This is a genomic window from Terracoccus sp. 273MFTsu3.1, from assembly GCF_000383675.1.
Lineage (GTDB): Bacteria > Actinomycetota > Actinomycetes > Actinomycetales > Dermatophilaceae > Terrabacter.
Genome location: NZ_KB911823.1, coordinates 173,089 through 286,872, shown reverse-complemented (window position 1 = coordinate 286,872; position 113,784 = coordinate 173,089). Strand labels below are relative to the sequence as shown.

Annotated in this window: 110 protein-coding genes and 1 tRNA gene (2 of these 111 cut by a window edge); 52 read left to right on the top strand and 59 right to left on the bottom strand. The window is 71.7% G+C overall.

The window, feature by feature from the left end; all coding sequences use genetic code 11:
• Nucleotides 1–2,439 carry the 5' portion of a methionine synthase gene (gene metH, locus H283_RS0114245; protein ID WP_304412605.1) on the bottom strand. The gene continues 1,278 nt to the left of window position 1, outside the view, so 2,439 of the gene's 3,717 nt are visible here — the first part of the coding sequence; the start codon lies at nt 2,437–2,439; its stop codon lies beyond the left edge, outside the window.
• Nucleotides 2,440–2,745: 306 nt separating this feature from the next.
• Between metH and H283_RS0114240 the strand changes: the two genes are divergently transcribed.
• Nucleotides 2,746–3,600: a PAC2 family protein gene (locus H283_RS0114240; protein WP_043649619.1), complete on the top strand. Its 855-nt coding sequence runs from the start codon at nt 2,746–2,748 to the stop codon at nt 3,598–3,600.
• Between the two features lie 155 nt (nt 3,601–3,755).
• Here the strand turns inward: H283_RS0114240 and mshC are convergent, their stop codons facing one another.
• The 4 genes from mshC to H283_RS0114220 all read right to left on the bottom strand — a co-directional run bounded on the left by mshC (nt 3,756) and on the right by H283_RS0114220 (nt 7,178).
• Nucleotides 3,756–5,012, bottom strand: coding sequence for a cysteine--1-D-myo-inosityl 2-amino-2-deoxy-alpha-D-glucopyranoside ligase (gene mshC, locus H283_RS0114235; protein ID WP_028785596.1), 1,257 nt, complete (start codon nt 5,010–5,012; stop codon nt 3,756–3,758).
• 85 nt (nt 5,013–5,097) lie between these two features.
• Nucleotides 5,098–5,907 carry an SCO1664 family protein gene (locus H283_RS0114230; protein ID WP_020144195.1) on the bottom strand — a complete coding sequence of 270 codons (810 nt, stop codon included), beginning with the start codon at nt 5,905–5,907 and terminating at the stop codon, nt 5,098–5,100.
• Nucleotides 5,891–6,436 carry a DUF3090 domain-containing protein gene (locus H283_RS0114225; RefSeq protein WP_020144194.1) on the bottom strand — a complete coding sequence of 182 codons (546 nt, stop codon included), beginning with the start codon at nt 6,434–6,436 and terminating at the stop codon, nt 5,891–5,893. The genes H283_RS0114230 and H283_RS0114225 overlap by 17 nt, the downstream gene beginning before the upstream one ends.
• A 10-nt stretch (nt 6,437–6,446) precedes the next feature.
• Nucleotides 6,447–7,178 (bottom strand): MSMEG_4193 family putative phosphomutase, encoded by a 732-nt coding sequence (locus H283_RS0114220; RefSeq protein WP_043649616.1) that lies wholly within the window; start codon nt 7,176–7,178, stop codon nt 6,447–6,449.
• A gap of 91 nt (nt 7,179–7,269) precedes the next feature.
• Here H283_RS0114220 and corA point away from each other — a divergent pair, with 91 nt between their 5' ends.
• Complete coding sequence (gene corA, locus H283_RS0114215; RefSeq protein WP_020144192.1) at nt 7,270–8,271, top strand: magnesium/cobalt transporter CorA; 1,002 nt, start codon at nt 7,270–7,272, stop codon at nt 8,269–8,271.
• Nucleotides 8,272–8,332: 61 nt separating this feature from the next.
• On the opposite strand, the gene H283_RS0114210 is transcribed toward corA, so the two are convergent.
• Nucleotides 8,333–9,193, bottom strand: a complete 861-nt coding sequence (locus H283_RS0114210; RefSeq protein WP_020144191.1) for an undecaprenyl-diphosphate phosphatase — start codon at nt 9,191–9,193, stop codon at nt 8,333–8,335.
• 143 nt (nt 9,194–9,336) lie between these two features.
• Nucleotides 9,337–10,452, bottom strand: coding sequence for an LLM class F420-dependent oxidoreductase (locus H283_RS25220; RefSeq protein WP_043649463.1), 1,116 nt, complete (start codon nt 10,450–10,452; stop codon nt 9,337–9,339).
• Nucleotides 10,453–10,527: 75 nt separating this feature from the next.
• On the opposite strand from H283_RS25220, the gene H283_RS0114200 reads away from it, so the two are divergent.
• Complete coding sequence (locus H283_RS0114200) at nt 10,528–11,463, top strand: aldo/keto reductase (protein WP_020144189.1); 936 nt, start codon at nt 10,528–10,530, stop codon at nt 11,461–11,463.
• A 58-nt stretch (nt 11,464–11,521) separates the two neighbouring features.
• Here H283_RS0114200 and H283_RS28225 read toward each other — a convergent pair whose 3' ends face one another.
• Both H283_RS28225 and H283_RS0114190 read right to left on the bottom strand, forming a co-directional pair.
• Nucleotides 11,522–11,944 (bottom strand): hypothetical protein, encoded by a 423-nt coding sequence (locus H283_RS28225; protein WP_043649613.1) that lies wholly within the window; start codon nt 11,942–11,944, stop codon nt 11,522–11,524.
• Nucleotides 11,945–12,105: 161 nt separating this feature from the next.
• The gene (locus H283_RS0114190; RefSeq protein WP_020144187.1) at nt 12,106–12,900 is read right to left on the bottom strand and encodes an LppX_LprAFG lipoprotein; all 795 of its coding nucleotides are present in this window, start codon (nt 12,898–12,900) and stop codon (nt 12,106–12,108) included.
• A gap of 180 nt (nt 12,901–13,080) precedes the next feature.
• Between H283_RS0114190 and H283_RS0114185 the strand changes: the two genes are divergently transcribed.
• On the top strand, nt 13,081–13,266 hold the full coding sequence (locus H283_RS0114185; protein ID WP_020144186.1) for a DUF5703 family protein: 186 nt from the start codon (nt 13,081–13,083) through the stop codon (nt 13,264–13,266).
• A gap of 22 nt (nt 13,267–13,288) precedes the next feature.
• On the opposite strand, the gene H283_RS0114180 is transcribed toward H283_RS0114185, so the two are convergent.
• Nucleotides 13,289–14,647, bottom strand: coding sequence for a M20/M25/M40 family metallo-hydrolase (locus tag H283_RS0114180; protein ID WP_020144185.1), 1,359 nt, complete (start codon nt 14,645–14,647; stop codon nt 13,289–13,291).
• Nucleotides 14,648–14,768: 121 nt separating this feature from the next.
• Between H283_RS0114180 and H283_RS0114175 the strand changes: the two genes are divergently transcribed.
• The 7 genes from H283_RS0114175 (at nt 14,769) to H283_RS0114145 (ending at nt 19,581) form a co-directional block, all read left to right on the top strand.
• Nucleotides 14,769–14,855: transfer RNA gene (locus H283_RS0114175), tRNA-Leu, on the top strand.
• Nucleotides 14,856–14,976: 121 nt separating this feature from the next.
• Nucleotides 14,977–15,522 carry a MarR family winged helix-turn-helix transcriptional regulator gene (locus H283_RS0114170; protein WP_020144184.1) on the top strand — a complete coding sequence of 182 codons (546 nt, stop codon included), beginning with the start codon at nt 14,977–14,979 and terminating at the stop codon, nt 15,520–15,522.
• Nucleotides 15,519–16,334 (top strand): ABC transporter ATP-binding protein, encoded by an 816-nt coding sequence (locus H283_RS0114165; protein ID WP_020144183.1) that lies wholly within the window; start codon nt 15,519–15,521, stop codon nt 16,332–16,334. The genes H283_RS0114170 and H283_RS0114165 overlap by 4 nt, the downstream gene beginning before the upstream one ends.
• A complete protein-coding gene (locus tag H283_RS0114160) occupies nt 16,294–17,115 on the top strand; it encodes an ABC transporter permease (protein ID WP_020144182.1) in 822 nt (273 codons plus the stop codon). Before H283_RS0114165 ends, H283_RS0114160 begins: the two co-directional genes overlap by 41 nt.
• A gap of 48 nt (nt 17,116–17,163) precedes the next feature.
• Nucleotides 17,164–18,432 (top strand): MFS transporter, encoded by a 1,269-nt coding sequence (locus tag H283_RS0114155; protein ID WP_020144181.1) that lies wholly within the window; start codon nt 17,164–17,166, stop codon nt 18,430–18,432.
• A 4-nt stretch (nt 18,433–18,436) separates the two neighbouring features.
• Complete coding sequence (locus H283_RS0114150) at nt 18,437–19,207, top strand: HipA family kinase (RefSeq protein ID WP_020144180.1); 771 nt, start codon at nt 18,437–18,439, stop codon at nt 19,205–19,207.
• Nucleotides 19,204–19,581 carry a DUF3037 domain-containing protein gene (locus H283_RS0114145; RefSeq protein WP_020144179.1) on the top strand — a complete coding sequence of 126 codons (378 nt, stop codon included), beginning with the start codon at nt 19,204–19,206 and terminating at the stop codon, nt 19,579–19,581. The genes H283_RS0114150 and H283_RS0114145 overlap by 4 nt, the downstream gene beginning before the upstream one ends.
• A 31-nt stretch (nt 19,582–19,612) precedes the next feature.
• Here the strand turns inward: H283_RS0114145 and H283_RS0114140 are convergent, their stop codons facing one another.
• The 5 genes from H283_RS0114140 to H283_RS0114120 all read right to left on the bottom strand — a co-directional run bounded on the left by H283_RS0114140 (nt 19,613) and on the right by H283_RS0114120 (nt 24,002).
• A complete protein-coding gene (locus tag H283_RS0114140; protein ID WP_043649611.1) occupies nt 19,613–20,431 on the bottom strand; it encodes an RNA methyltransferase in 819 nt (272 codons plus the stop codon).
• A 72-nt stretch (nt 20,432–20,503) separates the two neighbouring features.
• A complete protein-coding gene (locus H283_RS0114135) occupies nt 20,504–21,274 on the bottom strand; it encodes a sulfite exporter TauE/SafE family protein (RefSeq protein WP_020144177.1) in 771 nt (256 codons plus the stop codon).
• A gap of 70 nt (nt 21,275–21,344) precedes the next feature.
• Nucleotides 21,345–22,511 (bottom strand): SPFH domain-containing protein, encoded by a 1,167-nt coding sequence (locus H283_RS25215; protein WP_020144176.1) that lies wholly within the window; start codon nt 22,509–22,511, stop codon nt 21,345–21,347.
• 124 nt (nt 22,512–22,635) lie between these two features.
• Nucleotides 22,636–23,085, bottom strand: coding sequence for an NfeD family protein (locus H283_RS0114125; protein ID WP_028785594.1), 450 nt, complete (start codon nt 23,083–23,085; stop codon nt 22,636–22,638).
• Between the two features lie 131 nt (nt 23,086–23,216).
• On the bottom strand, nt 23,217–24,002 hold the full coding sequence (locus H283_RS0114120; protein ID WP_020144174.1) for an ABC transporter ATP-binding protein: 786 nt from the start codon (nt 24,000–24,002) through the stop codon (nt 23,217–23,219).
• Between the two features lie 60 nt (nt 24,003–24,062).
• Here H283_RS0114120 and H283_RS0114115 point away from each other — a divergent pair, with 60 nt between their 5' ends.
• On the top strand, nt 24,063–24,827 hold the full coding sequence (locus tag H283_RS0114115; RefSeq protein WP_020144173.1) for a hypothetical protein: 765 nt from the start codon (nt 24,063–24,065) through the stop codon (nt 24,825–24,827).
• A gap of 25 nt (nt 24,828–24,852) precedes the next feature.
• Here H283_RS0114115 and H283_RS0114110 read toward each other — a convergent pair whose 3' ends face one another.
• On the bottom strand, nt 24,853–25,269 hold the full coding sequence (locus H283_RS0114110) for a hypothetical protein (RefSeq protein WP_020144172.1): 417 nt from the start codon (nt 25,267–25,269) through the stop codon (nt 24,853–24,855).
• 55 nt (nt 25,270–25,324) lie between these two features.
• Between H283_RS0114110 and H283_RS0114105 the strand changes: the two genes are divergently transcribed.
• Nucleotides 25,325–26,059, top strand: coding sequence for a PIG-L deacetylase family protein (locus H283_RS0114105; protein WP_020144171.1), 735 nt, complete (start codon nt 25,325–25,327; stop codon nt 26,057–26,059).
• 22 nt (nt 26,060–26,081) lie between these two features.
• Here the strand turns inward: H283_RS0114105 and H283_RS0114100 are convergent, their stop codons facing one another.
• From H283_RS0114100 to glgA, 3 genes are all read right to left on the bottom strand, one after another.
• The gene (locus tag H283_RS0114100; RefSeq protein WP_020144170.1) at nt 26,082–27,803 is read right to left on the bottom strand and encodes an alpha/beta-hydrolase family protein; all 1,722 of its coding nucleotides are present in this window, start codon (nt 27,801–27,803) and stop codon (nt 26,082–26,084) included.
• Between the two features lie 110 nt (nt 27,804–27,913).
• Entirely contained in the window at nt 27,914–28,489 is a 576-nt protein-coding gene (locus tag H283_RS0114095) for a 1-acyl-sn-glycerol-3-phosphate acyltransferase (protein WP_028785592.1), read from the bottom strand.
• A 62-nt stretch (nt 28,490–28,551) separates the two neighbouring features.
• Nucleotides 28,552–29,754 carry a glycogen synthase gene (gene glgA, locus H283_RS0114090; RefSeq protein WP_020144168.1) on the bottom strand — a complete coding sequence of 401 codons (1,203 nt, stop codon included), beginning with the start codon at nt 29,752–29,754 and terminating at the stop codon, nt 28,552–28,554.
• A gap of 102 nt (nt 29,755–29,856) precedes the next feature.
• Between glgA and glgC the strand changes: the two genes are divergently transcribed.
• From glgC to cphA, 6 genes are all read left to right on the top strand, one after another.
• Nucleotides 29,857–31,116 (top strand): glucose-1-phosphate adenylyltransferase, encoded by a 1,260-nt coding sequence (gene glgC / locus H283_RS0114085; RefSeq protein ID WP_028785591.1) that lies wholly within the window; start codon nt 29,857–29,859, stop codon nt 31,114–31,116.
• Between the two features lie 46 nt (nt 31,117–31,162).
• On the top strand, nt 31,163–32,020 hold the full coding sequence (locus H283_RS0114080) for an LLM class F420-dependent oxidoreductase (RefSeq protein ID WP_020144166.1): 858 nt from the start codon (nt 31,163–31,165) through the stop codon (nt 32,018–32,020).
• Nucleotide 32,021: 1 nt separating this feature from the next.
• On the top strand, nt 32,022–32,753 hold the full coding sequence (locus H283_RS0114075; RefSeq protein WP_020144165.1) for a ZIP family metal transporter: 732 nt from the start codon (nt 32,022–32,024) through the stop codon (nt 32,751–32,753).
• A gap of 110 nt (nt 32,754–32,863) precedes the next feature.
• Nucleotides 32,864–34,111 carry a phosphoserine phosphatase SerB gene (gene serB / locus H283_RS0114070; protein ID WP_231372286.1) on the top strand — a complete coding sequence of 416 codons (1,248 nt, stop codon included), beginning with the start codon at nt 32,864–32,866 and terminating at the stop codon, nt 34,109–34,111.
• A 9-nt stretch (nt 34,112–34,120) separates the two neighbouring features.
• On the top strand, nt 34,121–35,041 hold the full coding sequence (locus H283_RS0114065; RefSeq protein WP_020144163.1) for a cyanophycinase: 921 nt from the start codon (nt 34,121–34,123) through the stop codon (nt 35,039–35,041).
• Between the two features lie 88 nt (nt 35,042–35,129).
• Complete coding sequence (gene cphA / locus H283_RS0114060) at nt 35,130–38,021, top strand: cyanophycin synthetase (RefSeq protein WP_020144162.1); 2,892 nt, start codon at nt 35,130–35,132, stop codon at nt 38,019–38,021.
• Between the two features lie 112 nt (nt 38,022–38,133).
• Here the strand turns inward: cphA and H283_RS0114055 are convergent, their stop codons facing one another.
• From H283_RS0114055 to H283_RS0114045, 3 genes are all read right to left on the bottom strand, one after another.
• Nucleotides 38,134–40,395: a tetratricopeptide repeat protein gene (locus H283_RS0114055; RefSeq protein WP_020144161.1), complete on the bottom strand. Its 2,262-nt coding sequence runs from the start codon at nt 40,393–40,395 to the stop codon at nt 38,134–38,136.
• A 39-nt stretch (nt 40,396–40,434) separates the two neighbouring features.
• Complete coding sequence (fabI, locus tag H283_RS0114050) at nt 40,435–41,196, bottom strand: enoyl-ACP reductase FabI (RefSeq protein WP_020144160.1); 762 nt, start codon at nt 41,194–41,196, stop codon at nt 40,435–40,437.
• Nucleotides 41,197–41,277: 81 nt separating this feature from the next.
• Complete coding sequence (locus H283_RS0114045) at nt 41,278–41,997, bottom strand: beta-ketoacyl-ACP reductase (protein WP_020144159.1); 720 nt, start codon at nt 41,995–41,997, stop codon at nt 41,278–41,280.
• Between the two features lie 119 nt (nt 41,998–42,116).
• Between H283_RS0114045 and H283_RS0114040 the strand changes: the two genes are divergently transcribed.
• Entirely contained in the window at nt 42,117–42,407 is a 291-nt protein-coding gene (locus tag H283_RS0114040; protein ID WP_020144158.1) for a DUF3099 domain-containing protein, read from the top strand.
• A complete protein-coding gene (locus H283_RS0114035; RefSeq protein WP_020144157.1) occupies nt 42,404–42,652 on the top strand; it encodes a hypothetical protein in 249 nt (82 codons plus the stop codon). The genes H283_RS0114040 and H283_RS0114035 overlap by 4 nt, the downstream gene beginning before the upstream one ends.
• A gap of 18 nt (nt 42,653–42,670) precedes the next feature.
• On the opposite strand, the gene H283_RS0114030 is transcribed toward H283_RS0114035, so the two are convergent.
• Nucleotides 42,671–43,015 carry a DUF1272 domain-containing protein gene (locus H283_RS0114030; RefSeq protein ID WP_231372285.1) on the bottom strand — a complete coding sequence of 115 codons (345 nt, stop codon included), beginning with the start codon at nt 43,013–43,015 and terminating at the stop codon, nt 42,671–42,673.
• Here H283_RS0114030 and H283_RS0114025 point away from each other — a divergent pair.
• Nucleotides 43,014–43,577, top strand: a complete 564-nt coding sequence (locus H283_RS0114025; protein WP_020144155.1) for a cysteine hydrolase family protein — start codon at nt 43,014–43,016, stop codon at nt 43,575–43,577. The two genes, H283_RS0114030 and H283_RS0114025, sit on opposite strands and share 2 nt — an antisense overlap.
• A 132-nt stretch (nt 43,578–43,709) precedes the next feature.
• On the opposite strand, the gene moaA is transcribed toward H283_RS0114025, so the two are convergent.
• A complete protein-coding gene (moaA, locus tag H283_RS0114020; RefSeq protein ID WP_028785588.1) occupies nt 43,710–44,732 on the bottom strand; it encodes a GTP 3',8-cyclase MoaA in 1,023 nt (340 codons plus the stop codon).
• Nucleotides 44,733–45,151: 419 nt separating this feature from the next.
• Between moaA and H283_RS0114015 the strand changes: the two genes are divergently transcribed.
• The 5 genes from H283_RS0114015 to H283_RS27790 all read left to right on the top strand — a co-directional run bounded on the left by H283_RS0114015 (nt 45,152) and on the right by H283_RS27790 (nt 49,456).
• Nucleotides 45,152–46,657 (top strand): hypothetical protein, encoded by a 1,506-nt coding sequence (locus H283_RS0114015; protein ID WP_020144153.1) that lies wholly within the window; start codon nt 45,152–45,154, stop codon nt 46,655–46,657.
• A 124-nt stretch (nt 46,658–46,781) separates the two neighbouring features.
• Nucleotides 46,782–47,195, top strand: a complete 414-nt coding sequence (locus H283_RS0114010) for a PPOX class F420-dependent oxidoreductase (protein WP_020144152.1) — start codon at nt 46,782–46,784, stop codon at nt 47,193–47,195.
• Nucleotides 47,196–47,618: 423 nt separating this feature from the next.
• Nucleotides 47,619–48,419 (top strand): SURF1 family protein, encoded by an 801-nt coding sequence (locus H283_RS0114005; protein ID WP_020144151.1) that lies wholly within the window; start codon nt 47,619–47,621, stop codon nt 48,417–48,419.
• Nucleotides 48,420–48,501: 82 nt separating this feature from the next.
• Nucleotides 48,502–48,867 (top strand): VOC family protein, encoded by a 366-nt coding sequence (locus H283_RS0114000; protein ID WP_020144150.1) that lies wholly within the window; start codon nt 48,502–48,504, stop codon nt 48,865–48,867.
• Nucleotides 48,868–48,979: 112 nt separating this feature from the next.
• Complete coding sequence (locus tag H283_RS27790) at nt 48,980–49,456, top strand: hypothetical protein (protein ID WP_196805991.1); 477 nt, start codon at nt 48,980–48,982, stop codon at nt 49,454–49,456.
• 14 nt (nt 49,457–49,470) lie between these two features.
• Here the strand turns inward: H283_RS27790 and H283_RS0113990 are convergent, their stop codons facing one another.
• The 8 genes from H283_RS0113990 to H283_RS0113955 all read right to left on the bottom strand — a co-directional run bounded on the left by H283_RS0113990 (nt 49,471) and on the right by H283_RS0113955 (nt 58,036).
• Nucleotides 49,471–51,393, bottom strand: a complete 1,923-nt coding sequence (locus H283_RS0113990) for an ABC transporter ATP-binding protein (protein ID WP_051103658.1) — start codon at nt 51,391–51,393, stop codon at nt 49,471–49,473.
• Nucleotides 51,394–51,489: 96 nt separating this feature from the next.
• Nucleotides 51,490–52,263, bottom strand: a complete 774-nt coding sequence (locus tag H283_RS0113985; RefSeq protein WP_020144147.1) for an enoyl-CoA hydratase/isomerase family protein — start codon at nt 52,261–52,263, stop codon at nt 51,490–51,492.
• 40 nt (nt 52,264–52,303) lie between these two features.
• Nucleotides 52,304–52,519: a hypothetical protein gene (locus H283_RS25210; protein WP_020144146.1), complete on the bottom strand. Its 216-nt coding sequence runs from the start codon at nt 52,517–52,519 to the stop codon at nt 52,304–52,306.
• A gap of 90 nt (nt 52,520–52,609) precedes the next feature.
• Nucleotides 52,610–53,323, bottom strand: coding sequence for a hypothetical protein (locus tag H283_RS0113975; RefSeq protein WP_020144145.1), 714 nt, complete (start codon nt 53,321–53,323; stop codon nt 52,610–52,612).
• Nucleotides 53,324–53,368: 45 nt separating this feature from the next.
• Nucleotides 53,369–54,967 (bottom strand): ABC-F family ATP-binding cassette domain-containing protein, encoded by a 1,599-nt coding sequence (locus H283_RS0113970; RefSeq protein ID WP_020144144.1) that lies wholly within the window; start codon nt 54,965–54,967, stop codon nt 53,369–53,371.
• A gap of 85 nt (nt 54,968–55,052) precedes the next feature.
• Nucleotides 55,053–55,391 (bottom strand): hypothetical protein, encoded by a 339-nt coding sequence (locus H283_RS0113965; RefSeq protein ID WP_020144143.1) that lies wholly within the window; start codon nt 55,389–55,391, stop codon nt 55,053–55,055.
• Nucleotides 55,388–56,503 (bottom strand): MerR family transcriptional regulator, encoded by a 1,116-nt coding sequence (locus H283_RS0113960; RefSeq protein ID WP_020144142.1) that lies wholly within the window; start codon nt 56,501–56,503, stop codon nt 55,388–55,390. The genes H283_RS0113965 and H283_RS0113960 overlap by 4 nt, the downstream gene beginning before the upstream one ends.
• A gap of 42 nt (nt 56,504–56,545) precedes the next feature.
• The gene (locus H283_RS0113955; RefSeq protein ID WP_020144141.1) at nt 56,546–58,036 is read right to left on the bottom strand and encodes an MFS transporter; all 1,491 of its coding nucleotides are present in this window, start codon (nt 58,034–58,036) and stop codon (nt 56,546–56,548) included.
• A 57-nt stretch (nt 58,037–58,093) separates the two neighbouring features.
• On the opposite strand from H283_RS0113955, the gene H283_RS0113950 reads away from it, so the two are divergent.
• From H283_RS0113950 to H283_RS0113935, 4 genes are all read left to right on the top strand, one after another.
• Entirely contained in the window at nt 58,094–58,609 is a 516-nt protein-coding gene (locus H283_RS0113950; RefSeq protein WP_020144140.1) for a helix-turn-helix domain-containing protein, read from the top strand.
• A gap of 45 nt (nt 58,610–58,654) precedes the next feature.
• Nucleotides 58,655–61,348: a hypothetical protein gene (locus H283_RS0113945; RefSeq protein WP_020144139.1), complete on the top strand. Its 2,694-nt coding sequence runs from the start codon at nt 58,655–58,657 to the stop codon at nt 61,346–61,348.
• Between the two features lie 119 nt (nt 61,349–61,467).
• Nucleotides 61,468–62,586: a peptidoglycan bridge formation glycyltransferase FemA/FemB family protein gene (locus H283_RS0113940; RefSeq protein WP_020144138.1), complete on the top strand. Its 1,119-nt coding sequence runs from the start codon at nt 61,468–61,470 to the stop codon at nt 62,584–62,586.
• A gap of 6 nt (nt 62,587–62,592) precedes the next feature.
• A complete protein-coding gene (locus H283_RS0113935) occupies nt 62,593–63,609 on the top strand; it encodes an alanine racemase (protein ID WP_020144137.1) in 1,017 nt (338 codons plus the stop codon).
• Between the two features lie 102 nt (nt 63,610–63,711).
• Here H283_RS0113935 and map read toward each other — a convergent pair whose 3' ends face one another.
• On the bottom strand, nt 63,712–64,494 hold the full coding sequence (gene map / locus H283_RS0113930; RefSeq protein ID WP_020144136.1) for a type I methionyl aminopeptidase: 783 nt from the start codon (nt 64,492–64,494) through the stop codon (nt 63,712–63,714).
• A gap of 74 nt (nt 64,495–64,568) precedes the next feature.
• Between map and H283_RS0113925 the strand changes: the two genes are divergently transcribed.
• Nucleotides 64,569–64,871, top strand: a complete 303-nt coding sequence (locus tag H283_RS0113925) for a helix-turn-helix domain-containing protein (protein ID WP_020144135.1) — start codon at nt 64,569–64,571, stop codon at nt 64,869–64,871.
• Between the two features lie 41 nt (nt 64,872–64,912).
• Nucleotides 64,913–65,266 carry a VOC family protein gene (locus H283_RS0113920; RefSeq protein WP_020144134.1) on the top strand — a complete coding sequence of 118 codons (354 nt, stop codon included), beginning with the start codon at nt 64,913–64,915 and terminating at the stop codon, nt 65,264–65,266.
• A 19-nt stretch (nt 65,267–65,285) separates the two neighbouring features.
• On the opposite strand, the gene H283_RS0113915 is transcribed toward H283_RS0113920, so the two are convergent.
• The gene (locus tag H283_RS0113915; protein WP_020144133.1) at nt 65,286–66,044 is read right to left on the bottom strand and encodes a DinB family protein; all 759 of its coding nucleotides are present in this window, start codon (nt 66,042–66,044) and stop codon (nt 65,286–65,288) included.
• 152 nt (nt 66,045–66,196) lie between these two features.
• Here H283_RS0113915 and H283_RS0113910 point away from each other — a divergent pair, with 152 nt between their 5' ends.
• Nucleotides 66,197–67,180, top strand: a complete 984-nt coding sequence (locus tag H283_RS0113910) for a YafY family protein (RefSeq protein WP_020144132.1) — start codon at nt 66,197–66,199, stop codon at nt 67,178–67,180.
• Nucleotides 67,181–67,307: 127 nt separating this feature from the next.
• Nucleotides 67,308–68,261 carry a neutral zinc metallopeptidase gene (locus H283_RS0113905; RefSeq protein WP_020144131.1) on the top strand — a complete coding sequence of 318 codons (954 nt, stop codon included), beginning with the start codon at nt 67,308–67,310 and terminating at the stop codon, nt 68,259–68,261.
• Here H283_RS0113905 and H283_RS0113900 read toward each other — a convergent pair.
• The 10 genes from H283_RS0113900 to H283_RS0113855 are packed head-to-tail and all read right to left on the bottom strand — an operon-like array spanning nt 68,254 to nt 76,980.
• On the bottom strand, nt 68,254–68,880 hold the full coding sequence (locus H283_RS0113900) for an acVLRF1 family peptidyl-tRNA hydrolase (protein WP_020144130.1): 627 nt from the start codon (nt 68,878–68,880) through the stop codon (nt 68,254–68,256). The genes H283_RS0113905 and H283_RS0113900 overlap by 8 nt on opposite strands.
• A 19-nt stretch (nt 68,881–68,899) precedes the next feature.
• Nucleotides 68,900–69,226 carry a metal-sulfur cluster assembly factor gene (locus tag H283_RS0113895; protein WP_020144129.1) on the bottom strand — a complete coding sequence of 109 codons (327 nt, stop codon included), beginning with the start codon at nt 69,224–69,226 and terminating at the stop codon, nt 68,900–68,902.
• Nucleotides 69,223–69,705, bottom strand: coding sequence for a Fe-S cluster assembly sulfur transfer protein SufU (gene sufU, locus H283_RS0113890; RefSeq protein WP_020144128.1), 483 nt, complete (start codon nt 69,703–69,705; stop codon nt 69,223–69,225). The genes H283_RS0113895 and sufU overlap by 4 nt, the downstream gene beginning before the upstream one ends.
• On the bottom strand, nt 69,705–71,009 hold the full coding sequence (locus H283_RS0113885; RefSeq protein WP_020144127.1) for a SufS family cysteine desulfurase: 1,305 nt from the start codon (nt 71,007–71,009) through the stop codon (nt 69,705–69,707). Before H283_RS0113885 ends, sufU begins: the two co-directional genes overlap by 1 nt.
• A gap of 5 nt (nt 71,010–71,014) precedes the next feature.
• Nucleotides 71,015–71,791, bottom strand: coding sequence for a Fe-S cluster assembly ATPase SufC (gene sufC / locus H283_RS0113880; protein WP_020144126.1), 777 nt, complete (start codon nt 71,789–71,791; stop codon nt 71,015–71,017).
• 3 nt (nt 71,792–71,794) lie between these two features.
• A complete protein-coding gene (sufD, locus tag H283_RS0113875) occupies nt 71,795–73,087 on the bottom strand; it encodes a Fe-S cluster assembly protein SufD (RefSeq protein WP_081633873.1) in 1,293 nt (430 codons plus the stop codon).
• On the bottom strand, nt 73,087–74,508 hold the full coding sequence (sufB, locus tag H283_RS0113870) for a Fe-S cluster assembly protein SufB (RefSeq protein ID WP_020144124.1): 1,422 nt from the start codon (nt 74,506–74,508) through the stop codon (nt 73,087–73,089). The genes sufD and sufB overlap by 1 nt, the downstream gene beginning before the upstream one ends.
• Nucleotides 74,505–75,329, bottom strand: coding sequence for a helix-turn-helix domain-containing protein (locus H283_RS0113865; RefSeq protein WP_020144123.1), 825 nt, complete (start codon nt 75,327–75,329; stop codon nt 74,505–74,507). The genes sufB and H283_RS0113865 overlap by 4 nt, the downstream gene beginning before the upstream one ends.
• 44 nt (nt 75,330–75,373) lie before the next feature.
• Nucleotides 75,374–76,318 (bottom strand): phosphatidylcholine/phosphatidylserine synthase, encoded by a 945-nt coding sequence (locus tag H283_RS0113860; protein ID WP_020144122.1) that lies wholly within the window; start codon nt 76,316–76,318, stop codon nt 75,374–75,376.
• Complete coding sequence (locus tag H283_RS0113855) at nt 76,315–76,980, bottom strand: phosphatidylserine decarboxylase (RefSeq protein WP_020144121.1); 666 nt, start codon at nt 76,978–76,980, stop codon at nt 76,315–76,317. The genes H283_RS0113860 and H283_RS0113855 overlap by 4 nt, the downstream gene beginning before the upstream one ends.
• A 139-nt stretch (nt 76,981–77,119) precedes the next feature.
• On the opposite strand from H283_RS0113855, the gene H283_RS0113850 reads away from it, so the two are divergent.
• From H283_RS0113850 to H283_RS0113820, 7 genes are all read left to right on the top strand, one after another.
• On the top strand, nt 77,120–77,830 hold the full coding sequence (locus H283_RS0113850) for an ABC transporter ATP-binding protein (RefSeq protein ID WP_020144120.1): 711 nt from the start codon (nt 77,120–77,122) through the stop codon (nt 77,828–77,830).
• A complete protein-coding gene (locus H283_RS0113845; protein WP_020144119.1) occupies nt 77,827–78,606 on the top strand; it encodes an ABC transporter permease in 780 nt (259 codons plus the stop codon). Before H283_RS0113850 ends, H283_RS0113845 begins: the two co-directional genes overlap by 4 nt.
• Before the next feature lie 100 nt (nt 78,607–78,706).
• Nucleotides 78,707–79,189 (top strand): DUF2231 domain-containing protein, encoded by a 483-nt coding sequence (locus H283_RS0113840; RefSeq protein WP_020144118.1) that lies wholly within the window; start codon nt 78,707–78,709, stop codon nt 79,187–79,189.
• A gap of 144 nt (nt 79,190–79,333) precedes the next feature.
• A complete protein-coding gene (locus H283_RS0113835; RefSeq protein WP_020144117.1) occupies nt 79,334–80,263 on the top strand; it encodes a heme A synthase in 930 nt (309 codons plus the stop codon).
• A 77-nt stretch (nt 80,264–80,340) separates the two neighbouring features.
• Entirely contained in the window at nt 80,341–81,051 is a 711-nt protein-coding gene (locus H283_RS0113830; RefSeq protein ID WP_020144116.1) for a response regulator transcription factor, read from the top strand.
• Nucleotides 81,048–82,100 (top strand): cell wall metabolism sensor histidine kinase WalK, encoded by a 1,053-nt coding sequence (locus H283_RS25205; protein ID WP_196805990.1) that lies wholly within the window; start codon nt 81,048–81,050, stop codon nt 82,098–82,100. Before H283_RS0113830 ends, H283_RS25205 begins: the two co-directional genes overlap by 4 nt.
• Nucleotides 82,101–82,109: 9 nt before the next feature.
• Entirely contained in the window at nt 82,110–83,123 is a 1,014-nt protein-coding gene (locus H283_RS0113820; protein ID WP_020144114.1) for an NUDIX hydrolase, read from the top strand.
• A gap of 40 nt (nt 83,124–83,163) precedes the next feature.
• Here H283_RS0113820 and H283_RS0113815 read toward each other — a convergent pair whose 3' ends face one another.
• Nucleotides 83,164–84,138 (bottom strand): heme o synthase, encoded by a 975-nt coding sequence (locus H283_RS0113815; RefSeq protein ID WP_369791900.1) that lies wholly within the window; start codon nt 84,136–84,138, stop codon nt 83,164–83,166.
• A 189-nt stretch (nt 84,139–84,327) separates the two neighbouring features.
• On the opposite strand from H283_RS0113815, the gene tkt reads away from it, so the two are divergent.
• From tkt to pgl, 6 genes are read left to right on the top strand one after another with little or no spacing between them, the layout of a single operon-like run.
• Complete coding sequence (gene tkt / locus H283_RS0113810; RefSeq protein WP_020144112.1) at nt 84,328–86,691, top strand: transketolase; 2,364 nt, start codon at nt 84,328–84,330, stop codon at nt 86,689–86,691.
• Between the two features lie 5 nt (nt 86,692–86,696).
• The gene (tal, locus tag H283_RS0113805; RefSeq protein WP_028785585.1) at nt 86,697–87,809 is read left to right on the top strand and encodes a transaldolase; all 1,113 of its coding nucleotides are present in this window, start codon (nt 86,697–86,699) and stop codon (nt 87,807–87,809) included.
• Entirely contained in the window at nt 87,806–89,446 is a 1,641-nt protein-coding gene (locus tag H283_RS0113800) for a glucose-6-phosphate isomerase (RefSeq protein WP_020144110.1), read from the top strand. The genes tal and H283_RS0113800 overlap by 4 nt, the downstream gene beginning before the upstream one ends.
• Nucleotides 89,443–90,984, top strand: a complete 1,542-nt coding sequence (gene zwf / locus H283_RS0113795) for a glucose-6-phosphate dehydrogenase (protein ID WP_020144109.1) — start codon at nt 89,443–89,445, stop codon at nt 90,982–90,984. The genes H283_RS0113800 and zwf overlap by 4 nt, the downstream gene beginning before the upstream one ends.
• Complete coding sequence (gene opcA / locus H283_RS0113790) at nt 90,981–92,447, top strand: glucose-6-phosphate dehydrogenase assembly protein OpcA (protein ID WP_156023195.1); 1,467 nt, start codon at nt 90,981–90,983, stop codon at nt 92,445–92,447. The genes zwf and opcA overlap by 4 nt, the downstream gene beginning before the upstream one ends.
• Nucleotides 92,444–93,178, top strand: coding sequence for a 6-phosphogluconolactonase (gene pgl / locus H283_RS0113785; protein ID WP_020144107.1), 735 nt, complete (start codon nt 92,444–92,446; stop codon nt 93,176–93,178). Before opcA ends, pgl begins: the two co-directional genes overlap by 4 nt.
• 109 nt (nt 93,179–93,287) lie before the next feature.
• On the opposite strand, the gene H283_RS0113780 is transcribed toward pgl, so the two are convergent.
• From H283_RS0113780 to uvrA, 11 genes are all read right to left on the bottom strand, one after another.
• Nucleotides 93,288–93,638: an RNA polymerase-binding protein RbpA gene (locus tag H283_RS0113780; RefSeq protein WP_081633871.1), complete on the bottom strand. Its 351-nt coding sequence runs from the start codon at nt 93,636–93,638 to the stop codon at nt 93,288–93,290.
• A gap of 12 nt (nt 93,639–93,650) precedes the next feature.
• A complete protein-coding gene (secG, locus tag H283_RS0113775) occupies nt 93,651–93,896 on the bottom strand; it encodes a preprotein translocase subunit SecG (RefSeq protein WP_020144105.1) in 246 nt (81 codons plus the stop codon).
• 148 nt (nt 93,897–94,044) lie between these two features.
• Nucleotides 94,045–94,857 (bottom strand): triose-phosphate isomerase, encoded by an 813-nt coding sequence (gene tpiA / locus H283_RS0113770; protein ID WP_020144104.1) that lies wholly within the window; start codon nt 94,855–94,857, stop codon nt 94,045–94,047.
• A complete protein-coding gene (gene pgk / locus H283_RS0113765; protein WP_020144103.1) occupies nt 94,857–96,065 on the bottom strand; it encodes a phosphoglycerate kinase in 1,209 nt (402 codons plus the stop codon). Before pgk ends, tpiA begins: the two co-directional genes overlap by 1 nt.
• 106 nt (nt 96,066–96,171) lie before the next feature.
• On the bottom strand, nt 96,172–97,176 hold the full coding sequence (gene gap / locus H283_RS0113760; protein ID WP_020144102.1) for a type I glyceraldehyde-3-phosphate dehydrogenase: 1,005 nt from the start codon (nt 97,174–97,176) through the stop codon (nt 96,172–96,174).
• 200 nt (nt 97,177–97,376) lie between these two features.
• The gene (gene whiA, locus H283_RS0113755) at nt 97,377–98,357 is read right to left on the bottom strand and encodes a DNA-binding protein WhiA (protein WP_028785583.1); all 981 of its coding nucleotides are present in this window, start codon (nt 98,355–98,357) and stop codon (nt 97,377–97,379) included.
• A 78-nt stretch (nt 98,358–98,435) separates the two neighbouring features.
• Nucleotides 98,436–99,422, bottom strand: a complete 987-nt coding sequence (yvcK, locus tag H283_RS0113750) for a uridine diphosphate-N-acetylglucosamine-binding protein YvcK (protein ID WP_020144100.1) — start codon at nt 99,420–99,422, stop codon at nt 98,436–98,438.
• Nucleotides 99,419–100,336, bottom strand: a complete 918-nt coding sequence (gene rapZ / locus H283_RS0113745) for an RNase adapter RapZ (protein ID WP_020144099.1) — start codon at nt 100,334–100,336, stop codon at nt 99,419–99,421. Before rapZ ends, yvcK begins: the two co-directional genes overlap by 4 nt.
• Nucleotides 100,333–102,408 carry an excinuclease ABC subunit UvrC gene (uvrC, locus tag H283_RS0113740; protein WP_020144098.1) on the bottom strand — a complete coding sequence of 692 codons (2,076 nt, stop codon included), beginning with the start codon at nt 102,406–102,408 and terminating at the stop codon, nt 100,333–100,335. Before uvrC ends, rapZ begins: the two co-directional genes overlap by 4 nt.
• Before the next feature lie 165 nt (nt 102,409–102,573).
• Nucleotides 102,574–103,143 (bottom strand): Rieske (2Fe-2S) protein, encoded by a 570-nt coding sequence (locus tag H283_RS25200; RefSeq protein ID WP_020144097.1) that lies wholly within the window; start codon nt 103,141–103,143, stop codon nt 102,574–102,576.
• A complete protein-coding gene (uvrA, locus tag H283_RS25195) occupies nt 103,140–106,307 on the bottom strand; it encodes an excinuclease ABC subunit UvrA (protein WP_043649461.1) in 3,168 nt (1,055 codons plus the stop codon). Before uvrA ends, H283_RS25200 begins: the two co-directional genes overlap by 4 nt.
• Before the next feature lie 128 nt (nt 106,308–106,435).
• Here uvrA and H283_RS0113725 point away from each other — a divergent pair, with 128 nt between their 5' ends.
• From H283_RS0113725 to H283_RS0113715, 3 genes are read left to right on the top strand one after another with little or no spacing between them, the layout of a single operon-like run.
• Nucleotides 106,436–108,286: a glycoside hydrolase family 15 protein gene (locus H283_RS0113725; RefSeq protein WP_020144095.1), complete on the top strand. Its 1,851-nt coding sequence runs from the start codon at nt 106,436–106,438 to the stop codon at nt 108,284–108,286.
• Nucleotides 108,283–108,984 carry a maleylpyruvate isomerase family mycothiol-dependent enzyme gene (locus tag H283_RS0113720; RefSeq protein WP_020144094.1) on the top strand — a complete coding sequence of 234 codons (702 nt, stop codon included), beginning with the start codon at nt 108,283–108,285 and terminating at the stop codon, nt 108,982–108,984. Before H283_RS0113725 ends, H283_RS0113720 begins: the two co-directional genes overlap by 4 nt.
• 2 nt (nt 108,985–108,986) lie before the next feature.
• Nucleotides 108,987–109,673, top strand: a complete 687-nt coding sequence (locus tag H283_RS0113715) for an MBL fold metallo-hydrolase (RefSeq protein ID WP_020144093.1) — start codon at nt 108,987–108,989, stop codon at nt 109,671–109,673.
• Between the two features lie 74 nt (nt 109,674–109,747).
• Here the strand turns inward: H283_RS0113715 and H283_RS0113710 are convergent, their stop codons facing one another.
• From H283_RS0113710 to H283_RS0113695, 3 genes are all read right to left on the bottom strand, one after another.
• A complete protein-coding gene (locus H283_RS0113710) occupies nt 109,748–111,151 on the bottom strand; it encodes an ATP-binding protein (protein ID WP_020144092.1) in 1,404 nt (467 codons plus the stop codon).
• Nucleotides 111,152–111,170: 19 nt separating this feature from the next.
• Nucleotides 111,171–112,829, bottom strand: coding sequence for an FAD-dependent oxidoreductase (locus H283_RS0113705; protein WP_028785580.1), 1,659 nt, complete (start codon nt 112,827–112,829; stop codon nt 111,171–111,173).
• A gap of 185 nt (nt 112,830–113,014) precedes the next feature.
• Nucleotides 113,015–113,332: a hypothetical protein gene (locus H283_RS0113695; RefSeq protein ID WP_020144090.1), complete on the bottom strand. Its 318-nt coding sequence runs from the start codon at nt 113,330–113,332 to the stop codon at nt 113,015–113,017.
• Between the two features lie 137 nt (nt 113,333–113,469).
• On the opposite strand from H283_RS0113695, the gene H283_RS0113690 reads away from it, so the two are divergent.
• A protein-coding gene (locus H283_RS0113690) for a C39 family peptidase (RefSeq protein ID WP_020144089.1) crosses the window boundary here: on the top strand, nt 113,470–113,784 show its 5' portion. The gene runs 864 nt beyond the window's last position; only the first 315 of its 1,179 coding nucleotides appear in the window; it begins with the start codon at nt 113,470–113,472; its stop codon lies beyond the right edge, outside the window.

Sequence of the window (113,784 nt, the reverse complement as noted above, 5' to 3'; positions counted from 1 at the left end):
CTCGGCGGCGAAGCCGACCATCTCGTCGAGCGAGGGCGTGATGAGTCCCGAGAGCCCGATGATGTCGGCGTCGTGCTCGCGGGCCGCGTCGAGGATCTTCTGCGCCGGGACCATGACACCGAGGTCGATGACCTCGTAGTTGTTGCACTGGAGCACGACGCCGACGATGTTCTTGCCGATGTCGTGGACGTCCCCCTTGACCGTGGCCATGACGATCGTGCCGTTGGTGTCCTTCTGCGTCGCCAGCGAGGGGTCGTCGATCTTCTCCTGCTCGATGAACGGGATGAGGTAGGCCACGGCCTTCTTCATGACGCGTGCGCTCTTGACGACCTGCGGGAGGAACATCTTGCCCGCCCCGAAGAGGTCTCCGACGACGTTCATGCCGTCCATGAGGGGACCCTCGATGACCTCGATGGGTCGGCCGCCGCGCTCGGCGATCTCGGCGCGGAGCAGCTCGGTGTCGGCCTCGACGTGCGCGTCGATGCCCTTGACGAGCGCGTGCGTGATGCGCTCGCCCAGCGGCAGGGCGCGCCACTCCTCCTCGCTGACCTCCGCCGCCTGACCGACCTTGTTGTACTCCTCGGCGATCTCGAGCAACCGCTCCGCGGCGTCGGGGCGTCGGTTGAGCACGACGTCCTCGATGCGGTCACGCAGCTCGGCGTCGACCTCGTCGTAGACCGCCAGGGCGCCGGCGTTGACGATACCCATGTCGAGGCCCGCGGCGATCGCGTGGTAGAGGAAGACGGCGTGGATGGCCTCGCGCACGGGGTTGTTGCCGCGGAAGCTGAACGACACGTTGGAGATGCCGCCGGACACCTTGGCCCCGGGGAGGTTCTCCTTGATCCAGCGCGTCGCCTCGATGAAGTCGAGACCGTAGGAGGCGTGCTCCTCGATGCCGGTCGCGACGGCGAAGACGTTGGGGTCGAAGATGATGTCCTCGGCCGGGAAGCCGACCTCCTCGGTGAGCAGGCGGTAGGCGCGCGAGCAGATCTGCTTGCGGCGCTCGAGCGAGTCGGCCTGGCCGTCCTCGTCGAAGGCCATGACGACCGCGGCGGCACCGTACTTGCGCACGAGCCGGGCCTGCCGGAGGAAGGGCTCCTCGCCCTCCTTGAGGGAGATCGAGTTGACGATCGCCTTGCCCTGCACGCACTTGAGCCCGGCCTCGATGACCTCCCACTTCGAGGAGTCGACCATGACGGGCACGCGGCTGATGTCGGGCTCGCTCGCGACGAGCTTGAGGAAGCGGTCCATCGCCGCGACCCCGTCGATCATCCCCTCGTCCATGTTGACGTCGATGACCTGGGCGCCGTTCTCGACCTGCTGCGCGGCCACCGACAGGGCGGTGTCGTAGTCGCCGTCCTTGATGAGCGTGCGGAAGCGGGCCGAGCCGGTGATGTTGGTGCGCTCGCCGACGTTGACGAAGAGGCTGTCATCGGTGATGGTGAACGGCTCGAGCCCCGACAGCCGCATCGCGGGAGCGATCGTCGCCAGCTCGCGGACGGGCTTGCCGTCGACGGCTCGCGCGATGGCCGCGATGTGGTCGGGGGTCGTCCCGCAGCAGCCGCCGACGAGGTTGACGAGACCCGCCTCGGCGAACTCGCCGACGATGCCGGCGGTCTCGTCGGGCGCCTCGTCGTACTCGCCGAAGGCGTTGGGCAGACCGGCGTTCGGGTAGCAGGAGACGAACGAGTCGGCCAGACGGGCCATCTCGGCGATGTAGGGGCGCATCTCCTTGGCACCGAGGGCGCAGTTGAGCCCGACGGCGAGCGGTGACACGTGCCGGATCGAGTCCCAGAACGCTTCGGTCACCTGACCGGACAGGGTGCGCCCGGACGCATCGGTGATGGTGCCGGAGACGACGACCGGCCACCGGCGGCCCTGCTCCTCGAAGAGCGTCTCGACGGCGAAGATCGCGGCCTTGGCGTTGAGGGTGTCGAAGATCGTCTCGATGAAGATGAGGTCGCTACCACCGTCGACGAGCCCGCGGGCCGCCTCGAGGTAGGCAGCGACGAGCTGGTCGTAGGAGACGTTGCGCGCGCCGGGGTCGTTGACGTCCGGTGAGATCGAGGCCGTACGCGTCGTCGGCCCGAGCGCCCCCGCGACGTAGCGCGGCCGGTCGGGCTCGCGTTCCGTCATCGCGTCGGCCTCGCGGCGGGCCAGGGCGGCGGCCTCGAAGTTCAGCTCGTACGCGAGCTCCTCCATGCCGTAGTCGGACAGCGAGATCGCGTTGGCGTTGAAGGTGTTCGTCTCGATGATGTCGGCGCCGGCCTCGAGGTACTCGCGGTGGATGCCGGCGATGATCTCGGGCGCCGTGAGCGTCAGGAGGTCGTTGTTGCCCTGGACGTCGCTCGGCCAGTCGGCGAAACGCTCCCCGCGGTAGCCGGCCTCGTCGGGCCGGTCGCGCTGGATGGCCGTGCCCATGGCGCCGTCGAGGATCATGATGCGCTGACCGAGGGTGGCGGTCAGGCTCTCGGTGGCGTCGGGTCGCTGCTGCGACTGGGACAACGTGGCTCCTCTCGGCGGCACGGGTTTCGTGCCGAGTGACGGGACCGGCCCGATTCTACGGACCTGCTGTGTTCGGCGCGTCGGCGCCCGCACTGCGGTCACCGATCGGCCCCACACGGCATACCCCCGTCCAGCCGCACCCGTGGGGGCGCGCCCGCCGATGGGACTCCGGCGCATCGGCGGCGGCAGGTCCTAGGCTGGAGGTGTGGACGCGAGCGCGCCCACGGTGAAGGAGACATGGTGCTGGAGTTCGAGGACGTGCCGGAGCTGACCGATCCGGTGCTCATCGCGGCCTTCGAGGGCTGGAACGACGCCGGCGAGGCCGCCACGAGCGCGGTCCGCCACCTCGCGGAGGTCTGGGACGCGGAGGTCGTCGCGGCCTTCGACCCCGAGGACTACTACGACTTCCAGGTCAACCGCCCCCGCGTGTCGCTCGAGGAGGGTCGGCGCATGCTGGCCTGGCCCACGACGCGGATCCTCGTCGCGACCGAGACCGGCTTCGACCGCGATGTCGTGCTCGTGCAGGGCATCGAGCCGTCGATGCGGTGGCGCGCGTTCTCGATCGAGCTGCTCGAGCTCGCCGACCAGCTCGGCGTCACGACGATCGTCACGGTCGGCGCGCTGCTCGCCGACGTGCCGCACACCCGCCCGATCCCGGTCACGGCCACGGCCGAGGACGAGGCGGCGATCCACCGCTTCGACGTCGAGGCCTCACGCTACGAGGGCCCCACCGGCATCGTCGGCGTGCTGACCCACGCTGCCTCCGACGCCGGGATCCCCACGGTCTCCGCGTGGGCCGCGGTGCCGCACTACGCCGGTGGCGCCCCGTCGCCCAAGGCGTGCCTCAGCCTCCTGCGTCGCATCGAGTCGCTCCTCGGCATCACCGTGCCGCACGGCGAGCTCGAGGAGAACGCCCGGGCGTGGGAGCGCGGTGTCGACGAGCTCGCGCAGTCCGACGAGGAGGTCGCCGAGTACGTCCAGTCCCTCGAGGAGGCGCAGGACACCGCCGAGCTGCCCGAGGCGAGCGGTGACGCGATCGCGCGCGAGTTCGAGCGCTACCTCCGCGGGCGCGACGACGACCAGACGGGCCGCTGACCGGCCACTGACCGACGTTGGTTGCCCCTCTCCACCGGACGCGGCGTTCGGTCTCGAAAGCGCTGGCAGGACAGCGAGTTCGCGGCCGAACGCTGCGTTTCGTCAGGAGTACGCCGCGCCCCACTCCGGCCCCGGGCTGGCCCGGGCTGGCCCGGCTAGATCCGGATGCCGAGGAGGGAGTCGAGCGCGCGGCCGAGCACACCGGGGGCACCCGGGTCGTCGCCACCGCGGGTCAGCGACTGGCTGGCCCAGCGGTCGACGGCCTCGAGGGCGCGCGGGCTGTCGAGGTCGTCGGCGAGGGCCGCCCGGATGTCGTCGACCGTCTGGTCGGCGACGGGTCCGCCGTTGCCGGAGAGCGCCGCTCGCCACGTGGCGAGCCGTTGCTGGGCCTCGGCGAGCTGGTCGTCGGTCCACATCCAGTCGTGCGCGTGGTGGCGGGCGAGCAGGGCCAGGCGGATCGCCATCGGGTCGACCCCGTCGCGGCGCAGCTGTGAGACGAGGACGAGGTTGCCCTTGCTCTTGCTCATCTTCTCGCCGTCGAGGCCGACCATCCCCTGGTGCACGAAGGCCCCGGCGAACGACTCCGAACCGCTGAGGGCACGACCATGAGCCGAGCTCATCTCGTGGTGCGGGAAGACGAGGTCGGTGCCCCCGCCCTGGACGTCGACGGGGATGCCGAGGTGGTCGAGGGCGATGCAGGCACACTCGATGTGCCATCCGGGACGACCGGAGCCGAGGCTGCCGCCGTCCCACTCGGGCTCGCCCTGGCGGTGCGCGCGCCACAGCAGGGCGTCGAGACGGTTGCGCTTGCCCTCGCGGTCCGGGTCTCCCCCGCGCTCGGCGAAGACCTCCATCATGCCGGCCTCGTCGAGATGGCTGACCGAGCCGAAGCGCGGGTCCCGGGCGACGTCGAAGTAGTGGTCCTGCGCACCGTCGCGTGACGCGTCCGGCGCCGGCACGGCATACGCCCAGCCGTCGGCGACGAGCTTCTCGATGGGGCCGACGAAGGTGGGGATGCTCTCGACCGCGCCGAGATACTCGTCGGGCGGGATGACGGCCAGGGCGGTCATGTCCTCGCGGAAGAGCGCGATCTCCCGGGTCGCGAGGTCTCGCCAGTCGACGCCGTCGCGCTCGGCCCGCTCGAGCAGCGGGTCGTCGATGTCGGTGATGTTCTGGACGTAGCGCACCGCGTGCCCGCTGTCGCGCAGGGCGCGGCCGAGAAGGTCGAAGGTGACGTACGTCGCCGCGTGGCCCATGTGCGTGGCGTCGTAGGGCGTGATGCCGCAGACGTAGAGGGTGACGAGGTCACCGCGGGCCGCGGGCACGAGCTCTCCGGATGCCGTGTCGCGGACTCGCACCTCGGGTGCACTGCCGGGAACCTTGGGGATGAACGGCATCGGCCAACTTCTCACGCGCAGACTCTATCCCGGCGCGCATGACCCGTCGGGACCGGTCGGACGCAGCGCCGTCGAGGATGCGCCCGGCGACGCGCGCACCTCACAGCGGCGGCCACGGGACCGACGGCCAGTCGTGACTGGGGAAGGGGTGCACGCGGCGGTCGATGAGCCGCCGCACTCGCTGGGCCAGGGCGTCCACGTCGTCCTCCGGCAGCAGCGCGAGGAGCCGCTGCCGCGGCTCCTCCTCGGCGAGCGCGTCTCGCAGGCGCTCGAGGCGCACGAGGTCGTCCTCGACGATCGGCTCCCCGGCCCAGCCCCACAGCACCGTGCGCAGCTTCGGTGTCGGCGAGAACGTCACGCCGTGGTCGATGGCCCAAAGGCGCCCCTCACGGTCCCGCAGGCAGTGCGACCCCTTCCGGTCGGAGTTGTTGAGGGCGGCGTCGAGCACGGCGAGGGACCGCACGTCGTCGGCGCCGGAGTGCACGACGGTCACGGCCGAGCCGCCCGGTGTCTCGCCGTCGAAGACCGCGTGCCAGCCGTCGGGCGTGCGCCCCTCGGGCACGAGGTCCACGACGACGTCGTCGTCGACGGGGTCCAACGGGTCACCGATCCACAGCTGCACCGACCCGGGACCGAGCGGGCCGTCGCGCAGCACGGTCGGAGGCACGACGTGCCAGCCGCCGAGCTCCGAGACCACGTGCGCCGCCACCTCCCGACCGGCCAGCGTGCCGTCGGGGAAGTCCCAGAGCGGTCTCTCGCCCCGGACCGGCTTGTAGATGACGTGACCGCCGGGGACGCTCGCGATGCGCGCGACGACGGCGAGGTTCGAGGACTCGGTGATGCGCCCGAGGACCTCGAGCTCGCCGGTCAGGTCGACCGACGGCGTGGTGCCGTCAGCGCTTGTAGCCATTGGCCCGCGGGCAGATGTGGCCCGTGGGATCGAGCGGGCTGCCGCAGAAGGGGCACGGCGGGCGGCCGGCAGCGACGAGCGCGTTGCTGCGCCGTGCGAAGGCGCGGGCCTCGGCCGGCGTCAGGGCGATCCGGATCGAGTTGCGACCGAGCGGGCCCACCTCGTCGTCCGCGTCCTCGTCGACCTCGTCGGGATCGTGGTCGTGGCACTCGATGACGACCTTCTGCGCCTCCTCGTCCCAGGCGAGGGAGAGGGTCTGCACGTGCCAGTCCTCGTCGAAGGGCGTCTGGAGCGGGTCGGTGTCCTCCGGCGCCCCACCGGGCTCTCCCGGCTCGACCGCGGCGGCGGGCGCGAGCTGGTCGAGCACGTCGTTGACGCGGTCGGCGAGGATCGAGACCTGCTGCTTCTCGACGCCCACGGTGACGACGAGGGAGCCGGCGCTCGCCTGGAGGTAGAAGGCCCGCTGGCCGGCCGGGCCGACCGTCCCGGCGACGAACCGGTCAGCGGGATCGAAGTCCTGGACCGTCATGCGCTCGACCCTATCCGACACTTCCGGGTGTCCCGGCGCCCCCGCCCACGACGGCGTCGCCCTCCTCGGCGGCAGGCTTGTCGGGCGGTCGGAGCCCCGTGAGGTCTCCCCCGACGTCGTTGAGCCGCAGCACGAACGGCTTGCGGCTCGTGTAGCGCACGACGCTCACCGAGGCCGGGTCGACGTTGATCCGCTGGAAGTCGTCGAGGTGGGCGCCGGTGGCGTGCGACAGGATCGACTTGATGACGTCACCGTGCGACACCGCGACCCAGACCGCGTGCTTGCCGTGCGTCTCGAGAATGCGCGCATCGATCTCCCGGACCGCCCGCAGCGCCCGGTCCTGCATCTCCACCATGGACTCGGCGGGGTATGCCGCCGAGTCGGGGAAGCGCGCCTCGCTGGGTCGGTCCTGCACGACCTTCCAGAGCTCCTCCTTGGCGAGCTCCGCGATGGGTCGCCCGGTCCACGCGCCGTAGCGGCACTCCCCCAGGCCCTCGTGGACGCTGCGGGCCACGTGACCCGGGAGCGGAGCGGCCAGCAGGTCGGCGGTCTGCACGCACCGGTCGAGCGGTGAGCTGACGATCTCGACGACGGGCAGCACTGCTGCGGCGAGCCGCTGGCCGACGGAGGCGGCCTGGGCCTCCCCCGTCTCGTCGAGGAAGACCCCGGGCATCCATCCGGCGAGGGTGCCGGCGGTGTTGGAGGTGGAGCGCCCGTGGCGCACGAACAGGACGGTGGGCACGATCGCCACCCTAGCCCGCCCCTGTGCCGTCGCCCGGTGGCATACGCCAGCCTGCGAGACGTCGGCCGGCGGACGTGGTGAAGTAGGAGATGTGATCGTGGACAAGGCCATCTACCGCAACGGCCGGCGGCAGGGTTGCGGCGACCTCAGCGATGAGCTCGACGTGCTGCGCCTCACTCAGGACGGCTTCCTCTGGATCGGGCTCAAGGACCCGACCGACCAGGAGTTCGACCTCGTCAACGAGGAGCTGCACCTGCACCCGCTCGCCGTCGAGGACGCCGTCAACGGCCACCAGCGGGCCAAGATCGAGAAGTACGAGTCGTCGGTGTTCGTCGTCCTCAAGACGCTGCGCTACATCGAGGCGACGAGCGACATCGAGACCGGTGAGGTCATGCTCTTCATCGGCGACCGCTTCGTCGTGACCGTCCGTCATGGCGAGGGCAACCCGTTGGCCGGCGTGCGCCAGCGTCTCGAGACCGAGCCCGAGCGCCTCGGCCACGGCGCCATGACCGTGCTCCACGCCGTCATGGACTCCGTCGTCGACAACTACCTCGTCGTCGACCGGGAGGTGCGCCGGGACCTCGAGCAGATCGAGGAGCAGGTGTTCGCCTCCCACCTCGGCGGGGACGCCAACACGATCTACCGCCTCAAGCGCGAGGTGCTCGAGTTCCGCCGGGCCAGCCAGCCGCTGGCCGACACCCTGACCCAGTTCATGGAACGCGCGCGGGGCCGCGGTCTCACGGAGGAGATGCTGCCCTTCTTCCGTGACGTCGCCGACCACCTGCGCCTCGTCAACGACCACGTCGAGTCCTACGACCGCCTCCTGACCGACGTGTTGTCGGCCCACCTCGCGAGCGTCTCGGTCAAGCAGAACGAGGACATGCGCCGGATCTCCGCGTGGGTCGCGATCGCAGCAGTGCCAACAATGATCGCCGGCATCTACGGCATGAACTTCGAGCACATGCCCGAGCTGACCGCGAGCGTCCATCTCGGCCGCGGCGAGTTCCAGTACGGCTACTTCCTCGTGCTCGGGGTCATGGCTGCCGCGTGCATCGGCCTCTACCGCGCGTTCAAGCGCTCGGGCTGGCTCTAGCAACAGCGAGCGGCCGGCTCCCCCTGCGGGGCGGCCGGCCGCTCGTGGTCTGCGAAGGACGTCAGGTCGCCGTGATGACACCGGCCGCGAGGACGCCGGCGAGCACCACGGCGAGCGCGATGCGGTACCAGACGAAGGGCAGCAGCGTGTTGCTCGCGACGAACCGCAGCAGCCAGGCGATCGTCGCGTAGGCCACGACGAAGGCGACGACCGTGCCGACGACCACGGGGCCGACCCCGAGCGCGGAGAGGCCGTCCTTCTCCTCCACGGCCTGGAAGAGGCCGGCAGCCGTCAGGGCCGGGATCGCGAGGAAGAAGCTGAGCCGGGTGGCCGTGACCCGGTCGATGCCGCGGGCGATGCCCGCGGAGATCGTCGCCCCCGAACGGGAGACGCCGGGGATGAGCGAGAAGCACTGGACGAGCCCGATGACGACCCCGTCGACGGGACGCACCGAGTGCTCACCGCGCAGCTCGCCGCGGGCTTCGTAGCCGGCGTAGATCCGCTCCGCCACGACCATGACGATGCTCCACAGGAACAGCGCGACCGCCACGACCCAGAGGCTGCGCAGGGCGCCCGAGATGAGGTCGCGCGCGAGGAACCCGACGACGCCGACCGGGATCGAGCCGATGACGACGGCCCACGCGAGGCCGTAGTCGGGGTCCTTGCGCGCCTCGGCGGCCGTGAGGCCACGGAACCAGGCGACCGCGAAACGGATGATGTCGCGGAAGAAGTAGAGGAGGGTCGCCGCGATGGCGCCGAGCTGGATGACGGCGGTGTACGCCGTCACCGCCGGGTCGCTCACCTCGAGGCCGAGGAGCTTCTCGGTGATGGTCAGATGGCCGGTCGAAGAGATCGGAAGGTACTCGGTGAGGCCTTCGACGACGCCGAGGATGACGGCGTCGAGGTAGCTGAGGTCAGCCATGGGTCAGGGTGGGCCTTCTGCGCAGGAGGGACGGGACGGCTCGCCTCCCCCGGAGGGGTGCGACGGCCGCTGGGCACAATGTCGCACCCTATCGACAACGCGGGCTGGGAGACCTCGTGGTCGGGTGGCGCGGAGGCGACGTCCTAGGGAACGTCCGGGTCCGCCTCGCCCGACGGCGTGGACGGCGTGGACGGCGTGGACGGCTCGAGCCCGGCGATCCCGGCGACCACCTGCAGCGTGGCGAGGGCCTGGTCACGGGTCATGCCCCCGCCGACGGCGACGGCGAGGGTCGTGACTCCCGCCTCCTCGTAGCGACCGAGCCGTCGGGCGATCCGCTGCGGCGAGCCGAGCAGCGCCGTCTCGTCGATGAACTCGAGGGGCACGGCGGCGGCGGCTTCGCGGTGGCGGCCGGCGAGGTAGAGGTCCTGGATGCGCGCCGCGTCCTCCTCGAAGCCCATCCGGCACGCGAGCTGGTTGTAGAAGTTCTGCTCACGCGAGCCCATGCCGCCGATGTAGAGCGCGCAGTAGTCGCGCACGTGGTCCGCCGCCGCCGCGACGTCGTCGACGAGGACGACGGGCGTCGTCGCCACGACGTCGAAGCCCGTCATCGGTGCGTCGACAGGGCCCCGCCCTCCCCGGCGCCGGCCCGTCTCGAGGGTGGCGAGCAGGTCGGCGGCGTGCTCGGGGCTGAAGAAGATCGCGAGCCAGCCGTCGGCGATCTCGCCGGTCAGCTCGAGGTTCCTGGGACCGACCGCCGCGAGGTAGACCGGGAGGTCGGGGCGCACGGGCCGCGCGGAGAGCTTGAGCGGCTTGCCCGGTCCGCCCGGGAGCGGGAGAGGGTAGTGCGGGCCGGCGTGGGTGACCGTGTCGCGGCGCAGCGCGGCTCGCACGATCTCGACGTAGTCGCGCGTGCGGCCGAGCGGGCTGCGGAACGGGACGCCGTGCCAGCCCTCGCTCACCTGCGGACCGGACACTCCGAGTCCCAGCCGGAACCGGCCGCCGGACATCGTGTCGATCGTCGCCGCGGTCATCGCCGTCATCGCCGGGGTCCGTCCGGGGATCTGCATGACGGCCGAGCCGAGGTCGACGTGCTCGGTCAGCGCCCCGATCCACGCGAGCATCGTCGGGCTGTCCGAGCCGTACGCCTCGGCCACCCACACGCTGTCGTAGCCGAGCCGGTCGGCGGCCTGCGCCACCGCCACCTGGTCCTGCCCCGTCGTCCCGCGTCCCCAGTAGCCGAGATTCACACCGATCCTCATGGATCGCAGGCTATCGGCGCGGCCACCGACGTGGCGGCCCCTCGGGGTGCGGCGTCGCCCACTACCGTTCGGGGCATGCGCAGGCGTCTCGGCTCGTCCGGTCTCACGGTCACCCCTCTCGCCCTCGGGACGATGCTCTGGGGCAACGCCGTGGACCGCCACGAGGCCGGCGACCACCTGCGTGCGTTCGTCGAGGCGGGCGGCAACCTCGTCGACACGGCCTACGGCTACGGCGGCGGCGACTCCGAGACCATCCTCGGGGGCCTGCTGGACGGGACGGTCCCTCGCGACGACCTCGTCATCTGCACCAAGGCGGGCATCTCCCGGTCGGGTGGCGAGCGACGGGTCGACGTGTCGCGGCGCGGGCTCATGGCCCAGCTCGACACGTCGCTGCGCCGCCTCGGCACCGACCACGTCGACCTCTGGCTCGCGCACACGTGGTCTGACGAGGTGCCTCTCTCCGAGACGCTCTCCGCTCTCGAATGGGCGGCGACGTCGGGCCGGGCCCGTTACGTCGGCGTCTCCAACTACTCCGGCTGGCAGTCCGCGCGCGCCTTCAGCCTGCTCGAGTCGGCCCGAATCCCTCTGGTGGCCAACGAGATCGAGTACTCCTTGGTATGCCGTACGCCCGAGCACGAGGTCACGCCGGCCGCGACGTCGCTCGGCTTCGGGCTGCTCCCCTGGTCACCGCTGGGACGCGGCGTGCTGACCGGCAAGTACCGCAACGGCATACCCTCGGGGTCGCGCGCTGCCTCGAGCGACTTCCCGGGCTTCGCCGAGCGCTTCCTCGACGAGCAGACCACACGCGTCGCCGACGCCGTGGCGATGGCCGCCCGAGGCCTCGGGGCCAAGCCCGGCGAGGTTGCCCTGGCGTGGCTGCGCGACCGGCCTGGCGTGGCGGCGCCCATCGTCGGCGCCCGGACGGCCGCCCAGCTGCGCTCCGCGCTCGCAAGCCTCGAGCTCGCCCTGCCGTCGGAGATCGTCGCCGCCCTGGACGACGTCTCGGCCTGACGCGCGCGCACCGCTCCGGACCCGGTGCGGTGACGCCTCGCGCCGAGCGGCGCCGAGGTCAGGCTCGGGTGTCGGAGCTCTCGGTCACGCCGCCCTCGAGGTGGTCCTCGACGTCGTCGTCGTCCTCGTAGTCGTCATCGTCATCGTCATCGTCATCGTCGTCGTCGTCGTCATCGTCATCGTCATCGTCGTCGTCGTCGTCCTCGTCGTAGTCGTCCGAGTCGAGCCCGGCGTAGACGCGGCCCTCGGTGCCGTCCTCGTCCTCGTGCCCGTCGAAGTCGTCGCCGTAGATCGCGAGAGGCGTCGCGACCTCGGTCGCCTCGTAGAGCGCCTCGTCGTAGTCGTCGAAAGCCTCGGCGAGGTCCTGCGCGGCCGCCATCACCATGGGGTGGTCGGGGTCTCGGCTGGCACTCGCGGCCTCGAGGTGGCGTTCGAGGGCGACGATCAGCTGCTCGAGGGCGGAGCGGGGGTCGACGGTCATGCCTCGACCGTAGTCGACCCACACGACCGAAGGCACCGATTCCGGGCCCGGAAACACCCGGGAACAGAGCGATCCCGCAGCGAGCCGTGCTCGCTGCGGGATCGTTCACGCGTGGTTGGCGGGGCGTTCACCCGTCGCCCACGTGGCGTGTCACGCCTGCATCACATCGGCGCCTTGACGGTGTCGGCGGCCGGCGGGGCGGTGATGTCGACCGGCTCGCCGTACTTGCTCATCGTCATCTCGGCCTTGACGCCGGAGAGGTCGAAGGTGACCTTGCGCAGCTGGTTCTTCTCGTCGAGCCACGCGGTGTACGTGATGGTGGCGGGCATCTTCTGCTTCTCGGCGGCGGGCAGCTTGGCCTGCATCGCCGTGGTGTCGAGCGTCAGGTCGTACTTCCACGTCTTCTCGCCGTCGACGGTGTCCTCACCGACGTACTTGACGTCCTGCACGGCCGCGCCGAACTGGTCGTACATCTTCGTCGGGTCGGCCTGGTCGAGCGACTGCGAGAGCTGCTTGCCGAGCGTCGAGCTGCTGTCGATGACGGCCCACTTGCCCGCGGCGAGGCCCGGGAAGCCCTTCATGTAGACCTTCTTGTCGACGAGGACCATGTCGAGCTTCATCGAGGGGCCCATGTCCATCGTCATCTTCATCGCCGGGTTGCTCGCGTCGACCTTCGTGTCACCGGTGATGGCGATCTTCTGGCCGGCGGCGTCCATCGCCATCGTGACGTGGGCGGTCGTGGCGTTCTTGCCCGCGGCCTTCATGGCGGCCACGAACGACGCCTTGTCCTTGTACGGCTGACCGGCGGCCGGCGCATCGCTCGTCGCGGCCGCCGAGCTGGCCTGCGTCTGCCCCGTCGCGGGCGCGGGGCTCTCGCTCTTGCCACAGGCGGCGACGCCGAGAACGGCCGGTAGGACGATGGCTGCTGCCGCGATGCGGCGGGTGTTCCATTTCATGTGCGGTGACCTCCTGGGCCCTTGACGCCGGGCGGTGCCAGGCGGTTCCCCTGCTCGCCGCGCGGACCACGCAGGCCCGGTACGCGGCCGGATGACCCAGAGACGGTACCGCGGTCAGGTGACCGCCACGCCGCGCATACGGTCTCGGAGGGGTCACGGTTGGTGTCAGAATGGACGGCGATGACGGAGTACGAGTACCGGGTCCTCACGTTCGACCGCCACACGTCGAAGGCCCAGGCCAGACAGGCGGTGCGTGAGCACGCCGAGTACGGCCGTTGGGAGCTGTCGCGCACGGTCGTCTACGAAGGTGGCGTGCGTCGGATGTGGCTGCGCCGCCGGATCATGCGCGTCGAGCGCACGGCCTGAACGACGCGTCCGCCGCTCGACGTCAGCAGGAGCGCAGGAAGTCGCCGAGCACCCGCGCCCCGAAGCGGAGCGACGACGTGGGCACCCGCTCGTCGATGCCGTGGAACATCGGCGCGAAGTCGAGATCGGCCGGCAGCCGCAGCGGCGCGAAGCCGTAGCCGCTGATGCCGAGGCGGCCCAGCGCCTTGTTGTCGGTGCCGCCCGAGAGGCAGTAGGGCAGCACGACGGCCTCGGGGTCCTCGCGCAGCAGCGCCTGCTTCATCGACTCGACGAGGTGACCGGAGAACGGCGCCTCGATGGCGACGTCGCGGTGCACGACCTCGACCTCGACGTGCTCGCCGGCCAGCTCGCGGATCGTGGCCATGAGGGCGTCCTCGTGGCCGGGCAGGAACCGGCAGTCGACGGCCGCCGTCGCCGTCTGCGGGATGACGTTGTGCTTGTAGCCCGACTCGAGCATCGTGACGTTGGCGGTGTCGCGCAGCGTGCCCCGCACGAAGCCCTGGGCCCCGCCGAGCGTGGCGAGCAGCGGCTCGAGGTCGTCGTCGGTCGACGAGAGCCCCGTCAGGGTGCCGAGCGTGTCGAGCAGCTCACGGACCGAGGCGATGTACTCACGCGGCCACTCGTGGGCGGCGATCCGGCCGATGGCGGCGGCGAGGCGGACGATGGCGTTCTCGTCGTTGGGCACCGACCCGTGCCCGGCGCGTCCGTGCGCGCGCAGCCGCAGCCAGGCGATGCCCTTCTCCGCGGTCTGGAGGAGGTACGCGCGCTGCTGGCCCTCGGGCGTCGGCACCGTGACGCTGTAGCCGCCGACCTCGCTGATCGCCTCGGTCACGCCCTCGAACCAGTGCGGGTGGTGGTCGACGAGCCAATGGCTCCCGTAGGTGCCGCCGGCCTCCTCGTCGGCGAAGAAGACGAACGTCGTGTCGCGGGCGGGCTTCGTGCCGGTGCGGGCGAAGTGACGGATGTTCGCGAGGATCATCGCGTCCATGTCCTTCATGTCGACCGCTCCTCGGCCCCAGATGCAGCCGTCGCGCTCCTCCGCTGCGAAGGGGTCGACCAGCCAGTCCGCGGCGTTGGCCGGCACCACGTCGAGGTGGCCGTGGACCGCGAGCCCGGGGCGCGAGGAGTCCTCGCCCTCGAGGCGCACGACGACCGTCGCGCGGCCCGGCTCGCTCTCGAGCAGGGTGCCCTCGAGGCCGACCGCGTCGAGCTGCTCCATGACGTACTCGGCCGCCTTGCGCTCCCCCGGACCCGACCCGTCTCCGTAGTTGGAGGAGTCGATCCGGATGAGCTCGGCGCAGATCCGCGCGACCTCCTCCTCGGGCGTCACGGCAGTCCGTGCCGTGCTCGTCGCGGTGCGGTCGGCGTCGTCGTGGCTCATGCCGATCAGCGTATGCCGCCGCCTCCCGAGGCCAGCAGCCGCCCGTTTGGTCTTTTGGTCGGGCCCCGTGTAACGTTTCGCCTCGCCGCAAGGGAATCCCACGAGCCCCTTGCAACACCTTGTCGGGGTGGCGGAATGGCAGACGCGCTAGCTTGAGGTGCTAGTGCCCTTAACGGGCGTGGGGGTTCAAGTCCCCCCCTCGACACCATGAGACCCCCGGGTTCCTGCAGGCCAGGACCCGGGGGTCTTCTCGTACCCGGACGGCTGCATCGGGACCTCCAGCTCCCGTTTCTCTGGTCACGCCTCTGCGACAGACGTAATCTTCGATCGTGAGCGACGAGAACGTGGCTGGGCTGGCGGACGACCTCTACGACGTCATCGGGCTGCTGCGGCGCCGGTCGCGGCGTCTCGTCGGCGCTCCCCTTCCCGAGCTCGCGCTGTCCGGAGCCCAGCTCGAGCTCCTGCGCGTCGTGCGGCGCAACCCCGGGATCACCGTGGCCGAGTCGGCCCGGGTCCTCGGACTCGCCGCCAACACGGTCTCGACCCTCGTCGGCCAGCTGCTCGTGCTCGAGGTGCTCGTGCGTGAGCGCGACTCGAGCGACCGGCGTGTGGCCCGGCTCGACCTCACGCCCTCGGCCCGCGCGGGCCTGGAGCAGTGGCGCGACCGTCGCGCGCAGTCCACCGCAGTGGCGCTCGCAGGGCTCCCGGCCGCCGACCGCGCCCGCCTGGCCGCGGCGTTGCCGACCATCGCCCGCATCGCCGCGGACCTGCCGGAGGAGCCCGAGGGCACCGACCCGCAGGCCTCCGAGCCGGCTGTCACCGTGGCCGCGCCGCTCGACCGCCAGGACGAGTCGGCCGCCGGCGAACGGCCATGACCTCGGCCATCGACATCCGGGGCCTGGGCTACAGCTTCGGGACCCACCGGGCCGTCGACGACCTCACCCTGGCCGTCGAGCCGGGCGAGTGCTTCGGACTGCTCGGACCCAACGGTGCCGGCAAGACGACGACGATCCGGCTGCTCAACACCCTGCTGCCCCTCCAGACCGGCGAGGTCGAGATCTTCGGGCGCTCGGTGCGCACCCAGGCGATGGTCGTGCGACGGCTCCTCGGCTACGTGCCGCAGCAGCTGTCCATCGAGGGCGCCCTGTCGGGCCGCGAGAACGTCGAGTGGTTCGCCCGTCTCTTCGACGTCCCTCGGCGCGAGAGGCGTGCTCGCGTCGACGAGGTCCTCGAGATGGTCGACCTCCGTGGCGACGAGTCGCGACTGGCCTCGACCTACTCCGGCGGCATGGTGCGCCGTCTCGAGCTCGCCCAGGCACTCGTCAACCGTCCTGCGCTCCTCGTCCTCGACGAGCCCACGGTCGGGCTCGACCCCGTCGCCCGCGACAGCGTCTGGATGCGGGTGGCACAGATGCAGCGTGACCACGGGATGACGGTGCTGCTCACGACCCACTACATGGAGGAGGCCGATGCCCTCTGCGACCGGGTCGCCCTCATGCACCGCGGCGCCCTGCGCGCCCTCGGCTCGCCCGACGAGCTCAAGGCCGCGGCCGGGGAGGGTGCCAGCCTCGAGGACGTCTTCCGTCACCACACGGGTGAGGCCCTGGGAGATGACGCCGGCGACGGCGAGAAGGGAGGGCTGCGCGGTGTCCGAGCAACTCGTCGAACCGCCCGCCGTCTGGGCTGACCGGCAGAGCCGGACCGGGGTACGGCTCCTCGCGTCACGCGTCACCACGTTCTGCCTCGTCGAGCTCCAGAAGCTGCGGCACGACCGCAGCGAGCTCGTCACCCGGGCGATCCAGCCCATCCTCTGGCTCGTCATCTTCGGCACGACCTTCAGCCAGATCCGGGCGATCCCCACGGGCGGCATCGACTACCTCGACTTCCTGGCGCCCGGCGTCATCGCCCAGTCAGCCCTGTTCATCGCGATCTTCTACGGCATCCAGATCATCTGGGAACGTGATGCCGGCGTCCTGACCAAGCTCCTCGTCACGCCGACTCCGCGATCAGCCCTCGTGGCGGGCAAGGCGTTCGCCGCCGGAGTCAGGTCCGTGGCCCAGGCCGTCATCGTCATCGTCGTCGCCGCGCTGATGGGCGTGGCGATGACGTGGAACCCGGTGCGGCTGCTCGGGGTGGTGGTCGTCGTCATGCTGGGCGCGGCGTTCTTCTCGTGCCTGTCGCTCAGCATCGCCGGGGTCGCCCTCAAGCGCGACCGGCTCATGGGGATCGGCCAGGCGATCACGATGCCGCTCTTCTTCGCCTCGAACGCGCTCTACCCGATCGAGATGATGCCGGGGTGGCTCCAGGTCATCAGCCACGTCAACCCCCTGACCTACGAGGTGTCGGCCCTGCGCGGCCTGCTGCTCGGCACGCCGACGAGCTACTGGGTCGACTTCGGGGTCCTCGCCGGCAGCGCGGTCGCCGGGATCGTGTGCGCCGCGGCCCTCATCGGGCGACTTGCGCGCTGACCGCGTCCCGTCGCCGGGCATCCCACCGGTGACCGTACGCTGTGCCGCGTGACCTTCCTGCGCGCCCTGTTCACCCTGCTCCGGGGGCGCGGGTTCCGTCGGCTCTTCGTCAGCCGGGTCACCTCGTCGTTCAGCGACGGCATCTTCCAGGTCGCCCTGGCCAGCCACATCCTCTTCAACCCCGAGAAGGCCGCCGACGCGCGCGGGATCGCCATCGCCTTCGCGATCGTGCTGCTGCCGTACTCGGCCCTCGGGCCCTTCGTCGGGGTGCTCCTCGACCGCTGGCCGCGCAAGCGTGTCATCGTCGTCAGCCAGCTGATCCGGGCCGCGGCGATCCTCGGCGTCTCCGTCCTCGTCACGGGAGCCGAGAGCGGCCCGGCGTTCTTCGGCCTCGTGCTCCTCGTCTTCTCGGTCAACCGCTTCATCCTCGCCGGGCTCTCGTCGGCCATGCCGCACGTGGTGCCGCGCCAGGACCTCGTGAGCGCGAACTCCGTCGCGCCCACGTGCGGCTCCCTCGCGTACCTCCTCGGTGGCGCGGTCGGCACCGGCGTCCGGGCCCTCGGCGGCAGTGACGTCGTCGACGTGCTCCTCGCCGCCACCGGGGTCCTCCTGGCGGCCTGGGCGGCGACGCGGCTGCCGTTCATCGGCCCTGACGACACGAGCGGCGCGCCGTCGGTCGGGCAGATCACGAGATCCGTGGTGACGGGTCTCGTCGAGGCCGTGCACACGCTGCCGCGCCGCGCGCGCCTGCTGCTCGCCCTCGTCTTCCTCACCCGGCTCCCGTTCGGCTTCCTCCTGCTGCAGACCCTGCTCCTCTTCCGCGGTCCGTTCGAGTCCGGTCACGGCGCCCAGGGCTTCGGCATCGCCGCCGGCGCGTCCGCGCTGGGGTTCGCCTCCGCGGCCTTCGTCACCCCGTGGCTCGCCCCCCGCCTGACCGCCGTGCCGTATGCCGCCCGGATGCTCGCGCTGGGCGCGCTCGTGTGCGCCGTGCTGGGGCCGTTCCTCACGCCGTGGAGCATCGTCGTCGTCGGCTTCGTCGTCTCCTTCACCTCGCAGTGCGTCAAGATCACCGTCGACTCGCTGCTGCAGGCCCACGTCGACGACCACCTGCTCGGCCGCGCCTTCTCGGCCTACGACGTCGTCTACAACGCCGGCATGGTCGCGGCGGCGGCCCTCGGCGCGCTCGTCCTCCCCGAGAGCGGGCTCGCCTGGTGGCCGCTCGTGGCCTTCGCCTGCCTCTACGGGGCGAGCGCGATGCTGCTCGGCCGGCTCTGGACGCGGGCCACGGTGCTCGACCACGAGCGGCCACTAGGCTGACGCCGTGCTTCCCGAGCTGACCGCCACCCGCTACGTGACACCGCTCAAGGAGGGCGGCTCGCTGCCGGGCATCGTGGAGGCCGACGACGACGGCACCTACGTCCTGAAGTTCCGCGGCGCCGGTCAGGGGCTCAAGGTCCTCGTCGCCGAGGTGCTCGTCGCCGGGATCGCCCGGCTGCTCGAGGTGCCGGTGCCCGATCTCGCCGTGGTGCGCCTCGACCCGCGCATCGCGAAGTACGAGGCCGACGAGGAGGTCCAGGACCTGCTCACGGCCTCGGTCGGGACCAACCTCGGCGTGGACTTCCTCCCGGGTTCCCTCGGCTACGACGGCTCGAGGCCGCCCGACGCCGACCTCGCCGAGCGGATCATCTGGCTCGACGCCCTGACGGCCAATGTCGACCGCACGTGGTCCAACCCCAACCTGCTCGTCTGGCACGGACGCACGTGGGCCATCGACCACGGAGCCGCCCTCTACTTCCACCACTCGTGGCCGAGCAAGCCGCCGGCTCCGGAGCGCTTCGCGGCCCAGCCGTTCGACGCCAGCCGCCACGTCCTGCGCGACGTCGCAGGCGACGTGGCCGCGCGACACGACGAGCTCGCGGCACGGCTCACGCCCGAGGCCGTCGAGGCCGTCGTCGCCGAGGTGCCCGACGAATGGATCGAGGCCACGCCCGACCTCGCCGACGCACCCGCGGTACGAGCGGCATACGCCCGGATGCTGCGGGCCCGTCTCGACGGGCCACTCACCTGGGTGCCGACAGGTGTCGCCGCGTGAACGCGTACCAGTACGTCCTGCTCCGGCTCGTCCCCCGCGTCGACCGGGAGGAGTTCATCAACGTCGGCGTCGTGCTCTACTCGCAGGACGCGGGCTTCCTCGACGCCGCCTGGGAGCTCGACGAGCGCCGGGCGGACGCGCTGTCGCCGACGTGCGACCTCGAAGGCGTGCGGTCGATGCTCGAACGCGTCCGGGCCGTCTGCCGGGGCGAGACGGGCCGCGGCCTGCCGACCCTCGACAAGCCTGGCCAGCGGTTCGGCTGGATCATCGCACCGCGCTCCACCGTCGTGCAGCCCGGACCGGTCCACGGGGGTCTGTGCGACGACCCCGCCGTCGAGCTCGAGCGCCTGCTCGACCGGCTCGTCCGGGCCTGACGGGTCCGACCGGCCCGGCCGGTCCGTCAGGTCAGTCCTGGGGCCGCGGGCGCAGCGCCCACATCGCGACCGCGCTGGCCGCGGCGACGTTGAGCGAGTCGACGCCTCCGGCCATGGGGATGCGCAGGGTGAGGTCGGCGTCGGCGACGGTCCGGTGCGACAGGCCGTCGCCCTCTGTGCCGACGACGAGCGCCAGCCGCTCGGGCGGACCGCTCTCGAGGTCGTCGAGCGAGACCGAGTCGTCCGACAGCGCCATGGCCGCGACCGTGAGGCCGGCGTCGTGGAGCAGGGCCATGCCCTGCGGCCACGGGTCGATCCGGGTCCACGGGACCTGGAAGACCGTGCCCATGGAGACGCGGATCGAGCGGCGGTAGAGCGGGTCGGCGCAGCGGGGCGTGATGAGGACCGCGTCGACCCCGAGCGCCGCGGCCGACCGGAAGATCGCGCCGACGTTCGTGTGGTCGACGACGTCCTCGAGGACGATGACCCGCCGCGCGTCGGCGATGAGCGACTCGACGGTCGGCAGGGCGGGACGCTGCATCGCGGCGAGGGCGCCACGGTGGAGGTGGAAGCCGGTCAGCTGCTCGATGACGTCGTGCTCGGCGAAGTAGACCGGGACGCCGTCGGCCTCCGCGTCGGCGACGATGTCGGAGAGGTCGTCGAGCCAGCGCCTGGCCATGAGGTAGGACCGCGGTCGGTGCCCGGCTCGCAGCGCACGGCGGATCACCTTCTGGCTCTCCGCGATGTAGAGGCCGCGCTCGGGCTCGTGCCGCCTTCGCAGCACGACGTCGGTCAGCGACACGTAGTCGCTCAGCCGCGGGTCGGTGGGGTCGGTGATCTCGATCGGCACGCCCGACAGGCTAGTGCCGGTCGCGCCCACGCCCGACATCCACCGGAGCGGGCCACAGCCGTCGAGGAACCGTCAGGGGAACCAGACGAGCTTGACGACGGCGACGAGGCCGATGGCGATGATGAGACCGCGGAGGACGTTCGGCGGGATGCGCCGACCGACCCGGGCCCCGATGATGCCGCCCACGAAGGCGCCGACGCCGATGAGCAGGACGATGAGCCAGTCGATGTGGTCGCGTGCGAAGAGGACGAACACGGCTGCTGCGACGACGTTGACGACGAGCGAGAGGACGTTCTTGTAGCCGTTGAGCCGCTGCAGGGGCTCAAGGCTGAGCGCGCTGAGCAGGCCCATGAGCAGGACCCCCTGGGCCGCGCCGAAGTAGCCGCCGTAGACGCCGGCGGCGAAGACCCCGGCTGCCATCGCCGGCCCGTGCCAGCGTGGCACCGACCCCTCGACCCCCTCCCGGTGGACCCGGGCCTGGATCCGCGGTCCGGCGACCACGAGCACGAGCGCGATGAGGATGAGCACGGGGACGATCGCCCGGAACGCCGCGGCGGGGAGGACGAGCAGCAGCCCCGCCCCCACGACCGAGCCGACGAACGACATCGGCATGAGCCGGCGCAGGGTGCGCGCCTGGCCGTCCAGCTCCCGGCGGTAGCCCCACGCCCCGGTCACGCCCCCGGCGACGAGGCCGATGTTGTTTGAGACGTTCGCGACGAGCGGGTTGACCCCGAAGAAGAGCAGCGTCGGGAACGTGATGAGCGTGCCCGACCCGACGATCGTGTTGATGATGCCGGCCCCGGTCCCGGCCAGCGCTATGGCGACGGCGGACCAGAACGACACCCGGTCACCCTACAGAGGGTGACCGGGTGTCGTCGGGGCGGTGTCGCCGGTGGTGTCGGACCGCGTCCGGTCAGCGTGCGGTCGGGGGCTCCGGCGCCGCGCCGGGCAGGTCGTCCGGGGATGCCGGGGGCGTCGTCGGCGGGGCGGCGGCGGGCGGCGGGGGCACGTCGGCCTGCGAGTGCAGCGGTGGCTGCTGGCGACCCATGGGAGCGGCATGCTCGGTCGACTCGGCGCTGGCCTGCGCGGCCTGGCCACGGGCCTCGGCCAGCGCCTTGGCCGGGTCCTCGAGCACCGTCTCGGCAAAGGCGTTGTCCTGGGCGTCGCCGGTGTCGACCCACTGCTCCTCGTCGTCGCCCATCGGGCCCGACTCGCTGCCGCCGAGCGCGTTGCCGATGCCCTTGAGCGCATCGGTCAGCTCGGACGGGATGATCCACATCTTGTTGGAGTCGCCGCGTGCGAGCTGCGGCAGCACCTGGAGGTACTGGTAGGCGAGCAGCTTCTGGGTGGGCTTGCCGCGGTGGATGGCCGCGAACACCTGCTGGATGGCGCGGGCCTGGCCCTGGGCCTCGAGGATGCGGGCCTGCGCCGAGCCCTCGGCCCGCAGGATCTGGCTCTGCTTCTCACCCTCGGCCGTGAGGATGGCCGACTGCTTGAAGCCCTCGGCCGTGAGGATCGCAGCACGACGGTCGCGCTCGGCGCGCATCTGCTTCTCCATCGTCTCCTGGACGGAGTGCGGCGGGTCGATGGCCTTGAGCTCGACACGGTTGACGCGGATGCCCCAGTTGCCGGTGGCCTCGTCGAGGACGCCACGCAGCTGGCCGTTGATCTGGTCGCGGCTCGTCAGGGCCTGCTCGAGGTCGAGCGAGCCGATGACGTTGCGCAGCGTGGTGACCGTCAGCTGCTCGATGCCCTGGATGAAGTTGGCGATCTCGTAGACGGCGGCCTTCGCGTCGGTGACCGAGTAGTAGATGACGGTGTCGATGTTGACGACGAGGTTGTCGCTGGTGATGACGGGCTGCGGCGGGAAGGTGACGACCTGCTCACGCAGGTCGATGTTCGCGCGAACCTTGTCGACGAACGGGATCAGGAAGTGGATACCTGCCGTCAACGTCTTGTTGTAGCCGCCGAGTCGCTCGACGATCTGTGCCGTCTGCTGCGGCACGATGCGCACGGTGCGCAGCACGACCACGAACGCCACGACGACGATGAGTATCGGAATGATGAGTACCGGGTCCACGACCTTCTCGACCTTCTCCCTGTGCGGTCCGAGCTCCCCCGAGGAAGCGCGGTTGGTGCGGGCGGATCGGTCGATCCGCTCGTTGGTTCGGCGGCGTCGCCGGGGCGCGGAGCCGGAGGCCGGCTCAGCTCCCCACGACGCGGGCGCGGCTCACGATCGCGGTGGCGCCGTCGATGGAGTCGACGACGACCTCCTCACCGGGCTCGATGTCGTCGCCGAGCGTGCGCGCCGACCACGTCTCGCCGGACAGCTTGACCCGTCCGCCGGCCGGGTTGACACGGTCGATGGCGATGGCCGAGCGTCCGACGTGGGCCGCGGCGCCCATGAGCTGTTGGGGCGTGCTGGCCGAGAGGCGGTTCTTGAGCCACGGACGCACGATCGCGAGGAGGGCGACGGCCACGAGGGCCGCGACGATGGCCTGCACGACGGGGGGCGCCCCGAACGCCGCGGCGATCGATGCGCCCACGGCGCCACCGGCGAGCATGAGGAAGGTGAAGTCGACCGTGACCGCCTCGATGGCGACGAGGACGAGCGCCACCGCCACCCAGACCATCCAAGCGTGTCCCTCGACCACGTGCCCACACCCTGCCTTCGTCCGCCTCGGCGACGGGCCCCGATGTCCCGTGCGTCACTCCTGTGACGTACTCGATTCTGCCTCAGTTCCCTCTCGGGACCTACGGATCCGGAGGTCGGGACGGGTTGCGATCAGGACTCGGCCCGCGCCGACCAGCGCTCTCCGTGCTGCTCGAGCAGGAGGGGCAGCCCGAACGTGGCGCTGAGGTTCTCAGCCGTCAGCGTCAGCGGGATGGGGCCGGCTGCGACGACCTTGCCGTCGCGGATCATGAGGACGTCGGTGAACGACGGCGGGATCTCCTCGACGTGGTGCGTCACGAGCACCATCGCCGGGGCCTCGGTGTCGGCGGCGAGGTCGGCGAGCCGGCGCACGAGGTCCTCGCGACCACCGAGGTCGAGTCCGGCGGCCGGCTCGTCGAGCAGCATCAGCTCGGGGTCGGTCATCAGGGCACGCGCGATCTGCACGCGCTTGCGCTCGCCCTCGCTCAGCGTGCCGAAGGCCCGGTCGGCGAGGTGCTCGGCGCCCAGCGTCCTGAGCAGCTCCATGGCGCGCACGTAGTCCACGTGGTCGTAGGACTCGCGCCAGCGGCCGATGATGCCGTAGGAGGCGGTGACGACGACGTTGCCGACGAGCTCGTCACCGGGGATGCGCTCGGCCATCGACGAGCTCGCGAGGCCGATGCGCGGCCGCAGCTCGAAGACGTCGACGGCGCCGAGCACCTCGCCGAGGACCCCGGCGACCCCCGAGGTCGGGTGCAGGCGCGCCGCGGCGATCTGGAGCAGGGTCGTCTTGCCGGCACCGTTGGCGCCCAGCACGACCCAGCGCTCGCCCTCCTCCACCTCCCACGTGACGTCGTCGAGGAGCGTCGAGGCACCGCGACGAACGGTGACTCCGGCGAAGGCGAGGACGTCGCTCATGGCTCGACCCTATGGCAAGGCCTCCGGAGCCGCCGCGGCGGCGCACCCTACGATGACGGGGTGTCCGAGCTGCCCGCGTCCGTGCGCCTCGCGCTCTGGGTGACGGCCTCGTGGCGTGGCGACCTCGGGACGACGGAGGCGCTGGCCCGGGCCTTCCCGGACCTCGACCACGTCGCCGGCGACCTGGCCCGGCTCGACGTCTGGCGGGACCTCGGCGAACGCGCCCTCTTCGTGGCGCTCCCCCGACCCGGCGACCTGAGCCGTATGCCGCGCGGCTCGTCCGCGGCCACGGCACACGCCGCGGACGCCGGGGAGTGCGTCTTCGTCGCGGGCATCGGCGGGGTCCTCGTGCCGACGCTCTCGGAGTTCGGCCCGGAGGGTGACGTGGGTGTCCGCGCGGACTGGACGGCCTACGAGGCGGACCCGCTCCCCCGGCACCGCATGGAGATGCTCGACCTCCGGGACATCGAGCGCGACCTCATGGTCCGCCTCCGCGACCACACGGTGCGCTTCGAGGAGGTGGGCGGCCATCCCTGGGGTGACGAGGCGCGCGCCGAGGCGCACGCCGACCTCGACACGACGCTGTGGGGCATCCCGTCGGCGACGTCCGGACGCGCCCTGCGGATCATGGCCCTGTCGGCCAACCTCTCCCGCGTGGCCCACCGCAACGCCGGCCGAACCTCGCTCGGGTCGAGCGGTCTCGACGCCGCGACCACGGCGAACCGCACGCGGCTGTTGCGCGACCTCGCCGCCGACGCCGACGCCGCACTCGCTGACGCGACCAACGTCGCCGTCATGTCCATCGCAGGCTGGCGCCCCGCCTGAGTGCCGGTGCAGCTCGACCGCGCGACTACACCTCCGGAGCGGACGCCTCGAGCTGCGCGAGCACCGCTCGCGCGTAGGCGCGTTCGGCGTCGATGTCGGCATGGCGTCCGACCGCGCCGTCACGCCCGCGTGCCGACACGGCATACCCGCCCTCGAGCTGTTCGAGCGAGACGAAGGACTCACCGAGCACGTCACGCAGCTGGTCCTCCCTCGGCAGCCACACGGCCTTGTCCTGCTCGACGCTGTCGAGGGCCCACTCGGTCGTGCCGTTGAAGCCGATGACGTCGCCCGTCGTGAAGTGGTGGACGTCGACCGTGATCTCGCTGATGACGAAGACGTCGTCCTCCATGCCGCTGACGGCCACGACGAAACGGTCGCCCGAGACGGGCTTCCACGCCAGTCCCGCGTCGGAGAGCCGGCGGGCGAGCTCGAGGGTCAGCATGTTCCCCATCGTCACATCCCCCCGGGACTTCGCCAAGCAACCCTAGATTTGGTCCATGACGGAGCACCCAGACCTGCAGCCCCTCGACGAGAGCACCTTCGAGACCGTTCTCTGCGTCGTGGCCCATCCCGACGACCTCGAGTACGGCACGGCCGCCGCCGTCGACCGGTGGGTGCGGGCCGGCAAGACGGTGACCTACCTGCTGGCCACCCGGGGAGAGGCGGGGATCGACACGCTGCCGCCCGAGCAGGCGGGCCCGCTGCGCGAGCAGGAGGAGCGGGACGGGGCGGCCAAGGTCGGTGTCGACGTCGTGGAGTTCCTCGACGGCTTCACCGACGGCGTCGTCGAGTACGGCCTCCCGCTCCGACGCGCCATCGCCCGCGAGATCCGGATCCGCCGGCCCGACCTCGTCATCACGTCGACGTACGCCGACCGCTTCCCCGGCGGCTTCGCCAACCAGGCCGACCACCGGGCCGTGGGTCTCGCCACCGTCGACGCGAAGGCCGACGCGGGCAACCGGTGGATCTTCCCCGACCTCGTCGACGAGGGCCACGAGCCGTGGCAGGTCGCTCGGCTGCTCGTCGTGGCCGACCCGGAGCCGACGCACTTCGTCGACGTCTCGGAGCACTTCGACGCGGCGGTGGCCTCGCTGTCGGCGCACGACGCCTACCTCGCGGCCCTCGGAGCGGACTACCCCAAGCCGGCCGAGCTGCTCGGCATGATCCTCGGCGGTCCCTCGGAGGTCGTCGGGGTGCCGTATGCCGTGACGGGCCGGCTCATCGGCGGCTGACCTGCGCGGCCCGCCATTCCCGCTAGCCCAGCGCTCCGACCGCCGTCCGGATGGCCGCCAGGTCGTCGGCGGTGACGCCCTCCGGACGCATCACGGCGTTCCAGGCGTCGACGTACTCGGTCGTGTACTTGTGGCCGTGCCCGGCAGGGACGCCGGTCGAGAACGGGAGGTCGGCCGTCACCTGCCAGAAGGTCACGAACGGCATCCAGAACATCCCCTGGAGCACGTCCTTGCCGGCCGCCTCACCGATCCAGTCGGGCTCGGTGAACACGAGGTGGGGGCTCCACCACACGATCGGGTCGGACGGGTGCATGAGGTAGAGGACTCGGGTGCCGTCCCACGGCTGGCCCTCGGGCGGGATCGAGACGGCCGGATCGGTGGCGAACCGCACCGTCCGCCCGTTCTTGTAGACCGGCTGGATCTCGGGACTGCCGGGGTCGCGGTGGTCGCTGAACTCCCGGAACAGCGTGTTGAAGTTCGGTGGCCCGGCGAAGACCGTGCCGGCGGTCCGGTTGCGCAGGTCGTACTCCCCGCTGAAGGCGGTCTCACCGCCGAACGTCCCGAGGCTCTCGCCCGAGACGAACAGCTTCGGCCGGGAGTCCTGAGGCAGGCGCGACCACCGGTCGTAGACCGCGTCGAAGAGCGCGCGACCCGCCTCGCGGGCCTTCGACTGGTCGACGAGGAACGAGAGCCACGACGGCAGGTAGGAGTACTGCATCCCCACCGTGGCCGCGTCGCCGCCGGTCAGGTACTCGAAGGGCGCGACGAGTGCCGGGTCGACCCACCCGCTGCCCGTGGTCGTCACGACGAGCAGGTTCGACCGTTGGAAACCACCCGCACGCTCGAGGTCGTCGACCGCCAGCGCAGCGCGCTGCTCGGCGTCGTCGGCCGAGTCGAGCCCGGCGTAGGTGCGGATGGGCTCCTCGGCGGGATGGTGGACGACCGCCTCGATGTCACCGGCCGTGGGGCCCGACGCCGTGAACGTGCGTCCCTCCCGTCCGAGCGACTCCCACGACACCATCGAGCCGGGACCGCCCGAGCGGAGGCCGCTCGTGGGCTGGACGACACCCTCCTGCGTCACGGTGTTGCCGACCGAGAAGGCCTCGTCCATGGCACCCACGAGGCCGTCGAGCAGGATGCCGCTGATGACGAGGTAGGTCATGGCCGTGACGAGCACCCAACCCGTCGCGCCGGCGGCCCGCCGCCCGAACCTGCGGCTCAGCCGCTCCGCGACCCAGTGGTAGACGCGCCGGATGCCGCGGCCGATGAGCAGGAACACGGCGAAGAAGAACACCGCGACGAAGGGCGAGGCGACGACGAGGGCGATGTTGTAGTCCGTCACCCCCATGAGGCTCCGGATCTCGTGCTGCCAGTACTGCCCGAGGGCGAAGAAGACGACGAGGAGCAGGCCGCCACCGACGAACAGCACACGCCACGACGAGGGCCTCGGCTCTCGTGGCTCGCGATCCGCGAAGGCCCGCCACAGCCACGCGCCGAGGACGCCGAGACCGTAGCCGATGGATGCCGTGATCCCACAGACCAGGCCCTGGATGAAACCGCCCCGCGGGAGCAGGGACGGGGTGAACGACAGGGCGGCGAAGAGGACCGCGCCCCAGCACCCCGGGAGGGTGAAGTGGAGCAGCCCCCGGAGCCGTCCGGAGGGCGGCCTCTTCCCGTCCGGGTCGTCGACCGACCGGTGGTCACCGTCGGTCAGCGCGTCGTTGCCAGCCACGTCAGTCGCCATGTCGGGCTCGTTCCGGTCAGCGGGGTCGCTCGGTGTCCTTCGAACGGTCCCACGGCTTGCGCCTCGAGTCCTGCCGAACCCCGGATTCGCGACCCGTCCGCGACCGCGGGTCAGCCCCTCGCTCGGGCCTGGTCCTCCTCGCGGAGGCGAGGCTCCGTGCGCCGCTCGGGGTGGATGCCGCGCTTGTCGCGGTAGAACGCCCGCACCGTGTCCATGTCGGCGACCACGTCTGCGGTGGCGCTCATCGTGGGACCGAACCCGGTTGTGCGAGAAGGCCCGTCGATGAAGGCGAGGGCGATGGGGAGACCGGCCGACCGTGCGATGCGCCAGAAGCCGGACTTCCAGTAGCCGCCCTTCGTCCGGGTGCCCTCCGCAGCCAGGATCAGCAGGAACGGCTCCCCGCTCCGGGCCTCGCGCACGAGTCCCCGCACGACGTCGCCGGGGTTGTCGCGGTCGATCGGGATGCCACCGAGCCGCGGCAGGAGCCACCCGAGCGGACCACGGAAGAGCTCCCTCTTGATCAGGACGCGCGGAGTGACGCCGCCCCGCCACATGACCAGGAGCATCATCACGAAGTCCCAGTTGGACGTGTGCGGTGCACCGACGACGATGCCGGTGCGAGGCACGTCGCCCACCCCGGTCCACCCGGTGAGGCGCAGCACGAGGCCTGCCAGTCGACTCCTCATGGTGTTTCCTCTCCGGCTGCGGCGGTGGTCCGCCTCCTCCAACCTACGCGAGGTGGAGCGACTCAGCCGCCGAGGACCGAGCGGTAGACCTCGAGCGTGCGGTCGCCGATGGAGGCCCACGAGAAGGAGTCGACCGCCCGCCGGCGCCCCGAGCGACCGAACGCGTGGGCCCGGTCGACGTCGGAGACGGCGTCGGTGAGAGCAGCGGCGAGGTCGGCGACGAACTGGTCGGGATCGACCGGCGTCCCGGTCCCGTCCTGCACCTGCTCGATCGGCACGAGCCACCCCGTCTCGCCGTCGACGACGACCTCGGGGATGCCGCCGGTGGCGGTGGCGACGACGGCGAGCTCGCACGCCATCGCCTCGAGGTTGACGATGCCGAGCGGCTCGTAGACCGACGGGCAGGCGAAGACGGTGCCGTGGCTCAGCAGGGCGACGACCTCGTTGCGGGGCAGCATGTCGGGGATCCAGACGACGCCCTCACGCTGCGATCGCAGCTCGTTCACGAGCCCCTCGACCTCGGCGAGGATCTCCGGGGTGTCGGGGGCACCCGCGCAGAGGACGATCTGGACGTCGGGGGGCAGCAGCGCGCAGGCGCGGAGCAGGTAGGGCAGACCCTTCTGGCGGGTGATGCGCCCGACGAAGACGACCGACCGCTGGTCGGGGTCGACGCCGTGGCGCCGGACGATCTCGGTGGCCTCCGTGGACCGGTCGGCCGACCACAGCTGCGAGTCGATCCCGTTGTGCACCACGTGCACCCGCGCCGGATCGAGCGACGGGTAGCTCTTGAGGATGTCCTCGCGCATGCCCGCGCTGACCGCGACGACGGCGGCAGCCGACTCGTACGCGGTGCGCTCTGCCCACGAGGACACGCGGTAGCCTCCGCCGAGCTGCTCCGCCTTCCACGGGCGCATCGGCTCGAGCGAGTGGGCGGTCACGACGTGCGGCATGCCCCCGAGGAGCGACGCGAGGTGGCCGGCCATGTTGGCGTACCAGGTGTGGGAGTGGACGAGGTCGGCGCCGACGCAGTCGCCCGCCATGCTGACGTCGACGCCGAGGGTCTGCATCGCGGCGTTGCCGTCCGCGAGCTCGGGGAGATCGGCGTACGCCGTCGTCCCGGCCTCGTCACGCGCCGCGCCGAAGCAGCGCACCCGGACGTCGATGTCGCCGCGGTCGCGGAGCGCCCGGACGAGCTCTGCGACGTGAACACCCGCACCTCCGTAGATGGCCGGCGGGTACTCCTTGCTGAGGATGTCGACGCGCACGTTCCGACCCTAGTGCCGCAGCCATCCCGCGGAGCGGAAAGCTCGGCCGATCTTGCGTGCTGAACCTGTCGGCGGCCGGATGCCTGCCCTAGGGTGGCGCTCATGGCCCGACGAAGCCCAGCTGCTGGTCCGAAAGTCCTCGCGATCGTGCTCGCTGGCGGTGAGGGCAAGCGGTTGATGCCGTTGACCGCCGACCGGGCCAAACCCGCCGTGCCGTTCGCCGGCATCTACCGCCTCATCGACCTGGCCCTGTCCAACGTCGTCAACTCCGGCTACCTCCAGGTCGTCGTGCTGACGCAGTACAAGTCGCACAGCCTCGACGCGCACGTGACGAAGACGTGGCGCATGTCGACGCTCCTCGGCAACTACGTCACGACCGTCCCGGCGCAGCAGCGCGTCGACAAGAACTGGTACCTCGGCAGCGCCGACGCGATCTACCAGAGCCTCAACCTCATGCACGACGAGCGGCCCGACATCGTCGTCGTCGTGGGTGCCGACCACGTCTACCGCATGGACTTCAGCGCGATGGTCGAGCAGCACATCGAGACGGGTGCGGCCTGCACCGTCGCCGCCATCCGCCAGCCGATCTCGCTCGCCGACCAGTTCGGCGTCATCGAGGTCGACGACGCCGACCCGTCCAAGATCGCGGCCTTCCTCGAGAAGCCGAAGGACCCCAAGGGACTGCCGGACAACCCCGCCGAGGTCCTCGCGTCGATGGGCAACTACGTCTTCACCGCCGCCGCCCTCGAGGCGGCCGTCATCGCCGACCACGACAACGAGGCGAGCAGCAACGACATGGGCGGCGACATCGTGCCCTACTTCGTCGGCCGCGGAGAGGCCGGCGTCTACGACTTCAAGAACAACGAGGTGCCCGGCGCCACCGACCGCGACCGCGGCTACTGGCGTGACGTGGGGACCATCGAGTCCTACTACGACGCCCACATGGACCTCATCTCGATCCACCCGGTCTTCAACCTCTACAACTACGACTGGCCGATCTACACCAGCCACAGCCCCTACCCGCCGGCGAAGTTCGTGCACGGCAGCGGCGACCGCATCGGCGAGGCCCTCAACTCGGCGGTCTCGCCGGGTGTCGTCGTGTCGGGCGCGCACATCTACGCCTCGGTGCTCTCTCCCCTCGTGAAGGTGCACTCCTACGCGAGCATCCAGGGATCGGTCCTGCTCGACGGCGTCGAGGTGCACCGGCACGCGCAGATCCGCCGGGCCATCATCGACAAGAACGTCGTCATCCCGGAGGGCTGCCAGATCGGCATCGACCACGAGCACGACCGGGCGCGCGGCCTCCACGTCACCGAGACCGGCATCGTCGTCGTGGGCAAGGGCCAGATCGTCACCCGATGAGCACCCTCGACGAGTCCCGCTCCATGACATCTGCGAGGGTCTTCTCATGACGTCCACCGCCACGAATCCCCCTGTCAGCGCGACGGACTCACGACCGGCGCGGGTCGGGATCCAGATCCCGCCGCAGCACGCGACGTGGGCCCAGATCCGACGCACGGCGTCGACGCTCGAGGAGATGGGTGTCGACGTCCTGCTCAACTGGGACCACTTCTTCCCGCTCAGCGGCGACCGTGGCGGCCAGCACTTCGAGTGCTGGACGATGCTCGGCGCGTGGGCCGAGTCGACCGAGTCCGTCGAGATCGGCGCCCTCGTGACGTGCAACAGCTACCGCAACCCGAATCTGCTGGCCGACATGGCGCGCACCGTCGACCACGTGAGCGAGGGGCGCCTCATCCTCGGGATCGGCTCGGGATGGGCCCAGCTCGACTACGACGAGTACGGCTACGAGTTCGGCACCGCGGGCGGGCGTCTCGACGACCTGGCGCGCGACCTGCCGGTCATCCGCGACCGGTGGACCCGGCTCAACCCCGCCCCGACGCGCGACATCCCCATCCTCATCGGCGGCGGCGGCGAGAGGAAGACGCTCCGGATCGTCGCCGAGCACGCGGACATCTGGCACGGCTTCGGTGGCCCCGACGAGATCGCCCACAAGCACCGCGTCCTCGACGAGTGGTGCGCCCGCCGGGACCGCGACCCCCTCGAGATCGAGCGGTCGGCCGGGGTCGCCTTCGTGCCGGGCCGCAACCCCGACCAGTCGGGCGACTACGCGAGCAACGCCCAGCATCTCCACGACGTCGGGACCCGGCTGTTCACGGCGAGCGTCGCCGCGGCCGACCCGGACCTCGCGCGCGTGCGCGACCTGCTCCAGTGGCGCGACGAGGTCAACGGGGTCAGCGCGTCGTGACGTGCTGACCGCGACCTTCTGGGGGCTCGTCGGTGGCGCGGCCCTCCTCGTCGGCGCCCTCCTCGGGCTCTACGCCCGCGCGTCGTACCGCGTCATCGGCCTCGTCATGGCCTTCGGTGCCGGCGTGCTCATCAGCGCGGTCGCCTTCGAGCTCACCGAGGAGGCGTTCCACTCCGCCGGAGCGGCGCCCGTCGTCGTCGGGCTCGTCAGCGGGTCGGTCGTCTTCTTCGTCGGCGACTGGTTCATCGACCGTCGAGGTGGCCACCGGCGCAAGAGCCCGACCGGAGGCCCGCAGCAGGGTGCGGGCGCGATGGCGCTCGTCCTCGGGGCCCTGCTCGACGGCGTACCGGAGTCGGCCGCCATCGGCGTCAGCGTCCTCGGCGGGGGCGAGGTCGGGATCGCCATGGTCGCGGCCGTGTTCCTCTCCAACGTCCCCGAGTCGATGTCGGCCAGCGCCGGCCTGAAGCGGGCCGGACGCTCCGCGCGCCAGATCCTGCTCCTGTGGCTCGTCGTCATGGTGGTGTCGGGTCTTGCCGCCGGTCTCGGCTACGTCCTGCTCGAGGGTGCGTCGCCGGCCGTCGTAGCGGGGATCCAGACGTTCGCGGCGGGCGCCATCATCACGATGCTCGCCGACACGATGATGCCCGAGGCCACCGAGCACGCCGGGCGCCTGGTGGGGCTCGTGACGATGCTCGGCTTCGCGCTCGCGTTCCTGCTCAGCGCCTTCGGCTGACTCCCGCCCGACGCCAGCGGACGGCATACGCCCTCCGGCACGACGGACGTCACCGGCCGTATGCCGGAAGGTGACGCGGGAGCGCACGCGCGCTCACTACCCTGACGCGGGTGACCGAAGTGAACAGCACGGACGGAACGGACATCCAGACCCTGAGCGTCACCGTGACGGGCGACGACCGGCCAGGTGTCACGGGGACGCTCCTCGGGGCGCTGTCGGGAGTGGACGCGGAGGTCCTCGACATCCAACAGGTCGTCGTGCACGGACACCTCACCCTGACCGTCCTGCTGCGACCCGGCGCCCACGTCGACCAGCTGCGCGACGCCGCCGCCGTCGCCGCCCACCGCCTCGGGCTCGCGCTCACCGTCGTCGAGGGCACCGGCGTCAACGCGCGCTCGCGGCAGGGACGCGCGGCCGTCGTCGTCCTCGGTGCGCCGCTCAGCGCCGACGCCGTCTCGCTCGTCACGACCCGGATCGCCGACCACGGCGCCAACATCGACCGCATCCGCCGGCTCTCGCGCTACCCCGTCACGACGGTCGAGTTCGACATCTCCGGCGCCGACCTGCCGTCGCTGCGCACCGAGCTCGCTCTCGTGGCGACGTCGGAAGGCATCGACATCGCCGTCGCCCCTGGCGGGCTCGCCCGGCGGGGCCGGCGACTCGTCGTCCTCGACGTCGACTCGACGCTCATCCAGCAGGAGGTCATCGAGCTGCTCGCCGCGCACAGCGGCCGAGAGGCGGAGGTCGCCGAGGTGACGGCCCGTGCGATGGCGGGCGAGCTCGACTTCGAGGAGTCCCTGCGGGCCCGGGTGGCGACCCTCGCGGGCCTGCCCGAGTCGGTCCTCGACGAGGTGCGCGAGTCGGTGCAGCTGACCCCGGGCGCACGGACGCTCGTGCGCACGCTCAAGCGCCTCGGTTTCACCGTGGGTCTGGTCAGCGGGGGGTTCATCGAGATCGTCGGCGAGCTCGCGGACGACCTCGGCATCGACCACGCGCGGGCCAACCGCCTCGAGATCGAGGACGGCCGCCTCACCGGACGCGTCGTGGGCGAGGTCGTCGACCGGGCCGGCAAGGCTCGCGCCCTGCGCGAGTTCGCCGAGCAGGAGGGTCTTCCGCTCAGCCGTACCGTGGCCATCGGCGACGGCGCCAACGACCTCGACATGCTCGACGTCGCAGGCCTCGGAGTCGCCTTCAACGCCAAGCCGATCGTGCAGGAGCAGGCCCAGACCGCGGTCAACGTGCCCTACCTCGACTCGGTGCTCTACCTGCTCGGCATCTCCCGCGAGGAGATCGAGGAGGCCGATCTCGACGACGGCACGCCGACCCAGGCTCCGCCCGTCCCGCACGCCGGTCACTAGGCTGGCGCGATGCAGTCCGTGGCCCCTTCGTCCGTAACCCCGAACGCGAACGGCGTCCGCCGCACGCTGCTCATCATCGGTGGTGCCGAGGACCGGATCGGGCGGTCGGTCGTGCTCAAGCGCTTCGTGAAGCTCGCGGGCGGCCGGCGGTCGCACATCGTCCTCATCCCCACGGCGTCGTCGTACGCCGACGAGGTCTCCGAGGCGTACCGCGACGTCTTCACCCGGCTGCGGGGCGGCGAGTACTCCGTCGTGCACCCCGAGACCCGCCGCGACGCCAACGACCAGGCGATGGTCGAGGCCCTCGACAGCGCGACCGGCGTGTTCATCACCGGCGGCAGCCAGGTCAAGCTGGCCCAGAACATCGTCGGCACGCCCGTGGGCGACGCCGTGGTCCGGGCCTACGAGCGCGGCGCCGTCGTCGCCGGCACGTCGGCCGGTGCCTCGATCATGAGCCGCTACATGATCTCGCTCGGCGAGGAGGGGCTGACGCCCAAGCAGCGGGCGAGCCAGATCTCTGCCGGCCTCGGGCTCGTCGAGGACGTCATCATCGACCAGCACTTCGACCAGCGCGGGCGCTACGGTCGGCTCATGTCCATGGTCGCCGCCTCGCCGAACCTCCTCGGCATGGGGATCGACGAGAACACCGCCGCCGAGATCCGTGGCGGCACGGTCATGTCGGTCATCGGGGCCGGTTCCATCTTCGTCGTCAACGCCCGCAACGCCATCACGGACGCCCCCGACGCGCGTCGCGGTGCGCCCCTGCTCGTTTCGGGCGCGGTCGTGCACTCGCTGCCCACGGGCAGTACGTTCGACCTGGACCACGTCGAGCTGACCGCGTTCGTCGAGCGTCACCCCGACATCGAGGGTGCGGTCGTCCCGGCCAAGGTCCGCGCGGCGCGCTCGTCGACGAGCAGCGCCGCTCACTGAGTCCGTTCGTCCAACCGCACCGAAGCGCACCAACGGTCGACGGGTATGCCGCACGGCACGTCCCGCACGACCCCGTAGGAGGAGATCCATGGCCGTCGAGGTACCCACCCCCACAGGCCCGGCCCGACCGGACCTGAAGATCCTCGAGACCCGGATCTACCGCGGACCCAACGTCTGGTCCTACCAGCAGGCCGTCCACCTCGTCGTCGACCTCGGCAGCCTCGAGGAGTACCCCACGGTCTCGCTGCCCGGCTTCACCGACCGGCTCGTCGAGCTCGTCCCCGGGCTCGAGCGGCACACCTGCTCGCTCGGCCGACGCGGCGGGTTCATCGAGCGGCTGCGCGAGGGCACCTGGCTCGGCCACGTCGCCGAGCACGTCGCCCTCCAGCTGCAGACCCTGGCCGGCCACGACTCCCGCCGGGGCAAGACCCGTGCGGTCAAGGGCAAGCCGGGCCAGTACAACGTCGTCTACAGCTACACCGACGAGACAGTCGGGGTCGCCGCGGGCAAGCTCGCCGTGCGCCTCATCAACCACCTCGTCGGGCCCGAGGACGGCTTCGACTTCGAGACGGAGTTCAACGCCTTCCTGCGCCAGGCCGAGCGAGTCGCCTTCGGTCCGTCGACGGCCGCCATCCTCGAGGAGGCCGCCTCCCGCGACATCCCCTACATCCGCCTCAACTCCGCCTCGCTCGTCCAGCTCGGCCAGGGCGTGCACGCCCAGCGCATCCGGGCCACGATGACCTCCAAGACGGGTGCGCTCGCCGTCGACATCGCGAGCGACAAGGACCTCACGACCAAGCTCCTCGGCTCCGCCGGCCTCCCCGTGCCCAAGCAGGAGGCCGTGCGCACCCTGCGAGGAGCGGTCGAGGCCGCGCGCCGCATCGGCTTCCCCGTCGTCGTCAAGCCGCTCGACGGCAACCACGGCCGCGGCGTGTGCCTCAACCTCATGAGCGACGAGGACGTCGAGAAGGCCTACGACATCGCCAAGGCCGAGTCGCGTCGCGGCACGATCATCGTCGAGTCCTTCGTCACCGGTCGCGACTACCGCTGCCTCATCGTCGGTGGGCGGATGCAGGCGATCGCCGAGCGCGTGCCCGCACACGTCATCGGCGACGGCACGCACACGGTCGCCGAGCTCGTCGAGATCACCAACGCCGACCCGCGTCGTGGCGTCGGGCACGAGAAGGTGCTGACGAAGATCAAGGTCGACGCCAACGCGATCGAGATCCTCGCCGGACAGGGCCACACGACCGAGTCGGTGCCGGACGAGGGCGAGATGGTCAAGCTCGCCCTGACGGGCAACATGTCGACCGGTGGCATCTCGATCGACCGCACCTTCGACGCGCACCCCGACAACGTCGAGATCGCCGAGGAGGCCGCCCGCATGGTCGGGCTCGACGTCGCCGGCATCGACTTCATCTGCCCGGACATCACCTACCCCGTGCGGGAGACGGGCGGCGCGATCTGCGAGGTCAACGCGGCCCCCGGCTTCCGCATGCACACGCACCCGACCATCGGCGAGCCTCAGTTCATCGCCAAGCCCGTCGTCGACCTGCTCTTCCCGCCGGGCGCTCAGTCACGCGTACCGATCGTCGCCGTCACCGGGACGAACGGCAAGACGACGACGTCGCGCATGATCGCCCACATCTTCAAGGGCCTCGGCCGCAAGGTCGGGATGACGTCGACGGACGGCGTCGTCATCGACGAGCGGCTCGTCATCAAGGCCGATGCCTCGGGCCCGCGTTCGGCCCGGATGGTGCTCCAGAACCCCCGCGTCGACTTCGCCGTCATGGAGGTCGCCCGCGGCGGCATCCTCCGCGAGGGCCTCGGCTACGACCGCAACGACATCGCGGTCGTCACCAATGTCGCTCCGGATCACCTGGGGCTCAAGGGGATCGACACCTTGCGCCAGCTCGCCGACGTCAAGGCCGTCATCGTCGAGGCCGTCCCGCGTGACGGCTTCGCGGTACTCAACGCCGACGACCCGAACGTGCGCAACATGCGCCGACGGTGCTCGGGCGGCATCGTCTGGTTCTCCATGGCCGAGCCCGGCAGCGAGACGCGTGAGTTCGTCGACGACTACTGCCGCCGCGGCGGCCGTGCGGTCGTGCTCGAGCCGAGCGAGCGTGGCGAGATGATCGTCATCAAGCACGGTCGGCGCAGCATGCAGCTCGCCTGGACCCACCTGCTCCCGTCGACGTTCGGTGGTGCGGCGCGCTTCAACGTCGCCAACTCGCTCGCCGCCGCCGGCGCCGCCTTCGCAGCGGGAGCCCCGCTCCACGACATCCGACAGGGCCTGCGCACCTTCGCGACGACGTACTACCTCTCCCCCGGCCGCCTCAACCTCGTCCAGGTCAACAACGCCGACGTGTTCGTCGACTACTGCCACAACGCGGCCGGCATGAAGGAGCTCGGCGCCTTCGTCGACCGCTACGCCGACCAGAAGCAGCGGCAGGCCGACCTCGGCAAGACCTCGCGGATCGGCATGATCGGCGCTGCGGGTGACCGACGCGACGACGACATGCGCGAGCTCGGCGCGGTGGCGGCCCAGCACTTCGACGTCATCGTCATCCGCGAGGACGAGCGCCTGCGCGGTCGCAAGCCCGGCGAGACGGCCGAGCTCGTGGCCGAGGGTGCTCGCGCCGCGATGAAGGAGGGCGCCCGCTGCCGTCAGGTCGAGATCGTCCTCGACGAGCTCGACGCCACCCGGCACGTGCTCGCCCGCACCAACCCGGGCGACCTCGTCGTCATGTGCGTCGACCAGCACGCCCTCGTCGTCGCCGAGCTCGAGGAGCGCACCAAGCACGCCCAGGCGGGTGCCCGCATCGGGACGGCAGCGGCGGCCACGAGCGACCCCGACCTCGACCCGAGCACGCTCACCGAGACCGCCGAGGCCGAGGGCGACGAGGCCGAGGAGGAGGCGCTCGGCGCCGTCCCGTCGGAGTCCCAGCCGGACCACGCCGACGACACCGCCATCTGACGCAGGTCGCGAGAGGGCCCACCCGACCGGCACCAGGTCGAGTGGGCCCTCTCACGAGCGGAGCCCAGCGGCGGGGCTGCGGCCGGACCCGGGGGCCAGTCGGTGACGGGGGTCAGTCGGTGACGGGGGCCAGCTCGTCGGCATAGGCCCGCAGGGCACGGCGGTAGGCCTGGGTGTCGACGTCGGTCGTCGCCTCGAGCGTCGCGCGGATGAGGTCGGCGAGGGCCTGTCGCTCCTGGCCGAGATCGGCCTGCACGAGCGCCTTGAGCATGAGCGCCGCCGTGTTGTGCGGCCGCGCCTCGAGGACGTCGGCAACGAGGCCCTGCGCCTCGGCGGTCCGGCCCACGACGCGCAGGCTGGAGGCCAGCTGGAGCTGCGCTCGGTGCCGGTGCGGCTCGCGCAGGCCGCCCGCCAGGGCCTCCTCGTAGAGACCGATGGCGCCCTGCTCGTCGCCCATCGCGTCCTTGACGCCGGCGAGCTCGAAGACGAGGCGCGGGTCGCCCGGGTGGCCGTCGACGAGCTCCTGGGCGGCAGCGAGACGCGCCGGCTCGTCGTCGCCCTCCCACAGGCCCGCGATCTCCGCCTCGAGCTCGTGCTCGCCGCGCGCGGCGACGACCTTGCGGCGGATCGAGCGCGCGTCGTCGACCTTGCCGCCGTGCTCGCGGATCCAGCCGTTGACCTCGGTGCGCTCGGCGTGGCACATGAGCGCGATGACGTCGCCGTCGAGCGCGTGCGGCACGAGGGCCTCGAGGGACTCGAGCTCGGTGTCGTAGCCGGGCACGTCGAGGACCCCGACCTTGGCCAGGCCGTCGCGGAAGAGACCGAGCAGGTCCTCCGGCTCGCGCCCGCGCAGGTAGTGGCGCGCGACCTTGAGGACGACCTCCTCGGCGCCGCGGCCGGCGATCTCGCCCATCGCGACGATCGCCTCGTCGGCGCGGTCACCCGCGCAGCCGAGGCCGAGGCGCACGGCTCCGCCCGGCGCAGCGAGCCCACGGGCGACGTCGAGCAGGGCCTCGAGGCCGGCCTCGTTGTGGGCCATGTCCATGATGACCGTCGCCTTGCCGCCGCCCGGCAGCGGCAGCGAGTACGTGTTGAGCCGGCCCCAGTTGTGCTCGGGGTCCGGCGCGAAGGTCCGCAGCCCCTCGACGACGGCCGAGCGCGGGACGCCGAGCCCCAGCGCGGCGGCAGCACCGGCCAGCGCGTTGGCGATGTTGTTGCGGGACAGTCCACTCAGCGTCATCGGGACGTCGACGATCTTGACGAGCCGGTCCGGGTCTCCGTTGGGCGACAGGACGACGATCTCGCCGTCGAGGACGGTGATGCCGCGCCCACCGGAGTTGATCGACTCCCAGAGCGCCGGCGATGCGGGGTCCAGGCTGAAGGCCCAGGGCTTGGCCTTGATGCCGAAACGCATGGCCCACACGCGGGGGTCGTCGCCGTTGAGGACGACCCAGCCCTGTGGCTTCGTGACGGTCGTGACGATGGCCTTGACCTCGGCCAGCTGGTCGAGGGTGTCGATGCCCTGCAGGCCCAGGTGGTCGGCGCTGACGTTGGTGACGACGCTGACGTCGTTGGCGGTGACCCCCATGCCCTTGAGGAGCATGCCGCCACGGGCGGTCTCGAGGATCCCGATCTCGAGGCCGGGCGTCTCGAGCACCCCACGCGCTCCGGCCGGTCCGGAGAAGTCGCCCTCCTCTTTCGTCTCGCCCATGACGACGACGCCATCGGTCGAGCTCCAGGCGGTCTTGAGTCCCGCGCTCATGCACATGTGCGCCATGAGGCGGGTCGTCGTCGTCTTGCCGTTGGTGCCGGTGACCGACGCGACCGGCACCGTCGGCGTCAGCACGCTGGGACCCGGACCGTCGGGCGCGGCCAGGATGACGGCCGCGGCTGCCTCGATGACCTCGTCCGCGCTGCGGGAGCGGTCGAGCAGTCCAGCCATGACGGCACCGAACTGCTCCCCCGCGACGCGACCGCGGGTGCGATGCACCCACGGGAAGGCGAGCACGACGTCGTCGACGGTCTGACCCGCCCGCACGCGTACGCCGAGGCGCCCGGCGCCGATCTCGGTGCCGACGCGGCGCGTCACGGTGCGGATCACCCGCATGACGAACCGCTGTCGCAGGGCGGTGCCGCGCTTGCCCGGACGGGCCGAGCGCATGCCCAGCCGACGGGCCAGGGCCTCGGCGTCGGTGCGCTTGAGCTCGAGGAAGCCGGGCACGTGCAGGATGACCTTGATCGCCGGCCGGGCGAAGTAGAGGTTGGGCCCCTCGAGCACCCGGACCTCGTCGACCCGCACCGGTTCGGCAGGCACCGGCGCCACCTCGGGGTCGGTCGTCGTCAGGGGGCTGGACTCGGTCCCGGCGTGAGGCATGGGCAGGACTCTAGCGAGAGGATCCGTGGACCTGCGCGCTCACTGCCCCATCGCGTGGACGCCGCCGTCGACGTGGACGATCTCGCCGGTCGTGGCCGGGAACCAGTCGGAGAGCAGCGCCGCACAGGCCTTCGCCGCGGGCTCCGGGTCGTTGACGTCCCAGCCCAGCGGCGCGCGGTCGTCCCAGACCTTCTCGAACTGCTCGAAGCCCGGGATGGACTTGGCCGCCGTCGTGCGGATTGGCCCCGCGGCGACGAGGTTGCAGCGCACCGCCTTGGGGCCGAGGTCGCGGGCGAGGTAGCGGTTCGTCGACTCGAAGGCGGCCTTGGCGACCCCCATCCAGTCGTAGACCGGCCACGCGAACTTCGCGTCGAACGTGAGCCCGACGACGCTGCCACCCTCGGACATGAGCGGCAGGGTCGCGACCGCGAGCGACTTGAGGCTGTACGCCGAGATCTGGAGCGCCGTCGAGACGTCCTCCCACGTGCCCTCGAGGAAGTTGAAGGCGCCCTGCGGCGCGAAGCCGATCGAGTGCAGCACTCCGTCGAGGCCGTCCACGTGCTCACGCAGACGGTCGGCGAGGGTGTCCAGGTGCTCCTGGTCGGCGACGTCGAGCTCGATGACGACGGGCGTCTCGGGCAGCCGCTTGGCGATGGTCTGGGTGATCTTCATCGTCCGGCCGAACGAGGTGAGGACGACCGTCGCACCCTCCTGCTGGGCGATCTTCGCGACGTGGAACGCGATCGAGCTGTCCATGAGGACACCGGTGATGAGGAGCTTCTTGCCTTCGAGGATTCCCATGCCTGCGACTTTCTCGTGTGGGTGGGCACGCTTGCTGCACAACGCTCGTGACGGCATACAACCGTATGCCGCGGGGTGGGCTCAGTGCCCCATGCCGAGGCCGCCGTCGACGGGGATCACCGCGCCGGTGATGTAGCCGGCGTCGTCGCTCGCGACGAAGCGCACGACGGACGCGACCTCCTCCGGAGTGGCGAAGCGACCCGCGGGGATGTTGGCGAGGTAGGCCTTCTTCTGCTCGTCGGGCAGCACGGCCGTCATCTCGGTGTCGATGAAGCCGGGTGCGACGACGTTGGCGGTGATGCCGCGGCCACCGAGCTCGCGCGAGATCGAGCGGGCGAGTCCGACGAGACCGGCCTTCGACGCCGCGTAGTTGGTCTGGCCGGGCGATCCGTAGAGACCGACGACGCTGCTGATGAGGACGATGCGGCCGCGGCGCTTGCGGATCATGCCGGTGGCGGCGCGCCGCGCGCACCGGAAGGCGCCCGCGAGGTTCGTGTCGATGACGGAGTCGAACTCGTCGTCGCTCATCCGCATGAGCAGGGTGTCGCGCGTGATGCCGGCGTTGGCGACGAGGACCTCGACGGGGCCACCGAAGATCTCCTCGGCGGCGGTGAAGGCCGCGTCGACGGAGGCCGAGTCGGTGACCTCGCAGATGACGCCCTGCAGGCCCTCCGGCGGCTCGCCCGAGCGGTGTGTGATGACGACGTTGTCGCCCGCGTCGGCGAAGGCCCTGGCGATCGCCAGGCCGATGCCGCGGTTGCCTCCGGTCACGAGCACGTTGCGCGCCTCGGTCGTTGACACTGTGCGTTCCTCCGTCCGTCCGGCCTCTGCCGGGTCGCTGCCTTGCCCCGAAACCTAACGGACTACCGAAGGGTAGACAGCACGGTGCCGCCCGCGTGGGACGGGCTTATGGTTGAAGGGTGCCAAGAGCCAAGAACGAGCCGGTCGTCTACTCCGTCACCTCGGCGTCGACCTCCACGACGGACGACCAGGACCAGCGCGTCCGCCGTTACCTCACGATGATGGGCATCCGCATCGTGTGCTTCGGTCTGGTCTTCGTCACCTCGGGCTGGCTGCGCTGGACGGCCGTCCTGGCAGCGGTCTTCATCCCCTACGTCGCCGTCGTGCTCGCGAATGCCGTGAGCCCCCGACAGCCGGGCAGCATCCAGTCGGTCGTGCCCCGCGACGACACGCAGCGCCTCGAGCAGTGAGCGGGCCGCTCTCCCTGTCGCCCACGGGCGACCCTGACGTCGAGCACGTCTGCAGCGCCAAGGGCTGCCGCGCGACGGGCGTCCACGCGGTCATCTGGAACAACCCGAAGCTGCACGCCCCGGACCGGCGCAAGGTGTGGCTGGCCTGCGACGACCACGAGAGGTCTCTCGCCGACTTCGTCGCGCTGCGTGGCTTCCTCATCGAGGTCGTCCCCGTCGAGGCCCTCACCGACGCCGACGGCTGAGCACGACAGCCACCGCCGTCAGGCCCGGTGCAGGCCCGTCTGCACCACGCGCCGGGTCGAGGCCGGGTGGTCGGCGAGCCGGTCAGCAGGTCGAACGGGCCGAGGTTGGAGGTCACCGCCGCAGTTCGGACAGGTGCCGCCGAGGCACGTCTTGACGCACCGCACGCACCAGGTGCACTCGAAGGTGCAGATCATCGCCTCCGTCGACTCGGGCGGTAGATCGCGGTCGCAGCACTCGCAGCTCGGGCGCAGGTCCAGCACCTCGCCAGTGTCGCAGCGATCTCGCGTGGACGCTGCCCCTCGGCTGCATGCGGCGACGCCTGTGGCCGAGAGGAGGTCATCCGCAGGTAGCGTTCTCGGCATGGCAGACGTCCTGGTCCTGGTGGACATCCAACGCGACTACTTCCGGGGAGGACGGATGCCGCTCGTCGGCCCCGACGACGCGGCCGAGCGCGCCGGCAACCTGCTCGGCCACTTCCGCGCTCGAGGCCTGCCGGTCATCCACGTCCGACACGAGAGCCTCGAGTCGGACGCCACCTTCCTCGTCGCGGGGACTCCGGGTGCCGAGTTCGACTCTCGGGTCATCCCGCGCGCCGGTGAGGCAGTGATCGTCAAGCACCATCCGAACTCGTTCCTCGAGACCGATCTCCGGGCTGAGATCGAGCGTCACCCCGATGCGTCACTGGTGGTCGCCGGAATGATGACGAGCATGTGCGTGGATGCCACCGTGCGCGCGGCGTCAGATCTGGGGTACGACGTGTCGGTGGTGGCCGACGCCTGCGCCGCTCCGGACCTCGAGTTCGCCGGCACGCACGTCGCGGGCCACGCCGTGCACGCCGCCTTCATCCGCGCCCTCGGCGACGCCTACGCCGACGTGGTGATGACGGCGGACGTGGTGTCACCACCCGCTGACGAGCTCCGCTGATCCTCTTCGACGCCCGTCCGCCGCGGGCGCTCGGTGCCGTGGCAGGCCCCGTTCTGGCGTGAGCACGGACGTGCCAGGACGGCCAGCGGCCGGCACCTGGGTCGGGACTCAGGCGTGCACGGGCAGTCGGCGTCAGCCGCCGATGGCGGACATGGGCCGGTCGGGCTGGACGAAGTCCGGCTCGCCGATGCCGTGGCCGCGGCGCTTGCGCCACATCTCGCCCCGGATGAGGCCGAGCAGCTCGTCGTCGGTCGCGCCCTCGCGTAGGGGCCCGCGCAGGTCGGTCTCGGTCGTCGAGAAGAGGCAGTTCCGCACCTGTCCGTCGGCCGTGAGCCGCGTGCGGTCGCAGGCCGCGCAGAACGGCGCACTGACGCTGGCGATGATGCCGACGGTCTCGGGACCGCCGTCGACGAGGAACCGCTCTGCGGGGGCACTCCCCCGGTCGGCGGCCGGCAGTGGCGTCAGCTCCCAGCGCTGCGACAGGCGCTCGCGGATCTCGTCGGCGGAGATCATCTGCGTGCGATCCCAGGCGTGCTGGGCGTCGAGCGGCATCTGCTCGATGAAGCGCAGCTCGTAGCCGCGCTCGAGGCACCACGCGAGAACGTCGGCGACCGAGTCGTCGTTGATGCCACGCATGGCGACGGCATTGACCTTGACGGGCGTCAGCCCGGCGTCCGAGGCGGCCTTGAGCCCCGCCTCGACATCGGCGAGGCGGTCGCGCCGGGTCAGCTGGGTGAAGGTCTCCGAGTCGATGGTGTCGAGGCTGACGTTGACCCGGTCGAGCCCGGCCTCCTTGAGGCCGATGGCGACCCGCTCGAGACCGACGCCGTTCGTCGTCATCGCGATCTTGGGACGCGGATCGAGCGCCGCGATACCGGCGACGAGCTCGACGAGCGATCGGCGCAGGAGGGGTTCGCCGCCCGTGAGGCGGACCTGCGTGATGCCGTCGCGCACGAAGACGCCGATGACCCGCAGCATCTCCTCGTCCGTCAGCATCTCGGTCTTGGGCATCCACGGCAGGCCCTCGGCCGGCATGCAGTACGTGCAGCGCAGGTTGCAGCGGTCGGTGACCGACACGCGCAGGTCGCGGGCCCGGCGCCCGAACTGGTCGGCCAGCCCAGCCGGTCGGACGCTCGGGTCGGGAAGGCGGGTCATGGCCTCCACTCTAGGCCGGGTACTGCTGCGACCCGGCGTCCTGGTGCTGCCGATGTTGTCCCACGCCCCTGACCTGCGGTGATCTGACGTCTGGCTGGGTGGTCAGGCGGCGTGCCCGACCGCTCTCGGAGCTCCTGCAACCGCCTGCGGACGGGCCCGAGCACAGGGGCCCGGTGGGTCCTGCTGCCGTCGTGGGTGCTATGTGCCATTTGGCACGTGGCCCGCTTCGCGGTGGGGTAGCGTGTGCGCCCATTGACGTCGGTCACGTCGTGCTCGATGCCGCAGGTCCCGTTCGATGGGTCGATCTGATGAGTTCTCCAGCCTCTGCAGCGGCAAAGCACGCCACGGACACGTCTGTCACCCACGACGAACGGTCATCCGGCCACAGCCGGCGGCGGCCGTGGCTGTGGGCACTCTTGATGCTCCTGCCGGCCGTCGTCGCGGTACACCTGCTCGCGCTGGCCGCGTTCGCGAGCCCGGCCGTTCGCCTGTCAGCCGATGACTGGTGCGCGGCAGCACGGGTCCACGCGTTCGGCCCGCTGGGGTTCATCGACTACTACTACTCCAAGGTGAACGGCCGGCTGGCCTACCACGTGGCCCAGGTTCTGGTCTTCGCCGACGGGCTCCGTGGGGCTCGTGTGCTGCCGTTCGTCCTGATCGTCACCATGACGGTCGGGATCTTCACCGTGTTGTACCTGGCACTGCGCCACCTGCGGTGGCGATGGCCCGCAGCGGCGGCCGGGCTCCTGGCGGTCGTCGTGTCGGCGCTCACGTTCTTCGCCGGCAACGTGGTGTACCAGATCCTCTTCTGGTCGGCCGCCACCGTCACGCACACGCTCCCGGTGGTCCTCGGCGTCTGGAACGTCGTCCTCCTCATCGTCGCGGCACGCAGCCCGCGGCGGTGGGTGCGCGTCACGGCGGTGGTGCTCGCGTTGTTCATGGGCTTCGTGATCGGATCGCTCGGAGAGGCGTTCTTCGTGGTCGGCGGCGTCTATGCGGCGGCGGCCCTGATGTTTGCCCTGCTGGCGTGGCGCGACCCCCGGGCGCGCTTCCCGATCACGTGGCTCGCTGTGTGGCTCATGGGAACGCTCGCCGGATTCGCGGTCCTGTACTTCTCGCCCGGCCAGCGCGTGCGGACCCGAGTTGCCTACGACCAGGCACAGTCGTCGATCATGTCGGCCCAGGGCTTCTCGGAGGCCGTGCACGGATGGCTCAGCTCCTGGGAGATCATCCTCTCCCAGCCCGCCTACTACGTGGCGATCGTCACCGGGCTCCTCGTCGGTCTGCTCGCCAGCGGCGCGGCTCTGCGCGCGACGTCGCTGCCGTTCGCCGGCGGCTCGTGGACCCTTCCGCGCACGGTGCTCGTGGCGGTGCTGCCGGCTGTGCTGGTGGGGATCGCGTCGTTCGGCGTCATTGCCGGGTTGCGGCAGGGCTACGGACCCAGCGGCTGGGGGTACCAGCGCGCCTGGACGAGCTTCCTGCTCCCCGCCATCGTGACCGCCGCCCTCTACGGTGCCGCGGCCGGCTACTGGCTGGGCCGCCGTGTCCACGCCTGGCAGCGCAACGTGGCCGTTCCGGCCATGGCGGCGTTGCTCGGGGTGTCGGCCCTGTTCAGCACGGTGGCGTTGGGGTCCGTCGTGCCGCGGAACACCGCGCTCGTCCACGAGATGACCGACCGGGCGAAGGCCTGGGACCAGAACACCGCAGCCGTCCAGCGACAGATCCTCGAGGGCAAGCGCGTCGTGCAGTTCACACCGACTCCGATCGCCGCGTCGACCGAGCCTTTCCGCTACATCACCACGCCCGACTGGGCCGGCAACTGCGCCGCGGTCTACTACGGCGTCGACCGGTTGGTCCCTTCCGAGGAATGGCTGTCGACACCAGCCTCCGAGGACTGGAGGGAGCTGCACCCCGCGGCGCGGTGAGCCCGGCGCCCAGCCGTTCGAGCGGTCCTGCCGAGATCCGGTCTGCTCAGCCTGAGGTCTCGACGTTCGTACGGCGCTATCGTCAGTTCCCCCACGTCGACGAAGGGCGCGCCCGATGAGAGACATGGATCCGATCGAGGCACGAGCATTCCTCGCGTCCGGCTCGCGGACCGGAAAGGTTGCGACCGCGTCCATCGACGGTGACCCGCACGTGGCTCCGCTGTGGTTCATCGTCGACGGTGACGACCTGGTGTTCATCACGTCAGCCAGGAGCGTGAAGGGGCGGCACCTGCACGCGAACCCGCGGGCAGGACTTGCGGTGGAGGACGACGCGTTCCCCTATGCGTTCGTGGTCGCCCACGGTCCGGTCACCCTCGATGACGCCGCACCTGACCTACGGCACTGGGCAACGCTGATCGCAGCCAGGTACGTGCCGGGACGGGCTGAGGAGTTCGGTGCCCGCAACGACGCCCCCGGGGAGTGTCTCGTACGCCTTCACATGCGTCGCGTGGTCGGCCAAGCGGACCTGGCGCTCTAGCACGGAGGACTCGCGGTACCAGGAGGCGACCGACGCCATCGCGGTCTACACGTGCGCCTCGTGCGGAGCGACTCGGACGCGCCGGCCCACCACCCCTCCGATGCTACCGCCACCCACGGGGCGACGATCTCGCGTCATGCCTCTCGCGTTCGAGCGTCTACGACAGTGATGACGGTGACTCCCCTCTCCCCTACACCGTCGTCGCGGGGCCCCGGACCGGCCGTTGCTGCTCCGGGGCCTCGGCCATCACCTCGACCAGCGCCCTGGTGGCACGCTCGTGGGGTGGCAAGACACGGGGTGTGCCGGATCCGCCACCACCCGGCCGCAACTCCCTGCCCGACCGATGAAACGACCACGCGACGTCACCGCAGGCAGGGGCGGGGCGATACCCGGGTCCGTCGTGAGGCCGGGTACCGTCGATCCGTGCTTCGACTCTGGCTGACGCGGCGCTGGCTGCTCTGGACCCTCGTCGCGGTCCTCTTCGGGGTCGCCTGCTTCTACCTCGGCCTGTGGCAGTGGCATCGCCATGTCGAGCAGCGGACCAAGGTCGATGCCATCGCCCGCAACTACGGCGCTGCGCCGGTCGCCTTCGCTCCTGCCATGGTCGAGACGCCGATCCCGGCGGAGCGGCAGTGGACCCGGGTGACGCTGACGGGCACGTATGCCGCCGGCGCGGACCTGCTCGTCCGCAACCGGACGCTCGACGCGACGGTGGGCTTCGAGGTGCTGACGCCGCTGCAGACGGGCGACCTGACGCTCCTCGTCGACCGGGGCTGGGTGCCCAACGCGGACGACGCCGAGACCAGTCCACCCGTCGACCCGCCCCCATCCGGCCCGGTGCAGCTCACCGGGTGGCTGCGCACCGGCGAGGTCAGCCTCGGCCGCGACCTGCCTCGGCCACAGATGGCGAGCATCAACATCGCCGACGCGCGGACGCAGGTGCCGTCGCTGAGCCCGGTGGACGCGTACTTAGTCCTCGGCGCGCAGGAGCCGACCGCGGCCGCGGGCGATCACCCGCTGCGCCTGCTGCCTCGCCCGGAGGAGGACCTGGGGCCCCACCAGGCGTATGCCTACCAGTGGTGGCTCTTCATGCCCGGCGGGCTCGTCTTCATCTTCTTCGCCATCCGGCGTGAGGCGGCCACCCGGCGTGCCGAGACGGCCGGCCCCGACGCGGCCCCCGTCAGGCCGAAGAAGGTGCGCATCTGGGACGAGGAGGACGCCTGAGGACCAGTCCTGCCCCGCGCGGAGCCTCCCGGGTGAGAAGGTCGACGTCCGAGCACGCCGTCACACCTTCAGAGGAGCCCGCATGGACATGCGCCTGGAACTCGTCCCCCTCCCGACCACCGACGTCGACGCCAGCCTGGCCTTCTACGCCCAGGGCATGGGCTTCGTCCTCGACCACGACGTCGAGCCGGGCAACGGCATGCGCGTCGTGCAGCTGACGCCGCCGGGGTCGAGCTGCTCGATCGTCATCGGCGTCGGGATGAGCGCACCGGACGCGCCCCGCGTGCAGAACCTGCATCTCGTCGTCGACGACATCGTCGAGGCGCGGGAGACGCTGACCGGCAACGGGGTCGACGTCTCGGAGGTCCAGGACATGGGTGGCGTCAAGTACGCCCACCTCAGCGACCCGGACGGCAACACGTGGGCGCTCCAGCAGCTCTCGCGATGAGCGAGCCCTCGGCACGACGATGACGACCGGCGACACCGCGCCCGACCGACTCCGGCTACTGGTCCGACCGACCGTCACTGAGCAGCGTGCCCACCTGCCCGGCGACAGCCTGGTGTCCGCCGACGTCGTCATGGACCGAGCCTTCACCGTGTCGGGCTCGCCGGAGCGGGTCTGGCCGTGGCTCGTCCAGCTCGGCAGGCGACGCGCCGGCTGGTACCTCCCGCGGGCCGTCGAGCGAGCCGTCCCGCGATCGCGGCGCGCCCTGCGGCACCTCGACCCTGGCCTGCAGGGGCTCGCGGTCGGGGACGTCATCCCCGACTGGGGCGGCGCGGACGCGACCTTCACGGTCGTCGAGCTCGAACCGGCCACGCATCTGCTCTTCGCTTCCACCCGGGGCCGCACCGACCTGACGTGGTGCCTCCGACTGCAGCGGGCCGACGGCGACCGCACGCGCGTCCACCTGCGTCTGCGGCTCGGCCCGGTCCGTCACCGGCGATTGGCCCACAGCCTCGGCGGCCTCGTGGACCTCGTCACCGTGGCCGGCCTCGCCGCCGGACTCGAGGAGCGGCTGGAGCGCGGTCGCGCCTGACCCGACGGCCGTGCTCAGACGTGGTCGAGCGCGTCGCGCTCCAGCCCCGTGAGCTCACGGTCGGCTCGCCCGGGCCGCTCGACGGTCTGGTCGTCGAACTGGGTCGCGTGGAGGTCTGCGTAGAGGCCACCAGCGGCAAGCAGCTCGGAGTGCCGGCCGGTCTCGACGACGCGACCGTGGTCGAGCACGACGATGAGGTCCGCCTGGCGGATCGTCGACAGCCGGTGGGCGATGACGATCGAGGTGCGCCCCTCCAGGGCCGCGTCGAGCGCGCGCTGCACCGCGACCTCCGACTCGGAGTCGAGGTGCGCCGTCGCCTCGTCGAGCACGACGACGTCGGGCGCCTTGAGGAGCAGCCGCGCGATGGCCAACCGCTGCTTCTCACCGCCGCTGAGCCGGTGGCCGCGGTCGCCGACGACGGTGTCGAGCCCCTCGGGGAGCTCGGCGACGAGGTCGCTGATCTGGGCGGCCCGCAGCGCAGCGTGGATCTCGTCGTCGGTGGCGTCGGGCCGCGCGTAGAGCAGGTTGGCCCGGATCGTGTCGTGGAAGAGGTGGGCCTCCTGGGTCACGACGCCGACGCGGTCGCGCAGAGAGGTCATCGTGACGTCGCGCAGGTCGACGCCACCGATGCGCACCGCGCCCTCGCTCGGGTCGTAGAGCCGGGACACGAGCGAGGTGAGCGTCGTCTTGCCGGCACCTGAGGGTCCGACGAGCGCGACGAGGTGGCCGGAGGGAGCTGCGACGGTGACGTCGTGGAGCACGACGCCGCTGCCGCGCCGGTCACCGGACGCCACGGACTCGAGTGAGGCGAGCGACACCTCGTCGGCGGACGGGTAGCGGAACCCCACGTGGTCGAGCTCGACGCCCAGGGGTCCGTCGGGCAGGTCGACGGCACCGGGGCGTTCCTTGACGAGCGGCTCGAGGTCGAGCACCTCGAAGACGCGCTCGAAGGAGATGAGCGCCGTCATGATGTCGACCCGCACGTTGGACAGCGACGTGAGCGGACCGTAGAGGCGGGCGAGCAGAGCAGCCAGGGCCAGGAGCGTGCCGACGGAGAGCGTGCCGTTCACGGCCATGACACCGCCGAAGCCGTAGATCATCGCGGTCGCCAGCGCCGCGACGAGGGTCAGGGCGGCCATGAAGATGGTGCGGTTGAGCGCGATCTGGATGCCGATGTCACGCACCCGGCCGGCGCGCTCTGCGTACTCGGCCTCCTCACGGGCGGGATGGCCGAAGAGCTTGACGAGCAGGGCACCCGCGACGTTGAAGCGTTCGGTCATCCGCGTGCCCATGTCGGCGTTGAGCGTCATCTGGCGGTGCGCGAGGGTCGCGAGCCGCTGGCCCATGAGCTTGGCCGGGACGAGGAAGAGCGGCACGAGCAGCAGCGAGCCCAGCGTCAGCTGCCACGACAGGGCGAGCATCGCCGCGATGACGAGCGCCACCGACACGATGTTGGAGACGACGTTGGACAGCACGGACGTGAACGCCTGCTGCGCGCCGACGACGTCGTTGTTGAGCCGGGAGACCAGCGAGCCGGTCTGGGCGCGGGTGAAGAAGGCGATCGGCTGGCGGAGCACGTGGGCGAAGACCTGGGTGCGCAGGTCGTTGATCAGACCCTCACCGATGCGGGAGGAGTACCACCGAGAGATGACGGTCAGCACGGCGTCGGCGATGGCGATCACCGCGACGACGAGCGAGAGCCGGACGACGACGGACGAGTCCTTCGGGATGACTCCGTCGTCGACGAGGCTCTTGATGAGGAGCGGCACCGTGACGACGAGCACCGAGTCGACGACGACCACCGCCAGGAAGGCGATGATCGCCCGGCGGTACGGCGCGGCGTAGGTCAGGACGCGGCGGCGCGTGCCCGGCGACAGGCTCCGCTCGGCCACCGACGAGTCGCGCGACATCGATCGCATCGCCATCCACGGCTGCATGCCCACGGCACAGACCTCCTTCAGTCCCTTGATCCAACCCCGAGGGACCGACAGCGATTCCCCCGACCCCCAGATCAGCGGGGTCCGGGGCGGGGCTCAGGCGCCGAATCCGCCGAGCATCGCCTGGAGCAGCCCGGTCTGGGCCTCCCGCTCGCGGGCGAGCTGCGCGTCCCGGCCTGCGTCCATCGCGCCCCGCAACAGCGGCTTGAGGGCTCTCAGGGCGGGTGCCGGCGCCGCCAGCAGCGCCTCGACGAGGGAGCCGGTCACGTCCTCGAGGTCCGCCGCCGGTGCGAGCGTGCCGACGAGCCCGATGCTGTGCGCCTCGGGCGCCGAGATCTTGCGCCCCGTCGCACAGATCTCGAGGGCCCGGGCATAGCCCACGAGGTGGACGAGGGGGCCGGTGCCCCCGAGGTCGGGCACGAGACCGAGGCTCGTCTCACGCATGGCGAACCAGGCGTCGAGCGCCGCGACGCGCAGATCGGCCGCGAGCGCCAGCTGGAGGCCGGCGCCGATCGCGTAGCCGTGCACCTGCGCCACGACGACGGCCGGGCACTCCGCCCACGCGGTGAACCCCTCCTGGTAGGCCGCGATCCCACGCTGGACGGCCTCGGGGCCTCCTGCGGCGAGCTGGGCGACGCTCTCCTCCCCGGGCACACCCTCCGGGGTGAACATGGCGGTGTCGATGCCGGCGGAGAAGGCGTCACCGGCTCCGCGGAGGACGACGACGCGTACGTCCTCGGGGACGGACCGCGCCTCGTCGGCGAGCGCCGCCCACAGCGACGGGGTCTGCGCGTTGCGCTTCTCCGGGTGGTCGAGCGTGAGGGTGCGGACCGGTCCGTCGGTCTCGACGACGAGGTGCGGATGCGTCATGGACGCAGGCTACCCGTGGGTCACGGCGAGGCCACCGGGCTCAGGCCGCCACCGCCGGAGCGGGCGCCTGACCGACCGTCGAGCGCGGGACGACGACGCGCAGGACGCCCCAGCCGGTCACCGACGCAGGCTGGACCAGCTCGACCCGGAAGACCCGCGCACAGTCCAGGCACGACCACGCAGAGGTGGGGTCCGGGAACGGAGTCAGGTCCTCGCCCGAGCAGTACGGGCAGGTGAGGTGGTGGTCGGTGGGCATGGCAGACAGTGTCTCGATCGACCCACGCAGATACAATAACCGTCCATTATGTGAGCCCAACTATTTGCTTATGTATGCCCGGGTGCGGGCTCACTGCCCGAGGGCACCCACGGCTCGGGCCACGACGAGCAGCGACGTGAGCAACGCAGCCGTCGCCTCGAGTCCCATGAGGGCCTTGGCCCGGGCCGACAGCGGCATCGTGTCGGTGGGGCTGAACGCGCTCGAGTTCGTCAGGGACACGTAGAGGTAGTCGATGAACTCGGGCCGCCAGTTGCTCCGTGCGCTCGAGGTCGCGGCGACCTCGGTGATCGCGTCCTGGTTCTCGTCCTGCGAGAAGCGCCAGTCGGCCGGCGGGAGCCGGTCGCGCACGACCGTGTGCCGTGCGACCGGTCCGCCACGGTCGATCTCCCAGAAGAGCAGGCCGAAGCCGATGACGTTGGTCAGCCACACCTGCATCCCGGCGAGCAGCAGGGGCATCCCGCCCGGCTCGGACGAGGTGAGGCTCCGCACGAGCATGCCGAGCGCAAAGAGGTTCGTCGCGATGACCAGGCACGCGAGAACGATGGAGACGACCCGGGACCAGCGCGTCTGCCGGACCAGGCGACGCGGGTTCGTCGCGACGAGGGCACCCAGCAGCACGAGCTCGACCACGGGGATGGCCAGCCGGGGGCCGACGAGGAGGCTCTCCGGCAGCACCGCGTACGCCAGCGCCGCCACGACGACCGCGAGAGCCGGCCACAGGCGGTTCTCGCCGGCGCTCGAGCGCGGCTCACGGCGCCGTCGTCGCCTCGCGCTCGATGTCATGGCGCCAACGTAGCCACTGGCGCCCCACGACGAGGGCCGACAGGCTCAGGCCAGCGAGATGAGGTCCAGGTAGTCCGGGCCCCAGAGGTCCTCGACGCCATCGGGCAGCAGGAGGATGCGCTCGGGCTCGAGCGCCTCGACGGCCCCTTCGTCGTGGGTGACGAGCACGACGGCACCCTCGAAGGTCGACAGGGCCCCGAGGATCTCGGCCCGTGAGGCGGGGTCGAGGTTGTTGGTGGGCTCGTCGAGGAGCAGCACGTTGGCCGCCGAGACGACGAGCAGGGCGAGCGACAGCCGCGTCTTCTCCCCGCCCGAGAGCACGCCCGCGGGCTTGTGCACGTCGTCGCCCGAGAAGAGGAAGGAGCCGAGCACCTTGCGCACCTCGGTCTCGCCGAGCTCCGGCGCGGCCGACTTCATGTTCTCGAGGACCGTGCGACCGACGTCGAGGTTCTCGTGCTCCTGGGCGTAGTAGCCGAGGCGCAGCCCGTGACCGGGCTCGACCTCGCCGGTGTCGGGGGTGTCGACGCCCGCGAGCATCCGCAGCAGCGTCGTCTTGCCGGCACCGTTGAGACCGAGCACCACGACCTTGCTGCCGCGGTCGATGGCGAGGTCCACGTCGGTGAAGACCTCGAGCGAGCCGTAGGAGCGGGAGAGCCCGGACGCCCGCAGGGGCGTCTTGCCGCAGGCGGCCGGCTTGGGGAAGCGGAGCTTGGCCACCTTGTCCTGGACCCGCTCGCCCTCGACGCCGGCGAGGAGTCGCTCGGCGCGTTTGGCCATGTTCTGGGCCGCCGTCGCCTTGGTCGCCTTGGCGCGCATCTTGTCGGCCTGCGCCATGAGCGCGCCGGCCTTCTTCTGGGCGTTCTGCAGCTCGCGGCGGCGGCGCTTCTCATCCGTCTCGCGCGCCTGGAGATAGGTCTTCCAGCTGACGTTGTAGACGTCGAGCGCCGAGCGGTTCGCGTCGAGGTGGTAGACCTTGTTGACGACGGCATCGAGCATCTCGGCGTCGTGGCTGATGATGATGAGCCCGCCCTTGTAGGCGCGGAGGTACTCCCTCAGCCAGATGATCGAGTCGGCGTCGAGGTGGTTGGTCGGCTCGTCGAGGAGCAGGGTCTCGTTGCCGGAGAAGAGGATCCGTGACAGCTCGACGCGGCGACGCTGGCCACCCGAGAGGGTGCCGAGCGGTTGGCCGAGGATGCGCTCCTCGAGGTTGAGGGCGCTCGCGATGGACGCGGCCTCGGACTCGGCGGCATACCCGCCCTGAGCCTCGAACTCCACCTCGAGACGGGTGTAGGCGCGCATCGCCTTGTCCCGCACCAGCTCGTCGTCGCTGCCCATCCGCGCCTCGGCCTCGGACCGCTGGCGCACGATGGCGTCCAACCCGCGGGCGGAGAGGATGCGGTCGCGGGCGAGCATGTCGAGGTCGCCCGTGCGGGGGTCCTGCGGCAGGTAGCCGACGGCGCCCGTGCGGGTCACGGTCCCGGCGGCCGGCTGGCCTTCCCCGGCGAGCACCTTGGTCAGGGTCGTCTTGCCGGCACCGTTGCGTCCCACGAGCCCGATGCGGTCACCCGCGTCGATCCTGAAGCTGGCGTCCTCGACGAGCAGGCGCGCCCCGGCACGCAGCTCGATCCCGGTGGCGACGATCACGGCATTCCTCCTATCGGTGCCGCACTACGTCAGCGGCCGGACAACCCCTCCAGTCTAGGAGCCGCGAAGGGGTGCTCTCGACGCGTCATCCCGCCGCCCGCGCCTGGCCGCTCTGCGAGCTCGGGGCCGCGCCGCCCGACGCACCGTCCGTGGCGACGCGCTCCGCGCGGAACGCCGCGTGGCAGGCGTCGCACCCGCACGTCGTCGTCGCGTGCATCGTGCCCGCGTTGCGACGGCTGCCGGGCTCCCAGAGCCGCTCGCGTATGCCGTCCGGCGAGCTCCACGTCGGTAGCAGCGTGGGTGCCGGGTCGGGGTCGGACGTCCCCGCACGGCAGCACCGGCACGGCGTGTAGCCGCCGTTGCCGGACTCGTGCCACGCCTGCTGGTGTCCGCAGCGGCGGCACCCGTGGACGAGGACGCTCACGGACCCGAGGACTCGGCCGCGACGGGCATGAGGACCGAGGTGCCGGCACCCTCGCCGCGGACGGCGAGGGGGCGGTGCGGGCCGTCGAGGACGAGCGTCGGCCGGGCACCGGCGACGGAGAGCGCCTCGTGGAGGAACTCCGGGTCGACGAGGACGTCGGCGACGTCGTCGGCACCTGCGTCGTCCCTGGCGGCCACATGGACGGAACCGTCGCGGACGACGAGCCCGACCGTCTGCCTCTCGACCGGCAGGAGCGCCAGCAGGCCCGCGGCGTCGACCCCCTCGCGACCCGCGTCGGCGGTCACGATGCTCCGGTAGTCGGGGAAGGAGCCCGGGAGCACCGGTGTCGCGACCAGTCCGCCGTCCACGGTCGCGCCCACCCGACCCGGCCGCAGCTCGAGCACGACCTCGGAGTCGGCACCGACGGCGGCGCACGCGTCGGTGACCCGGTCAGCCCACGCGATCGGGACGACCGCGGCCAGCGGTGCGTCCGGCGAGGCCGCCGGGAGTCCGACGATTGCAGCCCAGCCCACCGCGAGTCGGTAGCGGTCGGTGGCGACGCACCGCAGCTCCTCCCCGCACACCTCGACGAGGATGCCGGTGAGCACCCGCAGGTCCACCCCGTCCGGGGCGCCCGCGGCCGGCTCCCCCGGCGCCACGGCGAACCGGACGGACGCCAGCGCCGCCGCGAGCTCTCCGGCACGGACCGCGACCCGACAGGCCTCCGAGCCAGCATGCTCGCGCTCTGCGAGGAGGGCCAGGGTGCGCACGATCTCGCGCCTGGCGTCCGCCAACCCGTCGACGAGGCGCTGCTCGTGGGCGGTGACGACGTCAGCGGCCGTGCCGGACGCACCGCGCGCGTCCTCGTCGAGCACGAGCGCGACCTCGGCGAGCGGCATACCGACTCGGCGCAGTGACGCGAGGAGACGGGCGGCGCGGACCTGCGCGACGGCATACCTCCGGTAGCCCGTCAGGGCGTCGACGTCTGCCGGCACGAGCATGCCCTCACGGTCGTAGAAGCGCAGGGCGCTGGCGGTGAGGCCGCTCCGACGGGCGACCTCCCCGATCGTCAGGAGGCGGGTGTCGGCAGCGGGCTCGGGGTCGGCGGGCATGACGAGAAGACTGGGCCCTCGACCGGGTCGAAGGTCAAGCGGTCAGTGGCTCGGGTCGCCGACGGCGTCCGTGGCGGCCCGTCGTCGATCCGTCACGGTCGTGGCCCACACGACGACGGCCCCGACGAGCGAGATGGCGGCGGTCACCCAGGCGGCGACGTTCCAGCCGGCCACGAGTCCGGACGCTCCCGGACCGGGCCCCGCGTGCGCCGCGACGACGACGGCGACCACCGTGACCCCGATGGACGACCCGAGGTAGCGGGCCGAGTTGTTCGCGCCGCTTCCCATCCCGCCCCGTCCCGCCGGCACGCTCGCGACGGCCTCACGCCCGAGAGCCGCGTTGAGGACGCCGCTGCCCACCCCGGCGACGAGCAGGCCCGGCAGGAACCGGGTCCACGAGGACCCGGGCGTGATCCCCGACAGCGCCAGCTGACCTGCGGCGACGACGACGAGCCCACCCGCCAGCTGCGCCCTGCCGGACCAGGAGGCGGGGAGCCGGCGGGCCACGAGGGCGGCCACGACGCTCGTCCCGGACCAGGCGAGGAAGAGGACGGCGGAGGTCGTCGCAGGCAGACCGAGCGCCAGGGCGAGGAAGCCGGGCAGGAACGAGAGCAGGCCGATCGCGCCCGCACCGGTCGCCAGCGCAGCAGCACTCGCGGCGACGAAGCGGCCGTCCCGGAAGAGGGACGGCTCGACCATCGGGAAGGACGTCCGCCGCTCGGTGACGACGAAGCCGGCCGTCGAGACCGCGCCCACACCGAGCAGGACTAGGACCTCCGGCCGGCCCCACCCGCTGCGACCCTCGACGAGTGCCGCGAGGAAGGCCGAGGTGGCGACGGCGAGAAGCGTCGCGCCCAGCGCGTCGAGCGGTCGACGCTCGTGCGAACGGATCTCGTCCAGCCGGCGTCGCGCGACCGCGGCCAGCACGAGCGCCGCGACGGCGAGGACGACATACGTGTCGCGCCACGACGCCCAGCGGTCGAAGGCGCTCGCGACGAGCGGCCCGAGCGCGATGCCGCCTCCGACGCTCGCACCCCACACCCCGCTCGCGGCCGCCCGGGCCGGGCCGGGCTCGAACCAGTGAGCGACGAGGCCGAGGCTCGCCGCGATGACCGCCGCGGCGCCGATGCCCTGCGCGACCCGGGCGAGGACGAACACGAGCGTGCCCCCGGCGAGGGCTGCGGCGAGGCTCGACACGGCGAGGACGGCCAGCCCGCCCACGAGGACGCGACGCCGACCGCGGTCGTCGGCCAGGGTCCCTGCCGTGAGCAGAGCCGCTCCGAGCCCGATGCCCATCGAGCTGAGGATCCACGTGCGCCCGGCGACGTCCGACCCCAGCGCCGCTGTGACCGATCCGACCGTGGCCAACGGGGCCGTGAATGCGACGAGGGCCAGGACCGTGCCCACCGCGGCCACGGCGAGCGCCCGGCGGGCCTGCTCGCCGGCCGAGGGCGCGGCGGTCGGGGGCGCGGCGGTCGGGGGCGCGGCCGTCCCGCGGGTCGTCCGGGGTGCTGCCTGCCGGGTGCGGCTCATGACGTCCTCCGTGGTCTCGATTGGTCTGTTGAACAGACCACGACGTACATTCATTCCATGGCACTCGGGACGGACTACAGCGGACAGGACTGCTCGCTCGCCAAGGCACTCGAGGTCGTCGGCGAGCGGTGGTCGCTGCTGCTCGTGCGCGACGCCTTCCTCGGCGTCACCCGGTTCAGCGACTTCCGGCGCCGCCTCGACATCTCCAAGGCGGTCCTCACCCAACGGCTCGGCTCGCTCGTCGAGGCGGGCGTCCTCGAGCGCCGGATGCACGGGGGCCACGACGCGTACGTCCTCACCCCCTCTGGTGAGGCGCTCTGGCCGGCCGTGTACGCGCTCATGCGCTGGGGGGACGCCACGACGTCCACCCGGGGTCCGCGGCGCCTCTTCCGCCACTTGCCCTGCGACGTCGACGTCGACGTGTCCGGGCGCTGCCCCGTGTGCCGAGCGACACCGCCGGCGGCCGAGCTCGAGACCCGGCCGGGGCCGGGAGCCGGCACGGACCCGCCCACCAACCCGCTGTCCGCGAGGCTCCGGGAGCCCCACCGCCTGCTGGCGCCGCTGCGCGAGTGAGGGGGCGTAACGCGGGAGACACATCGATGCAGCACGATGTCCCCCATGAACGTCCCCCTGCCCCCGGGTGAACCGCTCAGTGCGGAGCACGCGCGGCTCATCGACTCCCCCGGCCACGACGCCCCGTGGCGGCTCTGGGGCCCCTACCTCTCAGGCCGGCAGTGGGGCACGGTCCGCGAGGACTACTCGGCCGAGGGCAACGCGTGGTCGGAGTTCCCGTTCGACCAGGCCGTGTCGCGCGCCTACCGCTGGGGCGAGGACGGGCTCGGAGGCATCAGCGACCGCTTCGGCTTCCTCAACTTCTCCGTCGCCCTGTGGAACGGCAAGGACCCGATCCTCAAGGAGCGCCTCTTCGGACTGACGAACGAGGAGGGCAACCACGGGGAGGACGCCAAGGAGTACTGGTGGGCCCTCGACGGCACACCGACCCACTCGTGGATGCAGTGGCTCTACCGCTACCCGCAGGCCGAGTTCCCCTACGAGCAGCTGCGACGCGAGAACCGCGAGCGCACCCGCGACGAGAGGGAGTTCGAGCTCGGCGACACGGGCATCCTCGACGAGCACGAGTTCTTCGACGTCACGATGACGTACGCGAAGGCCGGGCCCGACGACATGTGCATCCGGATCACCGCGACCAACCACGGACCGACTGCCGCGCCGCTCCACGTGCTGCCGACGATCTGGCTGCGCAACACGTGGTCCTGGGGCGTCGACGACCGCGTCACCGAGCTACGCGAGATCCGCCGCAACGGACGCCCGACGCGTGGCTACCGCGCCGCCGAGGTGACGCACGGCTTCCTCGGCCGCTACGTCCTCGCCGCGTCCGGCTCGCCGACGACGCTGTTCTGCGACAACGAGACGAACGCCCGCCACGTCTTCGGCGACCACGCGCTCGCCAACCAGTCGCTCTACCCGAAGGACTCGATCAACGAGCGCGTCGTCCACGGGCGCACCCAGGCCGTCAACCCCGGCGGCTACGGCAGCAAGTGCTCGTTCTGGTACCGGTTCGACGCCGTCGAGCCGGGTGAGACGGTCACGGTCGACCTGCGCCTGGCGACCGGCGACCCCGGGCTCGAGTGGTTCGGCGAGCCCTTCGAGGACGTGCTCGGCTCCCGGTCGGCCGAGGCCGACGAGTTCTACGGCCACGTCATCGACGCCTCCCTCGGCGAGGCCGACCGCCACGTCGCCCGCCGGGCCTACGCCGGCCTCCTCTGGGGCAAGCAGCTCTACCGCTACGACGTGCGCCAGTGGGTCGACGGCGACCCGGTCGGCCCCGCTGTCGCCGAGTCGCGGAAGAAGGGCCGCAACGAGCACTGGAAGCACCTCGCCCTCGCCGACGTCATCTCGATGCCCGACGAGTGGGAGTATCCGTGGTTCGCCGCGTGGGACCTCGCGTTCCACACGATCCCGCTCGCCCACGTCGACCCGGAGTTCGCCAAGGAGCAGCTGCTCCTCATGTGCCGCGAGTGGGCCATGCACCCCAACGGCCAGCTCCCGGCGTACGAGTGGGAGTTCGGCGACGTCAACCCGCCCGTCCACGCGTGGGCGGCGTGGCACGTCTACCGCATCGACGGCTACCGCGACCGTGAGTTCCTCACCCGGGTCTTCACCAAGCTGCTGCTCAACTTCGCCTGGTGGGTCAACCGCAAGGACGCCAACGGCAGCAACCTCTTCGAGGGCGGCTTCCTCGGGATGGACAACATCGGCCTGTTCAACCGCTCCGCTCCCCTGCCACCGGGGTTCCGCCTCGAGCAGTCCGACGCGACGAGCTGGATGGCCTTCTACTGCCAGCAGATGCTCAAGATCGCCCTCGAGCTCGCGCGCACCGACAAGGCGTGGGACGACGTCGCGACGAAGTTCCTCGAGCACTTCCTCTCGATCGCCCAGGCGATGCGGCACTTCGGGTCCAGCGACAAGTCGCTGTGGCACGAGGAGGACGGCTTCTACTACGACGTCCTCGTCCAGCCCGACGGCCGCGCGCCGCACATGCGGGTGCGCTCGATGGTCGGGCTGCTGCCGATCCTCGGCGCGACGGAGATCCCCTCGTGGGTCGTCGACGAGTGCCCCGACGTGACGAGCCGCTTCCAGTGGCTCCAGCAGCGACGGCCCGAGCTCGTCAAGCCGATGCTCGCCCGCGAGGACGGCAAGATGCTGCTCACCCTCGTGCCGCCGAAGCGCCTGCGCCGCATCCTCGAGCGGATGTTCGACTCGGAGGAGTTCTTGTCCCCCTACGGGATTCGGTCGCTGTCCGCAGCGACGCGCCAGGCCGTGACGGCGACGCTCGGCAACGAGACCGTCTCCATCGAGTACGAGCCGGGCGAGTCGCGCACCGGCATGTTCGGCGGCAACTCCAACTGGCGCGGCCCGGTGTGGTTCCCCACGAACGTCCTGCTCGCCGACAAGCTGCGCACCTACGGTCGCTACTTCGGTGACGACTTCCGCATCGAGATCCCGACGGGTTCGGGTGACTGGCGCACGCTCGACGAGGCGGCCGACGTCATCGACGGCGGCCTGACGGCGCTCTTCCGCCCCGTCGACGGCCGACGCCCCTCCGACGGCAAGCGCATCGAGTCCTCGCCAGACCCGCTGTGGTCGGCGCACCCGACGTTCTCGGAGTACTTCGACGGCGACACCGGCGAGGGCCTCGGTGCGACGCACCAGACCGGGTGGACCGCTCTCGTCGCCCACCTGCTCAACCCGCGGCTGCCCCCCGACCCGCGCACCATGGGCTGGGCCTGAGCGACACGGCACCCGTCCTCGGTCGGCCCAGCCGTGCCGGGCAGGTCACAGAGGGCGTATGCCGTCCTGCGGGCGAGGCGTGTCGGGTGACCCGTCGCGCTCGGGTAGCGTGAGCCAGCGTGAACGCGCCCATCTCCGTTCGTGACATCTCCGCAGCCGAGCACCTCGCCTGGCTGCGGTCCCAGCCCTCGGCGAGCTTCCTCCAGACGCCGGCCTGGGCCGACGTCAAGAAGGAGTGGCGCGCCGAGTCGGTCGGCTGGTTCGAGGGCGAGGAGATGGTCGGCGCCGCGCTCGTGCTGCATCGTTCCCTGCCGCGCCTCAAGCGGTCGCTGGCCTACGTGCCCGAGGGTCCGTGCATCGACTGGGCGTCACCGCGGCTCGTCGAGCTGCTCCGGGCGCTCCGTGACCACCTCACGTCCAAGGGCGCCTTCGCGCTGCGGCTCGGGCCGCCCGTGGCGACGCACCGCTGGCGCACCGCCACGATCAAGGCCGCCATCGGCGACCCGGCCGTCCGCCGCTACGACGACGCGACGCCCGACGTCGTCGAGCCGTTGGGCACGGCGGTCGTCGCCGAGCTGCAGCGGCTCGGCTTCCGCCACCTCAGCCCCGACGACGGCTTCGCCGCCGGTCAGCCGGAGTACGTCTTCCAGGTGCCGCTCGCCGGCCGCACCGAGGCCGACGTGCTCGCCGGCATGAACCAGCTGTGGCGCCGCAACATCAAGAAGACCGCGAAGAACGGCGTCACGGTCCGGGTCGGGGACGCCTCCGACCTGCCCGCCTTCCACCGCACGTACGTCGAGACCGCCGAGCGCGACCGCTTCACGCCACGTGGGCTCGCCTACTTCGAGCAGATGTACGCCGCGCTGTCCGCCGAGGACCCCGAGCGGATCCGCGTCTACCTCGCCGAGCACGAGGGCGACGTCCTCGCGGCGACGATCTTCATCCGCGTCGGCGAGCACGCCTGGTACTCCTACGGCGCGTCGACGTCCGCCAAGCGCGAGCTGCAGGGCTCGACGGCCATCCAGTGGCGGATGATGCAGGACTCGATCGCAGCCGGCGCCGGTGTCTACGACCTGCGCGGCATCACCAACACGGTCGACGAGTCCAACCCGCACATCGGGCTCATCCGCTTCAAGGTCGGGACCGGCGGCGAGGCCGTGCGGCTCGCCGGCGAGTGGGATCTTCCCCTGAACCGCTTGCTCTACAAGGCATTCGACCTCTACATGAAGCGGCGGTGATCGGCCGTGAGCTTCGTCCTCCACGTCGACGGTGAGCGCTGGCGCGCCGGCCACGACCGTTTTGTCGCCGAGCACCCCGGCGTGGTCCCCGTCGTCAAGGGCAACGGCTACGGCTTCGGCCGCGACCTGCTCTGTGGAGAGGCCGCTCGCCTCGGGGTGTCGATGGTCGCGATCGGCACCTACGCCGAGCTGCCTTCTGCGCTGGGCGCGTTCGGCGGTGAGGTGCTCGTCATGGAGCCCTACCGCGCGGCCGTCCACGCCGACCTGCCCGACCTCGCGAACCGGCGCGTCGTGCACACCGTGACGACCGAGCCAGACCTCGTGAGCCTTCGCGAGGTGCTGGCGGACGCGCGGGTCGTGGTCGAGGGGCTCACCTCGATGAACCGCTACGGGACGCCGGTCGCCGACGTGGCCGCTCTGGCCGGCGTCGCCGACGCCGTCGGGGTCACCCTGCACCTCCCGCTCGGCACGGGCCACGTCGAGGAGATCTCGCGCTTCATCGCCGCCGTCCCTGGCGTGCGGACCTGGTTCGTCTCGCACGTCTCTCCCGCCGAGCTCGCCACTCTCGCAGCGCGTTTCCCGGACCACGAGTTCCGGCCGCGCATCGGCACCGACCTCTGGTACGCCGACAAGGGCTCCTACGAGGTGCGCGCGCACGTGCTCGACGTGCGACCCGTCACCAAGGGCACACGGGTCGGTTATCGACAGCGGGCGGTCGCCGCGGGCCACCTCGTCGTCGTCAGCGGCGGCACGTCGCACGGCGTCGCCATGGAGAGCCCCTCCTCGGCCGCGACCGCGCGGTCGCGTGCCATCGCCGTCACCGAGGGTGTGCTCGAGGCGGCCCACCGGGTCCGTTCGCCCTTCACCGTGTCGGGCGTCATGCCGCGTTTCGCCGAGCCGCCGCACATGCAGTGCAGCCTCCTCGTGCTGCCGGCCGGCGTCGCTCCCCCACGCATCGGCGACGTCGTCCCGGTCCGGATGCGCCTGACGACGACGACCCCGGACGCCGTCGTCGTCTCCTGACACGGCCCGGCGACGGCCTGGCCGGACGACCCGCGACAGCGCCGTGTCGGTGCGGGTCGGTGCGTGTCGGTGCGGGTCGCTGCGGGTCGGCGCGGGTCGGCGCTAGGGCCGCGCCGTCGTCGGGAGGGTGAGGATCTCGGCGCCGTCGTCGGTGATGGCGATCGTGTGCTCGCTGTGGGCCGTGTGGCTGCCGGTGGCGCTCCGGAGCGTCCACCCGTCGGCATCGGTCACGAGCTCGGCGGTGCCGGCCATGACCCACGGCTCGAGGGCGAGCAGGAGCCCGGGGCGCAGCGTGTAGCCGCGTCCCGGCCGGCCGGTGTTCGCCACGTGCGGGTCCTGGTGCATCGTCGACCCGACGCCGTGGCCACCGAACTGCGTGTTGATCGGGTAGCCCGCGTCCGAGAGGACCGAGCCGATGGCATACGAGAGGTCTCCGACGCGGGCGCCCGGCCCGGCCGCGGCGACGCCGGCCGCGAGCGCCCGCTCGGTGGCCTCGATCATCGCGACGCTCTCGGGAGGGCGGGACTCGCCCACGACGAAGCTGATCGCCGAGTCGGCGACCACCCCGCCCAGGTTCACGGCGAGGTCGAGCGACAGCAGGTCGCCGTCGGCGAGCGCCCGGTCGTGGGGCAGCCCGTGGAGCACGGCGTCGTTGACCGAGGTGCAGATGTAGTGGCCGAACGGGCCGCGTCCGAAAGCGGGTGCGTAGTCGACGTAGCAGGAGGCGGCTCCCGCCTCGAGGATCATGGCCTTCGCCCAACCGTCGATGTCCAGGAGGTTGGTGCCCACGACGGCGCGGCCCTTCAGGGCCTGCAGGACGTCGGCGACGAGAGCTCCCGCATCCCTCGCGCGGGGCAGCTGGGAGGGGCTGAGGATCTCGATCATGCGGCGCCTTTCGATGCGGCTGCGTCCCACCAATAACTATCCCGGCCATGGTATCCCGGTCTAGGATCGAGATCATGGTCAGGTTGCCGCTCACACCCGCGGAGGTCGAGCGCGGACAGCGTCTCGGCGCCCTGTTGCGTCGGGCCCGTGGGGACCGCACGATGCTCGAGACCGCCCTCGAGGCAGGGATCTCCCCCGAGACCCTGCGCAAGATCGAGTCAGGCCGCGTGGCCACCCCGGCCTTCCCGACGATCGCCGCGATCGCCGAGGTCCTCGGCCTCTCGCTCGATGCGGTGTGGGCCGAGATCAGCCCGCCCGGGGCCGGCGCCACCCCACGGGGCTCCGGCCCCGACCGTCGGGAGCGCATCGCCTCGTAGGACGTCCGACGGACGAGCGCGCGCCCTGCCATGCTGTCGGCATGGAACACGTCCTCGGCATCGGCGGCTACTTCCTCAGGGCAGCCGACCCCGCGGCCCTCAGCGCCTGGTACCGCGAGGCCCTGGGACTGGACTTCGACGCCAACGGCCTGTGGCAGCAGGAGGCCGGGCCGACCGTGTTCGCCGCGTTTCCCGCCGACACGGACTACCTCGGCGTCCGCACCCAGCAGTCGATGCTCAACGTCCGGGTCGGCGACCTGGACGCCATGCTCGCGCAGCTGCGCGCCGCCGGGGCTGAGGTCGACGCCGAGAGCCAGGACATGCCCGGCGTCGGGCGGTTCGGCTGGGTCACGGACCCGGAGGGCAACCGGATCGAGCTGTGGCAGCCCAGCTGACGACGGCTCCGGCGAGCGGTCAGGCGCCGGTGCCCCCCTCGATGACGTCGAGGTCGCGCACGGCGTAGCGGTGGTGCTCCCACTCCTCCTCGAGGATCGTGTGCAGGCACGAGAGCACCGTCTCGGGGTAGGCCGGGTCGTGCGGGTTCGGTCGGGCCGACGCGAGCAGCTCGGGCGTGACGCCCGCGATGACGTCTCGCACCATCGCGACGCGGCCCGCCCGCACCTCGAGGATGTCGACGTAGGACGGTGCGTCCCGTGCGAGCACGGACACGTCGAAGCCGTCGTCCGCGGTCGCAGCGTCGATCAACCCGTAGGGGTGGTAGGGCTGCTCCTCGTGGAGGATCGCCTTGCGCAGCCACGTGTCCGTGGCCAGCACGAGGTGCCGCAGCGTCTGGGCGAAGGACCACTCGCCGGCGACCGACACGTCCACGGTGCCGGCCGGCATGGTGTCGACACGCGCCAGCGTTGCGGCCCAGGTGCGCTCCAGCGCGTCCCAGGCGGTGGCGAGTCTCTCCGGATCGGTGGCGCGCCGGTCGGCGCGTCCCGGGAAACGACGGTTCAGCTCGGCGTCGACGAGCGGGATCACGTCGACGCCGTCGACGAGCAGGAAGGTCTCGCCGTCGAACAGCCAGGGCGCCTCGATCTCCAGGCCCTCCACTTGCACACCGCGCATGACCACGCCGGAGAGGTCGGCGCCGACGAAGCGGGCACCGCGGAGGTCCGTGTCGACGAACTCCGCTCCGTGCAGGTCGTCGGTCGGGCCGAAGGTTGCCATGAAGCCTCCTCGTCGTACGCCCCACAGGACGACCCAGACTACCCACCCAGCACGGATCCGGCCCGACATCGGAGGTCAGTCGACGGGCTCGACCGTCGCCGCCGAGCGATACCGTCGTCCCGGACGGTCGGCGTCCGGGAGGTGAGAGAGGTATGCGGTACGACACGAGTCCCACGGCACGGGCGCTTCTCGCCCTCGAGGCCATCCAGGACTGCCCCGGCATCACGGCGGAGCGGCTCGGCGCCCACCTCGGCGTCTCGGAGCGCGCCGCCCGCCGCTACGTCGCGATCCTCCGCGAGGCCGACCTGCCCATCGAGTCGGTCACCGGCCCGCACGGCGGCTACCGCGTCGGCCGTGGGCTCCGTCTGCCTCCGCTGATGTTCACGGCCGCCGAGGCGCTCGGCCTCGTCATGGCGGTGCTCGAGGGCCACCGCGGCGCCGCCGACCCGACCGAGCTCGTCGGGGCCGCCCTGTCCAAGATCCTGCGCGTGCTCCCCCAGCAGGTCGCCGAACCGGTGCGGGCGGTCCGTCGCGTCACCGGGCCACCTCCGGACCCGAGCCTGCGCGTCGACCCGGCGCTGACGGCCCAGCTCGTGGAGGCGTGCACGAGGTCGCGCCGGGTGCGTCTCGACTACCGCCTCGAGGACGGCCGGGAGCGGCCCATGGAGATCGACCCCTGGGCCGTCGTCCTGCGCCACGGCCGCTGGTACCTCCTCGGCTGGTCGCACACGAGCGACGCCCGACGCGCCCTGCGCGTCGACCGGGTCCGGTCGGTCTTCACGACGTCGGTGACCTTCGACCCGCCGGACGACCTCGACGCCCTCCGGACGCTGGAGGAGCACCTCTCCCAGGGCTGGCGCCACGACGTCGACGTCCTCCTTCGCGCCGACCTCGACGAGGCCACGCGCTGGATCCCGCGCAGCCTCGGGCGGCTCGAGCCGGTCGATGGCGGGGTCCGGCTGCGCGCCACGACCGACGAGCCCGAGTGGTACGCCCGCCAGCTCGCCGTGACCCCGCTGACCTTCGAGGTGGTCGGGTCTCCCGCGCTCGTCCAGGCCACCGAGGACCTCGCCGCGCGGCTCGTGAAGTCGGCGGGCGCCGCCGACGCCACCCGAGACCGCCCCGCCCATCGCTGACCCGGCCCCACCGGGTACGACACCGTCACGGCAGCTGCGGCAGCGGCCGACGTCCACAGGTCCCCGCGCACTAGGGTGATCTCGACCGGACCGGGGAGGCCCCCGGTCCCGACCCGAGGAGCGGCAGATGAGCTTCAACGACAGCGCCCAGCTCGACACCTCCCAGGTGCAGAGCGGCGGCAGCGGTGGTGGCGGCGGCGGAGGCTTCCCCGGCGGCATCCAGGTCGGCGGAGGCATCGGCGGCCTCATCCTGCTCGTGCTCATGCTCATCTTCGGCGGAGGCAAGATCCTCGGTGGCGGCGGTGACTCCGGCACGGGTGCCGGTGGCCTCCCGTCCCAGCAGCTCGAGAGCAGCCAGGTCGCGGCCGCGGGCCAGGTCGATCAGGGCGAGTTCTCCCAGTGCAAGACCGGAGCCGACGCCAACAAGAACGACGTCTGCCTCATCATCGCGACGGTCAACAGCGTCCAGGACTACTGGGGCAAGACGCTGCCGAAGTACCAGATGAACTACGAGCCGGTGAAGACCGTCATCTACCAGGGCCAGACCCCGTCGGGCTGCGGCACCGCCAACTCGCAGGTCGGTCCGTTCTACTGCCCGCTCGACGCCAAGGTCTACGTCGACGCGAGCTTCTTCGAGGAGCTGCAGAGCAAGTTCGGCGCCGACGGCGGCCAGCTGGCCAAGGAGTACGTCATCGCGCACGAGTACGGCCACCACGTGCAGGACCTGCTCGGCATCCTCGACCGGGCGCAGCAGGACCCGCAGGGCCCCAACTCCGGCGCCGTTCGCATCGAGCTCATGGCCGACTGCCTCGCCGGCACGTGGGTCAAGCACGCGACCGAGACGACCGACGCCAGCGGCACCCCACTGCTCAAGCCCATCACCGAGCAGGACATCACGTCCGCGCTCTCGGCCGCGTCAGCCGTCGGGGACGACCGCATCCAGAAGAAGATGCAGGGCCGCGTCACTCCAGAGAACTGGACGCACGGCTCGTCGGAGGCCCGCCAGAAGTGGTTCCTGCAGGGCTACCAGACCGGCGACCTCAACCAGTGCAACACCTTCGGCGTCGACACCGTCAGCTGACGGCGCCCGGCGCCGCCTCGTCCAGCTCGATGCGCACGGCTCGACCACGGCGCAGCGCCCTCTCGAGCACGTCGCGCTTCGGGTCGGGCAGGTCGTAGAGCTCACGCATCGGCAGCCCCGCCAGGGCGCGCAGGGCCCCGGCGTCGAGGACCTCGCGCACGAGCGTGCGGTCCCCGCCGACGACCAGACCATGAGGTATGCCGTCCGCTCCCGTCGCCGGTGACTCGTCGTCCCCGAGGAGCACCCGTCGCGCGTGGCCGACGACGGCATCGACGAGCTCGTCGGCCTGCTTGCCGCGTCGGCGGGTGAAGCGCTGCTGCGACCAGCCGCCCGCCGCGGTGCGCGACTGCACGTGGCGGGTCCCGACCTTCGAGGCGGTGAAGGCGCCGCCGGAAGCCAGCCCCACGGCATACCCACCGCGCCTGACGAGGATGACGCCGAGGGGCTCGTGGGCGAACGGCGTCGCCACGACGGTGGATCCGTCGGCCGCGCGCGCGGACACGACGACGCCGCCGGGAGTGGTCTCCCCGGCGGCGTCGTAGGTGCCGTGCCGCTCGGCGAAGCCCGCCATCCAGCGGTCGAACCGCCCGGGGTCGACCTCGATGACGCGCGTCGTCACGAGCGCGGGTGGTGCAGGCTCAGAGGTTGAAGCCGAGGGCGCGCAGCTGCTCGCGGCCGTCCTCGGTGATCTTGTCGGGTCCCCACGGCGGCATCCACACCCAGTTGATCCGGTGCGTCGTGACGAGGCCCTCGAGCGCCTGCGCCGTCTGGTCCTCGATGACGTCGGTGAGGGGGCACGCCGCGGACGTCAGCGTCATGTCGATGACGGCGTGCGACTGCGCGTCGACGGTGATGCCGTAGACGAGGCCGAGGTCGACGACGTTGATGCCGAGCTCAGGGTCGACGACGTCGCGCATGGCCTCCTCGACGTCGGCCACGTTGGGCGGGGTGGTGGTCTGGGTCATGACGAAACTCCTTGGGGGGAGGCGGAACTCGTGGAAGTGATGTCGACACCCGCTCGGGCGAGGGCATCGGTGAACGCGGTCCAGCCGAGCAGGGCGCACTTGACGCGCGCGGGGTACTTCGAGACGCCGGCGAACGCGACGCCGTCCCCGATGACGGCCTCGTCGCCGGCCACCTGGCCGCGGGAGGTCAGCATGGCGCGCATCGCCTCGAAGGTCTCGAGGGCCTCGTCGACCCGGTGGCCGATGACCTCCTCGGCGAGGACGGACGCGCTGGCGACGGAGATCGAGCAGCCCTGCGCCTCGTAGGAGACGTCGGTCACGACGGCCTCGGCACCCGTGCCGGAGACGTCGACCCGAAGGGTCACCTCGTCGCCGCACGTCGGGTTGATGTGGTGCACCTCGGCGTCGAACGGGGCGCGCAGGCCCGCGTGGTGCGGGCGCTTGGAGTGCTCGAGGATGAGCTCCTGGTAGAGGTCCATCAGCTCGCCTCCCTCTCGGTGTCGAGCCCGAAGACGACGGGCACCCGGTCGAGCGCCGCGAGCAGCGCCTCGACCTCGGCGACGGTGTTGTGGACGGCGAACGACGCGCGGGTCGTGGCGGTGGCGCCGAGAGCACGGTGCAGCGGCCACGCGCAGTGGTGGCCGACGCGTACGGCCACACCGGCGTCGTCGAGCACCTGGCCCACGTCGTGGGCGTGCACGCCGTCGACGACGAACGCGACGGCACCGCCGCGCGGCGTGCCGACCGCGGGACCGACGACACGCACCCACGGGCGCTCGGCGAGACCGCGCTGGAGCAGGTCGACGAGCGCGGCCTCGTGGGCGTGGACGCGCTCGATGCCGAGACCCTCGATCCACCGGACCGCGGCTGCGAGGCCGACGGCCTGGGCGGCGTTGGGCACACCGGCCTCGAACTTCTGCGGCGCCGGCGCGTAGGTCGACCGTTCCATGGTGACGAGCTCGATCATCGAGCCACCCGTGAGGAACGGTGGCATGACCTCGAGCAGCTCGCCGCGACCCCAGAGGACGCCGACACCCATCGGGCCGTACATCTTGTGACCGCTGAAGGCGATGAAGTCGGCTCCGAGCGTGGCCACGTCGACCGCGAGGTGCGGCACCGACTGGCACGCGTCGACGACGACGAGCGCCCCCACGGCGTGCGCGCGGGCGGCGAGGTCGGCGACCGGGTTGACCGTGCCCAGCACGTTGGACACGTGCGTGAACGCGAAGACCTTGGTGCGCTCGGTGAGCAGGTCGTCGAGCCCGGCCAGGTCGAGCGCACCGTCCGCGTCGACCGGGACCCAGCGCAGGGTCGCGCCCGTACGACGAGCGAGCTCCTGCCAGGGCACGAGGTTGGCGTGGTGCTCCATCTCGGTGACGAGGATCTCGTCACCGGCACCGAGCACGAACCGCTCGTCCTTGGGGTCGTCGGTCGGGGCCGCGTTGGAGAAGGCGTACGCGACGAGGTTGAGCGCTTCGGTGGCGTTCTTCGTGAAGACGACCTCGTCGGCGGGCGCCCCGATGAACGACGCGACGGTCGCGCGGGCGGCCTCGAAGTCGTCGGTCGCCTCCTCCGCGAGCTGGTGCGCGCCGCGGTGGACCGCGGCGTTGTGCTGCTCGTAGAACGCGCGCTCGGCGTCGAGCACCGGCGTCGGCTTGTGCGACGTGGCCCCCGAGTCGAGGTAGACGAGCGGCCTGCCGTCGCGCACCGTGCGCGTCAGGATGGGGAAGTCGCCGCGGATCGCGGCGAGCTCCCCGTCCGTGAACGGCAGGACGTCGGTCATTCGGCTCAGGCCTCGACCGCCGCGGCCGGGGCCGCGGTGAGGTAGCGGTCGTAGCCCTCGTCCTCGAGGCGGTCGGCCAGCTCCGGGCCACCCTCCTCGACGACCTTGCCGTCGACGAAGACGTGCACGAAGTCGGGCTTGATGTAGCGCAGGATGCGCGTGTAGTGCGTGATGAGCAGGACGCCGAGGTCGCTCGAGTCCTTGGCCCGGTTGACGCCCTCGGAGACGATCTTGAGCGCGTCGACGTCGAGGCCGGAGTCGGTCTCGTCGAGGATGGCCACCTTCGGGCGCAGCAGCTCCATCTGGAGGATCTCGTGGCGCTTCTTCTCGCCACCGGAGAAGCCCTCGTTGACGTTGCGCTCGGCGAACGCGGGGTCCATGCGCAGGTTGCCCATGGCGGCCTTGACGTCCTTGACCCACGTGCGGAGCTTGGGCGCCTCGCCGTCGATGGCCGTCTTGGCCGTGCGCAGGAAGTTGCTGACCGTGACGCCGGGGACCTCGACGGGGTACTGCATCGCGAGGAAGAGCCCGGCGCGGGCGCGCTCGTCGACCTTCATGGCGAGGACGTCCTCGCCGTCGAGCGTCACGGTGCCGCCGGTGACGGTGTACTTCGGGTGGCCGGCGATGCTGTACGCCAGCGTCGACTTGCCGGAGCCGTTGGGCCCCATGATCGCGTGCGTCTCCCCCGACTTCACGGTGAGGTCGACCCCGCGCAGGATCTCCTTGGGGCCGTCCTCGGTCTCGACCGAGACCGTCAGTCCCTTGATCTCGAGCGTGCTCATGGGTCAGTTCTCCTTGTTCGTGATGCTGGGCGTGTGCTGGGTGGGGGCGGCGTAGGCCGTCGACGCGAGCTCGTCCTCGATCGCCGCGGTGATCTCGTCGCGCAGGTCGGCGAGGGGGATCTCGCGGATGATGTCGGCGAAGAAGCCGCGCACGACGAGGCGCTTGGCCTCGTCCTCGTTGATGCCGCGCGACTGGAGGTAGAAGAGCTGCAGGTCGTCGAACCGCCCTGTCGCCGAAGCGTGTCCGGCACCCTCGATCTCGCCGGTCTCGATCTCGAGGTTCGGCACCGAGTCGGCGCGGGCGCCGTCGGTGAGCACGAGGTTGCGGTTGAGCTCGTAGGTGTCGGTGCCCTCGGCCTCGGCGCGGATGAGCACGTCGCCGACCCACACCGTGCGAGCGGTCTCGCCCTGGAGCGCACCCTTGTAGGTGGCGCGGCTCTTGCAGTGCGGTGCGTTGTGGTCGATGTACGAGCGGTGCTCGAGGTGCTGGCCGGCGTCGGCGAAGTAGACGCCGAGCAGCGTCGCGTCGCCGCCCGGGCCGGCATAGCGCACGTTGGCGTTGACCCGGACGACCTCGCCGCCGAGCGACACCGAGAGGTGCTTGAAGCGGGCGTCTCGCCCGACGAGGGCGTCGTGCTGGGCCAGGTGCTGGGCGTCGTCGGCCCAGCGCTGCACCGACACGACGGTGAGGTCGGAGCCGTCGCCGGTGACGACCGAGACGAGCTGCGCGTAGCGGGCCGACCCGGTGTGCTCGACGACGACGGTCGCCTTGGAGAAGCGACCGGCACGCACGACGAGGTGACCGTGCACGGGCTCACCGCCGTGGCCGACGAGCGACAGGCGTACGGGCTCGTCGAGCTCGGCCTCGGCCGGGATGTCGAGCAGCAGCGCGCCGCCGGCGGCCGCACCGGCCACGACGGCCGCACGGTCCTGCGGCGGCAGGATGCCGAGGCCCTGGGCCTGCTCGGAGGTGATCGTCGACGTCGTGACGCCCTCGGGGAGCGACGTGCTCCAGTCGAGGCTGCCCGTCGCGCCCTCGGCCAGCAGGCCGGCGAGCTTCTTGACGGGCGTGAAGCGCCAGTCCTCCTCGCGACCCGACGGGATCGGGAAGGCGGTGACGTCGAAGGACGCCGTGCGCTCGGCACGCGACTGGTCGGGCACGAAGGCCGCGGCGGAGTCGGTGTGGGCGGCCGCGCCGGGGGCGGCGACGGTGGTGGTCGGGGCGGCGTCGGGCACCGTGGTCTCGCTCTGCTGGGTCTCGGGGGTGTCGGTGGTCGTGTCAGCCAAAAGGCCCATCAGCCGACGGCTCCTTCCATCTGCAGCTCGATGAGGCGGTTGAGCTCGAGGGCGTACTCCATGGGCAGCTCACGCGCGATCGGCTCGATGAAGCCGCGCACGATCATCGCCATGGCCTCGTCCTCGGCCATGCCGCGCGACATGAGGTAGAAGAGCTGGTCCTCGGACACCTTCGAGACCGTGGCCTCGTGACCCATCGACACGTCGTCCTCGCGGATGTCGACGTAGGGGTAGGTGTCGGATCGGCTGATCGTGTCGACGAGCAGGGCGTCGCACCGCACGGTCGAGGCCGAGTGCGACGCGCCCTCGAGCACCTGCACGAGGCCGCGGTAGCTCGCACGACCGCCGCCACGGGCGACCGACTTGCTGATGATCGAGCTCTTCGTGTTGGGAGCCGCGTGGACCATCTTGGAGCCGGTGTCCTGGTGCTGGCCCTCGCCGGCGAAGGCGATGGAGAGCGTCTCGCCCTTGGCGTGCTCGCCCATGAGGAAGACGGCGGGGTACTTCATCGTCACCTTGGAGCCGATGTTGCCGTCGACCCACTCCATCGTCGCGCCGGCCTCACAGGTCGCGCGCTTCGTGACGAGGTTGTAGACGTTGTTGGACCAGTTCTGGATCGTCGTGTAGCGCACGCGGGCGTTCTTCTTGACGATGATCTCGACGACGGCCGAGTGGAGCGAGTCCGACTTGTAGATCGGAGCGGTGCAACCCTCGACGTAGTGCACGTACGAGCCCTCGTCGGCGATGATCAGCGTCCGCTCGAACTGGCCCATGTTCTCGGTGTTGATGCGGAAGTACGCCTGGAGCGGGATGTCGACGTGGACACCCTTGGGGACGTAGATGAACGAGCCACCCGACCACACGGCGGTGTTGAGCGCGGCGAACTTGTTGTCGCCGGCCGGGATGACGGTCGCGAAGTGCTCGCGGAAGAGGTCCTCGTGCTCCTTCAGGGCCGTGTCGGTGTCGAGGAAGATGACGCCCTGGGCCTCGAGGTCCTCACGGATCTGGTGGTAGACGACCTCCGACTCGTACTGGGCTGCGACACCCGAGACGAGGCGCTGCTTCTCGGCCTCCGGGATGCCCAGACGGTCGTAGGTGTTCTTGATGTCCTCGGGCAGGTCGTCCCACGTGGCGGCCTGCTTCTCGGTGGACTTCACGAAGTACTTGATGTTCTGGAAGTCGATGCCGGTGAGGTCCGAGCCCCACGAGGGCATGGGCTTCTTGCCGAAGAGGCTGAGGCTCTTCAGGCGCAGCTTCGTCATCCACTCCGGCTCGCTCTTGCGGGCCGAGATGTCGCGCACGACGTCCTCGTTGAGCCCTCGACGCGCCGTGGACCCGGCCACGTCGCTGTCGGCCCAGCCGTACTCGTAGGTGCCGATGCCCTTGAGGCCGGGGTTCAGCTCTTCGATGTGGGTGGTCATGAGGAACCTTCCTTGACGTGCGTGAGCGTGTCGGTGGTACTCGAACGAGGTGGGGCAGCCTCCGGGTCAACACCCGAGGGCTGCGTGGTCTTCCGGGGGCGGGAGCCGATCCCACCGGTCGGGACGAACGTCGTGCAGACGTGGTGTCCGCCCGCGAGGGTCGCGAGGCGCTGGACGTGCACCCCGAGCAACCGGGAGAACGCGTCGGTCTCGGCCTCGCAGAAGGCCGGGAACTCGGTGGCGACGTGCTGCACCGGGCAGTGGCCCTGGCACAGCTGGACGCCGGTCAGGCCCCCCGCGCCGACGGGCCGGGCGGTCGCGGCGAAGCCGTCCTCGCTCAGCGCCTCGACGAGCGCCTCGGTGCGGGCGGCGGGGTCGTCGCCGGCGGCTGCGAGCCGGGCGGCATACCGCTCCTCGAGCGCGCCGACGCGGCTGCGGGCGAAGTCGCCGACGGCCGCGGGTCCCGCGTGCTCCTCGAGGTAGCGGAGCACCTCGACCGCGAGCGAGTCGTAGTCGGCCTCGAGGGCGCTGTGGCCGGCGTCGGACACGACGTAGGCGCGAGCGGGGCGTCCACGACCGCGGCGGCCACCGGTGGGCTCGTGCGGGACGACGGCGCCCTGCTCGACGAGCGCGTCGAGGTGACGACGCACGGCTGCCGGGGTCAGGTCGAGATGACGCCCGAGCTCGGCCGCCGAGATCGGGCCGTCGGCGGAGACCATGTGGAGCACCCGCGAGCGCGTGCGCGACTCGAGCGGCGAGACGTGCTGGCCGTCCTCGCCGTTCTTCGTCTCACGCGGGGCATGCGCTCCGATAAACACCACACCATTGTGACGTAATTGGGGCCGCGACTCCAGTTAGGTCTTCCTTACCGCCACGGCGCGCGCTCAGCGTCGTCGTCCCCGTCGTCATCGTCGTCGTCGTCGTCCGGGTCCGGCGGCATGATGACCGACGGCATCCGCGTGCGCGGGGGCGCGACGGCGTCCTCCCCGAACCAGCGCCTCCGCAGCGGGGCCGTGACCCAGCCCAACGGGCAGGTCAGCACGTAGCCGTACGCGAGCGCCATGCCCGTCGCGCCGGGGAAGAGCGCCAGTCCCAGCGCGATGACGATCCCGAGCGGGACCGTGATCCGCAGGTGGCGCGGCGAGAGGAGGTCGCGGAAGGAGCGGAAGCGGTACGACGAGGCCATGAGCGCGGCCGGGACCACGCCGGCCGCGACCGGCACGAGGGGCGCCCAGTCGTAGAGCGGCTCGCCGATGGCGAGCACCGTCGAGATGACGACGCCTGCGGCGCCCGGGCTCGCGAGTCCGACGAAGTAGCGCTTGTCGGCGAGGGGGTCGATGGTGACGTTGAAGCGGGCCAGACGATAGGCCGCGCAGGCCAGCCAGAACATCGCCCCGGCCCACGCCCAGACCGGGTAGGCCGGCAGCGCCCACGTGTAGACGAGCACGGCGGGTGCGATCCCGAACGAGATGAGGTCGGCGAGCGAGTCGAACTGCAGGCCGAACGGTGTGATGGCACCGACGGCGCGGGCCACCGCCCCGTCGCAGATGTCGAGGACGATCGAGATGCCGACGAGCACCGCGGCCGCGCGGAAGTGCCCCTGGAACGAGAGGAGCACCGACGAGAAGCCGCACAGCATGTTGCCGAGCGTGAAGAGGCTCGGCAGGGTCGCCCGGGCACGGACGCGCGGGTTGAGCCGGTCGAGCGGGATGACCCGCGCGCCGGTGGCCGACACGAGCCGGATGCGCCGGCTCACCCGGTCGCGCCGGCGGGGGCGGTCGTCGGAGGTGGAGGCCGCGTCGCCGCTCACGAGGCGGCCGCCGCCGGGAAGCGGCCCAGCACGGTCTCGCCACCGATGGCGCGCTTGCCCTTGGTGACCTCGAGCTGCACCTCCGGCGGCACGAAGACGTCCATGCGCGAGCCGAACTTCATCAGCCCCATGCGCTCGCCGGTGGCGATCTCGTCACCGGGCTCGATGCGGGTGACGATGCGGCGCGCGAGCTGGCCGACGAGCTGGCGGTAGACGATGCGGCGCGGTCGGCCCGCGACGACGCGCTCGACGATGATCTCGCTGCGCTCGTTCTTCGTGGCGCTCTCGGCGCGGTAGGCGGCGAGGAAGCGGCCCGGCGTGTGGGTGACGTCGATGACGCGGCCGCCGTAGGGCGAGCGGTTCATGTGCACGTCGAGCAGCGACAGGAAGATGCTGACCTGCTGCCACTCACCCGGCGGGGCGATGCCCGGCTGCGGCTCCCCCACGTGCATGACGATCCCGTCGGCCGGGGCCAGCACGACGTCGGGGTCGGACACGGGTGAGCGGTCCGGGGTGCGGTCGGGGTCGCGGAAGAAGAGGGTCACCCCCGCGGTCAGCAGGCCGAGGGCGGCGGTCGTGCGCGGTCGGCGGGCCAGCGCGGCGATCACCGTGGGCACGGCGGCCATCGCGGTGAAGGGCTTGGCGGCTGGGTCGATCTTCACGGGTCGGGGTCTCCGTCAGGGTCGAGTGTGGTGAGCGGGTCGAGTGGGGCGGGCGGAGCGAGGACGGCGGAGGGGTACGCCGGTGGCGACCGAGGTGCGGTGACCGGGGTCGTCGGCACCGAGCCTAGACTCATGAGCCATGACCGATGCGGTGACACTGTCCGACCTTCGCCGCACCTTCGGTCAGGTGTCCGCCCTCGACGGGCTGACGTGGACGGCCCCGGCCGGCCGCATCACCGCGGTCCTCGGGCCCAACGGCGCGGGCAAGACGACCGCCATCGAGTGTGCCGTCGGCCTCGGGCGACCGGACGGTGGCACGGTGCGTGTCCTCGGCACAGACCCGTGGCAGGCGGACGCCGACCACCGGGCCCGCGTCGGCGTCATGCTCCAGGCCGGCGGCCTGCCCAACGGCACGAAGCCGCTGCGTCTGCTCCACCACCTCTCCCGCCTCTACGCCGACCCGCTCGACGTCGATGCCGTGGCGCGACGACTCGGCGTCACGGACTTCGCCTCGACGACCGTGCGCCGCCTCTCGGGTGGCCAGAAGCAGCGCCTCGCCCTGGCGGCCTCGTTGCTCGGGCGTCCCGAGGTGCTCTTCCTCGACGAGCCGGCGGCCGGGCTCGACCCGCACGGACGGCTCGACGTGTGGGAGCTCGTGGCCGAGCAGCGCGAGGCCGGGACGACCGTCGTCGTGACGACCCACTCGTTCGAGGAGGCCGAGCGCCTCGCGGACCACCTCGTCATCATGAACGCGGGACGCACCGTCGCCGAGGGGACTCCGGCCTCGGTGACCGGCGGCCGCTCCCTCGAGGACGTCTACTTCAGCCTGACCCGCAAGGGAGCCGCGTGAACACCTCAGCCACCCCGACGACGCCGACGGCCGCTGGAGCGGCTGCTCCTCGCCGCCGGGTCCTCGCCCAGGCCCGCTTCGAGGTCGGCAGCCTGCTCCGGAACGGCGAGCAGCTGCTCGTCTCGCTCGTCCTGCCCGCACTGGCGCTCGTCGGCCTCAGTGCCACGACGTCGCCGTCGCTCGGCCCGGGCACGCGCATCGACGTGGCGACACCGGGCGTCATCGCCCTCTGCGTCATCTCGGCCGCGTTCACCTCCCAGGCGATCTCGACCGGCTTCGACCGCCGCTACGCCGTCCTGCGCTACCTCGGCGTCACCCCGCTCGGGCGCGGTGGGCTCGTCGCGGCCAAGGTGGCGGCGACGCTGGCCGTCGAGGCGATCCAGATCGGCGTCATCGCCGTGCTCGGCCTCGTGCTCGGGTGGCGACCGGAGGTCGCCGGGATCGCGTATGCCGTCCTCTTCGTCGTCCTCGGCACGTGGGCCTTCGTGGCCCTCGCGCTCCTGCTCGCCGGGACCCTGCGTGCTGAGGCCGTGCTCGCCATCGCGAACCTCGTGTGGGTGCTGCTCCTCGCGGTCGGGGGTGTCGTCGTCCCCCGGAGCGAGCTGCCGGCGGGGGTGTCGCACGTCGTGGCCCTGCTGCCGTCGGCGGGCCTCGCGGACGGGCTCCGCTCGGCCCTCGTGGACGGGCAGCTGAACCTTCTCGCGCTCGCGGTCGTCCTCGCGTGGGGACTGGTCGCAACGGTCCTCGCGGCGCGTCTCTTCCGCTTCGACGACTGAGCGGACGAGACTGGCCGCAGCACGCGCACGACCGCTCGACCGCACGACCGCACGACGAAGCCGCACCACACCCCACGACCCCGACCGGCCTGGAGGCGACGTGTTCGACTACATCTTCGGTCTTCCGATGCACGCCCTCGTGATCCACGCGGTCGTCGTGCTCGTCCCCCTCTCGGCGCTGTGCGCGATCGCCTACGTCGTGCGCCCGGGGTGGCGGCGGCTGCTGCGCTGGCCGACGGCTGCCGGCGCCGTGATCTCGGGCGTCTCGGCGTTCGTCGCGGCCGAGAGCGGCGAGGCCCTGCAGCGCCGGGTCGCACGGGTGCGTGCGAGCACGACGGACTTCGACCTGCTGCGCAACCACACCGAGTGGGGCGACCGCGCCAAGCTCATCTGCCTGGCCTTCATGGTCCTCACGCTCCTGGCCCTGTGGTTCGTCCGACCGCCGGAGGAGGAGTCACCGCAGGGGCATGCGTTCGACGTGCTCATCGGCACGCTCGTCGTGCTGTCCGCCGTGGCCGCGATCATCACCGTCGTGCTGGCCGGTCACGCGGGATCCCTCGTGGTCTGGAACGGCCTGGCCTGACCCGGCCCCGCACGGCACCGCCGCCCGTCCGGGGACGGTCCGTCCTCAGGGTCCCGACGACACCGGGGCGATGCGGGGCGACCGCGCTCGGCGGCATACCCTTGCGGGGTGTCCTCCACGCCTCCCGTGACCGATGACGCCCCCGTGACCGGCCCGAGCCGTCTCGCCCGGGCCACCGGCCGCCTCCCCGCCGTCCGGCCCGGCTGGGTGCGGCCCCTGCTGCTCGCCAACCTCGTCGGCGAGGTCGGCATCGTCGTCACCGGCGGCATCGTGCGCCTCACGGGCAGCGGTCTCGGGTGCAGCACCTGGCCGGAGTGCCAGCCCGGCTCGTTCACCCCCGTCCGGACGCCCGAGAGCGAGTTCCACGACCTCGTCGAGTTCGGCAACCGCACGTTGACGAGCGTCGTCACGGTGCTCGCCCTCGCCTCGCTGTGGGTCGTGCTCACGCACTGGCCGGAGCGCCGGCGTCTGCACCGGGTCGCCATCGGCGTCCTCGCCGGCATCCCCGCACAGGCCGTGCTCGGCGGCATCACCGTCCTGACGGGCCTCAACCCGTGGACCGTCATGTCGCACTTCCTGCTCTCGATGGTCCTCGTCTCCTTGTCGACCATGCTCGTGCGCGGCGCCCGCGACGACGTCTCGGGCCCGGGTGAGCTCGTCGTGCACCCGCTCGCACGGACGCTCGCCCTCGGCACGAGCGCCGTCGGTGCCGTCGTGCTGCTCCTCGGCACGATCGTCACCGGCTCGGGGCCGCACTCGGGTGACGCCGACCGGCCTGCGCGCACGGGCTTCGACCCGCGGTTCGTCTCGTGGATGCACGCCGACGCCGTCATGCTCTTCTGCGGTCTCGTCATCGCGACCCTCGTCGCCGTGCGCATCACGGCGACCACCGACGAGGCCCGCCGCGCGTGGACCATGGTGCTCGTCGTCACCCTGGCGCAGGGGCTCATCGGCTACGTCCAGTACTTCACGAAGCTGCCCGAGCTGCTCGTGCTGCTCCACATGCTCGGGGCCAGCCTGCTCGTGGTCGCCCTGACCTTCGGCGTCCTCGCGACGAGGCGGCACCCGGTCTGACGACCGTCCGCCCGACGTCACCGGACCGCAAGGACTTTCGCCCTCGCCGACGGCCCGCCGCTGCCTAGGCTGGGGACGTGCCCACCGTCCTCGTCGTCGACGACGACCCCACGCTTCGCGAGGTCGTCTCCGGCTACCTGACCCGTGCCGGGCTCGACGTCCTCGAGGCGCAGGACGGCCGCGAGGCGCTGTCCGTGGCGCGTGACCGCTCCCCCGACCTCGTCGTGCTCGACCTCACCCTCCCCGGTCTCGACGGCCTCGAGGTCTTCCGCACGCTGCGCGCCGAGCGCGGCGACCTGCCGGTCGTCATGCTGACCGCCCGGGGCGAGGAGTCCGACCGGGTCCTCGGCCTCGAGATCGGTGCGGACGACTACGTGACCAAGCCGTTCAGCAGCCGCGAGCTCGTGCTGCGCATCCAGTCGATCCTGCGCCGTGCCGCACCGCCCGCCGCACCGCCCGCCGCGACGACGCTCGTCGACGACGACCTGCGTGTCGACATCCGACGCCACCAGGCCTGGCTCGCCGACCGTCCGCTCGCCCTGACCAGCCGCGAGTTCGACCTTCTCGCCCACCTCATGGCCCACCCGGGCACGGCGTTCTCCAGACGCGAGCTCATGGAACAGGTGTGGGGCTGGGAGTACGGCGACGAGTCGACGGTCACCGTCCACGTGCGCCGGGTGCGCGAGAAGGTGGAGACCGACCCGGCGCGGCCCGTCCGGCTCCAGACCGTGTGGGGCGTCGGCTACCGGTGGGACGGCGCGGCCGCCGCCACGGCGGTCGGGACGTGATCGCCGAGGCGGCCCTGCTGGCCGCGCTCGCGGCGGTCGCCGTCGGGACGGTCGGGGCGCTCGTCGTCCGGGCCCTCGCCTCCCGCTCGCTCGTCGCCGCCGCGGTCCTGGCACCTGTCGTCGTCATCCTCAGCGTCGCACTCGGCGTGGTCGTCACGGCGCACGCGATGTTCATCAACGAGCACGACCAGGCCGTGGTCCTCGTCGTGACGGCGACCTCCCTGCCCATCGCGGCCGTCTTCGGCTGGCTCATCGCCCGGCGCGTGCAGGAGCTGATGCGCGCCTCCGCCGAGGAGGCCGCCGAGCGCGACCGCGACCGACAGGTCGAGCAGAGCCGCCGGGAGCTCGTCGCCTGGGTGTCGCACGACCTGCGCACCCCGCTCGCCGGCATCCGTGCGATGGCCGAGGCCATCGAGGACGGCCACGCCCCCGCCGACGGCAGCTATCCGGCACGCATCCGGTCCGAGGCCGACCGCATGTCCGACATGGTCGGGGGGCTCCTCGCGCTGTCGCGGCTGCAGTCCGGCACGCTGCGACTCGACCGCGCCCCCGTCGACTTCGGCGACCTCGTCTCCGACGCCCTGGCATCGGCACGGGTCCTCGCGGATCGCCGAGGGGTGCTCGTGGGCGGCTCCGCCCCGGTCGAGTCCGTCACCGCCTCGGCCGACGCGGGTGAGCTCTCGCGCGCCCTCGCCAACCTCGTGACGAACGCGCTGACCCACACGGACCCCGGCGGCCGGGTCGACATCTCCCTCACCGCCGACGACGACGTGGCCCGCGTCAGTGTCGCGGACGGCTGCGGCGGCATACCTCCCGACGAGCTCGACCGGCTCTTCGACCCGGGCTGGCGCGGCACGAGTGCGCGAACGCCGGCCGCGGGCGTGGGCGCCGGCCTCGGCCTCGCCGTCGCGCGCGGGATCGCCCGGGCCCACGGGGGTGACGTGACGGTGGCCAACGCCGGCCACGGCTGCCGGTTCGAGCTTGCCCTGCCCGTCTCCGGCGCCGGCGCCGGCCCCCTCGGCGCGCCCGCGCCCGATGGTCATCCCTAGGCTGGGGAGGTGACCGACCAGCCGACGCTCCGTGAGGGCGAGCTCGTGCTGCGGCCGTGGACGATCGACGACAGCGACGAGACCCGCCCTCTCCACGACCGCGAGATCGCCCGCTGGTTCGACTTCCCCGCCGTCGAACCACCGGCCGACGAGCACCGGACCTGGATCGAGCGCACCCACGCCGAGTGGTCCGACCGGTCCAAGGTGACCTACCTCGTGCAGTGGCGTGGGCGACCCGCCGGCACGGTCGACGTCCGCGTGCAGGACCCCGGTGTCGGCGTCCTGTCCTGGGCGGTCTTCGCCCCCTACCGCGGTCAGGGTCTCGCGTGGCGGGCCGTGCGCCTCCTCGTCGAGTGGGCCTTCGAGGCGCTCGACCTCGAGCGTGTCGAGGCGCACGTCAACCCCGACAACCGGGCATCCGTGCGCACCGCCCTGCGAGCCGGGCTCCGCCGGGAGGGACGGCTGCGCGGGAACGCGACGCTCGCCGGCGTGCGCCAGGACACGGTCGTGCTCGGTCGGCGGCGCGACGACGCACATCCGGACACCCGTGAGGGCTTCACGGCGATGCTCGACTCGACCCTTCCGACCAAGCGCGCCATCGCCCAGGGCGTCCTGCGCTCCGGCGCGGGGCACCTGCTGCTGTGCGAGCTCGTCTACAAGCGCGAGTGGGACCTCCCCGGCGGCGTGGTCGACCGGCACGAGTCACCCGCCGCGTGCGTCGTCCGCGAGGTCCGTGAGGAGCTCGACCTCGCCGTCACCGCCGGGCCGCTGCTCGCGGTCAACTGGCTCCCAGCCCTGCACGGCTGGGGCGACGCGACGGTCTTCGTCTTCGACCTCGGCACCGTCGACGCCGCCGTCGTCGAGCGGGCGCACCTGCAGCAGCGCGAGATCCGCGGCGTCCACTGGGCCGCTCCAGGGGACTGGACGGGGCGGGTCGCCCCCTACAACGAGCGGCTGCTCGACGCGCTGCACGCTCACGACGGCGGGACGCTCTACCTCGAGGACGGCACGCCGACCCTCTGACCGCGCCACACGGCATACGCCCTCGGTGTGGCGTCCCCGGTCAGGAGAAGAACGGCAGCGGCAGGTGCCAGATGGGGTCGAGCGCGACTCCCACGAAGAGGATCGTGAGGTACGTGATCGAGAAGTGGAACAGGCGCATCGGCTTGAGGACGTCCTCGGCCGCACCGGCCTTCGCCTTGGCGAGGAGACGGTGCGCCTCGGTGAGGAAGAGCGCGCCGGCGACCACGGCAGCGGCGGTGTAGACCCAGCCGACCTGCTGGACCGGCACGAGCGCCAGCGACGTGAGCACCATGGCCCACGAGTAGGCGACGATCTGGCGCGCGACGACGACGAACCGCTCGACGACCGGCAGCATCGGCACGTGCGCCGTGGCGTAGTCGTCCTTGTAGCGCATCGACAGCGGCCAGTAGTGCGGCGGCGTCCAGAAGAAGATGACCATGAAGAGGATGAACGCCGACCAGCTGAGCGAGTCGGTGACCGCCGACCAGCCGATGAGCACCGGCATGCAGCCCGCGGCGCCGCCCCAGACGATGTTCTGGGCCGTGCGGCGCTTGAGCAGCAGCGTGTAGCCGAAGACGTAGAAGAGCAGCGCCCCGAGGGCGAGCCAGGCGCTCAGCCAGTTGACGAGCAGGCCCAGCCACACGGTCGACCCGACGGCCAGCGCCACCCCGAACACGAGCGCGCCCCGGGGACTGACCGTTCCGGTGACGAGCGGCCGACGACTCGTGCGGTGCATGACGGCGTCGATGTCGCGGTCGATGTAGCAGTTGAGGGTGTTGGCCGCACCGGCGGACAGCGTGCCACCGACGACGGTGACGACGACGAGCCACAGGTCGGGCACGCCCTGCTCCGCCAGGAACATCACGGGGATGGTGGTGATGAGGAGCAGCTCGATGATCCGCGGCTTCATCAGCGAGACGTACTGTCCGAGGAGGAACTTCAGCCCACTGCCGTCGGGACCGTGCAGCGCCGAGAGGTCGGCGCGGGGGTCCACCGTTGTCACTGAGATCCTCACCGCTGGTACGTCGCTCCGACCCGCTGGGTACGTGAGCATTGCGTCGCAAGTCTAGACCGTCGCCGCCGACGGCCGGCACCGCACCGGCAGATGGCCGTTCCGACCGCCGGGCGAGGTGTCGTCCCTCACAGCGCGGGCACTAGGCTCGTGGCCGTACGTGATCAACCCTTGTTGAAGGAGACCCGTTCCGTGCCCACTGCTGCGTCCAGCACCGCCACGAAGGCGAAGAAGCCCACCCGATCCAGCACCACGCGGACCGCGAAGACGAAGGGCCTGCTGGCACAGCGCGACCCGGGTCTGCCGCTGCCCGTGGCGAAGAAGGCCGGCTGGAGCGATCTCGACGTGCGCGCGGTCGACACCACGCGACTGCTCGCCGCCGACGCCGTGCAGAAGGTCGGCAACGGCCACCCGGGCACGGCCATGTCGCTCGCGCCGCTCGCGTACCTGCTCTACCAGAACGTCATGACGCACGACCCGTCCGACCCGGCCTGGCTCGGACGCGACCGGTTCGTGCTCTCCTGCGGGCACTCGAGCCTCACGCAGTACATCCAGCTCTACCTCAGTGGCTACGGCCTCTCGCTCGACGACCTCAAGTCGCTGCGCACGTGGGGCTCGCTGACGCCGGGCCACCCCGAGGTCCACCACACCCCCGGTGTCGAGATCACGACCGGCCCGCTCGGTTCGGGTCTCGCCTCGGCCGTCGGCATGGCCATGGCGCAGCGCCGCCAGCGCGGCCTCTTCGACCCCGATGCCAAGCCGGGCACGAGCCCCTTCGACCACCACGTCTACGTCATCGCCTCCGACGGTGACATGCAGGAGGGCGTCTCCCACGAGGCCTGCGCCCTCGCCGGCCACCAGGAGCTCGGCAACCTCACCGTCGTCTACGACGCCAACCAGATCTCCATCGAGGACGACACCGACATCGCGTTCAGCGAGGACGTCGCGGCGCGCTTCGAGGCCTACGGCTGGCACGTCGCGCGCGTCGACTGGCGCAAGGACGCCGACGGCGCGACCTACGTCGAGGACGTCGACGCGCTGCTCGCCGCGATCCGCTCCGGCGACTCGGTGACGGACAAGCCGACCCTCGTCGTGCTGCACACGATCATCGCGTGGCCCGCGCCGACGAAGCAGAACACCGGCAAGTCCCACGGCTCGGCCCTCGGCGACGAGGAGATCAGCGGGACGAAGGAGCTGCTCGGCTTCGACCCGAAGAAGACCTTCGCCGTCGAACCCGCCGTCCTCAAGCACGCTCGCGACGTCGTCAAGCGCGGCAAGGCCGCTCACCGCGAGTGGGACAAGGCGTACAAGGCGTGGCGCAGGGCCAACCCGGACCGTGCGGCCCTGCTCGACCGCATCCTCGCGGGCCAGGCCCCGGCTGGCCTCGCCAAGGCGATGCCGACCTTCCCCGCCGACGAGAAGGGCGTCGCGACCCGTGCCGCCTCCGGCAAGGTCCTCACGGCCATCGCCGACGTCATGCCCGAGCTCTGGGGCGGCTCCGCCGACCTCGCCGAGTCCAACAACACGACGATGGAGGGCCAGCCGTCCTTCATCCCCACCTCGAAGCAGACGTCGACGTGGAAGGGCGGCCCGTTCGGCCGCACGCTGCACTTCGGCATCCGCGAGAACGGGATGGGCATGATCCTCAACGGGATCGCACTCGAGGGCCTGACCCGTCCCTACGGCGGCACGTTCCTCGTCTTCTCCGACTACATGCGCCCGGCCGTGCGTCTCGCCGCGATCCAGCAGGCACCGGTCACCTACGTGTGGACGCACGACTCCATCGGGCTCGGCGAGGACGGCCCGACCCACCAGCCGATCGAGCACCTCGCGGCCCTGCGCGCCATCCCCGGCCTCGACGTCGTCCGCCCGGCGGACGCCAACGAGACCGCCGCGGCCTGGGCGCAGATCCTGACGAACGGTGACGGGCCCGCCGCCCTCTGCCTGACGCGCCAGCCGGTCCCCACGTGGGACCGCACGAGGTACGGCAAGGTCAGCGGCGTCGCCAAGGGCGCCTACGTCCTCGTCGAGGAGTCGCGCGCCGGTGACCCCGACGTCGTCATCGTCGCGACCGGCTCCGAGGTGCAGCTCGCGGTCCAGGCCGCGGAGCGCCTCGAGAAGTCCCGGATCGCCACGCGCGTCGTGTCGATGCCGTGCCGGGAATGGTTCGAGAAGCAGACCCGTTCCTACCAGGACAAGGTCCTGCCGCCCGCAGTCCGGGCCCGCGTCAGCGTCGAGGCGGGGATCTCGATGGGCTGGCACGACGTCGTCGGCGACGCCGGGCGCATCGTCAGCATCGAGCACTTCGGCGCCTCCGCCGACCAGGCCACGCTGTTCCGTGAGTTCGGCATCACCGCCGACGCCGTCGTCAAGGCCGCGAAGGACTCCATCAAGGCAGCCAAGGGCTCCGCGACGAAGGCCCCGGGGGTCACCGAGACCAACCCGGCCCGCGCCGCCCAGAGCGCGTCCACCGATGTCATGGGTGGCGACGCGCAGACCGGCAGCGGCAAGGCCGCCAGCGCGGCAGCCGCATCCGCAACGAGCAAGGGGAAGTGACCAGCATGACCAACCCGAACACCCAGGCCCTCTCAGAAGCAGGCGTCTCCATCTGGCTCGACGACCTGTCCCGCGAGCTCATCGAGACCGGCAAGATCTCCGAGCTCATCGAGGAGCGCAACGTCGTCGGCCTGACGTCGAACCCCTCGATCTTCCAGGCCGCGCTCTCCAAGGGTGAGCGCTACAACGACGACCTCGCCGCGCTGACCAAGGACGGCAAGGACGTCGAGAGCGTCGTCTTCGAGCTGACCACGTCCGACGTGCGCCGTGCCTGTGACCTCTTCCTCCCGCTCTACGAGTCGACGAAGGGTGTCGACGGCCGCGTCTCGATCGAGGTCGACCCGCGCCTCGCCCACGACACCGACAAGACCGTCGAGCAGGCCAAGCAGCTGTATGCCGCGGTCGACCGCCCGAACGTCCTCATCAAGATCCCCGCGACGAAGGCCGGCCTCCCGGCCATCACGGCCACCATCGCCGAGGGCATCAGCGTCAACGTGACGCTGATCTTCTCCCTCGAGCGCTACCGCGCCGTCATGAACGCCTACCTCGAGGGCCTCGAGAAGGCGCACGCCAACGGGCACGACCTGTCGACGATCCATTCGGTCGCCTCGTTCTTCGTCTCGCGCGTCGACACCGAGATCGACAAGCGGCTCGACGCCATCGGCACCGAGGAGGCCCGCGCCCTCAAGGGCAAGGCCGGCCTCGCCAACGCCCGCCTTGCCTACCAGGCCTTCGAGGAGGTCTTCTCGACGCCGCGCTGGGGCTCGCTCGCCGAGGCCGGTGCCAACGTGCAGCGCCCACTCTGGGCGTCCACCGGCGTCAAGGACCCGGCCTACCCCGACACGATGTACGTCGACGAGCTCGTCGCCGCCGACGTCGTCAACACGATGCCCGGCAAGACGCTCGAGGCGACGGCCGACCACGGCGACATCCACGGCGACACGGTGACCGGCAGCTACGAGCTGGCCGGCAACGTCCTCGACGACCTCGAGGGCGTCGGGGTCTCGTACAACGAGGTCGTCGACCTGCTCGAGACCGAGGGTGTCGACAAGTTCGAGAAGGCGTGGGGCGAGTTGTTGGACGGCGTCACCGCGGAGATGGAGAAGGTGACGGCATGAGCTCGCTGTCCGTCAGCGCATCAGGAGCAGCGGCGGACGCGATCGGGAGGCACGTACCGAGCCTCGTCGGCGACTCCGTCGCGAGCCGCCTCTTCGCCCGGGACGCCACGCTGTGGGGTCCCGACGCCGAGTCCGAGTCGCGGATCCGCCTGTCCTGGGTGGGCCTCCCGCGGTCGTCGCGCCCCCTCGTCGGCGAGATCGCCGCGCTGCGCGACTCCTTCGCGGAGCAGGGCCTGACGCATGTCGTCCTCTGCGGCATGGGCGGCTCCTCGCTCGCACCCGAGGTCATCTGCGCCACGGCCGGCAAGCCGCTCGTCGTGCTCGACTCGTCCGACCCCGACTACGTCCGGCGCGCCCTCGGCGACGACCTCGAGCACACCGTGGTCGTCGTCTCGAGCAAGTCCGGCTCCACGGTCGAGACCGACTCCCAGCGCCGTGCCTACGAGCAGGCGTTCACCGACGCCGGCATCGACCCCGCGTCGCGCATCGTCATCGTCACCGACCCCGGCAGCCCGCTCGACGAGGAGTCCCGCGCCAAGGGCTACCGCGTCGTCAACGCCGACCCCGACGTCGGTGGCCGCTACTCGGCGCTGACCGCCTTCGGCCTCGTGCCGAGCGGGCTCGCCGGCGTCGACGTCGAGGCCCTCCTCGACGAGGCCGAGTCCGTCGCGGACCTGCTGGCCGCCGACGACGACGCCAACCCCGGCCTGCGTCTCGGCGCCGCCATGGGTGGCACCGACCCCCTGCGTGACAAGCTCGTCCTCGTCGACGACGGCTCCGGCATCATCGGGTTCGCCGACTGGGCCGAGCAGCTCATCGCGGAGTCCACCGGCAAGAACGGCACCGGTGTCCTGCCGGTCGTCGCCGGCGGCGACGAGGACCCCGAGGTGGCCTGGCCCGCGGCCGACGTCACCGTGGCGCGTCTCGTCGCCGCGGACGACGAAGCGATCCCCGCCGACGACGTCGCCTCGGAGGTACGCGTGGGCGGCGCCCTCGGTGCCCAGCTGCTCCTGTGGGAGGTGGCCACCGCCGTCGCCGGGCGCCTGCTCGGCATCAACCCCTTCGACCAGCCGGACGTCGAGAGCGCCAAGAAGGCCGCCCGCGCCCTGCTCGACCAGGGGACGGGTGCGAGCACGGATCCCGCCGCGACGGACGGCGCCATCGAGATCCGCACGCTCGGTGGGTCGGGCGACTGGCTCGGCGGCGCGCAGACCGTGCCCGCCGCCCTCGACGCGCTCTTCGCGCAGCTCGACCCGGAGCACGGCTACGTCGCCGTCATGGCCTACCTCGACCGGCTGGCCGACGCCGACCTCGCCGCGTGCCGCGTCCCGCTGGCCCGTCGCACCGAGCGTCCGACGACGTTCGGCTGGGGCCCGCGCTTCCTGCACTCGACCGGCCAGTTCCACAAGGGTGGCCCGGCGGTCGGCGTCTACCTCCAGATCACGACGGAGCCCAAGGAGGACCTCCCGATTCCCGGACGCGAGTTCACCTTCGGTGACTTCATCGCGTCCCAGGCGGGCGGCGACGCCGCGGTCCTCGCGGACCACGGTCGCCCCGTCCTCCAGCTGCACCTCACCGACCACGACGCAGGTCTCGCGCAGCTGCGCGAGGCGCTGCTGGCAGGAGGCCGCGCATGAGTCCTGCGCGCATCTCGCACGGGCACAACCCGCTGCGCACCGCAGAGGACAAGCGCCTCCCCCGCATCGCCGGACCGTGCGGTCTCGTCCTGTTCGGCGTGACCGGTGACCTGGCGCGCAAGAAGCTCATGCCGGCGATCTACGACCTCGCCAACCGCGGGCTGCTGCCGCCGGGCTTCTCGCTCGTCGGCTTCGCCCGCCGTGACTGGGCGGCCCAGGACTTCGGCCAGGTCGTCCACGATGCCGTGAAGCAGCACGCCCGCACCCCCTTCAGCGAGGACGTGTGGCGCAACCTGTCGGAGGGCTTCCGTTTCGTGCCCGGCACGTTCGACGACCCGGCGGCGTTCGACCTGCTCGCCAAGACCGTCGACGAGCTCGACCAGGACCGCGGCACAGGCGGCAACCACGCCTTCTACCTCTCGATCCCGCCGGGCTTCTTCGCGACCGTGTGCGAGCAGCTCGAGCGGTGCGGCCTGACCAAGGCCGAGGGCGACAGCTGGCGACGCGTCATCATCGAGAAACCCTTCGGCCACGACCTCAAGAGCGCCCAGGAGCTCAACGAGATCGTCGAGGGCGTCTTCCCGCCGGACTCCGTCTTCCGCATCGACCACTACCTCGGCAAGGAGACGGTCCAGAACCTCTTGGCACTCCGCTTCGCCAACCAGCTCTTCGAGCCGGTGTGGAACGCCAACTACGTCGACCACGTGCAGATCACGATGGCCGAGGACATCGGCATCGCCGGCCGCGCGGGCTACTACGACGGCATCGGTGCGGCACGCGATGTCATCCAGAACCACCTGCTCCAGCTCCTCGCGCTCACGGCGATGGAGGAGCCGGTCTCCTTCGACGCCAAGGACCTTCGCGCCGAGAAGGAGAAGGTGCTCTCGGCCGTCCGCCTCCCTGCGGACCTCGACAAGGGCGCCGCACGCGGGCAGTACGCCGGTGGCTGGCAGGGCGCCGAGGAGGTCGTCGGCTACCTCGAGGAGGACGGCGTCGACCCGACGTCGGTCACCGAGACCTTCGCCGCGGTGACGCTCGAGGTCGACACCCGCCGCTGGGCGGGCGTCCCCTTCTACCTGCGCACCGGCAAGCGTCTCGGCAAGCGCGTCACCGAGATCGCGGTCGTCTTCAAGCGGGCGCCACACCTGCCCTTCGAGCACACCGCCACGGAGGAGCTCGGGCAGAACGCCATCGTCATCCGCGTGCAGCCCGACGAGGGCGTCACCATCCGCTTCGGCTCCAAGGTGCCCGGTGCGCAGATGGAGGTCCGCGACGTCACGATGGACTTCGGCTACGGCTCGTCGTTCACCGAGGCGTCGCCCGAGGCGTACGAACGCCTCATCCTCGACGTGCTGCTCGGTGACCCGCCCCTCTTCCCGCGGCACGAGGAGGTCGAGTCGTCCTGGCGGATCCTCGACCCGCTCATGAAGCACTGGGCCAAGTCGGGCAAGCCCCAGCAGTACCCCGCGGGGACGTGGGGACCGCCCTCGGCGGACGAGATGCTCGAACGCGACGGACGTACGTGGAGGATGCCGTGATCCGCGACCTGACCGACACCACGACCACCGGGATCAGCAAGACGCTGGTGCGTCTGCGCAACGAGGTCGGTGCGATGGCTCTCGGCCGCGTGCTGACGCTCGTCGTCGTCGTCGAGGACAGCGACGCCGGCAACGCCATCGAGATCGCCAACCAGGCGAGTCGCCAGCACCCCTGCCGCATCATCGTCGTCATCGCCGGTGACCGTCGCGGCAAGAACCGCCTCGACGCACAGATCCGTCTCGGCGGCGACGCCGGTGCGAGCGAGATCGTCGTGCTCCGGCTCTACGGCGCGCTGGCCAACCACGGCCCGAGCGTCGTCGTGCCGCTCCTGCTGCCCGACTCCCCCATCGTGGCCTGGTGGCCCGGCGAGGCACCGGCGGACGTCGCCAAGGACCCCATCGGCGCGATGGCCCAGCGACGCATCACCGACGCGGCCGAGCACCGCAACCCGCGGCTCATGCTCAAGAAGCGCGCGGCGAACTACGCGCCGGGCGACACCGACCTCGCGTGGACCCGACTGACCCGCTGGCGCGGCCTGCTCGCAGCCGCGCTCGACCAGCCGCCCTACGAGCCGATCACCGGTGCCGTCGTCAGCGGCGCGCCCGACTCCCCGTCGAGCGACCTGCTCGCCGGCTGGCTCTCGCGGCGGCTCCGGGTGCCCGTGCACCGGGTCTCGACCCCGCGCGGCTCGGGCATCAGCTCGGTCCGCCTCGAGCGCAAGAGCGGTCCCATCGACCTGGTGCGTCCCGGCGACGTCGTCGCGACGCTCTCGCAGACCGGTCAGCCCGACCGCCGGATCAGCCTGCCCCGGCGCGAGCTGCCGGAGTGCCTGGCCGACGAGCTGCGTCGCCTCGACCCGGACGACGCCTACGAGGACGCGCTGCTGCACGGCCTCGGGGCGCTCCAGCCGGTGCGTCTCACCGCAGCCGCTGCGGCCAAGGCGGGCAAGGCTCCGGACCCCGCCGAGTCGCGTCGCCTGGCCGCCCGCCTCGGCCGTGACGAGTCGGCGCAGGAGGCCAGCGCGATGATCACGGCTCCCCCGGCGCCCGAGCACGCCGAGACCGCCGACGTGCACGCGGCCACGGTCCGCAAGCTCGCGGGCAAGCGGACGCCGCGCGAGAAGCAGGCGGCGAAGAACCGGAAGAAGGCGTCCGGGACCGAGTCGTCGACCCCGGCCACGACGGCGGCCACGCCCGAGCGGACCACCGCCAAGCGGGCCACTGCGAAGCGAGCCACTGCGAAGCGAGCCACCGCCAAGGGAGCCACCGCCAAGCGGGCGACGACGAAGGCGGCCGCGACGTCGGCCACCCGGGGGGCAGCGACGAAGAGTGCGTCGAAGACGGGCGCCGCGGCCAAGAGCACGACGAAGACCGCGTCGCGCACGACGGCGGGCACGCGCAAGGCGACGGCCCGCAAGGCCACCACGGCCACGAAGGCGGCGAGCGGGACGGCGACCTCGTGACCGCCGAGCCGCGCGTCGTCGTACACCCGGACAAGCAGTCGCTGGCCGACGCCGCCGCAGCCCGGTTCGTCACCGCCGTCATCGACGCCCAGACCCGCAACCCCGAGGCCCAGGTGGCTCTCACCGGCGGGTCCATGGGATCGGCGATCATCGCCTCCGTCCTGACGACGCCGGGCCGCTCGGCCGTCGACTGGTCACGGGTGCGGGTGTGGTGGGGCGACGAGCGCTACCTGCCCGCGGGTGACCCCGACCGCAACGACACCCAGAACGACGAGGCGGGTCTCAGCGCGCTGGGTCTCGACCCCGCGAAGGTGCACCGGGTGGCCGGTCCCGACGCCTCGGACAGCGCCGAGGCCAGCGCCGAGGCCTACGCCCGCACGATCCGCGAGCACGGCCAGAAGGCGTGGGACGTCGTGCTCTTCGGCGTCGGCCCGGACGGTCACGTCGCCTCGCTCTTCCCGCACCACCAGGCCCAGCGGGTGACCGACGCCATCGCGGTCGCCGTGCACGACTCGCCGAAGCCCCCACCGGACCGGGTGAGCCTCACCTTCGAGTGCTTCGAGCGCTCCCACGAGGTGTGGTTCCTCGTGTCCGGAGCCGACAAGGCGGAGGCGGTCAAGGCTGCGCTCGTCCCCGGCACGGACCGCTGGGACGTCCCCGCGGCCGGACCGGCGGGCACCGACGCGACCGTCTGGCTCGTCGATGCGGACGCGGCCTCGGCCCTCGACTGACCGACGCGGGCGACCCTCGCGGCACCGGACGGCATACGACACGACGCAGGGCCCGGGAGGATCTCCCGGGCCCTGCGTCGTCAGAGTCACCCGAGGGTGACCGGTGAGGTCACTGGATGAGGCCGCGCTCGCGCAGCGTGCTGAGGGCCTCGTCGAGGATCGCGGCGCCGTCGGCGTCGCTGCGACGCTCCTTCACATAGGCGAGGTGTGTCTTGTAGGGCTCGACCTTCGGCGGGGCCGGCGGGTTGTCCTTGTCCTGGCCGGCCGGGAACCCGCAGCGCGGGCAGTCCCACGTCTCGGGCAGGACCATGCCGGGCTCCTCGGCGAAGCTCGGACGCGTCTCGTGCCCGTTGGAGCACCAGTAGGAGATGTGGACGCGAGGGGCGGCGTCGCCGCGCTCCGCCTCGCCCATCGGGCCGGCGCCGACCCTGCTTCCACGAATGGCGTTACCGCTGGCCATCTGTTCCTTCTCTCAGCTCGCGAAACGGGCCAGGAGGCCCAGACCGATGATCGCCGTCGCCCACACGAGCGCCACGGCCACCGTGAAGCGGTCGAGGTTGCGCTCGGCGACCGATGAGCCACCGAGCGACGTGGACATGCCCCCGCCGAACATGTCGGACAGGCCGCCACCCTTGCCCTTGTGCAGCAGGATGAAGAGGGTCAGGACCATGCTGGACAGCACCAGCAGGACCTGAAGCACGATGCGAACCGCATCCACGTGGTCACTCCAAATCGTCGGGATCTCGGGGGTCGTCGGGCCGGACGGCCACTCCCCCGCGTTGTTCCGGGGCTCGGGCAAGGATACCTGCCCGAGGGCCCATCGGCCGAACGGCCCCGTGGGGACGCGTCCGGCCGACTGGAACGTATCAGGACGTGCCGACGTGGTCGCGGTAGCGACAGATCGACGCGAACTCCGTCGGGTCGATCGACGCACCGCCGACGAGGGCGCCGTCGACGTCCTCCTGGGCCATGATCGCCGCGACGTTGCCCGACTTGACGCTGCCGCCGTAGAGGACGCGTACGCCGTCGGCGACATCGCCGCTGTAGAGCTCGGCGAGCAGCGTGCGGATGGCCGCGCAGACCTCCTGCGCATCGTCGGGCGTGGCGACCTCACCGGTGCCGATGGCCCAGATCGGCTCGTAGGCGATGACGACCGACGCCGCCTGCTCCTTGGTCACCCCGTCGAGGTTCTCGCGCAGCTGGGCGACGACGTGCTCGACCTGGCGGCCCTCCTTGCGCACGTCGAGCGCCTCGCCGCAGCAGAGGATCGGCGTCAGGCCGTGGGCGTAGGCCGCCTTGACCTTGGCGTTGACGACGGCGTCGGTCTCGCCGTGGCCCTCGCGCCGCTCGCTGTGCCCGACGGCGACGTACGTGCAGCCGAGCTTGGCGAGGAAGGCGCCCGAGATGTCACCGGTGTAGGCACCCGACGTGTGCGGCGACAGGTCCTGCGCGCCGTACCTGAGGTCGAGCTTGTCGCCCTCGACGAGCGTCTGGACCGAGCGCAGGTCGGTGAAGGGCGGCAGCACGGCGACCTCGACGGCCGCGTGGTCGTGCTTCGCGTCGCGCAGCGTCCAGTCGAGCTTCTGCACGAGGTGCGTCGCCTGGAGGTGGTCGAGGTTCATCTTCCAGTTGCCGGCCATGAGCGGGACGCGCCCGACCTGCTTGGTGTCCTTGGCCATCAGGCGTCGCCCTCCTCGAGCACGGTGAGTCCGGGCAGCTCCTTGCCCTCGAGGTACTCGAGACTGGCACCGCCACCGGTGGAGATGTGCCCGAAGTCGGAGTCGGCGAAGCCGAGCTGGCGCACCGCCGCAGCGGAGTCCCCGCCGCCGACGACGGTGAGCGCGCCCTGGGCGGTGATCTCGACGAGCGCCTGGGCCAGCGCCTTGGTGCCGGCGGCGTAGGGCTCCATCTCGAAGGCACCCATCGGGCCGTTCCAGAAGACCGTGCGGCAGTCGGCGAGCTTCTCGGCGAAGAGCGCGCTGGACGCGGGCCCGATGTCGAGGCCCATCCGGTCGGCCGGGATGGCGTCGGCCGAGACGACCTCGTGCGCCGCGTCGGCGCTGAACGCGTCGGCGGCGACGACGTCGACCGGGAGCACGATCTCCACGCCCTCCTTCTCGGCCCGCTCGAGGTAGCCCTTGACCGTGTCGATCTGGTCGGACTCGAGCAGGCTCTTGCCGACCTCGTGGCCCTGCGCGGCGAGGAAGGTGAAGACCATGCCGCCACCGATGAGGAGGCGGTCCGCCGTGCCGAGGAGGTTGCCGATGACACCGAGCTTGTCGGACACCTTCGCGCCACCGAGGACGACGGCATAGGGACGCTCGGGGTCCTTCGTCAGGCGGCGCAGGACGTCGACCTCGGTGGAGACGAGGTCGCCCGTGGCGTGCGGCAGGAGACGCGCGACGTCGTAGACGGAGGCCTGCTTGCGGTGCACGACCCCGAAGCCGTCGGAGACGAAGACGTCTGCGAGAGAGGCGAGCTCGCCCGCGAAGCCGGCACGCTCGTCGTCGGTCTTGGCGGTCTCGCCCGCGTTGAAGCGGAGGTTCTCGAGGAGCAGCACCTGGCCGTCCTCGAGCGCTGCGGCCTTGGCCCTGGCGTCGTCACCGACGGTGTCGTCGGCGAAGACGACGTCGGTGCCGAGCACCTCGCTGAGCCGCTTCGCGACGGGGGCGAGGGAGTACCTGGCCTCGGGCGCGCCCTTGGGGCGTCCGAGGTGGGCGCAGACGATGACGCGGGCCCCGGCGTCGGCCAGGCCCTTGATCGTCGGGGCCGAGGCGCGGATGCGGCCGTCGTCGGTGATCGTCGAGCCGTCGAGCGGCACGTTGAGGTCGGACCGGACGAGGACGCGCTTGCCGCGCAGGTCCCCGAGGTCGCTGGTGGTCTTCACGCGGGATGCCTCTTCGTCAGTTGGGGAATGGGGCGGACACGGGTGACAAGGGTGCGGCCACCGCCCGGGGTGCTCACGAGAGCACCGAGGGCGGTGGCCGAGTGGCTCAGAGCGACGAGCCGACGAGCGCGACGAGGTCGACGAGGCGGTTGGAGTAGCCCCACTCGTTGTCGTACCAGCCGACGACCTTGACCTGGTTGCCGATGACCTTGGTGAGGCCGGCGTCGAAGATGCACGAGGCGGGGTCGGTCTCGATGTCCTTGGAGACGATCTCGTCCTCGGTGTAGACGAGGTAGCCCTTCATCGGGCCCTCGGCGGCCGCCTTGACGGCGGCGTTGACCTCTTCGACGGTCGTCTCGCGACCGGCCTCGAAGGTCAGGTCGGTGGCCGAGCCGGTCGGCACGGGCACGCGGAGCGCGTAGCCGTCGAGCTTGCCCTTGAGCTCGGGCAGCACGAGGGCGACGGCCTTGGCGGCGCCGGTCGTGGTGGGGACGATGTTGAGGGCGGCGGCGCGGGCCCGACGGAGGTCCTTGTGCGGGGCGTCCTGGAGGTTCTGGTCCTGCGTGTAGGCGTGGATGGTCGTCATGAGGCCCTTGACGATGCCGAACTCGTCGTTGAGTGCCTTGGCCATCGGCGCGAGGCAGTTCGTCGTGCACGAGGCGTTGGAGATCACCGTGTGCGCGGCGGGGTCGTAGAGGTCGTCGTTGACGCCCATCACGATCGTGATGTCCTCGTTCTTGGCCGGGGCCGAGATGATGACCTTCTTGGCACCACCGTCGATGTGGGCCTTGGCCTTCTGGGCGTCGGTGAAGAAGCCGGTGGACTCGACGATGATGTCGGCGCCGACCCCGGCCCAGTCGATGTTGGCGGGGTCGCGCTCCTCGAAGACCCGGATAGCCTTGCCGTCGACGATGATCGACGTGTCGTCGTAGGTGACCTCACCGGGGAAACGGCCCAGGATCGAGTCGTACTTGAGCAGGTGGGCGAGGGTCTTGTTGTCCATGAGGTCGTTGGTGGCCACGACCTCGATGTCGGCTCCGGACGCCACGATGGCGCGGAAGAAGTTGCGGCCGATGCGGCCAAAGCCGTTGATACCAACGCGAACGGTCACTGCTGTGCACCTCTTCGGTGAGACTGTGTGTCGGACGAAAATGCCAGACCTTGGGCCGCCCCGTTGCGACCTCGATCACACCACACCCTAGTGCGTCGCCTCCGACGCCGAAGCGGCAGTCTCAGGGCTTGGTGAGCACGCGCTCAGCACGCGCAGCACCGCCGGGCAGGCACCCGGGCGACGGGTCGGGCGGCTCCGGTTCAGCTCTCGAGCATGTCGGCCGTGAGGTTGGCGTCGGTGCCGGCGACCCCGAGCTCCTCGGCCCGCTTGTCGGCCATGGCGAGCAGGCGACGGATGCGACCGGCCACGGCGTCCTTGGTCATCGGGGGCTTGGCCAGCTGGCCGAGCTCCTCGAGGCTGGCCTGCTTGTGCTCGAGGCGGAGCACACCGGCCTCACGCAGGTGGTCGGGGATCTCCTCGCCGAGCAGCTCCATGGCGCGCTCGACCCGGGCCCCGGCGGCGACGGCGGCCCGCGCGGAGCGGCGCAGGTTGGCGTCGTCGAAGTTGGCCAGACGGTTGGCCGTGGCCCGCACCTCGCGGCGCATCCGCCGCTCCTCCCAGGCCATGACGGCGTCGTGGGCCCCGAGACGCGTCAGCATCGCGCCGATGGCGTCGCCGTCGCGGATGACGACCCGGTCGACGCCGCGGACCTCGCGGGCCTTGGCCTGGATGCCGAGGCGACGTGCGGCACCGACGAGGGCGAGAGCGGCCTCGGGCCCGGGGCACGTCACCTCGAGCGCCGACGAGCGCCCGGGCTCGGTGAGCGAGCCGTGCGCGAGGAACGCGCCCCGCCAGGCAGCCTCGGAGTCGCACGTCGCGGCGCTGACCACCTTGGGCGGCAGGCCGCGGACGGGACGTCCACGCGTGTCGATGAGCCCGGTCTGCCGGGCGAGCGTGGCGCCCTCCTCGACGACCCGGACGACGTAGCGGGAGCCACGACGCAGACCACCCGCGGCGAGGACGAGCACGTCGCTCTTGTGCCCGTAGACCTCGGCGATGTTGCGGCGCAGGCGGCGGGCGGCGTTCGCGGTGTCGAGCTCGGCCTCGACGACGATCTGTCCCCCGATGATGTGCAGCCCGCCGGCAAAGCGGAGCATCGTCGAGACCTCGGCCTTGCGGCAGCAGGGTTTGGTCACCTCGAGGCGTGAGAGCTCGTCCTTCACCTTTGCTGTCATGGCCATGGGCGACATCCTGCCACCCTGATCAAGCACCCTCGCGCCGGAGCCCCGGCCGGCACGGCGAGCGGCGGCGCGACGGGCTCAGGAGATGACGTCGCGCAGCGCCGCCGCGAGCCGCAGCGGGTCGTGGACCCCGGGCTCGCCACGCGCCGCCACTGGCGCAACGACGAGCTCGGCCCCGAGCTCGGCGGCTGCCGCCCGCAGGGACGCACCGTCGGGGACGACGCTCGGGTCGGCGAGCACGACGTCGAGCCGGAGGTCCGGCGCGTTGGCGGCGAAGGACGCGAGGTGGTCCTCGGCCCGGAAGTCGCGGGTCTCGCCCTTGTGCACCTCGAGGTTGAGGTTGAGCAGTCGCTTGGCCGGCGTCGAGACGAGCGCGTCGACGAGGTCGGGGACGAGCAGGTGCGGCATGACGGACGTGAACCACGACCCGGGTCCGAGCATGACCCAGTCGGCGTCGCGGACGGCGGACAGCGCCTCGTGGCAGGGCTCCGGGCACGTCGGCACGATGCCGATGGACGACACGATGCCCGGTGACGACGCGACGCGGTGCTGCCCGCGCACGTCGACCGTGGCATCGGGGCGGGCGGGGTCGTGGCCGCGGATCTCGGCCACGATCTCGAGCGGCTCGGCCGCCATCGGCAGCACCCGGCCCCGAGCGCCGAGCAGGCGCCCCACGAGGTCGAGGCCCTGCACGGTGTCGCCGAGCAGCTCCCAGATCGAGACGATCATGAGGTTGCCGAGGGCGTGGCCCCTGAGGTCCCCCGTGCCGGCGAAGCGGTGCTGGAGCACGTCGCGCCAGGTGTGGCCCCAGTCGCTGTCGTCGCACAGCGCCGAGAGCGCCATCCGCAGGTCGCCCGGGGGCAGCACGTCGAACTCCTCGCGCAGCCGCCCGCTCGACCCGCCGTCATCGGCGACCGTGACGACGGCGGTGACGTTGTCGGTGAGCAGCCGGAGCGCGGTCAGCGCCGCGGCCAGGCCGTGACCTCCGCCGAGCGCGACGATGCGCCGGTGGTGCGAGGAGCCGAGGGGTAGTCGCTGGGTCGTCACCGCGGTCGTCCCGGTCACTCCCGACCCAGGTCGCGGTGGACGACGAACGTGTCGACACGGTCGCGGCCGCCGAGCCGCTCGCTCAGCGCCTCCGCGATCGCGACGGACCGGTGCTTGCCGCCGGTGCAGCCGACGGCCACGGTGACGTAGCGGCGACCCTCGCGGACGTAGCCGTCGATCATCGTGTCGAGCAGGTCGCCGGCGCGGTCGAGGAACTCGTCGGCGCCCTCCTGCTTCATGACGAACTCGCTGACGGGAGTGTCGCGCCCGGTCAGCGCCCGCAGCTCGGGCACCCAGTAGGGGTTGGGCAGGAAGCGCATGTCGAAGACGACGTCGGCGTCGAGCGGCAGGCCGTACTTGAAGCCGAACGACATGACGGCGATCCGCAGCTGGACGCGCCGGTCGCCCGCGAAGAGCGAGGAGAGCTTGGCACTCAGCTGGTGGACGTTGAGGCCCGAGCTGTCGATGACGACGTCGGCCGACGAGCGCAGGTCGAGCAGCAGCTCGCGCTCGCGCTGGATGCCGTCGAGGAGCCGGCCCTCACCCTGGAGCGGGTGCGGTCGGCGCACGCTCTCGAAGCGGCGCACGAGCGCCTCGTCCGTGGCGTCGAGGAAGACGAGGCTGGGACGCTCGCCGCGCTCGCGGGCCGCACCGATGGCACCCTCGAGCTGGGCGAACCAGCCGCGCGAGCGCACGTCGACGACGACGGCGACCTGCTGGAGGTGAGCCTCGGGGTGCTGGGCGCGGGCCTGGTCGCGCAGCTCGGCGAGGTGCGTGAGCAGCTGCGGCGGCAGGTTGTCGACGACGAGCCAGCCGAGGTCCTCGAGGACGTTGGCGGTGGTGCTGCGTCCGGCCCCGCTCATCCCGGTGACGATGACGATCGGAGCATCGGCCAAGGGCGTCTGCGGTGTGCGCCTGGTGTCGGCGGTCATTCGAGCACTTCTCCCGTCGTGAGGTTCACGGCTGGCTCCTGGGGTGCTCCCTCAGCCAAGTGGTTGACGACGGCCGACGCAAGCGACCGGCCGAAGCCGGGTACGGCCATGATGTCCGTTGTGTCCGCCGCGCGAAGGCGTTTGACCGAACCGAAGTGGCGCAGCAGCGCCTTCTGACGGCTCGCGCCGAGCCCGGGTATGCCGTCGAGCTGGGAGGTCGTCATCGCCTTCGACCGCCGCTGCCGGTGGAAGGTGATCGCGAAGCGGTGGGCCTCGTCGCGCAGCCGCTGGAGCAGGTAGAGCCCTTCGCTCGTGCGGGGCAGGATGACCGGGTGGTCGTCGCGCGGGACCCACACCTCCTCGAGCCGCTTGGCGAGCCCGACGAGCGCGACCTCCTCGATGCCGAGCTCGTCGAGCACGGCCTGGGCGGCGTTGACCTGCGGCAGGCCGCCGTCCACGACGACGAGGCTGGGCGGGTAGGCGAACCGTCGGGGCCGTCCGGTCTCGGGGTCGATCGGGCCGGAGGCGGACGGCTCGTCGTCGTCCGACGGTCCCGCCGCGTCGGGACCGGCCGCGCCGTCGGTCCCCCGGTCGGTCGCACCGTCGATCGCGCCGCCGACGACCCCGGTCGAGAGGTCGAGGTCACCGGCTCCCTCGGCGTCCTCGAGGTAGCGCCGGAACCGGCGGGTCAGCACCTCGCGCATCGCGGCGGTGTCGTCGACGGTGACCGGCTCGCCGTCCTCGGTGGCCGCGCCCCGGACGATGAACCGGCGGTACTCGCTCTTGCGGGCGAGGCCGTCCTCGAAGACGACCATCGACGCGACGACGTTGGTGCCCTGGACGTGGCTGACGTCGTAGCACTCGATGCGCAGCGGCGCGTCGTCGAGGCCGAGGTAGTCCTGCAGCTCCTGCAGCGCCTTGCTGCGCAGCGTCAGGTCGCCCGCGCGGGCCACCTTGTGCCGGGCCAGCGACTGCTCGGCGTTGCGCCGGACCGTCTCGCTCAGGGTGCGCTTGTCGCCGCGTTGCGGCACGCGGACGCTGACCGCGGAGCCGCGCACCGACGACAGCCACTCGGTGACGGCCTCGGGGTCGGCCGGCAGGCTCGGCACGAGCACCTCGCGCGGGATCGCGTCGCGCTCGGCGTCGCCGTAGACCTGCAGCAGCAGGTGCTCGACGAGGGTCGGGATGTCCTCGCTCTCCTTCTCGACGACCCAGCCCCGCTGGCCGCGGATGCGACCACCGCGGACGTGGAAGACCTGGACCGCGGCCTCCAGGTCGTCGTCGGCGAGGGCGAAGACGTCGGCGTCGGTGGCGTCACCGAGGACGACGGCCTGCTTCTCGAGCGCCTTGGTCAGGGCCCCGATGTCGTCGCGCAGCCGGGCGGCCTGCTCGAAGTCGAGCTCGGCGGCCGCCTCCTTCATCCGCGTCTCGAGGCGCTTGGCGAAGCGCGTCGTGTTGCCGGCCATGAAGTCGCAGAAGTCCTCGGCGATGGCCCGGTGCTCCTCGGGGGTGACGCGGCCGACGCACGGGGCGGAGCACTTGTCGATGTAGCCGAGCAGGCACGGTCGGCCGCTCGCCGTCGCGCGCTTGAACACGCCGGACGAGCACGTGCGCACGGGGAAGACCCGCAGCAGCAGGTCGAGGGTCTCGCGGATCGCCCAGGCATGGCCGTAGGGCCCGAAGTAGCGGGTGCCCTTGCGCTTGGCGCCGCGCATGACCTGGGCCCGCGGGAACTCCTCGCCCATCGTCACGGCGAGGAAGGGGTAGGACTTGTCGTCGCGGTACTTGACGTTGAAGCGCGGGTCGAACTCCTTGATCCAGGAGTACTCGAGCTGCAGGGCCTCGACCTCGGTGCGCACGACGGTCCACTCGACCGAGCTCGCCGTCGTGACCATCGTCGCGGTGCGCGGGTGGAGGGCCGTGATGTCCTGGAAGTAGGACGAGAGCCGCGGGCGCAGCGACTTGGCCTTGCCGACGTAGATGACCCGGCCGTGCGCGTCGCGGAATCGGTAGACGCCCGGGTCGGTCGGGATCTCCCCCGGCTTGGGTCGGTAGGTCGTCGGGTCCGCCACGTTCCCACCCTATGTCGGCCCACCGACGCCGCCGCAGGGCGTCCTGGCGTATGCCGTGTCGGCCGGTCCGCGACCGCGCCCGGGGGCGTGGCGGGCCGGGACGCACGACGCCCGGCCGGGCGCCGTGGGGGCGCCGACCGGGCGGCATACGACCGCGGGTGACGCTCAGCTGACGGTGAACGTGTCGCCGGTGACGGTGATGGTCTTGGCGGTCAGGCCGGTGGGTGCCGGGCCGGACACGCGGTCACCGGTCGTGGCGTCGAAGTGGCTCTGGTGGCAGGGACAGATGATCTGGCCGCCCTCGACGGAGCTGACGGTGCAGCCCTGGTGGGGGCACACGGCGTCGAACGCCTTGAACGTGCCGGCCGCCGGCTGGGTGACGACGGTCTTGGTGTCGGCGAAGATCTTGCCGCCGCCGACGGGGATCTCGGACGTCGGCGTGCCGCCGGCGGCGGCCGCCCCGGAGGACGGAGTCACCGCAGCGCCGCTCGACGACGGGTCGGCCGGAGCCGTCGGGACGGGCGGGCTGCTGCAGGCGGCCAGCGCCCCGGCCCCGACGACGACCCCGGCGACCCGGAGGACGCCGCGGCGGTCGGTGAGCACGGAGATGCGGTCGCCGAGGCCCGGCTCGGCGGGGCCGGTGGACGGGAGGGCGGACGGGGTGGTGGGCGGGGTGTCGGAGGTGCTCGTGCTGCTGGTCGGCTCGGTGGTGCTGGAGTGCGTGCGCTCGGTCATGCGTTCCTCTTCCGGGTCGTGGTCGACCTCGTCTTGCTCACGGTGGTGCTCGACGTGGTCTTCTTCGCAGCGGCGGTGGTGGCACCTCCTCGTGCGCGACCGCTCGCCTTCGGTGCCGTGGCTGTCTTCGCCGTCTTCGTCGTCGTCTTCGCCTTCACGGTGCGCGGCGTCGATGTGCCCGCGCCGTCAGTCCGCTGTGAGCCAGCCGAGCCCGCAGCATCCGCAGAGGCCGTGGCCTTCTTCGCCCGGGTGCGTGCCGGGACGCGGCTCGTCGTGCGGGCCGTCCGCTCGAGGATCGGCTTGAGGAACCGTCCGGTGTGGCTGGCGGCCACCTCGGCGACGTCCTCGGGCGTGCCCTCCGCGATGACCGTGCCACCGCCGGAGCCGCCCTCGGGCCCCATGTCGATGATCCAGTCGGCGTTCTTGATGACGTCGAGGTTGTGCTCGATGACGATGACGGTGTTGCCCTTGTCGACGAGGCCCTGGAGCACGTCGAGGAGCTTGCGGATGTCCTCGAAGTGCAGGCCCGTGGTCGGCTCGTCGAGGACGTAGATGGTGCGTCCGGTGGATCGCTTCTGCAGCTCGCTGGCGAGCTTGACGCGCTGGGCCTCACCACCGGAGAGGGTCGGCGCCGGCTGGCCGAGGCGCACGTAGCCCAGGCCGACGTCGTTGAGGGTCTTGAGGTGACGCGCGATCGCGGGGACCGCCTCGAAGAACGTGGCGGCCTCCTCGATCGGCATGTCGAGCACGTCCGCGATCGTCTTGCCCTTGAAGTGCACCTCCAGCGTCTCCCGGTTGTACCGGGCCCCGTGGCACACCTCGCACGGGACGTAGACGTCGGGCAGGAAGTTCATCTCGATCTTGATCGTGCCGTCGCCGGAGCACGCGTCACAGCGGCCGCCCTTGACGTTGAAGGAGAACCGGCCCGGCTGGTAGCCGCGCACCTTGGCCTCCGTCGTCTCGGCAAAGAGCTTGCGCATGTTGTCGAAGACGCCGGTGTAGGTCGCGGGGTTCGACCGGGGGGTGCGCCCGATCGGGCTCTGGTCGACGTGCACGACCTTGTCGAGGTGGTCGAGACCCGTGACGGACTTGTGCCGGCCGGGCACGTGACGCGCACCGTTGAGCTTGTTGGCGAGGACGTTGTAGAGGATGTCGTTGACGAGCGTCGACTTGCCCGAGCCCGACACGCCGGTGACGGCCACGAGGTTGCCGAGCGGGAAGTTCACCGAGACGTTCTGGAGGTTGTTCTCGCGGGCGCCGTTGACGGTGATCTGGCGACCGTCGTGGCCGCGGCGCACGTCGGGCGACGGGATCTCGCGACGGCCCGAGAGGTACATGCCGGTCAGCGAGTCGGGGTGCTCGAGCAGTCCCTTGACGGTGCCTGAGTGCACGACGTGGCCGCCGTGCTCACCGGCACCCGGGCCGATGTCGACGACCCAGTCGGCCGTCGCGATGGTGTCCTCGTCGTGCTCGACGACGATGAGGGTGTTGCCGAGGTCGCGCAGCCGCGTCAGCGTCTCGATGAGGCGGTGGTTGTCGCGCTGGTGCAGGCCGATCGAGGGCTCGTCGAGGACGTAGAGCACGCCGACGAGGCCGGAGCCGATCTGGGTCGCGAGCCGGATGCGCTGGGCCTCGCCACCGGACAGGGTGCCGGCGGGGCGGTCGAGCGAGAGGTAGTCCAGGCCGACGTCGAGCAGGAAGCCGAGCCGCGCGTCGATCTCCTTGATGACGCGCTCGGCGATCTGCTTCTCGCGCGCCGTGAAGTCGACGGTGTCGAGGAAGCCGGCGGCCTCGTTGATGGCGAGCCCGCAGACCTCGGAGATGTTCTTGCCACCGACGAGCACCGCCAGGGACTCGGGCTTGAGGCGGGCGCCCTTGCAGACCGGGCACGGGACCTCGCGCATGAAGCCCTCGTAGCGGTCGCGGCTCCACTCGGAGTCGGTCTCGGAGTGGCGGCGCTTGATGAAGGGCACGACACCCTCGAAGCCGGTCGTGTAGGAGCGGTCGCGACCGTAGCGGTTCTTGTACTTGACGTGGACCTTGTAGTTCTGGCCGTGCAGCAGCGCCTCCTTGGCGCGGGCCGGCAGTGCCCGGAACGGCGCGTCCATCGAGAACTTCATGTCCTCGGCGAGCGCGCCCATGACGCGCTGGAAGTACTCGGCCGAGCCCGACCCCTGCGCCCAGGGGGCGATGGCGCCCTCGGCGAGGGACAGGTCGTCGTCGGGCACGACGAGCTCGGGGTCGACCTCGAGCTCGGTGCCGATGCCGGTGCACTCGGTGCAGGCGCCGAAGGGCGAGTTGAACGAGAACGAGCGCGGCTGGATCTCGTCCATGCCGAGCGGGTGGTTGTTGGGGCAGGCCATCTTCTCCGAGAAGCGGCGCTCGCGGTCCTTGTCCTTGGCGTCGCGGTCGACGAAGTCGATGATGACGACGCCGCCGGCGAGGCCGAGGGCCGTCTCGACGGAGTCGGTGAGGCGACGCTTGGAGCCGGCGTCGTCGCCCTTGGCGACGAGACGGTCGACGACGACCTCGATCGTGTGCTTCTTCTGCTTCTCGAGCGCGGGCGGCTCGGCGAGGGAGACGACCTCGCCGTCGACGCGGGCGCGCGAGAAGCCCTTCGTCTGCAGCTCGGCGAAGAGGTCGACGAACTCGCCCTTGCGGCCCTGGACGACGGGTGCCAGCACCTGGAAGCGGGTGCGGTCCTCGAGGGTCAGGAGCTGGTCGACGATCTGCTGCGGCGACTGCCGGGTGACGGGCTCACCGCAGACGGGGCAGTGCGGCCGGCCCGCGCGGGCGAAGAGCAGGCGGAGGTAGTCGTAGACCTCGGTGATGGTGCCGACGGTCGAGCGGGGGTTGCGGTTGGTCGACTTCTGGTCGATGGAGACCGCGGGCGAGAGTCCCTCGATGAAGTCGACGTCGGGCTTGTCCATCTGCCCGAGGAACTGCCGGGCGTACGCCGACAGCGACTCGACGTAGCGACGCTGCCCCTCCGCGAAGATCGTGTCGAACGCGAGGCTCGACTTGCCCGACCCCGAGAGCCCGGTGAAGACGATGAGGCTGTCGCGTGGGAGGTCGACGGACACGTCGCGCAGGTTGTGCTCGCGCGCGCCGCGGACGACGAGGGAATGGGCGTTGCCGGTGGGCGTAGCAGTCACGCGCAACATGCTAGGTGGGGTGACCGACAGTCCCCCCATCGGCGGCTCAAGGCTGGACATGTCACGGGACGTACCCACCCGGCCACGCACCCCGGCGACGGGAGCGCCCGACCCACCAGGACGGCATACTCGCAGTCATGAGTGAGCCCGTGCCCACCCCGATCGAGGACTACGCCGTGCTCGGCGACCTCGGCACCGCCGCCCTCGTGAGCCGCAAGGGCTCCGTCGACTGGCTGTGCCTCCCCCGTTTCGACTCGCGCGCCTGCTTCTCGGCGCTGCTCGGCACGCCGGACCACGGCCGCTGGCTCATCACCCCGGTCGACCCGGACGCCGTCACGACCCGCCGCTACGTCGGCAACTCGTTCGTGCTCGAGACGATCCACGAGACTCCCACCGGCCGGGTCCGCGTCACCGACGTCATGCCGCTCGGCGACGGCCGCTCCGACCTCCTGCGCCGCATCGAGGGCGTCGAGGGCACGGTCCGGATGGTCCACGAGTGGACGGTGCGCTTCAACTACGGCCGCACCCGCCCGTGGGTGATGCGCCACACCGAGGACCGCGAGGACCACACCGACGAGATCATCACGGCCATCGCCGGGCCCGACATGCTCGTCCTGCGCGGCGCGCGGCTCCCCCACGCCCAGGACGGCCACCACGTCGACGAGTTCGACGTCGTCGCCGGCCAGACCTTCACCTTCTCGACGACGTGGTTCCGCAGCCACGAGGAGATCCCGCCACCGCTGCGGGTGCGCGCCCGCATCGACGAGACGATCGCGCTGAGCGAGGAGTACGCGTCCCGCAGCGACTACGTCGGCCCCTACCAGGAGGCGGTGACGCGTTCGCTGCTCGTGCTGCGCGGCCTGACCCACCAGTCGACCGGCGGGATCGTCGCCGCCGCCACGACGTCGCTGCCGGAGGAGTTCGGTGGCGAGCGCAACTGGGACTACCGCTTCTGCTGGCTGCGCGACGCCGCCCTGACGCTCGAGGCCCTCCTCGGCTGCGGCTACGTCGAGGAGACCGAGCTGTGGCGGGCGTGGCTGCTGCGCGCCGTCGCCGGTGACCCCGAGGACATGCAGATCATGTACCGCGTCGACGGCGGCCGTGACCTGCCCGAGCGGGTGCTCGAGCACCTGCCCGGGTATGCCGGGTCCCGCCCCGTCCGCGTCGGCAACGCGGCGGTCGAGCAGCGCCAGACCGACGTGCTCGGCGAGGTGATGATCTCGCTCGACCACGCGCGGTCGAAGGGCCTCGAGGAGAACGACGACTCCTGGCACCTGCAGCGGGCGCTCGTCAACCACCTGGCCCAGCACTGGGAGGAGGCCGACAACGGCCTGTGGGAGATCCGGGGCCCGCTGCGGCACTTCACCCACTCGCGCGTCATGGTGTGGGCCGCCTTCGACCGTGCGATCCGCGCCGTCGAGCAGCACGGCGTCGAGGGCCCCGTCGAGCACTGGCGCGAGCTGCGCGACCAGGTGCGTGAGGAGGTCATGACGAAGGGCTTCGACCCCGGGCGCAACACCTTCGTCCAGCACTACGACACCACCGAGGTCGACGCCTCGCTGCTCACGCTCTCGTCGATCGGCTTCGTCGACGGCGGCGACCCGCGGATGCTCGGCACCATCGCCGCCGTCGAGTCCGACCTGCTGCGCGAGGGACTCGTCATGCGATACCGCACCGACACGGGTGTCGACGGTCTCGCGGGCGACGAGCACCCCTTCCTGGCGTGCTCCTTCTGGCTCGTGACCGCCTACGCGAAGGCGGGTATGACGACGGAGGCCACCGAGCTGATGGACCGGCTCGTGGGCCTGACCAACGACGTCGGACTCCTCTCGGAGGAGTACGACCCGATCGCGAAGCGCATGGTGGGCAACTTCCCGCAGGCGTTCTCGCACCTGACGCTCGTCGGCGCCGCCCTGGCCCTCGCCAAGGCCTCGGGCGTGGCGTCCGACACCGAGACGGAGAAGCAACCCGGGAGGGCCACGGCATGAGGCACGCCGACGTGACACCCGCGCTCGTCGCGGCCGAGACCGACCGGGTCGCCTCGACGGCGGCCTGCTTCCGCAACGACGCGGTGCTCGCCCCGTCGCTCTGCGCCGGCTGGTCGCGCGGCCACGTCCTCGCGCACCTCGCCCGCAACGCCGACGCGCTCGCGCGCGTGTGCGACGTCGCGCTTACCCGCACCGCCGACACGATGTACGACGACGTCGAGTCGCGTGACGCCGACATCGAGCGCGGCGCCCGTCGGTCGGCGCACGACCACGCGACCGACATCCGCGACACGGCGGCCCGACTCGCCGAGCGGCTCGAGGCCCTGCGCCCCGAGCACGCCGACGTCCGCGTCGAGCGCACCCCGGGAGGCTTCCCGATCCCGGTCGGGATGGTGCCGTTCATGCGACTGCGCGAGGTCGTCTACCACCACGTCGACCTCGACGCCGGCTACACGTTCGCGAGCGCCCCGCCCGAGGTCGTGTCGCTCTTCCTGCGCGACGCCGCCAACCGCCTCGCCCACGACGACGCTCCGCCGTCGCTGCACGTCGTGACGGCCGAGGGCGACGAGCACGTCGTCGGTGGCGGTGCCACGCGGGTCACCGGGTCGGCCGCCGACGTGCTGCTGTGGCTCGCCCGCGGACGCACCGACGGCGTGACCTTCGACGGTCCCGTCCCGACCCTGCCCTTCGGAGGCTGACGATGACGCACACGCCCGACGACACCTACTCCGGTCACGTCACCGCGGGCGGTCCGGCCGGCGTCCGCGAGCTGCCCGACCTGACGATCCGCAAGCTCGAGGTCGGCGGCTTCGGCAACAACGCCTACCTGCTGACGTGTCGTGCCACCGGGGCTCAGCTGCTCGTCGACGCCGCGGCGGAGCCCGAGCGCCTGCTCGAGCTCGTGGCCACCGGAGGCGGTGGCCTCGACGCCGTCGTCACGACGCACCAGCACCACGACCACGTCGGCGCGCTCGCCGAGGTCGTCGCGGCGACGGGTGCCCGCACCATCGCCGGCGCGGACGACGCCGACGCGCTGCCGGTACCGGTCGCCGAGCGCGTCGGCCAGGACGACACCGTGTCCGTCGGCGACGTCACCCTCGACGTCGTCCACCTGCGGGGACACACGCCGGGGTCGATCGCGCTCGCCTACGCCGACCCCGCGCCCGGCGGGCACACCCACCTCTTCACCGGCGACAGCCTCTTCCCCGGCGGCGTCGGCAACACGAAGAACCCCGGTCAGAGCTTCGACTCGCTCATCGAGGACGTCACGACCCGCGTCTTCGACGTCTACGACGACGACACATGGTTCTACCCCGGCCACGGCGACGACTCCACCCTCGGCGCCGAGCGGCCGCACCTCGACGAGTGGCGCGCCCGCGGCTGGTGACCGCCTGACCGGGCGGCACGGCATACGCCCTCGGTGACGACGCGATGGCGTATGCCGTCCCGCCGGGCCGCTGGTCAGGGCGCGGGAGCGTGGGCGGCGTGGATCGGGAGGCGCACGCGCATGCGGGTGTCGCCCGGCCGGGACTCGATCTCGATCGACCCGCCGTGGCGATCGACGACGATGCGGTGGGCGATGTCGAGTCCGAGGCCGGTCCCGCGGCCGACGTCCTTGGTCGTGTAGAACGCCTCGAACGCGCGCTGCTGCACCTCCGGGCTCATGCCCGCGCCGGTGTCCGCGACCTCGACGACGACGGACTCCCCGTCGAGGCGCGTCGTGACGGTGAGGGTGCCGACGCCGTCCATGGCGTCGACGGCGTTGTCGACGAGGTTGGTCCAGACCTGGTTGAGCTCGCCGGGCATCCCGTCGACGAGCGGCACGTCACCGCCCCAGTCACGCACCACCGTGATGCCGGGACGCAGCCGGGGACCCATGACGAGCAACGTGCTCTCGAGCCCCTCGCGGACGTCGACCCGCTGGTGCGAGGCGCGGTCCATCTGCGAGTAGGACTTGATGCCGGCGACGAGCTCGGACACGCGGCGGGTCGACTCGCGCACCTCGCCGAGGAGCGACGAGACGTCGATGGTGCGGCTGACCCAGCCGAGACAGGCGCCGAGCCCGTGCGACGGTGCCACCGCGGCGGCCCGCTCGACCCAGCCGACGTCGGCGCCGGCGGAGACGAGGGACGCGGCGAGCTCCCACGGCCGCTCGACCCCGGCCCGGTCGAGCCACTCCCCCAGGTCCTCCTCGCGGTCGGCCGTCTCGAGCGGGTCGGGCAGCGTCGTCGGCGGCACGAGCTCGCGGCGCAGCGCGTCGAGCTCGCCGAACTGGGTCGCGGTCAGACCGGCCGTCGCCATCTGGCGCAGGGCGTCGAGCAGACCGTCGCAGGCGTGCTCGAGCTCGGCGGAGGACCGGGCTGCGGCAGCCGCGGGGTTGTTGATCTCGTGGGCCAGCCCGGCCGCGAGGGTCCCGAGCGTCACGAGACCGCTGCGCTGGCGGGCCGTCGCCTCGATCGAGCGCGCGGTGCCGTAGAGGCCGGCGACGAGGTGCGCGGCGAAGGGGAACCACACGTTCGCGAGCTCGTGGAGGCGCTCGGCCGGGACGCGCAGCAGCCGCCCGGGCGCGACGCCCCGGGCCGTCGCGAGGTAGACCCCGTGCTCGTCCCAGGCCCGGAACCCGCCGGCCCACCGACCCGGCACGTCCATCCGGCCGACGACGACGTCCTCGCGCCCGATGTGCCGCGAGAGGTCGAGCGTCCCGTCGACGACGACCCACCAGAAGTCGGCCCGGTCACCCTCGAGCCAGACCACCTCGCCGGGGACGATCGGCACCTCGGCGCCACCGTCGAGCAGCTGCACCAGCTGGCCGTCGTCCAGCCCGTCGAAGAGCGGCACCGCGCGGAGGTCGGAGAGCTCGAGCATCGCGGGTCCCGTCAGCCGGTCAGATCGTGGCGAGGTAGCGGTGGACGAAGTAAACCGACATCGAGCCCTCGCCGACGGCTGACGCGACGCGCTTCATCGAGTCCGAGCGCACGTCGCCCGCCGCGAAGACCCCCGGCAGGCTCGTCTCCAGGGCGAACGGCGGGCGGGCCAGCGGCCACCCGCGCGCCTGGTGTCCGAGGACGAGGTCGTGGCCGGTGACGACGAAGCCGTGCTCGTCGCGGGCGACGTCGGCGCCGAGCCAGTCGGTTCGCGGCGACGCGCCGATGTAGACGAACAGCCAGGCCGCCTCGACCTCCGTCGTGGCGCCGGTGTGCCGGTCCGAGAGGGTCAGCCGCTCGAGGTGGCCGTCACCGTCCGCGCCGACGACCTCGGTGCGACAGAGGACGCGGATGCGCTCGTCGGCGCGGATCCGCGTGACGAGGTACTGCGACATGCTCGCCTCGAGCGACTCGCCGCGGACGACGAGGGTGACGCGCCTGGCGTGGCGGGCGAGGTTGAGCACCGCCTGGCCGGCCGAGTTGGCGGCGCCGACGACGTAGACCTCGTCCCCGGCGCAGGCCGCCGCTTGGCCGGCGTTGGACCCGTAGTGCACCCCACGACCCGAGAGGGCGTCGATGCCACGGGCATCGAGGCGTCGGTAGGACACACCGGTGGCGAGGACGACGCTGCGCGCCTCGATGTCGTCGGCCCCGTCGAGGCGGACGGCCCGGACCGGTCCGCGCTGCTCGAGCGCCATGACGTCCCGGGCGAGCACCATCTCGGCGCCGAAGCGGCGGGCCTGCGCGATCGCCCGCTGCGCGAGGTCGGCACCGGAGAGGCCCCGCGGGAAGCCGAGGTAGTTCTCGATCGCCGCGCTCTGCCCGGCCTGCCCGCCGGGGGCGTCGTGCTCGACGACGACGGTGCTCAGGCCCTCGGACGCGGCGTAGACCGCGGCGGCGAGCCCTGCCGGTCCGCCGCCGACGATGCAGAGGTCGTAGAGGGCGCGCTCGGCCCGGGTGCGCAGCCCCAGTGCAGACGCGACGGCGACCGGTGTGGGGGCGCGGAGGGTGTCGCCGTCGGGGACGAGGACGAGCGGGAGGTCCTCCGGTCCGGCGCCCGCGAGGTCGCGCAGGTGAGCCCCCTCCTCGTCGCGCTCCACGTCGAGCCAGACGTACGGCACGTGGTTGTTGGCGAGGAACGTCTTGACGACGTCGCTCGCCTCGGACCAACGGTGGCCCACGACGCGGACGTCGGACGTGCGCTCCGGGTGCGCGTTGTGCCAGTCGGAGAGCAGGTCGTCCACGACCGGGTAGAGCCGGTCCTCGGGCGGGTCCCACGGCTTGAGGAGGTAGTGGTCGAGCCCGATGTCGTTGATCGCCGAGATCGCGACGTCCGTGTCGGCGTACGCCGTGAGCAGCAGGAGCTTGGCGTCCGGGACGTCGACCCGCACCCGGGCCAGCAGCTCGATGCCCGTCATCCCGGGCATCCGCTGGTCGGAGGCCACGAGCGCGAGGGGCTGTCCGCGCAGGACGAGGCGGGCCACGAGGTCGAGGGCCTCGGCGCCCGAGGTGGCGCGCAGGATGCGGTGCTCGGCGCCGTAGCGGGCCCGCAGGTCCCTCGCGATCGCGGCGGAGACCGGCGCGTCGTCGTCCACGGTGATGATCGCGGGTCTCGCCACGCGCTCAGCGTACGAGCGGGATCCGGTGCGCGGGGGCGAGTCGCGGTGGTTCACCCCGTCGAGGTGAGCGGGACGAGACGGGCGGACCGGGGCAGGGCGTCACGAACCGGGCACGGCACGGATGGGGACGGCGGGCGCGGTCGCGCGGCCGTCGACGTTCCGGTCGCCGGGGTCGTGCACCGGGGCTACTGGGCGTCCTCGAGGTCCGAGGTCGTGTCGGGGTCGAGCTCTGCGATGAGCGACTCGAGCTCGGAGCGGAGGAAGTCGAGGTCCGGCGGGACGTTGGTCAGCAGGAGGTGGCGCCGCGGGTTGCCCGCGACCGAGAGGCCGACACCGAGGCGCGACCGGCCGTGGCGTTCCCGCCAGGCCCGCTCGAGGCGAGGCCCGCCGATCCAGTCGATGGGCGCACGCAGCCAGCCCTGGACGTCGACGAGGTCGCCGTCGGGGCCGTGACGTCGGTTCTTCGGGGGATCGAATCCCTCGAGGGTGATTCGCTCTTCCATACTCCTGACGGTACGGCTCCTCGGGCGCGCGGACCAGTACCTCGCCGAGGTCCACACCGATTCGTGAGGGAAGAGACAGGGAGGTATCAGGCTGCTGAGCGCGGGCCACTGACCGGCAACCGCGCGAAGGAGCCACCATGTCCGTCACCACCCCCGTCGTCAGCCAGGAGTCCGAGCGCTATGTCACGCTCGCCGCCACCCACGCCAGCCTGCTGCTCAGCGTCGACGCGCTCCCACGCTCGCTCACGGGCGCCGAGGTCGAGCCGGCTGCGACCCCGGTGCACGACCTGTCGGGAGACGTCCTCTTCTGGCGGGCCCGCCTCGGGGGCAGGAAGGCTCGCGGGTACCTCGACGTCGGGGCGAGTCCCGCGATGGGCGCCGTCCTCGTCGCCGCCTCGCCCGACGCCGTCTGGGAGCCCGAGCGCCTCGTCGAAGAGGCCCTCGAGGTGCTC

Excerpts from the sequence above, each read along its gene's own strand:
- H283_RS0114230 (WP_020144195.1), bottom strand. The coding sequence starts at position 5,907 with ATGGCTACAAGCGCTGACGGCACCACGCCGTCGGTCGACCTGACCGGC.
- H283_RS0113920 (WP_020144134.1), top strand. The coding sequence starts at position 64,913 with ATGGAACACGTCCTCGGCATCGGCGGCTACTTCCTCAGGGCAGCCGAC.
- H283_RS0113950 (WP_020144140.1), top strand. The coding sequence starts at position 58,094 with ATGGCACTCGGGACGGACTACAGCGGACAGGACTGCTCGCTCGCCAAG.
- H283_RS0113800 (WP_020144110.1), top strand. The coding sequence starts at position 87,806 with ATGAGCTCGCTGTCCGTCAGCGCATCAGGAGCAGCGGCGGACGCGATC.
- H283_RS0114165 (WP_020144183.1), top strand. The coding sequence starts at position 15,519 with ATGACCTCGGCCATCGACATCCGGGGCCTGGGCTACAGCTTCGGGACC.
- H283_RS0113695 (WP_020144090.1), bottom strand. The coding sequence starts at position 113,332 with ATGGAAGAGCGAATCACCCTCGAGGGATTCGATCCCCCGAAGAACCGA.
- H283_RS0113945 (WP_020144139.1), top strand. The coding sequence starts at position 58,655 with ATGAACGTCCCCCTGCCCCCGGGTGAACCGCTCAGTGCGGAGCACGCG.
- H283_RS0113925 (WP_020144135.1), top strand. The coding sequence starts at position 64,569 with ATGGTCAGGTTGCCGCTCACACCCGCGGAGGTCGAGCGCGGACAGCGT.
- H283_RS0113985 (WP_020144147.1), bottom strand. The coding sequence starts at position 52,263 with ATGACGCATCCGCACCTCGTCGTCGAGACCGACGGACCGGTCCGCACC.
- H283_RS28225 (WP_043649613.1), bottom strand. The coding sequence starts at position 11,944 with ATGACCGTCGACCCCCGCTCCGCCCTCGAGCAGCTGATCGTCGCCCTC.
- H283_RS0113715 (WP_020144093.1), top strand. The coding sequence starts at position 108,987 with ATGACGCACACGCCCGACGACACCTACTCCGGTCACGTCACCGCGGGC.
- whiA (WP_028785583.1), bottom strand. The coding sequence starts at position 98,357 with ATGGCCATGACAGCAAAGGTGAAGGACGAGCTCTCACGCCTCGAGGTG.
- H283_RS0113975 (WP_020144145.1), bottom strand. The coding sequence starts at position 53,323 with ATGACATCGAGCGCGAGGCGACGACGGCGCCGTGAGCCGCGCTCGAGC.
- map (WP_020144136.1), bottom strand. The coding sequence starts at position 64,494 with ATGATCGAGATCCTCAGCCCCTCCCAGCTGCCCCGCGCGAGGGATGCG.
- zwf (WP_020144109.1), top strand. The coding sequence starts at position 89,443 with ATGAGTCCTGCGCGCATCTCGCACGGGCACAACCCGCTGCGCACCGCA.
- tal (WP_028785585.1), top strand. The coding sequence starts at position 86,697 with ATGACCAACCCGAACACCCAGGCCCTCTCAGAAGCAGGCGTCTCCATC.
- H283_RS25220 (WP_043649463.1), bottom strand. The coding sequence starts at position 10,452 with ATGAGGATCGGTGTGAATCTCGGCTACTGGGGACGCGGGACGACGGGG.
- H283_RS0113990 (WP_051103658.1), bottom strand. The coding sequence starts at position 51,393 with ATGCAGCCGTGGATGGCGATGCGATCGATGTCGCGCGACTCGTCGGTG.
- H283_RS0114100 (WP_020144170.1), bottom strand. The coding sequence starts at position 27,803 with ATGGCGACTGACGTGGCTGGCAACGACGCGCTGACCGACGGTGACCAC.
- H283_RS0114000 (WP_020144150.1), top strand. The coding sequence starts at position 48,502 with ATGGACATGCGCCTGGAACTCGTCCCCCTCCCGACCACCGACGTCGAC.
- glgC (WP_028785591.1), top strand. The coding sequence starts at position 29,857 with ATGGCCCGACGAAGCCCAGCTGCTGGTCCGAAAGTCCTCGCGATCGTG.
- H283_RS0113710 (WP_020144092.1), bottom strand. The coding sequence starts at position 111,151 with ATGCTCGAGCTCTCCGACCTCCGCGCGGTGCCGCTCTTCGACGGGCTG.
- sufC (WP_020144126.1), bottom strand. The coding sequence starts at position 71,791 with ATGAGCACGCTCGAGATCAAGGGACTGACGGTCTCGGTCGAGACCGAG.
- H283_RS0114010 (WP_020144152.1), top strand. The coding sequence starts at position 46,782 with ATGGATCCGATCGAGGCACGAGCATTCCTCGCGTCCGGCTCGCGGACC.
- H283_RS0114190 (WP_020144187.1), bottom strand. The coding sequence starts at position 12,900 with ATGAAATGGAACACCCGCCGCATCGCGGCAGCAGCCATCGTCCTACCG.
- uvrA (WP_043649461.1), bottom strand. The coding sequence starts at position 106,307 with ATGTTGCGCGTGACTGCTACGCCCACCGGCAACGCCCATTCCCTCGTC.
- H283_RS0114185 (WP_020144186.1), top strand. The coding sequence starts at position 13,081 with ATGACGGAGTACGAGTACCGGGTCCTCACGTTCGACCGCCACACGTCG.
- H283_RS0113905 (WP_020144131.1), top strand. The coding sequence starts at position 67,308 with ATGAGCTTCAACGACAGCGCCCAGCTCGACACCTCCCAGGTGCAGAGC.
- sufU (WP_020144128.1), bottom strand. The coding sequence starts at position 69,705 with ATGGACCTCTACCAGGAGCTCATCCTCGAGCACTCCAAGCGCCCGCAC.
- cphA (WP_020144162.1), top strand. The coding sequence starts at position 35,130 with ATGGCCGTCGAGGTACCCACCCCCACAGGCCCGGCCCGACCGGACCTG.
- H283_RS0113955 (WP_020144141.1), bottom strand. The coding sequence starts at position 58,036 with ATGAGCCGCACCCGGCAGGCAGCACCCCGGACGACCCGCGGGACGGCC.
- H283_RS0114210 (WP_020144191.1), bottom strand. The coding sequence starts at position 9,193 with ATGGCTGACCTCAGCTACCTCGACGCCGTCATCCTCGGCGTCGTCGAA.
- H283_RS0114025 (WP_020144155.1), top strand. The coding sequence starts at position 43,014 with ATGGCAGACGTCCTGGTCCTGGTGGACATCCAACGCGACTACTTCCGG.
- H283_RS0114065 (WP_020144163.1), top strand. The coding sequence starts at position 34,121 with ATGCAGTCCGTGGCCCCTTCGTCCGTAACCCCGAACGCGAACGGCGTC.
- H283_RS0114055 (WP_020144161.1), bottom strand. The coding sequence starts at position 40,395 with ATGCCTCACGCCGGGACCGAGTCCAGCCCCCTGACGACGACCGACCCC.
- H283_RS0114110 (WP_020144172.1), bottom strand. The coding sequence starts at position 25,269 with ATGCTGACCCTCGAGCTCGCCCGCCGGCTCTCCGACGCGGGACTGGCG.
- H283_RS0113915 (WP_020144133.1), bottom strand. The coding sequence starts at position 66,044 with ATGGCAACCTTCGGCCCGACCGACGACCTGCACGGAGCGGAGTTCGTC.
- H283_RS0114180 (WP_020144185.1), bottom strand. The coding sequence starts at position 14,647 with ATGAGCCACGACGACGCCGACCGCACCGCGACGAGCACGGCACGGACT.
- H283_RS0113850 (WP_020144120.1), top strand. The coding sequence starts at position 77,120 with ATGACCGATGCGGTGACACTGTCCGACCTTCGCCGCACCTTCGGTCAG.
- H283_RS0113885 (WP_020144127.1), bottom strand. The coding sequence starts at position 71,009 with ATGACCGACGTCCTGCCGTTCACGGACGGGGAGCTCGCCGCGATCCGC.
- H283_RS0114225 (WP_020144194.1), bottom strand. The coding sequence starts at position 6,436 with ATGACGGTCCAGGACTTCGATCCCGCTGACCGGTTCGTCGCCGGGACG.
- fabI (WP_020144160.1), bottom strand. The coding sequence starts at position 41,196 with ATGGGAATCCTCGAAGGCAAGAAGCTCCTCATCACCGGTGTCCTCATG.
- H283_RS0113910 (WP_020144132.1), top strand. The coding sequence starts at position 66,197 with ATGCGGTACGACACGAGTCCCACGGCACGGGCGCTTCTCGCCCTCGAG.
- H283_RS0114200 (WP_020144189.1), top strand. The coding sequence starts at position 10,528 with ATGCGCAGGCGTCTCGGCTCGTCCGGTCTCACGGTCACCCCTCTCGCC.
- sufB (WP_020144124.1), bottom strand. The coding sequence starts at position 74,508 with ATGACCACCCACATCGAAGAGCTGAACCCCGGCCTCAAGGGCATCGGC.
- rapZ (WP_020144099.1), bottom strand. The coding sequence starts at position 100,336 with ATGACCGCCGACACCAGGCGCACACCGCAGACGCCCTTGGCCGATGCT.
- H283_RS0114120 (WP_020144174.1), bottom strand. The coding sequence starts at position 24,002 with ATGAGCGACGTCCTCGCCTTCGCCGGAGTCACCGTTCGTCGCGGTGCC.
- tpiA (WP_020144104.1), bottom strand. The coding sequence starts at position 94,857 with ATGGCCAAGGACACCAAGCAGGTCGGGCGCGTCCCGCTCATGGCCGGC.
- H283_RS0113895 (WP_020144129.1), bottom strand. The coding sequence starts at position 69,226 with ATGACCCAGACCACCACCCCGCCCAACGTGGCCGACGTCGAGGAGGCC.
- H283_RS0114080 (WP_020144166.1), top strand. The coding sequence starts at position 31,163 with ATGACGTCCACCGCCACGAATCCCCCTGTCAGCGCGACGGACTCACGA.
- H283_RS0114105 (WP_020144171.1), top strand. The coding sequence starts at position 25,325 with ATGACGGAGCACCCAGACCTGCAGCCCCTCGACGAGAGCACCTTCGAG.
- H283_RS25200 (WP_020144097.1), bottom strand. The coding sequence starts at position 103,143 with ATGACCGAGCGCACGCACTCCAGCACCACCGAGCCGACCAGCAGCACG.
- sufD (WP_081633873.1), bottom strand. The coding sequence starts at position 73,087 with ATGGGCCTTTTGGCTGACACGACCACCGACACCCCCGAGACCCAGCAG.
- H283_RS0114030 (WP_231372285.1), bottom strand. The coding sequence starts at position 43,015 with ATGCCGAGAACGCTACCTGCGGATGACCTCCTCTCGGCCACAGGCGTC.
- H283_RS0113720 (WP_020144094.1), top strand. The coding sequence starts at position 108,283 with ATGAGGCACGCCGACGTGACACCCGCGCTCGTCGCGGCCGAGACCGAC.
- H283_RS0114095 (WP_028785592.1), bottom strand. The coding sequence starts at position 28,489 with ATGAGGAGTCGACTGGCAGGCCTCGTGCTGCGCCTCACCGGGTGGACC.
- H283_RS25210 (WP_020144146.1), bottom strand. The coding sequence starts at position 52,519 with ATGCCCACCGACCACCACCTCACCTGCCCGTACTGCTCGGGCGAGGAC.
- moaA (WP_028785588.1), bottom strand. The coding sequence starts at position 44,732 with ATGACCCGCCTTCCCGACCCGAGCGTCCGACCGGCTGGGCTGGCCGAC.
- H283_RS0113725 (WP_020144095.1), top strand. The coding sequence starts at position 106,436 with ATGAGTGAGCCCGTGCCCACCCCGATCGAGGACTACGCCGTGCTCGGC.
- H283_RS0114015 (WP_020144153.1), top strand. The coding sequence starts at position 45,152 with ATGCTCCTGCCGGCCGTCGTCGCGGTACACCTGCTCGCGCTGGCCGCG.
- H283_RS0113780 (WP_081633871.1), bottom strand. The coding sequence starts at position 93,638 with ATGGCCAGCGGTAACGCCATTCGTGGAAGCAGGGTCGGCGCCGGCCCG.
- H283_RS0113960 (WP_020144142.1), bottom strand. The coding sequence starts at position 56,503 with ATGCCCGCCGACCCCGAGCCCGCTGCCGACACCCGCCTCCTGACGATC.